At 61.2% G+C, this 112193-nt stretch carries 112 protein-coding genes and 3 tRNA genes; 49 read left to right on the top strand and 66 right to left on the bottom strand.

The genetic code is table 11. The features are described 5' to 3' along the window. Positions 1-91 precede the first annotated feature (91 nt). The 12 genes from ATY76_RS13710 to ATY76_RS13655 form a co-directional block, all read right to left on the bottom strand. Positions 92-745, bottom strand: a complete 654-nt coding sequence (locus ATY76_RS13710; protein ID WP_088675294.1) for a protein-L-isoaspartate(D-aspartate) O-methyltransferase — start codon at positions 743-745, stop codon at positions 92-94. Further along, the gene (gene surE / locus ATY76_RS13705; RefSeq protein ID WP_088675293.1) at positions 742-1515 is read right to left on the bottom strand and encodes a 5'/3'-nucleotidase SurE; all 774 of its coding nucleotides are present in this window, start codon (positions 1513-1515) and stop codon (positions 742-744) included. The genes ATY76_RS13710 and surE overlap by 4 nt, the downstream gene beginning before the upstream one ends. Positions 1516-1519: 4 nt before the next feature. Further along, complete coding sequence (gene serS, locus ATY76_RS13700; RefSeq protein ID WP_088675292.1) at positions 1520-2803, bottom strand: serine--tRNA ligase; 1284 nt, start codon at positions 2801-2803, stop codon at positions 1520-1522. Between the two features lie 90 nt (positions 2804-2893). Next, a complete protein-coding gene (tatC, locus tag ATY76_RS13695) occupies positions 2894-3721 on the bottom strand; it encodes a twin-arginine translocase subunit TatC (protein WP_088675291.1) in 828 nt (275 codons plus the stop codon). After that, positions 3718-4329: a Sec-independent protein translocase protein TatB gene (gene tatB / locus ATY76_RS13690; protein WP_088675290.1), complete on the bottom strand. Its 612-nt coding sequence runs from the start codon at positions 4327-4329 to the stop codon at positions 3718-3720. Before tatB ends, tatC begins: the two co-directional genes overlap by 4 nt. A gap of 51 nt (positions 4330-4380) precedes the next feature. Further along, entirely contained in the window at positions 4381-4572 is a 192-nt protein-coding gene (locus ATY76_RS13685) for a twin-arginine translocase TatA/TatE family subunit (RefSeq protein ID WP_064709192.1), read from the bottom strand. 181 nt (positions 4573-4753) lie between these two features. Next, positions 4754-5458, bottom strand: coding sequence for an SMC-Scp complex subunit ScpB (gene scpB, locus ATY76_RS13680; RefSeq protein ID WP_088675289.1), 705 nt, complete (start codon positions 5456-5458; stop codon positions 4754-4756). After that, positions 5455-6312, bottom strand: a complete 858-nt coding sequence (locus ATY76_RS13675; protein ID WP_088675288.1) for a ScpA family protein — start codon at positions 6310-6312, stop codon at positions 5455-5457. Before ATY76_RS13675 ends, scpB begins: the two co-directional genes overlap by 4 nt. An 18-nt stretch (positions 6313-6330) precedes the next feature. Then, a complete protein-coding gene (nagZ, locus tag ATY76_RS13670) occupies positions 6331-7344 on the bottom strand; it encodes a beta-N-acetylhexosaminidase (RefSeq protein WP_088675287.1) in 1014 nt (337 codons plus the stop codon). Positions 7345-7454: 110 nt separating this feature from the next. After that, positions 7455-10640 (bottom strand): SPOR domain-containing protein, encoded by a 3186-nt coding sequence (locus ATY76_RS13665; RefSeq protein ID WP_088675286.1) that lies wholly within the window; start codon positions 10638-10640, stop codon positions 7455-7457. 61 nt (positions 10641-10701) lie between these two features. Further along, a complete protein-coding gene (argS, locus tag ATY76_RS13660; protein ID WP_088675285.1) occupies positions 10702-12459 on the bottom strand; it encodes an arginine--tRNA ligase in 1758 nt (585 codons plus the stop codon). Positions 12460-12521: 62 nt separating this feature from the next. Then, on the bottom strand, positions 12522-13739 hold the full coding sequence (locus tag ATY76_RS13655; protein WP_088675284.1) for a deoxyguanosinetriphosphate triphosphohydrolase: 1218 nt from the start codon (positions 13737-13739) through the stop codon (positions 12522-12524). Positions 13740-13960: 221 nt separating this feature from the next. Here ATY76_RS13655 and erpA point away from each other — a divergent pair, with 221 nt between their 5' ends. Together erpA and xth (ATY76_RS13645) are read left to right on the top strand one after the other, a co-directional pair. Next, a complete protein-coding gene (gene erpA, locus ATY76_RS13650; RefSeq protein WP_004674150.1) occupies positions 13961-14293 on the top strand; it encodes an iron-sulfur cluster insertion protein ErpA in 333 nt (110 codons plus the stop codon). Between the two features lie 125 nt (positions 14294-14418). Continuing rightward, positions 14419-15210 (top strand): exodeoxyribonuclease III, encoded by a 792-nt coding sequence (gene xth / locus ATY76_RS13645; protein WP_088675283.1) that lies wholly within the window; start codon positions 14419-14421, stop codon positions 15208-15210. Between the two features lie 122 nt (positions 15211-15332). Here xth (ATY76_RS13645) and exoR read toward each other — a convergent pair whose 3' ends face one another. The 7 genes from exoR to ATY76_RS13610 form a co-directional block, all read right to left on the bottom strand. Beyond that, entirely contained in the window at positions 15333-16136 is an 804-nt protein-coding gene (exoR, locus tag ATY76_RS13640) for an exopolysaccharide production regulator ExoR (protein ID WP_088675282.1), read from the bottom strand. A 19-nt stretch (positions 16137-16155) separates the two neighbouring features. Beyond that, positions 16156-16578, bottom strand: a complete 423-nt coding sequence (locus ATY76_RS13635; RefSeq protein ID WP_088675281.1) for a hypothetical protein — start codon at positions 16576-16578, stop codon at positions 16156-16158. A 230-nt stretch (positions 16579-16808) separates the two neighbouring features. Then, positions 16809-18056 carry an OmpP1/FadL family transporter gene (locus ATY76_RS13630; RefSeq protein WP_088675280.1) on the bottom strand — a complete coding sequence of 416 codons (1248 nt, stop codon included), beginning with the start codon at positions 18054-18056 and terminating at the stop codon, positions 16809-16811. 397 nt (positions 18057-18453) lie between these two features. After that, on the bottom strand, positions 18454-21297 hold the full coding sequence (locus ATY76_RS13625; protein ID WP_088675279.1) for a valine--tRNA ligase: 2844 nt from the start codon (positions 21295-21297) through the stop codon (positions 18454-18456). 116 nt (positions 21298-21413) lie between these two features. Then, complete coding sequence (locus ATY76_RS13620; RefSeq protein WP_088675278.1) at positions 21414-22289, bottom strand: DUF2497 domain-containing protein; 876 nt, start codon at positions 22287-22289, stop codon at positions 21414-21416. A 300-nt stretch (positions 22290-22589) separates the two neighbouring features. Next, positions 22590-23255: a protein-L-isoaspartate O-methyltransferase gene (locus ATY76_RS13615; RefSeq protein ID WP_190233650.1), complete on the bottom strand. Its 666-nt coding sequence runs from the start codon at positions 23253-23255 to the stop codon at positions 22590-22592. Positions 23256-23693: 438 nt separating this feature from the next. Next, positions 23694-23767, bottom strand: a tRNA-Cys gene (locus ATY76_RS13610). 270 nt (positions 23768-24037) lie between these two features. On the opposite strand from ATY76_RS13610, the gene ATY76_RS13605 reads away from it, so the two are divergent. Continuing rightward, positions 24038-24376 carry a KTSC domain-containing protein gene (locus ATY76_RS13605; protein ID WP_088675277.1) on the top strand — a complete coding sequence of 113 codons (339 nt, stop codon included), beginning with the start codon at positions 24038-24040 and terminating at the stop codon, positions 24374-24376. Positions 24377-24405: 29 nt separating this feature from the next. On the opposite strand, the gene ATY76_RS13600 is transcribed toward ATY76_RS13605, so the two are convergent. Both ATY76_RS13600 and ATY76_RS13595 read right to left on the bottom strand, forming a co-directional pair. Then, positions 24406-24717, bottom strand: coding sequence for a hypothetical protein (locus ATY76_RS13600; protein WP_088675276.1), 312 nt, complete (start codon positions 24715-24717; stop codon positions 24406-24408). Positions 24718-24806: 89 nt separating this feature from the next. Further along, positions 24807-25124: a hypothetical protein gene (locus tag ATY76_RS13595; protein WP_088675275.1), complete on the bottom strand. Its 318-nt coding sequence runs from the start codon at positions 25122-25124 to the stop codon at positions 24807-24809. Positions 25125-25241: 117 nt separating this feature from the next. Here ATY76_RS13595 and ATY76_RS13590 point away from each other — a divergent pair. After that, positions 25242-25316: transfer RNA gene (locus ATY76_RS13590), tRNA-Asn, on the top strand. A gap of 219 nt (positions 25317-25535) precedes the next feature. Here the strand turns inward: ATY76_RS13590 and ATY76_RS13585 are convergent. From ATY76_RS13585 to ATY76_RS13570, 4 genes are all read right to left on the bottom strand, one after another. Continuing rightward, positions 25536-25847: a hypothetical protein gene (locus ATY76_RS13585; protein ID WP_088675274.1), complete on the bottom strand. Its 312-nt coding sequence runs from the start codon at positions 25845-25847 to the stop codon at positions 25536-25538. 240 nt (positions 25848-26087) lie between these two features. Next, a complete protein-coding gene (locus tag ATY76_RS13580; protein ID WP_088675273.1) occupies positions 26088-26291 on the bottom strand; it encodes a CsbD family protein in 204 nt (67 codons plus the stop codon). A gap of 220 nt (positions 26292-26511) precedes the next feature. Next, on the bottom strand, positions 26512-26691 hold the full coding sequence (locus ATY76_RS13575) for a hypothetical protein (protein ID WP_088675272.1): 180 nt from the start codon (positions 26689-26691) through the stop codon (positions 26512-26514). A 256-nt stretch (positions 26692-26947) separates the two neighbouring features. Continuing rightward, positions 26948-27277, bottom strand: a complete 330-nt coding sequence (locus ATY76_RS13570; protein WP_088675271.1) for an oxidoreductase — start codon at positions 27275-27277, stop codon at positions 26948-26950. A 348-nt stretch (positions 27278-27625) separates the two neighbouring features. Here ATY76_RS13570 and ATY76_RS13565 point away from each other — a divergent pair, with 348 nt between their 5' ends. The 3 genes from ATY76_RS13565 (at position 27626) to ATY76_RS13555 (ending at position 29231) form a co-directional block, all read left to right on the top strand. Beyond that, on the top strand, positions 27626-27820 hold the full coding sequence (locus ATY76_RS13565) for a hypothetical protein (protein WP_088675336.1): 195 nt from the start codon (positions 27626-27628) through the stop codon (positions 27818-27820). Then, the gene (locus tag ATY76_RS13560) at positions 27817-28086 is read left to right on the top strand and encodes a hypothetical protein (protein ID WP_088675335.1); all 270 of its coding nucleotides are present in this window, start codon (positions 27817-27819) and stop codon (positions 28084-28086) included. The genes ATY76_RS13565 and ATY76_RS13560 overlap by 4 nt, the downstream gene beginning before the upstream one ends. 200 nt (positions 28087-28286) lie before the next feature. After that, on the top strand, positions 28287-29231 hold the full coding sequence (locus ATY76_RS13555) for a hypothetical protein (protein ID WP_088675270.1): 945 nt from the start codon (positions 28287-28289) through the stop codon (positions 29229-29231). Positions 29232-29315: 84 nt separating this feature from the next. On the opposite strand, the gene ATY76_RS13550 is transcribed toward ATY76_RS13555, so the two are convergent. Beyond that, a complete protein-coding gene (locus tag ATY76_RS13550; protein WP_088675269.1) occupies positions 29316-29612 on the bottom strand; it encodes a DUF6074 family protein in 297 nt (98 codons plus the stop codon). A gap of 190 nt (positions 29613-29802) precedes the next feature. Between ATY76_RS13550 and ATY76_RS13545 the strand changes: the two genes are divergently transcribed. Beyond that, positions 29803-31068 carry a glycerate kinase gene (locus ATY76_RS13545; protein ID WP_088675268.1) on the top strand — a complete coding sequence of 422 codons (1266 nt, stop codon included), beginning with the start codon at positions 29803-29805 and terminating at the stop codon, positions 31066-31068. On the opposite strand, the gene ATY76_RS13540 is transcribed toward ATY76_RS13545, so the two are convergent. From ATY76_RS13540 to ATY76_RS13530, 3 genes are all read right to left on the bottom strand, one after another. Continuing rightward, on the bottom strand, positions 31065-32018 hold the full coding sequence (locus tag ATY76_RS13540; RefSeq protein ID WP_088675267.1) for an NAD(P)-dependent oxidoreductase: 954 nt from the start codon (positions 32016-32018) through the stop codon (positions 31065-31067). The genes ATY76_RS13545 and ATY76_RS13540 overlap by 4 nt on opposite strands. A gap of 90 nt (positions 32019-32108) precedes the next feature. Then, positions 32109-33065 carry a lytic transglycosylase domain-containing protein gene (locus tag ATY76_RS13535; RefSeq protein WP_088675266.1) on the bottom strand — a complete coding sequence of 319 codons (957 nt, stop codon included), beginning with the start codon at positions 33063-33065 and terminating at the stop codon, positions 32109-32111. Positions 33066-33211: 146 nt separating this feature from the next. Then, positions 33212-33871, bottom strand: a complete 660-nt coding sequence (locus ATY76_RS13530; RefSeq protein ID WP_088675265.1) for a peroxiredoxin — start codon at positions 33869-33871, stop codon at positions 33212-33214. Between the two features lie 397 nt (positions 33872-34268). Between ATY76_RS13530 and ATY76_RS13525 the strand changes: the two genes are divergently transcribed. The 6 genes from ATY76_RS13525 to ATY76_RS13500 all read left to right on the top strand — a co-directional run bounded on the left by ATY76_RS13525 (position 34269) and on the right by ATY76_RS13500 (position 43315). Then, complete coding sequence (locus ATY76_RS13525; RefSeq protein ID WP_088675264.1) at positions 34269-34856, top strand: ANTAR domain-containing response regulator; 588 nt, start codon at positions 34269-34271, stop codon at positions 34854-34856. Positions 34857-34890: 34 nt separating this feature from the next. Continuing rightward, complete coding sequence (locus ATY76_RS13520; protein ID WP_190233649.1) at positions 34891-36174, top strand: CmpA/NrtA family ABC transporter substrate-binding protein; 1284 nt, start codon at positions 34891-34893, stop codon at positions 36172-36174. Between the two features lie 431 nt (positions 36175-36605). After that, positions 36606-37847, top strand: coding sequence for a nitrate/nitrite transporter (locus tag ATY76_RS13515; RefSeq protein ID WP_088675262.1), 1242 nt, complete (start codon positions 36606-36608; stop codon positions 37845-37847). A 19-nt stretch (positions 37848-37866) separates the two neighbouring features. Then, a complete protein-coding gene (gene nirB, locus ATY76_RS13510; RefSeq protein WP_088675261.1) occupies positions 37867-40317 on the top strand; it encodes a nitrite reductase large subunit NirB in 2451 nt (816 codons plus the stop codon). 4 nt (positions 40318-40321) lie between these two features. Then, the gene (gene nirD, locus ATY76_RS13505) at positions 40322-40657 is read left to right on the top strand and encodes a nitrite reductase small subunit NirD (RefSeq protein WP_190233648.1); all 336 of its coding nucleotides are present in this window, start codon (positions 40322-40324) and stop codon (positions 40655-40657) included. Further along, positions 40658-43315 (top strand): nitrate reductase, encoded by a 2658-nt coding sequence (locus tag ATY76_RS13500; protein ID WP_088675259.1) that lies wholly within the window; start codon positions 40658-40660, stop codon positions 43313-43315. It begins immediately after the preceding gene. 13 nt (positions 43316-43328) lie between these two features. Here ATY76_RS13500 and ATY76_RS13495 read toward each other — a convergent pair whose 3' ends face one another. Next, positions 43329-44006 (bottom strand): HAD family hydrolase, encoded by a 678-nt coding sequence (locus ATY76_RS13495; protein WP_088675258.1) that lies wholly within the window; start codon positions 44004-44006, stop codon positions 43329-43331. Between the two features lie 129 nt (positions 44007-44135). Beyond that, positions 44136-44453: a hypothetical protein gene (locus ATY76_RS13490; RefSeq protein ID WP_088675257.1), complete on the bottom strand. Its 318-nt coding sequence runs from the start codon at positions 44451-44453 to the stop codon at positions 44136-44138. A gap of 198 nt (positions 44454-44651) precedes the next feature. Here ATY76_RS13490 and ATY76_RS13485 point away from each other — a divergent pair, with 198 nt between their 5' ends. From ATY76_RS13485 to ATY76_RS13465, 5 genes are all read left to right on the top strand, one after another. Further along, a complete protein-coding gene (locus tag ATY76_RS13485; RefSeq protein WP_088675256.1) occupies positions 44652-44978 on the top strand; it encodes a hypothetical protein in 327 nt (108 codons plus the stop codon). 152 nt (positions 44979-45130) lie between these two features. Beyond that, positions 45131-46582 (top strand): deoxyribodipyrimidine photo-lyase, encoded by a 1452-nt coding sequence (locus ATY76_RS13480; RefSeq protein WP_088675255.1) that lies wholly within the window; start codon positions 45131-45133, stop codon positions 46580-46582. After that, positions 46579-47916, top strand: coding sequence for an FAD-dependent oxidoreductase (locus ATY76_RS13475; protein ID WP_088675254.1), 1338 nt, complete (start codon positions 46579-46581; stop codon positions 47914-47916). Before ATY76_RS13480 ends, ATY76_RS13475 begins: the two co-directional genes overlap by 4 nt. Beyond that, a complete protein-coding gene (locus tag ATY76_RS13470; protein ID WP_088675253.1) occupies positions 47913-48764 on the top strand; it encodes a DUF1365 domain-containing protein in 852 nt (283 codons plus the stop codon). Before ATY76_RS13475 ends, ATY76_RS13470 begins: the two co-directional genes overlap by 4 nt. Positions 48765-48860: 96 nt before the next feature. Beyond that, on the top strand, positions 48861-50120 hold the full coding sequence (locus ATY76_RS13465; RefSeq protein ID WP_088675252.1) for a cyclopropane-fatty-acyl-phospholipid synthase family protein: 1260 nt from the start codon (positions 48861-48863) through the stop codon (positions 50118-50120). On the opposite strand, the gene ATY76_RS13460 is transcribed toward ATY76_RS13465, so the two are convergent. Beyond that, positions 50121-50954, bottom strand: a complete 834-nt coding sequence (locus ATY76_RS13460; RefSeq protein WP_088675251.1) for an SDR family NAD(P)-dependent oxidoreductase — start codon at positions 50952-50954, stop codon at positions 50121-50123. 99 nt (positions 50955-51053) lie between these two features. Beyond that, entirely contained in the window at positions 51054-51713 is a 660-nt protein-coding gene (locus ATY76_RS13455; RefSeq protein ID WP_190233647.1) for a ChrR family anti-sigma-E factor, read from the bottom strand. Between the two features lie 223 nt (positions 51714-51936). Between ATY76_RS13455 and ATY76_RS13450 the strand changes: the two genes are divergently transcribed. The 5 genes from ATY76_RS13450 to ATY76_RS13430 all read left to right on the top strand — a co-directional run bounded on the left by ATY76_RS13450 (position 51937) and on the right by ATY76_RS13430 (position 55853). Then, the gene (locus ATY76_RS13450; RefSeq protein WP_088675250.1) at positions 51937-52974 is read left to right on the top strand and encodes a cysteine synthase A; all 1038 of its coding nucleotides are present in this window, start codon (positions 51937-51939) and stop codon (positions 52972-52974) included. 5 nt (positions 52975-52979) lie between these two features. After that, positions 52980-53717 (top strand): alanyl-tRNA editing protein, encoded by a 738-nt coding sequence (locus tag ATY76_RS13445; RefSeq protein ID WP_088675249.1) that lies wholly within the window; start codon positions 52980-52982, stop codon positions 53715-53717. Between the two features lie 18 nt (positions 53718-53735). Then, the gene (gene sseA, locus ATY76_RS13440; protein WP_088675248.1) at positions 53736-54605 is read left to right on the top strand and encodes a 3-mercaptopyruvate sulfurtransferase; all 870 of its coding nucleotides are present in this window, start codon (positions 53736-53738) and stop codon (positions 54603-54605) included. A 5-nt stretch (positions 54606-54610) separates the two neighbouring features. Next, positions 54611-55171 carry a GNAT family N-acetyltransferase gene (locus ATY76_RS13435; RefSeq protein WP_088675247.1) on the top strand — a complete coding sequence of 187 codons (561 nt, stop codon included), beginning with the start codon at positions 54611-54613 and terminating at the stop codon, positions 55169-55171. A gap of 172 nt (positions 55172-55343) precedes the next feature. After that, entirely contained in the window at positions 55344-55853 is a 510-nt protein-coding gene (locus ATY76_RS13430; RefSeq protein WP_088675246.1) for a DUF1203 domain-containing protein, read from the top strand. Between the two features lie 16 nt (positions 55854-55869). Here the strand turns inward: ATY76_RS13430 and ald are convergent, their stop codons facing one another. Further along, complete coding sequence (gene ald / locus ATY76_RS13425; protein ID WP_088675245.1) at positions 55870-56988, bottom strand: alanine dehydrogenase; 1119 nt, start codon at positions 56986-56988, stop codon at positions 55870-55872. A 156-nt stretch (positions 56989-57144) separates the two neighbouring features. Here ald and ATY76_RS13420 point away from each other — a divergent pair, with 156 nt between their 5' ends. The 3 genes from ATY76_RS13420 to ATY76_RS13410 all read left to right on the top strand — a co-directional run bounded on the left by ATY76_RS13420 (position 57145) and on the right by ATY76_RS13410 (position 59054). Beyond that, positions 57145-57606, top strand: a complete 462-nt coding sequence (locus tag ATY76_RS13420; RefSeq protein WP_088675244.1) for an Lrp/AsnC family transcriptional regulator — start codon at positions 57145-57147, stop codon at positions 57604-57606. 72 nt (positions 57607-57678) lie between these two features. Continuing rightward, on the top strand, positions 57679-58563 hold the full coding sequence (locus tag ATY76_RS13415) for a DMT family transporter (RefSeq protein ID WP_088675243.1): 885 nt from the start codon (positions 57679-57681) through the stop codon (positions 58561-58563). A gap of 86 nt (positions 58564-58649) precedes the next feature. Beyond that, a complete protein-coding gene (locus ATY76_RS13410; protein ID WP_088675242.1) occupies positions 58650-59054 on the top strand; it encodes a PilZ domain-containing protein in 405 nt (134 codons plus the stop codon). Here ATY76_RS13410 and ATY76_RS13405 read toward each other — a convergent pair. Then, a complete protein-coding gene (locus ATY76_RS13405) occupies positions 59024-59761 on the bottom strand; it encodes a hypothetical protein (RefSeq protein ID WP_088675241.1) in 738 nt (245 codons plus the stop codon). The two genes, ATY76_RS13410 and ATY76_RS13405, sit on opposite strands and share 31 nt — an antisense overlap. 177 nt (positions 59762-59938) lie before the next feature. Here ATY76_RS13405 and ATY76_RS13400 point away from each other — a divergent pair, with 177 nt between their 5' ends. Continuing rightward, positions 59939-61927 carry a bifunctional 2',3'-cyclic-nucleotide 2'-phosphodiesterase/3'-nucleotidase gene (locus tag ATY76_RS13400; protein WP_088675240.1) on the top strand — a complete coding sequence of 663 codons (1989 nt, stop codon included), beginning with the start codon at positions 59939-59941 and terminating at the stop codon, positions 61925-61927. A gap of 39 nt (positions 61928-61966) precedes the next feature. On the opposite strand, the gene ATY76_RS13395 is transcribed toward ATY76_RS13400, so the two are convergent. After that, positions 61967-62935, bottom strand: a complete 969-nt coding sequence (locus tag ATY76_RS13395) for a LysR family transcriptional regulator (RefSeq protein ID WP_088675239.1) — start codon at positions 62933-62935, stop codon at positions 61967-61969. A 140-nt stretch (positions 62936-63075) separates the two neighbouring features. Here ATY76_RS13395 and ATY76_RS13390 point away from each other — a divergent pair, with 140 nt between their 5' ends. Continuing rightward, the gene (locus ATY76_RS13390; protein WP_088675238.1) at positions 63076-63690 is read left to right on the top strand and encodes an FMN-dependent NADH-azoreductase; all 615 of its coding nucleotides are present in this window, start codon (positions 63076-63078) and stop codon (positions 63688-63690) included. A gap of 47 nt (positions 63691-63737) precedes the next feature. On the opposite strand, the gene ATY76_RS13385 is transcribed toward ATY76_RS13390, so the two are convergent. After that, entirely contained in the window at positions 63738-64313 is a 576-nt protein-coding gene (locus ATY76_RS13385) for a TetR/AcrR family transcriptional regulator (protein ID WP_088675237.1), read from the bottom strand. Between the two features lie 106 nt (positions 64314-64419). Between ATY76_RS13385 and ATY76_RS13380 the strand changes: the two genes are divergently transcribed. After that, complete coding sequence (locus tag ATY76_RS13380; protein ID WP_088675236.1) at positions 64420-65196, top strand: SDR family oxidoreductase; 777 nt, start codon at positions 64420-64422, stop codon at positions 65194-65196. Positions 65197-65236: 40 nt separating this feature from the next. Here ATY76_RS13380 and ATY76_RS13375 read toward each other — a convergent pair whose 3' ends face one another. The 4 genes from ATY76_RS13375 to ilvA form a co-directional block, all read right to left on the bottom strand. Next, positions 65237-66427, bottom strand: coding sequence for an MFS transporter (locus ATY76_RS13375; RefSeq protein WP_088675235.1), 1191 nt, complete (start codon positions 66425-66427; stop codon positions 65237-65239). 175 nt (positions 66428-66602) lie between these two features. Further along, entirely contained in the window at positions 66603-67874 is a 1272-nt protein-coding gene (locus tag ATY76_RS13370) for a GGDEF domain-containing protein (RefSeq protein WP_190233646.1), read from the bottom strand. Between the two features lie 253 nt (positions 67875-68127). Then, positions 68128-68454: an HlyU family transcriptional regulator gene (locus ATY76_RS13365; protein ID WP_088675234.1), complete on the bottom strand. Its 327-nt coding sequence runs from the start codon at positions 68452-68454 to the stop codon at positions 68128-68130. Positions 68455-68491: 37 nt separating this feature from the next. Continuing rightward, a complete protein-coding gene (gene ilvA / locus ATY76_RS13360) occupies positions 68492-69742 on the bottom strand; it encodes a threonine ammonia-lyase (protein ID WP_088675233.1) in 1251 nt (416 codons plus the stop codon). Between the two features lie 206 nt (positions 69743-69948). On the opposite strand from ilvA, the gene ATY76_RS13355 reads away from it, so the two are divergent. Further along, entirely contained in the window at positions 69949-70323 is a 375-nt protein-coding gene (locus ATY76_RS13355) for a VanZ family protein (protein ID WP_088675232.1), read from the top strand. 389 nt (positions 70324-70712) lie between these two features. Here ATY76_RS13355 and ATY76_RS13350 read toward each other — a convergent pair. Both ATY76_RS13350 and wrbA read right to left on the bottom strand, forming a co-directional pair. Then, positions 70713-70797, bottom strand: a tRNA-Leu gene (locus ATY76_RS13350). Between the two features lie 171 nt (positions 70798-70968). Further along, positions 70969-71565, bottom strand: coding sequence for an NAD(P)H:quinone oxidoreductase type IV (gene wrbA, locus ATY76_RS13345; protein ID WP_088675231.1), 597 nt, complete (start codon positions 71563-71565; stop codon positions 70969-70971). Between the two features lie 222 nt (positions 71566-71787). Between wrbA and ATY76_RS13340 the strand changes: the two genes are divergently transcribed. The 6 genes from ATY76_RS13340 (at position 71788) to ATY76_RS13310 (ending at position 80258) form a co-directional block, all read left to right on the top strand. Further along, the gene (locus tag ATY76_RS13340) at positions 71788-72564 is read left to right on the top strand and encodes a competence/damage-inducible protein A (protein WP_088675230.1); all 777 of its coding nucleotides are present in this window, start codon (positions 71788-71790) and stop codon (positions 72562-72564) included. A gap of 95 nt (positions 72565-72659) precedes the next feature. Continuing rightward, on the top strand, positions 72660-73502 hold the full coding sequence (locus ATY76_RS13335; RefSeq protein ID WP_088675229.1) for a universal stress protein: 843 nt from the start codon (positions 72660-72662) through the stop codon (positions 73500-73502). Positions 73503-73700: 198 nt separating this feature from the next. Beyond that, a complete protein-coding gene (gpt, locus tag ATY76_RS13330) occupies positions 73701-74195 on the top strand; it encodes a xanthine phosphoribosyltransferase (RefSeq protein WP_088675228.1) in 495 nt (164 codons plus the stop codon). A gap of 194 nt (positions 74196-74389) precedes the next feature. Next, a complete protein-coding gene (locus tag ATY76_RS13325) occupies positions 74390-74980 on the top strand; it encodes a hypothetical protein (RefSeq protein WP_088675227.1) in 591 nt (196 codons plus the stop codon). 590 nt (positions 74981-75570) lie between these two features. Next, positions 75571-79383 carry a vitamin B12-dependent ribonucleotide reductase gene (locus tag ATY76_RS13315; protein ID WP_088675226.1) on the top strand — a complete coding sequence of 1271 codons (3813 nt, stop codon included), beginning with the start codon at positions 75571-75573 and terminating at the stop codon, positions 79381-79383. A 215-nt stretch (positions 79384-79598) separates the two neighbouring features. Next, positions 79599-80258 (top strand): hypothetical protein, encoded by a 660-nt coding sequence (locus ATY76_RS13310; RefSeq protein ID WP_088675225.1) that lies wholly within the window; start codon positions 79599-79601, stop codon positions 80256-80258. Positions 80259-80461: 203 nt separating this feature from the next. Here the strand turns inward: ATY76_RS13310 and ATY76_RS13305 are convergent, their stop codons facing one another. Next, on the bottom strand, positions 80462-82225 hold the full coding sequence (locus ATY76_RS13305) for an ATP-binding protein (RefSeq protein ID WP_088675224.1): 1764 nt from the start codon (positions 82223-82225) through the stop codon (positions 80462-80464). A gap of 429 nt (positions 82226-82654) precedes the next feature. Between ATY76_RS13305 and ATY76_RS13300 the strand changes: the two genes are divergently transcribed. Further along, the gene (locus tag ATY76_RS13300; RefSeq protein WP_088675223.1) at positions 82655-83125 is read left to right on the top strand and encodes an MEKHLA domain-containing protein; all 471 of its coding nucleotides are present in this window, start codon (positions 82655-82657) and stop codon (positions 83123-83125) included. Between the two features lie 22 nt (positions 83126-83147). Here ATY76_RS13300 and maiA read toward each other — a convergent pair whose 3' ends face one another. From maiA to hppD, 4 genes are all read right to left on the bottom strand, one after another. Continuing rightward, positions 83148-83801 (bottom strand): maleylacetoacetate isomerase, encoded by a 654-nt coding sequence (maiA, locus tag ATY76_RS13295; RefSeq protein WP_088675222.1) that lies wholly within the window; start codon positions 83799-83801, stop codon positions 83148-83150. Continuing rightward, a complete protein-coding gene (locus ATY76_RS13290) occupies positions 83798-84823 on the bottom strand; it encodes a fumarylacetoacetate hydrolase family protein (RefSeq protein WP_088675221.1) in 1026 nt (341 codons plus the stop codon). Before ATY76_RS13290 ends, maiA begins: the two co-directional genes overlap by 4 nt. 16 nt (positions 84824-84839) lie before the next feature. Next, complete coding sequence (gene hmgA / locus ATY76_RS13285; RefSeq protein ID WP_088675220.1) at positions 84840-86201, bottom strand: homogentisate 1,2-dioxygenase; 1362 nt, start codon at positions 86199-86201, stop codon at positions 84840-84842. A 68-nt stretch (positions 86202-86269) separates the two neighbouring features. Beyond that, the gene (gene hppD, locus ATY76_RS13280) at positions 86270-87379 is read right to left on the bottom strand and encodes a 4-hydroxyphenylpyruvate dioxygenase (RefSeq protein ID WP_088675219.1); all 1110 of its coding nucleotides are present in this window, start codon (positions 87377-87379) and stop codon (positions 86270-86272) included. A 129-nt stretch (positions 87380-87508) separates the two neighbouring features. Between hppD and ATY76_RS13275 the strand changes: the two genes are divergently transcribed. Further along, a complete protein-coding gene (locus tag ATY76_RS13275; protein WP_088675218.1) occupies positions 87509-88006 on the top strand; it encodes an Lrp/AsnC family transcriptional regulator in 498 nt (165 codons plus the stop codon). Positions 88007-88027: 21 nt separating this feature from the next. Here the strand turns inward: ATY76_RS13275 and ATY76_RS13270 are convergent, their stop codons facing one another. Further along, a complete protein-coding gene (locus ATY76_RS13270) occupies positions 88028-88489 on the bottom strand; it encodes an Lrp/AsnC family transcriptional regulator (RefSeq protein ID WP_088675331.1) in 462 nt (153 codons plus the stop codon). A gap of 123 nt (positions 88490-88612) precedes the next feature. On the opposite strand from ATY76_RS13270, the gene ATY76_RS13265 reads away from it, so the two are divergent. Continuing rightward, complete coding sequence (locus ATY76_RS13265; RefSeq protein WP_088675217.1) at positions 88613-89404, top strand: phenylalanine 4-monooxygenase; 792 nt, start codon at positions 88613-88615, stop codon at positions 89402-89404. A 73-nt stretch (positions 89405-89477) separates the two neighbouring features. On the opposite strand, the gene ATY76_RS13260 is transcribed toward ATY76_RS13265, so the two are convergent. The 8 genes from ATY76_RS13260 to ATY76_RS13230 all read right to left on the bottom strand — a co-directional run bounded on the left by ATY76_RS13260 (position 89478) and on the right by ATY76_RS13230 (position 93861). Beyond that, on the bottom strand, positions 89478-89921 hold the full coding sequence (locus ATY76_RS13260; RefSeq protein ID WP_088675216.1) for a hypothetical protein: 444 nt from the start codon (positions 89919-89921) through the stop codon (positions 89478-89480). A 9-nt stretch (positions 89922-89930) separates the two neighbouring features. Continuing rightward, positions 89931-90287 (bottom strand): hypothetical protein, encoded by a 357-nt coding sequence (locus tag ATY76_RS34185; protein ID WP_088675215.1) that lies wholly within the window; start codon positions 90285-90287, stop codon positions 89931-89933. A 50-nt stretch (positions 90288-90337) separates the two neighbouring features. Continuing rightward, on the bottom strand, positions 90338-90901 hold the full coding sequence (locus tag ATY76_RS13250; RefSeq protein ID WP_088675214.1) for a hypothetical protein: 564 nt from the start codon (positions 90899-90901) through the stop codon (positions 90338-90340). Positions 90902-91244: 343 nt separating this feature from the next. Beyond that, positions 91245-91559 (bottom strand): hypothetical protein, encoded by a 315-nt coding sequence (locus ATY76_RS13245; protein ID WP_088675213.1) that lies wholly within the window; start codon positions 91557-91559, stop codon positions 91245-91247. Positions 91560-91678: 119 nt separating this feature from the next. Further along, the gene (locus ATY76_RS13240; protein WP_088675212.1) at positions 91679-92272 is read right to left on the bottom strand and encodes a BA14K family protein; all 594 of its coding nucleotides are present in this window, start codon (positions 92270-92272) and stop codon (positions 91679-91681) included. After that, on the bottom strand, positions 92269-92433 hold the full coding sequence (locus tag ATY76_RS33700; RefSeq protein WP_190233644.1) for a hypothetical protein: 165 nt from the start codon (positions 92431-92433) through the stop codon (positions 92269-92271). Before ATY76_RS33700 ends, ATY76_RS13240 begins: the two co-directional genes overlap by 4 nt. Before the next feature lie 51 nt (positions 92434-92484). After that, a complete protein-coding gene (locus tag ATY76_RS13235) occupies positions 92485-93348 on the bottom strand; it encodes a DUF1236 domain-containing protein (RefSeq protein WP_088675211.1) in 864 nt (287 codons plus the stop codon). 114 nt (positions 93349-93462) lie between these two features. Continuing rightward, entirely contained in the window at positions 93463-93861 is a 399-nt protein-coding gene (locus ATY76_RS13230) for a DUF1236 domain-containing protein (protein ID WP_088675210.1), read from the bottom strand. Positions 93862-94059: 198 nt separating this feature from the next. Between ATY76_RS13230 and ATY76_RS13225 the strand changes: the two genes are divergently transcribed. Continuing rightward, the gene (locus tag ATY76_RS13225) at positions 94060-94329 is read left to right on the top strand and encodes a hypothetical protein (protein ID WP_088675209.1); all 270 of its coding nucleotides are present in this window, start codon (positions 94060-94062) and stop codon (positions 94327-94329) included. Positions 94330-94346: 17 nt separating this feature from the next. On the opposite strand, the gene ATY76_RS13220 is transcribed toward ATY76_RS13225, so the two are convergent. The 3 genes from ATY76_RS13220 to ATY76_RS13210 form a co-directional block, all read right to left on the bottom strand. Continuing rightward, positions 94347-97121 carry an EAL domain-containing protein gene (locus tag ATY76_RS13220; protein ID WP_088675208.1) on the bottom strand — a complete coding sequence of 925 codons (2775 nt, stop codon included), beginning with the start codon at positions 97119-97121 and terminating at the stop codon, positions 94347-94349. Beyond that, positions 97118-98089, bottom strand: a complete 972-nt coding sequence (locus ATY76_RS13215; RefSeq protein WP_088675207.1) for a FecR domain-containing protein — start codon at positions 98087-98089, stop codon at positions 97118-97120. Before ATY76_RS13215 ends, ATY76_RS13220 begins: the two co-directional genes overlap by 4 nt. A 115-nt stretch (positions 98090-98204) precedes the next feature. Then, positions 98205-99053: a methyltransferase domain-containing protein gene (locus ATY76_RS13210; RefSeq protein WP_088675206.1), complete on the bottom strand. Its 849-nt coding sequence runs from the start codon at positions 99051-99053 to the stop codon at positions 98205-98207. 162 nt (positions 99054-99215) lie between these two features. Here ATY76_RS13210 and ATY76_RS33695 point away from each other — a divergent pair, with 162 nt between their 5' ends. From ATY76_RS33695 to ATY76_RS13200, 3 genes are read left to right on the top strand one after another with little or no spacing between them, the layout of a single operon-like run. Then, on the top strand, positions 99216-99392 hold the full coding sequence (locus tag ATY76_RS33695) for a hypothetical protein (protein WP_190233643.1): 177 nt from the start codon (positions 99216-99218) through the stop codon (positions 99390-99392). Positions 99393-99452: 60 nt separating this feature from the next. Continuing rightward, complete coding sequence (locus tag ATY76_RS13205) at positions 99453-100841, top strand: sensor histidine kinase (protein ID WP_088675205.1); 1389 nt, start codon at positions 99453-99455, stop codon at positions 100839-100841. A gap of 2 nt (positions 100842-100843) precedes the next feature. Then, entirely contained in the window at positions 100844-101467 is a 624-nt protein-coding gene (locus ATY76_RS13200) for a response regulator transcription factor (RefSeq protein ID WP_088675204.1), read from the top strand. Positions 101468-101480: 13 nt separating this feature from the next. Here ATY76_RS13200 and ATY76_RS13195 read toward each other — a convergent pair whose 3' ends face one another. Next, positions 101481-101936, bottom strand: coding sequence for a hypothetical protein (locus tag ATY76_RS13195; RefSeq protein ID WP_245309854.1), 456 nt, complete (start codon positions 101934-101936; stop codon positions 101481-101483). Between the two features lie 327 nt (positions 101937-102263). Between ATY76_RS13195 and ATY76_RS13190 the strand changes: the two genes are divergently transcribed. From ATY76_RS13190 to ATY76_RS13170, 5 genes are all read left to right on the top strand, one after another. Next, on the top strand, positions 102264-102761 hold the full coding sequence (locus ATY76_RS13190; RefSeq protein ID WP_088675330.1) for a DUF883 family protein: 498 nt from the start codon (positions 102264-102266) through the stop codon (positions 102759-102761). After that, a complete protein-coding gene (locus ATY76_RS13185) occupies positions 102761-103171 on the top strand; it encodes a GFA family protein (protein ID WP_245309852.1) in 411 nt (136 codons plus the stop codon). The genes ATY76_RS13190 and ATY76_RS13185 overlap by 1 nt, the downstream gene beginning before the upstream one ends. Before the next feature lie 34 nt (positions 103172-103205). Continuing rightward, a complete protein-coding gene (gene xth / locus ATY76_RS13180; protein ID WP_088675202.1) occupies positions 103206-103997 on the top strand; it encodes an exodeoxyribonuclease III in 792 nt (263 codons plus the stop codon). A gap of 77 nt (positions 103998-104074) precedes the next feature. Beyond that, positions 104075-104305, top strand: coding sequence for a hypothetical protein (locus ATY76_RS13175; protein WP_088675201.1), 231 nt, complete (start codon positions 104075-104077; stop codon positions 104303-104305). Between the two features lie 5 nt (positions 104306-104310). Next, on the top strand, positions 104311-104493 hold the full coding sequence (locus ATY76_RS13170) for a hypothetical protein (protein WP_088675200.1): 183 nt from the start codon (positions 104311-104313) through the stop codon (positions 104491-104493). Between the two features lie 14 nt (positions 104494-104507). Here the strand turns inward: ATY76_RS13170 and ATY76_RS13165 are convergent, their stop codons facing one another. The 5 genes from ATY76_RS13165 to ATY76_RS13145 are packed head-to-tail and all read right to left on the bottom strand — an operon-like array spanning position 104508 to position 112128. Further along, positions 104508-106586 (bottom strand): FAD-binding protein, encoded by a 2079-nt coding sequence (locus tag ATY76_RS13165; protein WP_088675199.1) that lies wholly within the window; start codon positions 106584-106586, stop codon positions 104508-104510. 13 nt (positions 106587-106599) lie between these two features. Beyond that, positions 106600-107769 (bottom strand): Gfo/Idh/MocA family oxidoreductase, encoded by a 1170-nt coding sequence (locus ATY76_RS13160; RefSeq protein WP_088675198.1) that lies wholly within the window; start codon positions 107767-107769, stop codon positions 106600-106602. Between the two features lie 25 nt (positions 107770-107794). Then, on the bottom strand, positions 107795-109450 hold the full coding sequence (locus tag ATY76_RS13155) for a GMC family oxidoreductase N-terminal domain-containing protein (protein ID WP_088675197.1): 1656 nt from the start codon (positions 109448-109450) through the stop codon (positions 107795-107797). A 9-nt stretch (positions 109451-109459) separates the two neighbouring features. Further along, entirely contained in the window at positions 109460-110998 is a 1539-nt protein-coding gene (locus tag ATY76_RS13150; protein ID WP_088675196.1) for a GMC family oxidoreductase, read from the bottom strand. A gap of 14 nt (positions 110999-111012) precedes the next feature. Continuing rightward, positions 111013-112128 (bottom strand): ABC transporter ATP-binding protein, encoded by a 1116-nt coding sequence (locus tag ATY76_RS13145; RefSeq protein WP_088675195.1) that lies wholly within the window; start codon positions 112126-112128, stop codon positions 111013-111015. Between the last annotated feature and the right edge of the window lie 65 nt (positions 112129-112193).

The raw sequence follows: 112193 nt of genomic DNA, 5'->3' as shown, positions 1-112193 counted from the left end.
CGTTAGTGTTACCACGCGGTTAAGATGCTGGAATCAGTGCGATATTTTTGAGGAGTTGCTAACCATAGCTTACGGGTGAAAAATCACAGTCCTAAAGCTGCGAGGCAAGGCGCGGAACGATCGGCAGATAAGGGGCTTCGAACAGTTCCTCGCGTTCGAACCGGCTGCCGGTTTTCGTCAGCCGCACCATGCGGCACTCGTTCTCGGAAATCATCAGCGGCGCAATCATCGAACCGCCGGAAACCAGTTGGTCGCTATAAAAGCGCGGCATAGCGTTGAAGGCGGCCGTTACCAGGATGCGATCGAAAGTGCCCTCGCCCTGCATGCCGGCGCTGCCGTCGGCATGGCGGATGACGACGTTGCGCAGGCCAAGCGATTCCATTCGCCGCTGCGCCGCCGATGTCAGCGTCTTGTAGCGGTCTATAGACAGAACACGCTCGGCAAGCCGGCCCATGACGGCGGCGGTAAAGCCGCTTCCGGTACCGATCTCCAGAACGCGCTGCCCCGGCTTGAGCTTCAGATGATGCAGAATACGGACGGCAAAATCGATGCCTTCGAGGAAGGAGCCGCATTCGATCGGTATCGTCCGGCTGGAATAGGCGTTGTCTGCGAATTGCGGCGGCACGAAGAGCGAGCGCTGCGTCTGCTCGACCGCCGTCAGCAGATCGAGGTCGGAGATGCCTTCGGCGCGCAACCTGAGGACGAGCGCCGCAAAGCCTTCCTTCTCCGCCAGTCTTGCCGTCAAACCTGTGCTCCGTATCCCAGTGCCCGCGCCACGCGGTCCGTCACGGAATAATCGGTCAGATCCAGTTTCAAAGGCGTTACCGAAATCTTGTTGTGCTTCAAGGCGTGAATATCGGTGCCTTCGACAAAGGCGCCGGCGCGCTCGCCGAACTTCAGCCAGTAATAGGGGAAGCCCCGGCCATCGGAGCGGGCGTCGACCTGCAGATTGAAGGCGAGCTTGCCCTGCATGGTCACCTCAGCGCCATCGACTTCCTCGGGACGGCAGTTCGGGAAATTGAGATTGAGGAAGGTGCCTTCCGGCAGGTCCAAAACCATCAGCTTTTCGAGAAGAGCCGGCGCATGCGCCTCGCACACTTCCCAGGGCACGATGCGCGCGCCGTCCTCATAGAGATAGGCCTGGCTCAGAGCGAAGGAGCGAACACCCTGCATCGTGCCTTCGATGGCGCCGGCAATCGTGCCGGAATAGGTCACGTCGTCTGCGACGTTCGAGCCGGAATTGACGCCTGACAGAACCAGGTCCGGCTTAATGTCCATCACCTGCCTGATGCCCATGATGACGCAATCGGTCGGCGTGCCGCGCAGCGCGAAATGCTTGTCGGAAATCTTGCGCAGGCGCAGGGGTTCGGAAAGGCTCAGCGAATGGGCAAGGCCGCTCTGGTCGGTTTCGGGCGCGACGATCCAGACATCGTCGGACAGCGTGCGCGCGATCCGCTCCAGCGCGGCGAGACCTTCAGCGTGAATGCCGTCGTCATTCGTAAGCAGGATGCGCATCGCCTCAAGCCGCCCGTTCGATCTTGGTCAATCCGCCCATATAAGGCAGCAAAACGTCCGGAATCGTGACGGAGCCGTCTTCATTCAGATAATTTTCGAGGACGGCGATCAGGCAGCGGCCGACGGCAGTGCCGGAGCCGTTCAGCGTATGAACGAGCTTATTGCTCTTGTCGTCCTTGCCGCGGTAGCGCGCATTCATCCGGCGGGCCTGGAAATCGCCGCAGACCGAGCAGGAGGAGATTTCGCGGAAGGCATTCTGCCCCGGCAGCCAGACTTCGAGATCATAGGTCTTGCGCGAGCCGAAACCCATGTCACCGGTGCAAAGCGTCATGGTGCGGAAATGCAGGCCGAGGCGCTTCAGCACTTCCTCGGCACAGGCGGTCATCCGTTCATGCTCGGCAATCGAGCTTTCCGCATCGGTGATCGAGACGAGCTCGCACTTCCAGAACTGGTGCTGGCGCAGCATGCCGCGCGTGTCGCGGCCGGCGGAGCCCGCTTCCGAGCGGAAGGAGGGCGTCAATGCCGTGAAGCGCAGCGGCAGCTTGTCCTGGTCGAGGATTTCCTCGCGCACCAGATTGGTGAGCGTCACCTCGGCCGTCGGAATGAGGTAGCGACCGTCGGTCGTCTTGAAGAGATCCTCTTCGAACTTCGGCAGATTGCCGGTGCCGAACAGCGCTTCGCCGCGCACCATCAGCGGCGAGCTGACTTCGGTATAGCCGTGCTCGCGGGTGTGGAGATCGATCATGAATTGACCGAGCGCGCGCTCGAGTCGCGCAAGCTGCGCCGTCAGAACCGTGAAGCGCGAGCCGGAGAGCTTGGCGGCGCGCTCGAAGTCCATGTAGCCGAGTGCCTCGCCGATTTCGAAGTGCTCCTTCGGCGTATGGTTCCAGCGCGGCTTTTCGCCGACGATGCGGGTGACGACATTATCGTGCTCGTCCTTGCCGACGGGAACGTCGTCGAACGGCACGTTCGGGATGCGCGAGAGCGCGTCGTTGAGCTCGGCGGAAAGCGTGCGCTCCTCCTCCTCGGCTGCGGGCAGCGTCTCCTTGATTTCGGCGACCTCGGCCTTCAGCTTTTCGGCCAGCTCAATGTTCTTCTGCGCCATGGCCGCGCCGATCTCTTTGGAGGCGGCGTTGCGGCGGGAGAGCAGATCCTGTGCCTTCTGCACGGCGGAGCGGCGCTTTTCATCAAGGGCGACGAGACCTTGGGCCAAAGGCTCCGCGTTGCGCTTGGCAAGGGCGGCATCGAGCGCTTCGGGATTCTCACGGATCCATTTGATATCGAGCATCGTCGTTCCAACTCGTTGCAACAGAAATGACCCGGCCGGAAAACCCGACCGGATAGGAAACGGCAGACTTCAAGGAGATGTCCGGGACGGTCAGACGCTGTCCGTCTTGGCGACGTCGGAGGAACCAGATTCCTCTTCAAGTGCCCGTTGGGAACGCTGACGCTCCACGAGTCGTGCCGCGTAGATTGAAATCTCGTAGAGAAGGATCGTCGGCAGCGCAAGACCGATCTGGGACATCGGATCGGGCGGCGTCAGGATCGCGGCGACGACGAAAGCGAGCACGATCGCGAATTTGCGTTTTTCCGACAGCCATTGCGACGTCAGCAGCCCGACGCGGGCGAGAAGCGTGGTGACAACCGGCAGCTGGAAGACGAGGCCGAAGGAGAAGACCAGCGTCATGATAAGGCTCAGATATTCCGAAACCTTCGGCAGCAGCGAGATCGCTACCTCGTCATGGCCGGGTGCCTGCTGCATCGACAGGAAGAACCACATGACCATCGGCGTGAAGAAGAAATAGACCAACGCGGCGCCCAGGAGGAACAGGATCGGAGACGCGATCAGGAACGGCAGGAAGGCCGCGCGTTCGTTCTTATAGAGGCCCGGTGCGACGAATTTGTAGATCTGCGCGGCGATGATAGGAAAAGCGATGACAAGGCCGCCGAACATGGCAACCTTCACCTGTGTGAAGAAGAATTCCTGCGGCGCGGTGTAGATGAGCTGCGCCTTCTCGACATCGAGGTTGGCCCAGCTGACGGCGAGCTTGTAGGGGTAGACTAGGTAGTTGAAGATGTGCTTGGCGAAAAAGAAGCACACGATGAAGGCGATGAAGAACGCGCCGATCGACCACATCAGCCGCGTGCGCAACTCCATCAGGTGCTCGATCAACGGCTGCGGCTTGTCTTCGATATCACCGCTCATGCCTCGTCCTTCTTCTCGGTCTGCGCCGGCGTTTTCGGCGTTGCGGGCTTCCTGGCTGCCGTCGCGCGTTTCGGCTTTTCGACCGGCGCGGCGATGGCGGCGGCGGCATCGGCCTTATCGGCAGCCTTGACACGCGGCTTGCGTGGCGCCTTCGGCTTGGCGGCAATCGTATCGGCCTGGACGGCCGCTGCGGCGACCGGTTCCGGCGCTGGTGCCGGCACCAAGGGCGGCGTTTCCGGCAGGCTCATCGACGGCGTCGGGGCCGAAACGGCGGCCGGCGGCACCTCGGTCTTGTTCTCAGGCGGCGTGCTCGCCTTCTGCAGATCGGCCTTGATCTCGTTGCCCATCTGGCGAAGGGGGTTCATCGCTTCGCGCAGGCTGTTGACCGGGTTGAGCCTCTGGGCGTCGCTGATCGTCTGGCGGACGTCGTCAAGCTCGGCCTCGCGCAGCGCTTCGTCGAACTGCGCACGGAATTCGCCCGCCACCTTGCGGGCACGCTGCGTCATCTTGCCGAAAGCGCGCAGCATCGGCGGCAAATCCTTGGGACCGACAACGACGATCAGCACGACCGCGATGACCAAAAGCTCGGTCCAGCCAATATCGAACATGCAAGGCTCCTGGACGGGAAGCGCGGGGGCTGCGCTTTTTCCCGGACTTGGTTATTTCGTTTCGTCGGCCTTGTGATCGACGGTCTTCGCCGTTTCCGGCGCATCTTCGTCCGTCATGCCCTTCTTGAAGCTCTTGATGCCCTTGGCGACATCGCCCATCAGTTCCGGGATCTTGCCGCGACCGAACAACAACAGCACGATGACCAGAACGATCAGCCAGTGCCACATGCTAAAAGAACCCATTACGCTAACTCCCTGTTGTGATGTTCCCTCGATGTAAGGATTTCCCACACCGTTTCCAACATCAAGCCCTTTGAACTGAGCTTAATGTCACGGTATCGCCCTTTGTGACAAGCCACCGACCCATCGAAAAGTGGTGAGGACATTGTTTTCGCGATGCATGGCAAAAACAAGACGCTGGTGTTCAATCTTCGGGGGCACCGCGAGGGGCGAGCAACCCAAGTTCCTCGAGATCCATCTGGGTGATCGGATCCTCATCCTCGGTCAGCTCGTCGTTCATCAATGGCGAGGGAATATTGAAGTTCGCCGGAATGCGGCCCGACAGCAAGCCCGCTCCCTTCAATTCTTCGAGACCGGGCAGATCGCGCAGCTCTTCGAGACCGAAATGGTCGAGAAAGTCGCGCGTCGTGCCCAATGTCACCGGACGGCCCGGCGTGCGTCTGCGACCGCGAAAACGCACCCAGCCGGCCTCCATCAGCACGTCGAGCGTGCCGCGCGAGGTCTGGACGCCGCGGATATCTTCGATTTCGGCGCGCGTCACCGGCTGGTGATAGGCGATGATCGCCAGCACTTCCAATGCCGCGCGCGAGAGCTTCTTTACCTCGTTGTCGTCACGGCGGATGACGAAGGAAAGATCGGCGGCGGTGCGGAAGGCCCAGGCGCCCTCGATCTGGACGAGATTGACGCCACGCGGGGCATATTGCTCCTTCAGCCGCTGCATGATCGCCCGCACGTCCGCACCTCTCGGCAGGCGCTCGGCGAGGAAACCTTCGGAAACCGGCTGCGACGAGGCGAAGACCAGCGCCTCGGCGGTCCGCTCGGCCTCGATCTCGGCCTGGATATCGCGGCCTTCCTCTTCGAAATCTTCTCCGCTGTTCAGATCGATCAAGCCTGCCGCTCCTGTTCAACCACCTGCAGCGTGGCGTGTTTCGGGCCGCGACGCATGAAAATCGGCTGAAAGGCGCCGTCCTGGCGGATTTCGAGCTTGCCCTCCCGCACCAGCTCCAGCGAGGCGGCGAAGGCGCTGGCGATCGCCGTGACGCGTTCCTCGGGTGCCGCGAGATAACGCAACAGATAATGCTCCATCGCCGTCCAGTCGCCGATTTCGCCGATCATCTGGGTCAGCAGGTCGCGCGCATCGGTCAGCGACCAGACGTTGCGCCTCTCGATCGTCACCTGCGTGACGGCATGGCGCTGACGCAGCGCCGCATAGGCGGTCAGGAGGTCGTAGAGGCTTGCCGCGTAAGCGGATTGCTGCCGGTCGGGAATATGCTCGGGCGCGCCGCGGGCAAAAATATCGCGGCCAAGGCGGTTGCGGTTGACGAGGCCTTCCGCCGCCTGGCGCATGGCTTCGAGGCGCTTCAGGCGAAAGGCGAGCGTTGCCGCCATTTCCTCGCCGGACGGGCCGTCATCCTTGACCTGCTGAGGTATCAGCAGCCGCGACTTCAGATAGGCAAGCCAGGCCGCCATGACGAGATAATCGGCGGCAAGCTCGATGCGGATCCGCCGGGCGCTTTCGACGAACTGCAGATATTGCTCGGCGAGCGCCAGCACGGAAATGCGCGACAGGTCGACCTTCTGATTGCGGGCGAGATAGAGCAACAGGTCGAGCGGGCCTTCGAAGCCGGCGACGTCGATCACCAGCGCCGGCTCATGGCTGGCGCGCTCGGCGCTGTTGTCCTGCCACAGCTTGTCCATCGGCGTTGCCGCCTGCGGACGCTCCGTGCCCTTGACCGTGTTCACCTCACCGCTCCCTTACGATCAGACCGTCGCAAACATCGCCTCGAAGTCCGTCCTCAATTCCGCTTCATCAGCCGCATCCGGCGCCGCAAAGCCTGTTTCCACCGCCTTGGCGCGGGCAAGCGGCAGACCGGCGAGCGCGGGAACATTTGCCACGACATCCACCATCTCGTCCATCTTGCCATTGCAATGCAGCACGATATCGCACCCGCCTGCAATGATATTCGCCGCACGTTGGCCGATCGTGCCGGAAAGAGCGTTCATCGAGCTGTCGTCGGAGAGCAGCAGGCCGTTGAAACCGATATGCTCACGGATGACGCCATCGATCACCTTACGTGAGGTTGTCGCCGGATTGTCGGGGTCGATCGCGGTGAAGACAAGGTGGCAGGTCATCGCCATCAACTCATCCTTCATCGCGACGAAGGGCGGGAAATCGTGGGCCTCCAGCTCATTTCGCGAGACGGTGACGACGGGCAGTTCCAGATGCGAATCCGCAAAGCCGCGGCCATGGCCCGGCATGTGCTTCATCACGGGCAGCAGGCCGCCGGCTTTCAGCCCATCGGCTGCTGCACGGCCCATCGCGATCACGGTCTCGGGGTCGCCGCCATAGGCGCGGTCGCCGATGACATTGCTGCTGCCCTCGACCGGCACATCGAGCACCGGCAGGCAATCGACATTGATGCCGAGCTTCGAAAGGTCGAAGGCGTGCAGCCGCGACATCAGCCAGGCAGCGCGAAGCCCAAGCGCCGGGACGCGGCGATAGAGATCGCCGAGCGCCTGGCCGGAAGGATAACGCGAGAGGATGGGCGGGCGGATGCGCTGGACGCGGCCGCCCTCCTGATCGATCAGCACCGGCGCATGCCAGCCAACGCTTTCGCGCATTTCGGCGACGAGATCGGCGATCTGCGCCGCTTCGGAAATGTTGCGTCCGAAGAGGATGAAACCCCAGGGCCGCTCGGCCCGATAAAAGGCTTTCTCTTCGGGAGTGAGGGAAAGGCCGCTGCAGCCAAGGATCATCGCTTTTGATTCGGTCATATCAGAATCATAGACGCCGCCCCGGCAAATGCGAGCAAGCGCAGACGAGATGCACAAAAAAGAGCGGCGGGCCGATCCGGCCCGCCGCTCTTTTATTCAACAATCCGCTGTTACTTGGAGATCAGGCAGCTTCCGCCGGCCGCGCGATACTGTTCGCAGAGTGCAGCCGCTTCATCCTTGGAACCGGCCGGGATACGGACACGGTAGAAAGTGCCCTTGCCGGCGATATCGGCCCTGCGGATCTCATGGGCGCGGCCGCCGAGCACGCCAGCGAATTTCTTCGACAGGCTGGCATAGGACTTGTTGGCTTCGTCTTCCGACGGCAGCGAGGCGATCTGGATGCCGTAGCCGCCGGCGGATGCTGCCTGCTGAGGCTGGGCGGCAGCCGGTGAAGCGGCCGCGACCTGCGTCGTCTTCGGCTGCTGCGCGGGCTGGCGTACATTGCCCTTCTCAGTCACGGTGCCGACGATGTTGACAGGCTGCTCGGCCGGGCGGGCCATCGGAACTGGCGCGGTATCGGTGACGGGCGTCGTCTTGACCGGACGCACCGGCGCATCGGCCGAGGCAGAATCTGCGGCCGGCATATCGATGGTTGCGGCGGGCGACGGTTGCGCCGGCGCGGTTTCGACGGGTGCGGCTGAGCGAGCGTCGGCGGAGGCGACTTCGGCGCTTGCCGGGAAGCTTGCGGCCGATCCGCCGACCGGAGGCACGGCCGGGGTCGACTGGGGCGCCAGCGCCGGCGAAGTCGCCTGGGCAGACGGCGTCGCCGGGGCAGCTTGCGCCGGTTGATCGGCGGGCGCCAGGTCCTCGCGGGCAACCAACGTACCGTCCGGCTTGACAATCATCGTGCGGACCTTGCGCGGCGAAACGGACGGAGCCTTGTCGCCGTCGCTTGCAGCACTGCTGTCGGCGCTGTCCTGGCTCGGCAGCAGACGCGGATCTTCCGTCTCGCCGACTGCGGTCGGCGTGATCTGATCATTGGCGCCGGCGTTCTCATCGTCCTCAGGCAGCGCCTCCGGCGTCAGCGTGCGCTGAACGACATCGACGGGCGCCTCGTCGGAGGAAACGAGCGCTTTCTGCTTCGGCTCTTCGGCCGAACCCGCAACGCGGTCGTAGACGGCCTTGTCCTGGTTCGGCACGGTCTTGCCGCCCGGATTTTCCGGAACGACCTTGACGGGCTCCTTATCGGCGACGATCACGCGCGGCTCGCCCGATGCGACGATACCGAGCCCCTCGCCGTTCCAGACGGAGGAATAGACGCCATAACCGACGCCGGCAAAGACTACCAGCACGACGGCGCCGGCCAGCAGGCGGCGCATCGAACGGGCACGGCTGAAATCGGCAGCCTGGCTTGCCGATTCGATGCGGACTTCGGAAACATTCTCGCGGCGCTCGACGGGTTCCCGTACGCTGCGGCGGAAATCTTCCTCCAGCGCCCGTTCGAAATCATCAAGGCCATCGGCGATGGTCGGCTTGACCGGCTTCACCGCGGCGGCGGCCGTGTCGCGAACCGGCGCCGGCGTTTCGCGCGGCTTGGCGGGTTCGAAGAAGCTTGCGATTTCCGCATCGAGATCGAAATCGAAATCTGCGGTTTTCGCAACAGGCGCCGGTTGCTCGACCGGCGGCAGTGCCGGCACGTGCATGTCGTCGACCGTCTCGGGGCGCTCCTCCGGATCGGAGATCATCGCCGGATCAAACGGCAGGTCTTCGGTCGAGTCGGCGACCGGCGTCCAGTTGAAGGCTGGAGCCTGCGCTGGAGCCGGCGGCTCGGAGGTGACGACTGGAGCGGGCTGCGCGGGCGCGACAACGGCCTGCGGACGCGTGACCGGCTGAGGCAGAGGAGCTGCCTGCTGAGGCGCGGGGGCGACCGCCCGCGGCTGCGGCGCCATCACCGGCGCCTGCGGTTCCGGCTGCGACTCGGCTTCGCCCGGCTCGGAGAAATCGAGATCGGCGAGTTCCAGTTCGATGCCGGCAAGATCCAGCTCGAAATCATGACCGGCGAAGGGGTCGTCGGCTTCCGGCAATGGCTGTGGCGCCCGGGAATAAGCCGCTGCGGCAGGCTGCTGGGCAGCCGCCTCGACAAGCTGCGGTGCGATAGGCCTTGCGGCTTCGACGGCATAGGTCGGAGCCGGTTCGACCGGAACAGGCACGATCGGATCACGCTGGACAGGTGCCGCAGCAACGGGCGCAGCCTCAAGCGGCGCGGCGGGTTGCGGCGCAACGGCCACCGGATTGGCGCGCTTCAAGACCGGATTCGGCACGGGATAGCGCGAGACGTCGGCGAGCAAATCGTCGAGATCGAAGGTGCCGGCGGTATGCGGCACTTCGGGAACGACCTCCGTCAGCGCGGCATCGGCCTGGATTTCACCTTCGACTGCGGCAGCAAGATCGAAACCGGCGTCGGCATCGAAATCCTGATCTTCCTGAATTTCTACGAGTTCCTCGGCCTGCGGAGTCTCTTCCGGTGCGACCGCCTCATCGTCATGACGATCGAGTTCGGCGGGGAAGCCGAGCGATGGAGCGGCGAATTCGAATTCTTCGGCGGACCCCACAGCGGCGATTGGCGCCGGCTGCTGGATTGCAGGCTGCGGCTCGACCTCGGTGAGATCGGCGAACGACGCCTCGGCCACCGACTCGATTTCCGGTTCGGCCACCGGCTCCGGCTGAACAACCGGCTCCTCGCGTTTGGCCGCATGGAAATTGGCAAGCGGCAGCCTGATGCTGGCAGCCGACCATTGCGGCGCCTTGGCAGGCTGTGGCACGGCAGAGACGGGGGCTGCGCCGATCGACAGCTCAAGCTCCTCGATCAGGTCGCGTGCACCGCCGAAGGCCGATTGAACCGGCGCCTCGAAATCAGGATCGACGGAAAGCTGCTGCGGGCCGGCCGCCCAATCGGCAGCCTGCTCGTCCCAGCTCCTTGCGGCGGGCGCCGCCGCTTCCTCGACGGGAGCGGGAGCGGGAGCGACGGAAACCAGCTCCGGAGCCTCAGCGCTTTCGAGAACAGGGGCAGCGTCGAGAACGGGCTCGACATAATCCTCGGGATCAATATCCTCGGCGACCGGCTCGGCCGGCCGGTCGAGTTCGCCAAGCGGACGCGGCGCGTCGTAACGATCGAACTCGCGCACAAGCTCGTCCTCGAGATCAAGGGCGGGCTCGCGCCGCGCGGCTTCGTTCACCGTATTTGCTGCAACACGCGGTTCGAAGCCGACGATCCGGGCAAGTTCGGCCAACGGATCGTCGTCGGCAAACAGATCGTCTTTTCCGCGCGTATCATACGCAAGTTGTTTCTCAGCCATGCCTATCCCACTCGCAAACGCCAACGCTCAAATGCCAGCGCATTGTGGGGAAATGGTGACGTTATCGCATTTCGTCAGGTGCTGCAGTGCCTGCAATGGCAAGTCCCGACTTCAAAACCGACGCGACGGCGTACACCAGCCCAAGTCTGGCAATACTTGATTCTCGGTTTTTATCATTAACAAATCGTAATTCCGGCTGATCTTTACCTTTGTTCCAGTGCGCATGGAACGAACTGGCGAGGTCGTAGAGGTAAAAAGCGATGCGATGCGGCTCCTGCGACTGGGCCGCCGCCTCGACCACCCGCGGGAATTCGGCGAGCTTGGCGACAAGCTGCAATTCGGCCGGATCGCCAATGCCAGCAACGGTTTTCGCAAGATCCTCGGGCGAAACTTCGAGGCCGGGGAAAGCCTCCCTCGCCTGCCGGAAGACCGACATGCAGCGGGCATGCGCGTACTGCACGTAAAAGACCGGATTATCCTTCGACTGTTCCGTCACTTTTGCGAAATCGAAGTCGAGCGGTTCGGAATTCTTGCGGTAAAGCATCATGAAGCGGACCGAATCACGGCCGACTTCCTCGACGACGTCGCGAAGTGTCACGAAATCGCCGGAGCGCTTCGACATCTTCACCGGCTCGCCGTTGCGATAGAGCTTGACGAGCTGGCAGAGCAGCACCGTCAGCTTCGCCTTGCCGTCGGAAACGCCGCGTGCAACCGCTTCCAGGCGCTTGACGTAGCCGCCATGATCGGCGCCGAGCACATAGATCATCTCGTCGAAGCCGCGGTCGAACTTGTTCTTGAAGTAGGCGACGTCGGCGGCGAAATAGGTGTAGGAGCCGTCCGACTTGATCAGCGGCCGGTCCATGTCGTCGCCCACCTCGGTCGAGCGGAAAAGCGTCTGCTCGCGGTCCTCCCAGTCCTCGGGAAGCTGGCCCTTCGGCGGCGGCAGCGTGCCCTTGTAGACATAGCCCTTGAAGGTCAGATCGTTGATCGCCTTACGGATCGCCGCCGCGCCATCGGCGTGCAGGGTCCGTTCGGAGAAGAAGATGTCGTGATGGACGTTCAGCGCCGCCAGATCCTCGCGGATCATGACCATCATCGCGTCGATCGTGCGGTCCTTGACGATCGGCATCCATTGCTCTTCCGGCATATTGTGCAGCCGCACGCCATAATCGGCGGCAAGCGACTGTCCCACAGGCACGAGATAATCGCCGGGATAAAGGCCCGAAGGGATTTCGCCGATCCGTTCGCCAAGCGCCTCGCGATAGCGCAGGAAGACGGAGCGGGCGAGCACGTCGATCTGCGAGCCGGCGTCGTTGATGTAGTATTCCTTCTCGACGCCGTAGCCGGCAAAGGCCAGCAGGTTGGCGAGCGCATCGCCGACAACGGCACCACGGCAATGGCCGACATGCATCGGCCCGGTCGGATTGGCAGACACATATTCGACATTGACCTTGCGGCCCTTGCCGAGCGTCGAACGGCCGTAATCCGTGCCGGAACCGATCATCGAGGCGAGCAGCCGCTGCCAGTACCCGACGGCGAGACGGATATTGATGAAGCCTGGACCGGCGACCGAGACGTCGGCGACGTCGGCGTCTTCCTTGAGCTTGGCGATGATGACGTCGGCAAGCGCACGCGGATTGCTTCCGAGCGGCTTTGCCAGCACCATCGCGGCATTGGTCGCGACATCGCCATGGCTCGCATCGCGCGGCGGCTCGACGGTGATGCGGCCGAAATCGAGCTCGGATCGCTTTTCCCTGACCAGATCGATCTGTTCAAGGGCGGTTTTGATCCTGGCTTCGAAGTCGGTAAAAAGGTTCATCGCACTCTTCCATGCATAGGCTGTGCCAAGGCGCAAATCGGCCTCGGCGGGGCGACCGCTGCCTATCGCAAATCCGGAGTGTGGTCAAACAATCGCCTGTGGGCGCTGATCGCGTAGGTGTCCGTCATGCCGGCGAGATAGTCGCCGACGTGGCGGGCTTTCGGCGCGTCGGAGAGGCCGGCGATATGATCCACCCAGTAATGGCTCTGCATCTCCTTGGGATTGGCCATGTAGGCGCCAAAGAGGTCGGTGACGATCTGGGCGGCACCGGCGCGGATGCGCATAATATCGGGATTGCGGTAGATGCGCTTGAAGAGCATCGCCTTGATCTGCCTGTCGGTTTCGGCCATCCCTTCCGAAAAGGTGGCAATGACCCTGTCGGCGGCGCGGATATCGGCTGCGCTCTGCGGGCGGATGAGGGAAAGCCGCTGCTGCGCGACGCTTATCACGTCCTCGACCATGCGGGTGATCTGACGGCGCATGATCTCGTGGGTGAAGCGGCTGGGCTCCAGATGGGGATATCGCGCCCTCACCTCGGCCATCAGCCCGGCAAGGAACGGAATTTCCTCCAGCATGTCGAAAGTCAGGTAACCGGAGCGCAGCCCGTCGTCGATATCGTGGGTGTTATAGGCGATATCATCGGCGATCGCCGCGACCTGAGCCTCGAGGCTGGCATAGGTTGCAATCTCGAGATCGTGGAGTTCGCAATAATCGAGAATCGGCTGCGGAACCGGGCCGCGCGTGCCGACGCCATCGGGCGTCAGCAGCGGACCATTGTGTTTGACCAGACCTTCCAAGCTTTCCCATGTCAGGTTGATGCCGTCGAATTCGGCATAACGCCGCTCCAGCTTGGTCACGATGCGCAGGGATTGGGCATTGTGGTCGAAGCCGCCATAGGGCAGCAGCACCTCGTGCAGCGCATCCTCGCCGGTATGGCCGAATGGCGTGTGGCCGAAATCATGGACGAGCGCCACGCCCTCGGCCAGATCCTCATCGAGCTTCAAAGCGCGGGCCAGCGCCCGGGCGATCTGCGCCACCTCGATCGTGTGTGTCAGCCGCGTTCGGTAATGATCGCCGTCCTGGGCGATGAAGACCTGGGTCTTGTGCTTCAGCCGGCGGAAGGCAGTCGTGTGGACGATTCGGTCGCGGTCGCGCTGAAAATCGGAGCGCGTCGGACTGCCGTCTTCCGGATAGAGGCGCCCGCGCGTCGTCCAGGGGTCCGCCGCATAGACTGCTCTTTCGCTGCCGCCAAATCCCAATGCCCGCCTGTCAATCGTCATTCTTCACCGTCATTCTGCCTGTTGCCGCATCTGCCCATTGACGCCGCTTTGCGCTCTTCATACCTATAGCCCGATGAAACGGTAAAGAGGCGTGTTTCCAAACCGCTTCGGCGCATCATGGCCTTTTAACGAAGATCATGATAAGTCTTTGATATCAGGCATTTGAACATTCGAGTGCCGAAACCCATTCTCTCCGGATCTTGACCCCGGCAGGAGGAAACATGACGGATACGAGTGTAACCCTTTCGGACGCCGCGGCAAAGCGCATCGCGGCGATCATCGGTGCGGAAGCCGGCAAGAGCGCGTTGCGGGTTTCCGTCGAAGGCGGTGGCTGTTCGGGCTTTTCCTACAAGTTCGACCTTGCCGACAGCGCAGCAGACGACGACATCATTGTGGAAAAGAACGACGCCAAAGTGCTGATCGACAGCCTGTCGCTCGTCTACATGGCAGGCTCGGAGATCGATTTCGTCGACAACTTGCTCGGCCAATCCTTCCAGATCAAGAACCCGAATGCGGTCGCAAGCTGCGGCTGCGGCACCAGCTTCTCGATCTGAAAATCTAAACCTGCAGCACTATCCCCAACGACCGGCCGAAGAATTGCTTCCGGCCGGTTTATCGTCTTGTCCTGTCGTGAAAGACCGCGATAAAAGAAGCGCGCGAAGCGAAACAGGACGAAGAGATGAAGATCGCGACTTGGAACATCAATGGCGTCAAGGCGCGCATCGACAATCTCACCCAGTGGCTCAAGGATTCCGATCCCGATATCGTCTGCCTGCAGGAGATCAAGACGATCGACGAGGGGTTTCCGAGGCTGGAGATCGAGGCGCTCGGCTATCACGTCGAGACGCACGGCCAGAAGGGCTTCAACGGCGTGGCGATCCTCTCCAAGAGCTCCCCGTTCGAAGTCAACCGCGGCCTGCCCGGCGACCCGCTGGACGAACAGTCCCGTTTTCTCGAAGCGGTGTTCACGCTGGCCGATAAGCGCATTCTGCGCGTCTGCTGCATCTATCTGCCGAACGGCAATCCCATCGACACGGAAAAATATCCTTACAAGCTCGCCTGGATGGAGCGCCTTCGGACCTTCGCCGCCGAGCGGCTCGCCTATGAGGAGATGCTGATCCTTGCCGGCGATTACAACGTCATCCCGGAACCGCATGATTGCTTCGATCCGAAGGTCTGGGAAAATGACGCGCTGTTCCTGCCGCAGACGCGGGAGGCATTCCGCAGGCTCGAAAATCTCGGGCTGACGGAGGCGGTGCGCGCGACAACGGATGCGACGCAGCTCTACTCATTCTGGGATTATCAGGCCGGTGCATGGCCGAAGAACAACGGCATTCGCATCGACCATTTGCTGCTGTCACCGGAAGCGGCCGACCGGATGACGTCGGCTGCGATCGAAAAACATGTGCGGGCTTGGGAAAAGCCGTCCGACCACGTGCCCGTGATCGCCTATTTCGATTTCGCCGCCTGAGGTATTGCTTAAGAGCATGATGCCGAAAACTGTAGGCGGTTTTCGGGCGACATCATGCTCTAACTCTTTAATTTAGAACAGGATTCAGATTTTAGGCCGAGAGAGCCTAAAATCATCCTGTTCTAGTCGTCGGAGCCGCTGGAGATGCTGTGGGACAACGATACCGCTGTGCGGCGATCGGCCTCGTTGGCAACCGAGAAGGCCTGCTCCTGCAGCGCTTCCATCCAGTTGCAGTCCTTCGGCTTGCAGCGGTCGAGCGCCGCCGTCATCAGCGCCAGGCCGCGGGCCGTCTGGCCTTCGTCGAAAAGAATATTGCCGAACACAGCCATGGCGCCGGGATGACCGCTCTTGCGGGCCTGGTTCAGCCATTTCTTCGCCTGCTGCGGGCTGGCAGAACCGCCCTCGCCGGCCAGCATCATCTGCGCCAGCTGGAACTGCGCCTCGGGAACGCCGAAGGTGGAGGCCACCTGGAAATAGAGCTGGCGCGCCTGGGTGAGATCGATCTTGACGGGGCTGCCCGATATGCCGTGTTTGTAATAATTGGCGAGCGAGAGCAGCGCGTTGACGAAGAAGCCTGTATCTTCAGAGCCGGGTTCGACGCCCTGCTGGGCGATCTCGCTGTAGATCTTGAAGGCTTCGAAATCATCCTGGGTGACGCCGTCGCCATCGGCATACATGTTGGCAAGCGCCCAGCGCGAACCGGTATGGCCTTTTTCGGCGGCGTATTTGTAGGCCTCGACCGCCTCTTCCTTCTGTCCGTTCTTATAGGCCTTGAAGCCGAACTTGAAGAGATCGAAAGGACCGGATTCCTTGCTGACGCCGGCCTTGATGTCGAAGGCGCGAGCCGGGCAAGTCATGGCCAGCGCCACGGCCACCGACATGCCCATCAGCATGAATTTGAACAGTTTGAACTCGGACGTTACCATTTCAACCGATTTCTTTCGTTCATCCCTGGCAGGCGACGGCGCTTGCGCCGTGCATCCCGCGGATGTGTCCCGTCGAGGCGAGCGATCCCGCGGCGAGCTCCATGGCTCCTTTGCCCGCGTCGCATCCAGCCCATCCGCCTTTTCGCAAAGGCCAAATTTTCAGCACCACCCGGCTCCCGGCATGGTCCGACTGCAATTTTCCCGGCATTCTTTCGGCAGGCGCGGCATCCGCCTTCCCGCCTTTATCGCATTCGTAAATAGCAAATGTGACCAAACCGGTATCGACATCTCCGGCGACGCTCTGCTGTCCATGCGAGCGGGCAGAAAACGACGACGATGAGCGGATCGACGGCGTCATTGCGAGACCGGAAACGGCCGCAATCAAACGACTGTCGCCAATCGCGCCGTACGATCTGGTGTTACCGGAAAAAAATCGACCCATGCTACTAATTACACGCACCGTAAGTCTGCCATCACCTCGCCCGCAAATAGCGGTGCTCCCTCTTTGTGGCGGGAAATGGACAAATTCGCCCCATCGCCACCATACGCCATCCGTCATCAAAAACTGTTGCTGAATCGTCACAAAACGAGGCCGGGAAATGACATGATTAACGGGCGCCAATAAAGAAGAGCCCGGCAGTGCCGGGCTCCTCAATTCTTCAAATCGGGTGATTAGAACTTGATCTTTATGCTGGTCGACAGTGCAGCGACCAGATCGTTGTCGAAGGAATAGGAGACGTCGTCGCCGTAGGTCTGGCCATTATACTCGAAGGTGCCGGACGAACCGCTCGTCAACACGCCGACTGCACCGGCAAAACGCCATTCGATATGTTCAGTCGGCGTGTAGGCGGCGCCGAGCCCGAGCGTCCAGCTGTCCGTCTGTGCACCATAACCCTGACTGGTGCCGCGGTCCCACGTGAGGCTGACTGCGCCGGCCCACTGATCGTTGAACTTGTGACCCACGCCGCCGGAGATGGTCCAGCCGTCACGATAGAAAAGGTCGAGTGAAGTGAGTTCCGTAGCGCCGCCCGCCGTGCAGGCGGCCAGACCCTTTGTCGATTTCGGGCAGAAAGCTACGGACTGGAGGACACTCCAGTTCGTCCACTTGACCGATCCGAAGGCAAGCCAATCCGGAGCAATGCCGCTCTGCAGTTTTAGCTCCAGCGAATCCGGCGCTTCGGCGGAACCGAAAACAGGTGTGACTTGGCCTCCAAATGTCGGGACAACCGGAACCTGACGGAGATCAACAGTCCCGGTCAAGTTATCGTACTTGACGCGGCTGTTGTAGACGAGGCTTGCCCGCATCGCATACTCGGGAATCTCATAAGCGAGACCAGCGCGCCAGCCCCAGCCGCTATCGTCGAGATCGAGGCGGCCAATGCCGGTGCCAAGGATGGACGGAAGCGCTGCAACCAGACGCTCCTTGAAGCCTTCGACTTCCTGATAGAAAGCGCCGCCAATGAAGCGAAGCTGCCCAGGGCCAACATCAAAGCGATAGGAGCAGGTGCCGCCATAGTTGCGGGTCTTGATCTCCGTCTCGATGTTATTGTTGGCGCCAGCCCAGTTCACACCGGGATCGGTATGCCCACCGAAGGGCTCGGAATAGTCGACGAGGCAATCGATCGTATCGGCGAAGCCGGCTTTGAAGCCGATATAAGGGATGGTGTAGTTTGAAGTATCATCAGCTGTGTCCGGACGGCTGTTCAGATTGCCATCCGTTAGCGACGTATCTCTAACGTCCTTCAGCTTGCGCTGCGGTGTGACGTAGGTCACACCCGACTGAAACGAGAAAGGCGACGTATCGAACAGCTGATCGATATTGTATCCGCCGCGCTCCAGGCCACCGGCAAAGGACGGCGCGGCAAGCGACGAAAAAACAACGAGCGACGTTACGCCCTTGGAAAACATACGCGGTGCCATTGTGTCTCCCCCACTCCAGCAATTGATGTGGCGACACTGTGTAAGTGTTCGCCGGAAATGGCAACGCGGCCCACGGCAGCACCGCCGGTCATTGCAGCGGCTAATTTACGTAAAGAGATTGACGGACACGTCAAAAAATCTGGTTAATAAAATTTTATTCCGGCAATCGAATCCTTTCGTAGGATTTTTAGACGTTCGTTCCAAACATCGTGAAAGCTGTATCAATCGGACAACAGTGCCAGTTTTCGCCCGCAGCCCCTAAGGACAGCCACAATCCACAGCCCGAGTGCCCGAAGTTAGCCGTTTTCGAGACCGAATCGCGTGCTTGCAGGCAGCAAAAAAGACGCGCCGGCGACGGCGCGTCTTTGAAATTTCTTACCAAAGCGGCTCTCGAAAGTTACCCGGCTTCGCTGACCCTGGAAAGAGCGGTCTTCAAGCTTGTCATCTGCCCTTGCAGCTCTTCGAGACGCTCGCGCTCGGTCTCGACGACCTCGGGATTAGCATTGGCGACGAACTTCTCGTTGGAGAGCTTGCCGTTGATGCGGGATATTTCGCCGTCCATCTTGGCAATTGCCTTCTCCAAGCGAGCCTTTTCGGCGGAAAGATCGATCAGATTGCCGAGCGGCAGGCAGATGGTGGCCTCGGCCACGACGATCTGAGCCGCACCCTTCGGCGCATCGTCGGCCAGCGATATCGCCTCGACGCGCGCAAGCCGCTTGATGGCGGCGTCATGGCGGAACAGCCTTTCGCGGGTTAGGTTGTTGGCCTTGACGACGACCAGCGGCGCAGTTGCCGATGGCGGCACGTTCATTTCGGCGCGCACAGAGCGGATACCGGAGACGAGGTCGATCAGCCAGTTGATCTCGTCGGCAGCCGCGTCGTCGGCATAAGACGGCGCCGGCCATTCGGCGTGGCAGACCAAGGTATCGCGCTCCTTGCCCTCGCCCGCGGTATGCGCCCACAGCTCTTCGGTCATGAAGGGCATGAAGGGGTGCAGCAGCTTGTAGATCTCTTCGAGAATATAGGCGCTGCAAGCCTGGGCTTCGGCCTTGGCGCCCTCATCCTCGCCGTTGAAGACCGGCTTCAAGAGTTCGAGATACCAGTCGCAGACCTCGTTCCAGACGAAGCGATAGAGCGCGCCGGCCGCGTCGTTGAAGCGGAAGGCTTCGAGCGCTTCCGTAACGTCACGTTCCGTACGGGCAAGTTCCGTCAGGATCCAGCGGTTGATGGTGAGTTCGGCCGCCTCCGGCACGAAATGCGGATCGCTCTTGGCGCCGTTCATCTCGGCGAAGCGCGTGGCGTTCCAGAGCTTGGTGCCGAAATTGCGGTAGCCGGCGATGCGGGCCGGATCGAGCTTCACGTCGCGACCCTGCGCGGCCATGATCGCCAAGGTAAACCGCAGCGCGTCGGCGCCGTATTCGTCGATCAGTTCGAGCGGATCGATGACGTTGCCCTTCGACTTCGACATCTTCTGCCCATTTTTGTCGCGCACCAGCGCGTGGATATAGACGGTATTGAAGGGCTCGACGGGGTTGCTGTCCTCGTCCTTCATGAAGTGCAGGCCCATCATCATCATGCGGGCAACCCAGAAGAAGATGATGTCGAAACCGGTGACGAGGACATTGGTCGGGTAATAACGCGCAAGCTCAGGCGTCTCGTCCGGCCAGCCCAAGGTCGAGAACGGCCAGAGCGCGGAGGAGAACCAGGTGTCGAGCACGTCCTCGTCGCGCGTCAGGATCTCACCAGGCTTGAAGTTTTCGAGCAGGTCCTCGACATAGGCTTTCATCGGCCCCTCATGGGAGAGGTAATGCTGGATCGCCGCCTGCAGCGCCTCCTCCTCGGTCTTTTCGACGAAGACCTGGCCGTCTGGGCCGTACCAAGCGGGGATCTGGTGGCCCCACCAGAGCTGGCGGGAGACGCACCAGGGCTGGATGTTTTCCATCCATTCGTAATAGGTCTTGTCCCAGCTCTTCGGCACCATCTTGGTGCGGCCTTCGCGAACCGAGGCGATCGCCGGTTCGGCGAGCGTCTTGGCATCGACATACCATTGTTCGGTCAGCCGCGGCTCGATCGGCACGCCGCCGCGGTCGCCATGCGGGACCATGTGCTTGTGCGGCTCGATCTTGTCGAGCAAACCGGCTTCTTCGAAAATTTCGACGATGACCTTGCGCGCGTGGAAGCGATCCTGCCCTTCCAGGCGGTCCCAGGCGCCGTGGAGCGCGGCCGGATGGTCGAGACCTTCGAGGAAATCTTCGTTGTCCTTGATGGCGATCGTGCCGTCGATATTCATGATGTTGATCGCGCGCAGGCCGGCCCGCTTGCCGACGTCAAAGTCGTTGAAGTCATGCGCAGGCGTGACCTTGACGGCACCGGTGCCGGCTGTCGGATCGGCATAGTTGTCAGCGACGATCGGGATGCGGCGGCCGACGATCGGCAGGATGACATGCTTGCCGATAATCGACTTATAGCGCTCGTCCTCCGGATTGACCGCAACACCGGTATCGCCCAACATGGTTTCCGGGCGCGTGGTGGCAACGACGAGATAATCCCGCGTTTCCCATTCGGTCGGCTTGCCTTCCTCGTCGAAAGCAACCGGATATTGATAGGTGACGCCCGGCTCCAGCGGATAACGCAGATGCCAGAGATTGCCCTTGATCTCATGCTGCTCGACCTCAAGGTCCGAGATCGCCGTCAGCAGCTTCGGATCCCAGTTGACGAGGCGCTTGTCCTTGTAGATCAGGCCTTCCTTGTAGAGCGTGACGAAAACCTCCACCACTGCCTTCGACAGGCCTTCGTCCATGGTGAAGCGTTCACGCGACCAGTCGCAGGATGCACCCAGGCGCTTCAGCTGATTGAAGATCAGCCCGCCCGATTCCGCCTTCCACTCCCAGATCTTGTCGATGAAGGCTTCGCGGCCCATGTCGCGCCGCCCCGGCAGCTGCTGCTCCATCAGCTTGCGCTCGACGACCATCTGCGTGGCGATGCCGGCATGGTCCATACCGGGCTGCCAGAGCACGTCCTTGCCGCGCATGCGCTCGAAGCGCACCATGATGTCCTGCAGCGTGTTGTTCAGCGCGTGACCCATGTGCAGCGAGCCGGTGACGTTCGGCGGCGGGATCACGATGGTGAAGGTCTCGGCCCCGGGCTTGGCGTTCGCGCCGGCGCGGAAAGCATCCGCGTCATCCCATTTGGCGGCGATTTTCGGTTCGACGGCAGCGGAATCATAGGTCTTGTCGAGCATTTTCTGACCAATTTCGAGGTTCGAGGATGGGGGTTGTAAATAGGATGGCCACGGCCAAGTCAATAAAAAAGCCGCCCCGGAGACCGGAGCGGCTTTTCCAGGAAAAAGCAATCCGATCAGCGGCGCGGGCCGCGCGCCACACGTTCGATTTCCTCGCGCACCAGGCGTTCGACGAGCGTCGGCAGGTTGTCGTCCAGCCACTCGCGCAGCATCGGGCGCAGCATGTCCTCAGCGATCTCGTCCAGCGAGCGGCGTTCGGCGCCGTCGATGGCGGCCGCAAGCTCCTCGAAGGAGCGGCTGATCTGCAGGCCGGCATCCTCCGAAAGCAGCGTCGGCTGGACTTCGTCCATGACGCTCGGCAGGAAACGGTCGGTCGACGACTGGGCTGCGGGCTCCAGTGCGGGCGGCGCCATTTCGACGGCCGGCGCCGGCTCGGCGACTGCGACCCTCGGCGCTTCCGCGAACATGGGCTCGGCCGGCTGAGGGATCGGGGCATGCTGGACAGGTTCTACGGCGGCCGGGAAAACAGGTTCGGCCGGCTGTGGCTGCGGCGCTGCGGCGCGCGGCGGCTCCGGCATCACGGCCGGCTGCGGCTCGGGCTGACGGAAGGCGCTTGGAATTTCGCGCAGCGCCTGACCGGCCTGCGCGGCGCTGCGCTCGGAAGCGGCGCGCACGCGGGCGGCGACATCGGCCAGCGACATTGCGCGGGCGGGCACCTCAGGTTCGGGAGCGGTGCCGGCCGAATTGGCGGCGACGAAGCGCGGATCGGACGAGGAGCGTGCGACCGGCTCGGGGAATTCGACGCCGGCATAGGTGTCATCAACCGTCAGATGGATTTCGGAGCCGTTATCCTCTTCATCGGCGCCATAGACCGGCGGCAGAGATGCAGAGATCGCCTTGCCGGCGCCAGGCTCATTGCTTTCGATGATCTGGCGGATGGAGGCCAGAATTTCTTCCATGGACGGTTCACGCGCTACACTTGGCTGAGCCATATCTATCCCCGTTATCCCAAAACAACGACCGGATGGTGTGGAGCGGTCATCCGAATCACCGCGACCTTAGAATACCCCAGGCGTGAAAAAAATCATCGCGAATCAATTGAGTGCGGCCATGCACAGTTTTGTTACCCAATGCTTGCCGCAGGAAAGCCTGCAGCGTTTTTGCGCCCTCTTCCATCCAATCCGGCGCGGAGGATTCAGGATAGGCGGCGTTTGTGAAAGCTTTCCGACGACCCGACGAAAAAGCGGGCGCCGATGTCGCCCGCTTCAGAATTTCACCGATGAAGACCCGGCTTAGAAAACGAATTCGCGCGCCTTGGCAAAGCCCGGCAGCGGCTTGACCGAGGCATTGAAGAAGACGTTTTCCGAAATCGCGCCGCGCTCGGCGACGAAGACCTTGGCGCGAGCAGCGTTGCCGTAACCTTCGACGGTGATCAGGCGACCGCCATCGCGCAGCTGAGCGAGAAGAGTAGCAGGAACCTCCTCGACCGCGCCGTTGATGAAGATCAGATCATAGGGGGCGCCGGCAGCGTAGCCCTTTTCGAGCGGACCGGTGACGACCTCGACCTTGCCGTATCCGGCAAGCTTCGCCTTCGCTTCCGCGGCCAGCGCCTCGTCGCATTCGAGCGCGATAACGGAGCCGGCGATGATCGACAGCAACGCCGAGGTGTAGCCCGTGCCGCAGCCGACTTCGAGCACGAAATCATCCTTGGTGATGGCGGCCAGCTGCAGCAGCTTGGCGAGCGGCGAAGCCTCCATCAGGAAACGGGCCGGCTTGCCGGGCGCGGCGGCTGAGATCTCGACGTCGTTGTCGATGTAGGCCAGCACCTTCGCCTTCTCCGGCACGAAACTCTCACGCGGCACCGTGAGAAACGCCGTCAGCACGGAATGCGAGGTAACGTCCGTCGTGCGAACCTGGTTATCGACCATCTTTGCGCGCGCTGCTTCGAAATCCATCATGTCCTCTCGCTCTTTGAAAAGCGGTTCCTGTCCCCCGTCTCTTAATCTCCACCACGAATGCTTTCAAGGCTTGGCAGCGGCCAGCGAAAAGAATCCGGCGGGCGCTTCTTCCGCGCCACAGGAGGCATGGGCAACGCTGCAACTCCCGCGTGGAAACTTCCGCCTCTTCATGCTATGATTTTTCACGGAGGAATAGGAGGAGCAGGCCATGTCTGCGATTTTCGAATATCTCACGCTGTTCGATTTCTTCATCGTCGCAGCGCTCATTGGCATCTTCTGCTGTGGGCTGCTGGACGGCAAAGCGACCTGAGACGGCCGCCCACCGAACCGCGCTCGATTCTCCCCGCATTGCTTCAGCCGCAACTCGTGCCGGCCGAGGCCGATCCGATGCGGCCGGATGACGGCATTTCAAGCTGATTATGTCATGTGGGAGAATTTTGGAGGCCTCGCCCGGAATTGAACCGGGGTACAAGGATTTGCAGTCCTCTGCGTCACCACTCCGCCACGAGGCCTCACCCGCTCGTTGTCCGAGCCGTGGCGAGCGTTTAGAATGATCGTAAGGAAATCGCAAGAGGGCATTTCGGAAAAACGGCGTTTCGATGCTCCCGAAAAGGTCATTTTCCTATCCTGGAACGATCCGTCGCAGACCAAGGTTTCTAACCGGTGACGATGCTCCATTTCCTGCCAAGGATGGTATTTGAAACAAATCCCAAGCTTGACTTCGATCACCGTCCGGACATCTTATTTCATCGGGAGGGCATGGAATCTGTGTAGGAGCCGCGATGGATTGGGCCGCCCTCAAATCGAAGCACATGCGTGCGGCATATGATGCGGAAACTCGGGATCTGCTGGTAAAATTCTCCGGCTCCCGCCCGGTAAAACACGCGGATATCCCTCCCCACGTCTACCAGAACCTGCTGGAAACGAGTGACCCGCACTTTTACTACAACTACTATATCGCTCCCTGCCGCGTCTCACCGCACCACAGGCAACGCGGCTCCGTGGCGTCTTACGGGCTGAAGCTCGCCCTCCTCATCGCCGCCTGCAGCCTGCTGATGGCAACCAGCCTCGACCCGGGCAATAGAGGAATTTTCGAGGCGAGCGAATTGCGGTCGAACTAGATACGGCGGCAGACCACCCCATGCCAGCATCAGCCGACAGTTATTGCCGCGGGACGATCCCGCGCGTGATCGCCGCCGAGATTGTCGCTTCTGTTCTGAGAGCGGTAGCGGCGGTTGTCCCTATCGCGGTCGCTCCCGCCATCACGCTCGTTGCGGCCGTTGAAATTGCGGTAGTTGCGAGGGCCATTATAGCTGCCGCCCTGACCGTGATCGACGACGCAGCCTTCGGGACGGCGGCAGATGCCGCGAGCGTCGAAACCGCGGCTGTCGACCTGAGCTTCAGCGGGAGCGCCTGAGAGAATCGTCGCCGCCGACAGGGCGAGAACAAAAAATGCTTTCATTTCTTCACCTAGGCCATCTCGGCGCGATCTTGCTTTCGCATCGCTACATCTTGAGTGCGGAAAGCCATTCACTGTTCCCCAAGCAATCATCAGCCCGCCGGCTTCCGCCGTCTATGCCACCAGACTGCTAGCCGCCGCCGAAGCCGGCGGGCAAGTGGCAGATCATGCGAGAGCACGAGGAAGCCGAGCGGCAGCATCCAGAAGCCGAGGATGGGCAGGAAGCCCAGCACTCCACAGAAAATCAGCGCAATGCCGATCGCCATCCGCGCCAAGCGTGAGCGCGGCATGCCGATGCTGAAAGAGCCGAGCATAAGCCTGCCGCTTGCGTGGTCGATACCGAAGCGCCTTGCCCGCACCTTGGGCTCCTCGCCGCCCCGCGTCTGTCCATAATCATTCCCATTCGTCATTCACCACAAATGGGCACAGGCAACCTAAATACAAGTTCATTTCATTTTTTTGAAAAAACCGCTTGGCAAACCGGGCAAGCATTTGTATTAGCCCACTCACACCGCGCCAAGCAGTGATCCCTGGTAGCTCAGCGGTAGAGCATTCGACTGTTAATCGACAGGTCGCCGGTTCGAATCCGGCCCGGGGAGCCATTTTTCAAGAGCCTGTGTTCGTTGAGAAATCCGACAGCAGGCACTTAATTCTCCACTTTCTCTCCCCGCTTTTACAACTCGGCATTTGCCGATTGCCCGCCTTCGAAGCCGCCTGGATGGAGACGATGTTCGCCTATGGAAAGGCGACCTTCGCAGCTTTGCGCCATGAAAAGACCGTCGGCATTCGCGCCGACGACCCAAGTGGCCGGCCACCGCCGACTAAAAATCGAAATACACGGTCACACCTGACCGACGACGATAGCGGTAATCGTCGCGATAGCCGTAGTAGTCGCGATGACCGTAATACCGCGGACGGTAGCACGAGCCGTAATACCGGCAGTCGCGGTGGGCATAGCGGCGTTTCTTCCAGTGGCCATAGGCATGCCCATTACCGTGGCGACGGTGTTTGACCTGCTCGACGTCGTTGTGCACAGCTACCGCTTTCGGCACGACGATCGGCGCAGCGTTTAGCGGCAGGGCGAAAGAGGCAGCCAAGACTGTGGCTGCGACTGCGAGAAAAAGCTTTTTCATCGGCGCATCCTTTCAGGGCTGCGAGTCTGGGTTAATGGGCATTAACCTAAGATGAACAGCTTTCCCCTACGGGCGTTCCAGAAAGACACCGGCTGGCGTGCCTCAGGGTTGGCGCAGCCGCCCGCCCTGCTTCTCATATATCTCGATGGAGGCGTCAGGTGGCGCTGCGACAGCACGCTATCTTCCAATAGATAAGCCGCCGGCCGGATGCCGACGGCTTTATATGGTTGAGGTCAATTGTTACCAGCTCTGGCGGCCGTACCAGTCGTCGATATCTTTGCTGGCGCGGTCTTTTTCGTAGCCATAGCGCTCCTGGATCTTGCCTTCGAGCTGGTCGCGCTTGCCGCTGATTACATCAAGGTCGTCATCAGTGAGCTTGCCCCACTGCTCTTTGACCTTGCCTTTCATCTGCTTCCAGTTTCCTTCAACACGGTTCCAATCCATGGGTATATCCTCCTATCGTTGGAATGGAGGAACGGCGACGAGGGCTAAGTGTTCCGAGGCGTGAAGATAGCGGACTCTTCGCCTGTAGTAGTGAAATGCGCTGGCCGATCGGGGAGCCGTTTCCTTGCCGGGAAAGCGGACCCCGCGCATCAAATACAGGCGACGATGGTGCTCATGCTGGCCCCGGCGCGTTCATTCGCAAGCCACAGCGACATCGGGCTTAGTAGCTGCACGCGCGCCCTTCACGGGGGCGGAAACCATCGGCGCAGGCCGGGTTCATGGAATCTCCCGGCACATAGCCCGATGCCGAGCCATAGGAATTCGGAGGCGTCGAGCAGGCGGAGGTGATGGCGGCAAGAGTGATGGCGCCGGCTGCTGCAAATGCCCGTAATCTGTTCATCAATGCTTCTCCAGTTTTACTCTGTGGCCGAGAGATGGGAGCCCCCGTGGGAAGTCCAGGAGAGATCCTCCCCGAAACTCATCTCTTCCAGAGCAGCTTGCAGCTGAAGATATATGCACTCTCCCGGCGGACGTCAGCTCCGAGTACGCAAGATTCTTGCCTTCACGCAATTACCGGATAGCTCTCCAGCACCGGGAGCAAGCCCTAAAAGCGGAACAGCCGCTTTCAGGGACAGGTCTACGAAGCAAGGCCACCGCTATTGGCAGGCATTTGCGGCATCCGGCTGTGCCGACGTATTGCCGGACGTCGGTGCCGGGTTACCGGTGCCGCCAGCCTGCTGGCGCTGGCAATCGTTCGGATCACCGCCCGAACCGTTCGCGCCGGTCGCTCCGGCGCCGGTGGTGGTGTTGGGGGCAGTGCCGCCGGTGTCGGTGTTGCCGGAACCGGTGGTGCCGCTGCCGGCGCCCGAAGCCCCGCTGCTGCTGCCGCTGCCGGATCCCGAGCCGCTGCCGCCGCTCGACTGCGCCATTGCAGATGTGGCCAGGCCAATCGAGATCGCGGTTACTGCCATCATTCTTAGAAACATTGTCGTTCTCCTCGGTGCTTGTTGGCGTAGGCAGCGAACAAGGGTGTTTCGAAATTGTTTCAGTTCGAAAGCGTACGGGAACATCGGTTTCGGCCGATCGTTGGTATCAAAGGAGATCGCGCGGGCGGAGTCTCCTGTCTCCGCCCACACCCATCCAAACCCTGCGCGATCTCCATTTTTTCCACCATTCATCAATCCGGTTCGGGAGGGACAGCATATCGATCGTCTCTTCTCTTGACTCGGACATTGAACGGAACATAATAGGAACGTCGGCGTGGCGGCCGCCAATCTGAAAACTTGTGTTTGGAGAAACTCTGAAAGGAGATCGATGCCGTGCGCCCTGAAACAATCGAAAAACTGGCGGACGAAACGCTGAAAGGAGAAGTCGATGCAGTCGTCGCCTTTCATGACGGGAACGTCCGCGCCGCCATCACGACATTGCTGCTGGATTGCCGCCACCTCAGGCTTGAGCTTGCCCTGACGGAAGGAGCGATGAGCCGCGGCATGACGCGGGGATGGGCACCGGCCTTCGAACGAAGATGAAACATCGCCGCAGCATCGAGCTTCAGCCGCCTGCCGGCTATGCCATCGAAACCGAAAGGCAGACGCTGGCAACCTTGCCGCAATGGTTCGTCATTCATGGCCGTTGCCGGGTATGCCGTCATCAAGCGCCGATCGGACGGCGGGACGTTATCAGGCGCTGCGGCGACACGCTGTCTCTCGCCACGCTGGCCAGGCGCCTCGCATGCCGAGCATGCGGCAACCGGTCCGGCAATCTGCTCCTGCTCGAGAAGCTGCCGCGCGATTGAAGGAGCGAGGCGTCGTCGTTTATGGCGCCGATCGCGGCCGTCGGGAACAAACGCCGGGGTTAAAAGTTAAATGGCCTCAACCACGTAACGTCAGCTTTGACAGGAGGTCTCTCATGGGTCGCGGTATTCTACTTTGGCTGCTCGGCGTTCCACTGCCGATCATCATTCTTCTGGCTCTGTTCATGCGATAGGATCAGATCATGTCGGTTTCAATGACAGGTTCCAGAGAGGCGATCGCTCCGGTTTCCGGAGAGGTCGTCGCTCCGGTCGAATCCTCCAAATCCGCCATGACATGGGGCCCCATCTTCGCAGGTGCGGCCGCTGCCATCGCAGTGACGCTCATCCTTTTGCTGCTGGGTTCGGGCGTCGGATTGACCATGGTATCTCCCTGGTCGGGAGAAAGCGCTTCGCTCGGCACGCTCGGCGTGACGGCGGCGATCTGGCTCGTCGTCGTGCAATGGCTTTCTTCGGCACTCGGCGGTTATATCACCGGCCGGCTGCGCACGAAGTGGGCCGCCGTCCACACCGACGAGGTCTTCTTCCGCGACACCGCCCATGGTTTCATCAGCTGGGCGGTGGCAACGGTCTTCGTCGCCGGGTTTCTCACGTCATCGCTGACATCGCTCGCCGGCGCAGGCGCGCAAGCCGTGGGTTCGGCAGCACAAGCCGTCGGCTCGACCGCAACCGTCGCGGGCACGGCGGCAGCATCGTCGGCAGACTCGCCGCTGGATCTATCCACCGCCTATTTCACCGACGCATTGCTGCGTCCCGACCAGGCACGCGCCCAGGCAACATCCAATGATGCTGCCGCAACCTCGGAGGTATCCCGCATCCTGCTGAACGGGGCCGCCCAGGGACAAGTGCCGGATGACGACAAGGCCTATCTCGCCACCATCGTCTCATCGCGGACCGGCCTTGCCGAGGCTGATGCGCGGGCGCGTGTCGACGCGGTGCTGAAGCGGATCGAAGACGCCAAGGTCGCCACGCAGAAAGCTGCCGACGAGGCACGCAAGGCAGCCTCCACCACGGCCCTGCTCGGCTCGTTGTCGCTTCTGATCGGCGCCTTCATCGCCTCTGCCGCCGCAGCCCTCGGCGGATCGCAACGCGATGAAGAGGAAGACCTGATCATTGCCTCGCGGCGCTAGAATGAAATATGGGCGCGGACCAGGAGCCCGCGCCCTTTCATGCGGCGAAAGCAGCCGGCTCTTTCGAGCTCCGACGTGTTTGCTTTATCGTTTTTGAGATTTCGCGACAGCCCGCTTCTCGTGGCTGAGCACGAGTTCGGTCTGCACATCTTCCTGAAACTGCATCACCCGCTGGCCGACATCGCTCTCCGGCACCCCGGCCGCCAAAAGCTGATCGGCAAACCGGCGGCATTCGGCCTTCCAGAATTCCAGCGCATCGGCGCCATGCCGCCGGCCAAGTTCACGGGCACAGCGCTCGATATTGGCCGTTCCGGTCGCGGCGGGAAAAGCGATAATCCTGCCTTCATGGGAGGTGGGGCGGCGGGTCATGTCAGTAGCCATCGAACACAGGTTCCTCTGATTCCCTTCGATGTCTACGGGAGTATGGTTAAGGCTTTCTATTCGTTTCGCCTTCTATCCTCTTCGGACGACGCAAATGCCACCAATCGGCGACGCCTTTAAACTTGACGCGGGCATGTCGATGCGCCGACAGTCCGCACCACGATCGACAATTGAGGCAGCAAAAACCACGATGACGACAACCGCTCCCCGCGATTTCCTGAAAAGCCTGTTCGACGCCGCCGTCGGCGCCGCCGATCCGCTGACCGGCATCAAGGCGCATCTGCCTGCCAAGCCGAAGGGAAGGACCGTAGTGATCGGTGCGGGCAAGGGTGCCGCGCAGATGGCGCGGGCGCTGGAGAGCGTCTGGGACGGAAAGCTCGAAGGGCTGGTCGTCACCCGTTACGGCTATGGCTGCGAGACGCGCGCCATCGAAATCATCGAGGCCGCCCATCCCGTGCCGGATGCCGCGGGACTTGTCGCGGCAAGGCGGCTGACGGAAACCGTAAGCGGCCTTGCCGAAGACGATCTGGTGATCGCACTGATCTGCGGCGGCGGTTCGGCGCTGCTGCCCTCCCCGCCGGAAGGCCTCACCCTCGAAGACGAGATCGCGCTGAACGAAATGCTGCTCGCCTCCGGCGCACCGATTTCCGCAATGAATGTCGTGCGCAAGCATCTCTCCACCATCAAGGGCGGGAGACTTGCGGCGGCGACCAAGGCAAGGGTCGTCAGCCTGATCGTTTCGGATATTCCCGGCGACAATCCTGCCCATGTCGCCTCCGGGCCGACGGTGCCGGATGGCTCGACCAGGCATCAGGCGCTGGAGATCGTCCGGCAATATGGATTGCAGCTGCCGCAGGCAGCGCTCGACCATCTGACCTCGCCCAAGGCCGATGCGCCGCGACCGGACGATCCGGTTTTTTTGCGGCACGAGCACCACATCATCGCCTCGGCGGGCGTGTCGCTGGAAGCGGCGGCGGCCATGGCGAAGGCGCAGGGCGTCACGCCGGTCATTCTCTCGGATGCGATCGAAGGAGAATCGCGCGACGTAGCGCAGGTGCATGCCGCGATCGCCCGCGAAGTGCTCGGCCGCGACCGGCCGTTTTCCAAGCCCGCCGTCATGCTTTCCGGCGGCGAGACGACGGTGACACTGAGGGCCAAGGGCGGAAAGGGCGGGCGCAACGGCGAATTTGCGCTTGCCGCAGCATTGGCGATCGACGGGCACGAGGGCATTCATCTTCTCGCGGCGGATACGGACGGAATCGACGGATCGGAGGACAATGCCGGCGCCTATGCCGATGGCGGCACGATAAAGCGCCTGCGCGCCGCCGGCCTCGATCCCTGCCGCCTCCTCGACGGCAATGACAGCTATTCCGCTTTCAAGGCCATAGGCGATCTCTTCGAGACCGGGCCGACCGGCACCAACGTCAATGATTTCAGGGCGATCCTGATTCGTTAGCTGTGAATCTTTCCCTGCCCGCGCAGCCAACCGACCGATTCCTGCACGGCCTGCAGGGATGTATATCTCGGGGCAAAGCCGAGCAGACGTTTAGCTTTGGCGATCGAGCAATTCGGGCTGCGGGCGATATGCTCCCATGTTGCCTCCGCATCCTCGGCCGTCTGGTCTTCGGCCCAGCTGTCGAAGGGCGCGAAGGTGAGCTTCGGCTCGTGGCCGAACCAGCGCGACATGGCTTCCGCATAACCGCGAAGCGTCAAGGCCTGCTCCGAAACGGCATGGAAACTTTCGCCGGTCGAGGCATTCCAATTGGCGATCGCATCCATGAACATCGCCGCCACGTCGTCGGCATGGACGTGATGAACGGTCTCCAGGCCGAAATTGGGCAGAGCCAGGGTCTCGCCACGGGCAAGCGTGGAAAAGACCTGCAGGTTGAAATTGCCGGCCGGATTGAGCGGCGCCCACCCAACGCCGACAATATGGCCGGGATGAATGATGGTTGCGGGAAATCGCTCGAGTCTCGCCTGCTGCTGCAGATAGGCTTCGATCGCCGCCTTCTGCACGCCATAGTCACCGAAGGGAGACTTCGGCGTCTCCTCCCGAGTCGGCACGGCCACGGGGTAGCCATGCGTCCAGATCGTGCCGGTATGCAGAAAATGCCCGACATGGCCCGATAGCGCCGTCACCAGCTGTTTTGCGCTTTCCAGCGTGAAGCAGATCATGTCGATGACGATATCGGCTTTCAGTGCGCGCACGGCCGGACCGAACTCGCCAGTCCGCTCCATTCCCGCCCGATCCATCTGCCGCTGATCGACAGAAGCCCAGGCGCGATGGGCCGTATAAGGCTTTGCCGCGCCGCGGCTGATGGTGATGACGTCGTGACCCGCCTCCACCAGACGGGGAACGAGATAGGTTCCGACATGGCCCATCGCTCCGATTACCAAAACCCGCATCGTCGTTCCTCCCTTGGCGTGATCCGCGTCGAATATGTGGCGTGGCTCCGCGATCCTGCAAGGAGACATTTCGTCATCGGCAGGGCGCCGCTATCGATTCCTGAAAACGAGGCAAGTGCCGCCATGCCTGCGAATCTGCTTGCAGATGTCGTTGGCCTCCATACGCGTCTGCCGGGCGATACGGGCGGCATAACGCGGGCGAAAGCCGAAGCTGCGATCGCGCTGGCGCAGGATCAGCGGCTGTTCCGCATTCAATGGCGCGGGCAGATCCTCTACGGCATCGAGGAAAAGGCGCCGGGCCACCGCAACATCCGCATGCGCCGCAAGCTGGACGCCCCAGGGGGCCCAGTCGCCTTCCGGACGCAAGGGCGCATCCTTCAATGTTCGCCTTTCGGCGAGCGCCACGCAGCTGTCGAGGAACGACTTATCCTTGTCGAGCGGGGCCGCCGCCGCCTCCGGCGGGTTATCCTTCCAATCGTCGACCGTATGCGCGGTGATCGCCACGACGTAGCTGCGCGTTTCGTAAGGCAATCTGCCTGATTTGAGGTAGGAGGCAAGGCCGTTTTCACCGGCATTATAGGCGGCGGCGGCAAGCCCGAGATTGCCGAACCGATTGCGCAATTCATCGAGATACTGCGCCGATTTGCGCAGGGCTTCGAGCACCTGATAGCTGTCTTCGAGCCCACGAAGCTTCGCCGTTCCGGGCATGAACTGTGCAATTCCCTGCGCCCCCTTGATGCTGAGCGCATCGGGGCGAAAGGTGCTCTCCCGCCAGATGAGACGGGCGAAATAATCCGGCGGCAATTGATTGGCCTCAGCGAAATGCTCGATCGCAACGCAGAGATCGCGGTTGAAACTCTCCTTGCGGATGCACAGCGCTTCGCCCGATCCCGACGCCGATGGCCCGGAATAAAGGCACGCCGACGGCCCAGCGCTGCCTTCCGGCTGAGCCGTTCCCGTGTCCACGGAGGAAAACAGAAGGCAGAGCGAAAGCATGACCTTTGCCGATCTCCTCTCAAAGCCGGACTGACGCTTTCGCCCTATCATCGGATCTCAGCAGGTTCGAACTTCCATCGCGACGCCGAACCCTAGATAGCATCGATGAAGACGCGAAGCTTCCCCCTTTCAGCAAGAGCGCACGAAAAAGCCGCCGGGCCAGGGGCCGCGGCGGCTTAAAGTTTTGAACCGGCAAATCAGGCCGTCGGCTGCTTCGTCTTCCTGAGATAGGGCAGAACCGTATCGAAGGAGCCGAACCGGGTGATGGCGTCTTCGTTGGAAACCGCGGCGGTGATGATGACGTCTTCGCCCTGATTCCAGTTCGCCGGCGTCGCCACCTGATGCTTGGCCGTCAGCTGGATGGAATCGATGGCGCGAAGGATCTCGTTGAAATTGCGGCCCGTCGTCATCGGATAGGTGAGGATCAGCTTGATCTTCTTGTCAGGGCCGATGATGAAAACCGAACGCACCGTCGCATTGTCGGCGGGCGTGCGGCCCTCCGAGCTGTCGCCGGCGCCGGCTGGCAGCATGTCGTAAAGCTTGGCGACCTTGAGGTCCTTGTCGCCGATCAGCGGATATTCGACGTCGAAGCCGGTCGCGGTCTTGATGTCGCCCTTCCACTTGGCATGGCTTTCGACAGGATCGACGGAGATGCCGATGATCTTGGCGCCGCGCTTGGAAAATTCTCCCGCAAGACCGGCCATGGCGCCGAGCTCCGTCGTGCAGACGGGCGTGAAATTTTTCGGGTGCGAGAACAGGACGGCCCAGCCGTTGCCGATCCATTCATGGAAACTGATCGGTCCCTGCGTGGTATCGGCGGTAAAGTCGGGAGCGATGTCGTTGATACGTAAGCTCATGGTCGGCCCTCCAAGCCTTTGTTGGGTTTCGTTATCTCAAATGGCGGTCATGGAACGGCCTGCCGCAGAAGTCTTAGAATTGCGATTGTGATAGCATCGGCTGCGAGCAGAAAACTCTCCCATCCCAAGGTTTTCGCTGCATTTCTTTAAAATATATAGCACGAGAACCGAAGGCATGCTCTTTCGATTTACAGGCTGCTTCGGCATTATTTTTCCCGGCCGTCCGGCGCGATCAGAAGACCGCGGTTTGATCGGCTCTGCCAAAACGAGCTGAAGTAGCCAAGAGGCAAGGCGCTCGAAAGCAAGGCAGTATGATTAAATTTTGTGCGAATTTATTTTTGCACACTTTTCGGGCGTATAGCTTGCCAAAATTGCTGCAGCGCGTCATAAATAGGGCATGACGCACCGCGATCTAACAATTCTTGTGATCGACGAAAATGCCATCCGCGCCTCCATCATCGAGGAAGGGCTGCGCGAGGCAGGGCACGCGCGCGTCACCGTTGTGCACGAGGTCAACGGTATCGCGCGCATCATCGAGACGCTCACTCCCGATGTGATCATCATCGACATCGAAAATCCCAACCGAGACATGATGGAACACCTGTTCCAGCTAACACGCACCGTCTCCCGCCCGATCGCAATGTTCGTCGACCGCTCCGATACGGCCTCGATCGAAGCTGCTGTCGATGCAGGCGTCTCGGCCTATATCGTCGACGGGCTGAAGAAGGAACGCGTCAAACCGATCCTCGACATGGCCGTCAGCCGCTTCAACGCTTTCAGCCGGCTGCAGCGGGAGTTGGCCGACGCACGCTCGGCGTTGGAAGAACGCAAGCTGATCGAGCGTGCGAAAGGCATATTGATGAAGATGCGCGGCCTGTCCGAGGAAGAGGCTTTCGCTCTGCTGCGCCAGACGGCGATGAACGAAAAGAAGAAGATGTCGGAAATCGCCCAGAGCGTTGTCACTGCTGCGGGACTTTTGATGTGATGGCCGGCCGCCAAAATTTCCGGAGGAAACCGGAGTGGATATGATGACGAAGACCGCCAGTTCCAGCGGCGGGCTGCCCTCGCCCGCGCATGTCAACAACGAGGGAGCAAAGGTGCTGCGGGCGGGTTTCATTCCGCTCGTCGACGCATCGGTGCTGATCGCGGCGGCGGAATTCGGCTTCGCGCGGAAGGAAGGCCTGACGCTCGATCTCGTCAAGGACGTTTCCTGGGCGAACGTCCGCGATCGGCTGGCGTTTCGCCAGTTCGATATCGCCCATATGCTCTCACCGATGCCCGTCGCCTCCATGCTCGGCCTCGGCTCCAACCCGTCACCGACGATCACGCCCTTTTCCCTCGGGCGCGGCGGTAATGCGATCACGCTGTCGATGCGGCTCTTCGAGAGGATGCGAGACGGCGCCGGGTTGCCGGAAACGGCGAGCGCGCTCGACAGCGCCCATGCGCTTGCGAAGGTGCTGGCAGAGATGAAGGCGCGTGGCGAGCCGCCGCCGACCTTCGGCGTCACCTATCCCTTCTCCTCGCACAATTACGAATTCCGCTACTGGCTGGCCGCCGGCGGCATCGATCCCGACAAGGACGTCAAGCTCGTCGTCGTGCCGCCGCCGCTGACCTCAGACGCATTGGCGGCCGGCGCGATCGAGGGCTTCTGCGTCGGCGCGCCGTGGAACATGATCGCCTCGGAGCGCGGCATCGGCCGCATCGTCGCCGCCAAGCAGGACATCTGGCCGTCAGCCCCGGAAAAAGTCATCGGCATGCGGCCGGACTGGGCGGAAAGCCGTCCGGAAACCGTTTCCCGGCTGATCGTCGCGCTCGATGCGGCAGCCCGCTGGTGCGATCGGCGGGAGAATCATGACGCGCTGGCGGCCGCTCTCGCCGATCCCCGCTATATCGCCGCTCCCGTCGACATCATCCGCCGCGTGCTCGCCGGCGAATTCAGCCTCGACGCCAGCGGCAACCGGCGCGTCATCGCCGATTATTTCCAATTCCATTCCGGTTTCGCCAACTATCCCCGGCCAAGCCAAGCACTATGGATCTACAGCCAGATGATCCGCTGGGGCCAAGCCGAGGCGAGCCTCAACACGGCGCGGGCTGCCGCGTCGGCCTATCGTCCGGATCTCTACCGCGCAGCCCTCGGCGACAACCATGCGCCTGAGGACGCCGACATCCGCATCGAGGGCAGCGATAAAGGCGACCGCTTCATGGACGGCCACGTCTTCGATCCGACACGGCTGCCGGATTATGTCGCAGGTTTTGCCGTCAGAAGCGCCCTGCCCTTCGCTTCCGGCAGCGACGAGATCTGAGCCGTGCCTGCCTGCACAAAACGCCAGCAAGCCCCATCGCAACGCACAAAAGATTTGCACGACTACATGCAGCCTCAAAAACATGCAAATCCTGATTTCCGAAAAACCCTTTTGGATTCAATTGGATGCCACATGTACCGCAAACTGGCATGAGGTTTGCTTCGTTATAAATGCCCCGGTCAATGGCGATCGATGCAGGAAGGGCCCGCGATAGGCGCCCAAAGAGAGTTACAGAGTTTGGTTCTTCGACGTGAAGAGCCGGTTCGCAGATAGGCCGGAAGGCCATGATTCGGCGTCCAACGGCGGGCGCCACCAGCAAAGCCGCTGATCAGGATATTTCGCGCACCTCGTACAGCGCGTCCTGACCAGCGGCTTTTTGTTTTAACCCATAGCGATGGATCGGCACGACCTTGTCGGGCCACGGAGAAGTCATGTCTGTCATCGAGAAAGCGCAGCCCATGTCCGCCGGCGAACCAGCCAAAGCACTGTGGATCTCCACTTTGGCTTTTACCCTCTGTTTTGCCGTCTGGACGATCTTCGCGATCATCGGCATCCGCATCAAGCGGGACCTCGGCTTGAACGAAGCCGAATTCGGATTGCTGGTCGGCACGCCGGTTCTCACCGGTTCGCTGGTTCGCATCGTCCTTGGCATCTGGACAGAGCGTTACGGCGGCCGTCTCATCTACACGCTGACGATGCTCGCAGCCGCGGTGGCAACCTTCCTGCTTTCCTACGCCCAAACCTATCCACAGATGCTGATCGCCGGCCTCGGTGTCGGCCTTGCCGGCGGCTCCTTTGCAGTCGGCGTCGCCTATGTCTCGCCTTTCTTCTCGGCGGAAAAGCAGGGAACGGCGCTCGGCATTTTCGGCGCCGGCAATGTCGGTGCGGCCGTGACCAAATTCGCGGCGCCCTTCGCGCTGATCGCATGGGGATGGCAGGCGGTTGCACAGATCTGGGCCGCCGGTCTGGTGCTCATGGCAATCGTCTTCTGGTTCACCACTACGGATGATCCGGCTTTCCGTCTTCGTCGCGAACGCGGCGTCGCCTCCAAGAGCTTCGCCCAGGAATTCGCACCGCTGCAGAACGTCCAGGTGTGGCGCTTCTCGCTCTACTATTTCTTCGCCTTCGGCGGCTTCGTCGCCCTGTCCTTGTGGCTGCCGCGCTATCTCGTCGGCGTCTACGGCTTCAACCTGGAAACCGCCGGCATGATCGCCGCCGCCTATTCGATCCCCGGCAGCATTTTCCGCGCCTTCGGCGGCGTGCTGTCGGACAAGAAGGGTGCGCGCAGCGTGATGTATGCGATGTTTGCCGTCTCGGCGGTTGCCACCCTCATCCTGTCGTTGCCGGCCACGACAATCACGCCTGTGCTCTTCATCGCCGTCATCTTCGTGCTCGGCTTCTTCATGAGCCTCGGCAAGGCCGCCGTCTACAAGCACATCCCGGCCTACTATCCCGAAAGCGTCGGCGCCGTCGGCGGCATCGTCGGGATGATGGGCGGTCTCGGCGGCTTCATCCTTCCGATCGCCTTCGGCCTGCTCAAGGACATGACCGGCCTCTGGTCCAGCTGCTTCCTGCTGCTCTTTGCGATCGTCGCAATCTCGCTCGTCTGGATGCACCTGTCCGTCAAGCAACTGTCGCGTCGGGCGCACACGGCGCCCGTGGCTGCAACCTAATTTCTAAGGACCTGGAAGTATGACCGAAAAACTCGTCATCATCGGCAATGGCATGGCGCCTGGGCGCATGCTGGAGCACCTCTTGGAGCAGTCGCCCGGACGCTACGAAGTCACGATCTTCAATGCCGAGCCACGCGTCAATTACGACCGCATCATGCTGTCGCCGGTTCTCTCGGGAGAGAAGGACTACGAGCAAATCATCATTCACGGTGACGGCTGGTACATCAAGCACGGCATCATGCTCTACAAGGGCCACAAGATCGTCAACATCGATCGCGCCGCCAAGACGGTCACCTCCGACCACGGCGTTACCGAGAGCTACGACAAGCTGGTGATCGCCACCGGTTCCGTGCCCTTCATCATCCCGGTTCCCGGCAAGGATCTGCCCGGCGTCATCACCTATCGCGATCTCGACGACGTGCAGGCCATGCTGCTTGCCGCCCAGTCGCGCGAAAAGGCGGTCGTCATCGGCGGCGGCCTGCTCGGCCTCGAAGCGGCGGCCGGCCTTGCCCAGCGCGGCATGGACGTCACCGTTCTGCACGTCATGCCGACGCTGATGGAGCGCCAGCTCGATCCGGCCGCCGGCTACCTGCTGCAGAAGGCCGTCGAGGAACGCGGTATCAAGGTCATCTGCAAGGCCAATACCAAGGCGATCATCGGCAATGGCAAGGTCGAAGGCATCGAACTCGACGACGGCCGCATCATTCCGGCAACGCTCGTCGTCATGGCCGTCGGCATTCGTCCGAGCGTCGGCCTGGCGAAGGACGCCGGCCTTGCGGTCAATCGCGGCATCGTCGTCGATGCCGGCATGCAGACTTCGGACGGCGATATCTTTGCGCTCGGCGAATGCGCCGAGGTGGGCGGCATGGTCTACGGCCTCGTCGCGCCGCTTTACGAGATGGCCCGCATTGCCGCCGCGCATCTCTCCGGCGACCGTTCGCCTGCCTTCGTGCATGCGGACACGCCGACCAAGCTCAAGGTCACCGGCATCGAACTCTATTCGCTCGGCGATTTCGCCGACGGCGACGACCGCGAGGAGATCGTGCTGCGCGACGCTTCGGCCGGCGTCTACAAGCGCTTGGTGCTGAAGGACAACAAGATCATCGGCACCGTGCTTTACGGCGAGACCGCCGACGGCGCCTGGTTCAACGACCTGAAGAAGAAAGCGACCGATATTTCCGAGATGCGCGAGACGCTCATCTTCGGACAGGCCTATCAGGGAGGGTCGCCGCTGGACCCTATGGCGGCCGTTGCAGCCTTGCCGGATGACGCGGAGATCTGTGGCTGCAACGGCGTCTGCAAGGGCAAGATCACTTCGACCATCACCAGCAAGGGATTGACGTCGCTCGACGACGTGCGCGCCCATACCAAGGCATCCGCCTCGTGCGGTTCCTGCACCGGCCTCGTCGAACAGCTGATGGCGCTGACGCTCGGCGACGGCTACAATCCGGCCGCCGTCCAGCCGATGTGCACCTGCACCGAACTCGGCCATGACGATGTTCGCCGGCTGATCAAGGCGAAAGGTCTGAAGACCATTCCTGCCGTCATGCAGGAACTGGAATGGAAGACTTCCTGCGGCTGCGCCAAGTGTCGGCCGGCGCTCAATTATTACCTCGTCTGCGACTGGCCGGACGAATATGCCGACGACTACCAGTCGCGTTTCATCAATGAGCGCGTCCACGCCAATATCCAGAAGGACGGCACCTACTCCGTCGTGCCGCGCATGTGGGGCGGCGTCACCAATTCGAACGAGCTGCGCGCCATCGCCGATGTCGTCGACAAGTTCGAGATCCCGATGGTGAAGGTGACGGGCGGCCAGCGTATCGACCTGCTCGGCATCGAGAAGGAAGATCTGCCCGCCGTCTGGGCCGATCTCGGCAAGGCCGGCTTCGTCTCCGGCCAGGCCTATGCCAAGGGCCTGCGGACGGTGAAAACCTGCGTCGGCTCCGACTGGTGCCGCTTCGGCACCCAGGACTCCACCGGCCTCGGTATCCGCATCGAGAAATTCATGTGGGGCTCGTGGACGCCGGCCAAGCTGAAAATGGCCGTGTCCGGCTGCCCGCGCAATTGCGCGGAAGCGACCTGCAAGGATATCGGCGTCATCTGCGTCGATTCCGGTTTCGAGATCCATTTCGCCGGTGCCGCCGGTCTCGACATCAAGGGCACGGAGGTGCTCGGCCTCGTGAAGACCGAGGACGAGGCGCTGGAGCACATCGTGGCGCTGACGCAGATGTACCGCGAGCAGGCCCGCTATCTCGAGCGCATCTACAAATGGGCCAAGCGCGTCGGCCTGGATGAAATCCGCCGCCAGATCATGGACGATGCCGAAAAGCGCAAGGCCTATTACGAGCGCTTCGTCTTCAGCCAGAAATTCGCCCAGGTCGATCCCTGGTCGGAGCGCGTCTCCGGCAAGGACAAGCATGAATTCAAGCCGATGGCGACGATCGGCTATCCGCAGGCTGCCGAGTAAGGAGATGGACATGAATTGGGTTGCAATCGGTGACATCTCCGATATCCCGCTGCGCGGGGCGCGTTGCGTGAAGACGCCGCAGGGCAAGATCGCCGTCTTCCGCACGGCCGAGAACGAAGTCTTCGCCATCGAGGATCACTGCCCGCACAAGGGCGGCCCGCTCTCCCAGGGCATCGTGCATGCCAACGCAGTCACCTGCCCGCTGCACAACTGGGTGATCTCGCTGGAAACCGGCAAGGCGCTCGGCGCCGACGAGGGCGCGGTGCGGACCATACCGGTCCGCAATGAGGACGGCGCTCTCTTCATCGCACTCGAAAGCCTGATGATGGCGGCGGAATAGATGACGGCCGAGGTCAAGACCACCTGTCCCTATTGCGGCGTCGGCTGCGGCGTGATCGCTACGGTCGACGAGGCCGGCGCCGTTAGCGTCAAGGGCGATCCCGAGCATCCGTCGAATTTCGGCCGGCTTTGCTCGAAGGGCTCGGCACTCGCCGAAACCATCGATCTCGACGGCCGGCTTCTCTATCCCGAGATCGCGGGTGAGCGGAGCGGTTGGGACGAGGTGCTTGACCTCGTTGCGAAGCGTTTCTCCGAAACGATCGCCGAACACGGGCCTGACGCGGTTGCCTTCTACGTCTCCGGCCAGTTGCTGACCGAAGACTATTACATCGCCAACAAGCTGATGAAGGGCTTCATCGGCTCGGCCAATATCGACACCAATTCAAGGCTCTGCATGTCCTCGTCGGTCGCGGGGCATCGCCGCGCTTTCGGCGCCGATACGGTACCCGGGACCTATGAGGATATCGAACTCGCCGATCTCGTGGTACTGACTGGCTCCAACCTTGCCTGGTGCCATCCCGTCATCTACCAGCGGCTTGCCGCGGCAAAAGCGGCGCGGCCCAGCATGCGGATCGTCGTCATCGATCCGCGCCGGACGATGACATGCGACATTGCCGATCTGCATCTGGCAATCCGCCCGGACGGCGACGTCGCGCTGTTCATGGGTCTGCTTGCCCATCTCGCGACAAGCCCTGCGATCGACCAGAACTATATTGCCGCTCATACCGAAGGTTTCGCCGAAGCTTTTGCCGCGGCTGCAGCACTCGATATCAACGATCTCCTGGAACGGACCGGCCTGCCGACCATGCAGATCCGGGAGTTCTTCCGGCTGTTCGAAACGACGCAAAAAGTGGTGACCTGCTACAGCCAGGGCGTCAACCAATCGTCCTCCGGCACCGACAAGGTCAATGCCATCCTCAACTGTCATCTGGCGACCGGCCGCATCGGCCGCCCGGGCATGGGACCGTTCTCGCTGACCGGCCAGCCGAATGCCATGGGCGGGCGCGAGGTCGGCGGTCTCGCCAACATGCTTGCCGCCCACATGGCGATCGAGAATGCCGATGATCGGGACCGCGTGCAGCGTTTCTGGAAATCGCCTGTTATCGCCGCCAAGCCCGGCCTGAAGGCGGTCGACATGTTCCGCGCAGTGGCAGACGGCCGCATCAAGGCGCTCTGGATCATGGCCACCAATCCTGTTGTCTCGATGCCGGATGCCGACAACGTCGAAAGTGCGATCGCCGCCTGTCCGTTCGTCGTCGTCTCCGACATCCTGAAAGAGACGGATACGAGCCGGCACGCGCATGTGCTTCTGCCCTCGCTCGGCTGGGGCGAGAAAAACGGCACCGTCACCAATTCCGAACGGCGCATTTCAAGGCAGCGCCCCTTCCTCGACACACCAGGCGAGGCGAAGGCCGACTGGTGGCAGCTTGCGGAAGTCGCCCGCCGCATGGGCTTTGACGCCGCCTTCGACTTCGATGCGCCGGTCGAGATCTTCGCGGAACATGCCGCCCTTTCCGCCTTCGAAAATAACGGCAGCCGCGATTTCGATATCGGCGCCCGCGCCGATATCGCCGGCGGCGCCTATGATGCGCTGTCACCTTTCCAGTGGCCGCAGGCGGCAGAAGCAGAACCCGGCGTCACCCGTTTCTTCGCCGAAGGCGGGTTCTACCATGCCGACCGCAAGGCGCGCTTCGTCGCGGTGGCGCCGCCCGCAACGGATCGCACCAGTGCCGATTTCCCTTTCACGATGAACACAGGACGCATTCGCGACCAGTGGCATACGATGACGCGGACGGGAAAGAGCGCGCGGCTGTCGGCTCATATCGCCGAGCCTTTCGCAGAAATCCATCCGCGCGATGCGATGGAGACCGGCATATCGAGCGCCGGTCTGGTGGAGATCGAGAGCCCCCATGGCAAGGCCATCGTCCGCGCCCTGGTGACCGATCGCCAGGCGCGCGGCGGCATCTTCGCGCCGATGCACTGGAACGACCAGTTCGCGGCAAAAGCGCGGATCGACGCGCTTGTCGCGCCGATCACCGACCCCTTTTCCGGGCAGCCGGCTTCCAAGAACGTCGCCGTCGCCTTTCGCCCCTTCCGCGCCAGCCATTACGGTTTCGCAGTCTCGGCGGTAAAACCCGCCACGCCGGACGCCTGCTATTGGGCCGTGGCGAAGGCCGTTGGCGGCTGGAGGCTGGAGCTTGCTTTCGGTGAACCCGTCGACGACTGGGTGGCCTGGTGCCGCGCGGTTTTCGCCATTCCCGACGACATCGAACCGCTCGGTTATGCCGACCGGCAATCGGGCGATCTCAGGCTTGCTTTCTTCGACGGCGAAACGCTGCTTGCCGCGCTCTTTCTCGCGCGTGAACCGGTCGCCGTGGCGCGCAACTGGGCGATCTCGCAGCTCACCGCCTCGCATGGCGATTTGAGGAAACGCTTTGCGCTCGTCGCAGGCCGCCCCGGGGCCGGCAGGCCGGATCCGGGTGCGACCGTCTGCTCGTGCTTCAGCGTCGGGGTCAATCAGATCGCAGCTGCCGTGCGCGGTGGATGCCATAGCGTCGAGGCGGTCGGCAAGGAAACCAGCGCCGGAACCAATTGCGGCTCCTGCCGCAGCGAAATCGGCAGGATCATCGACCGCTGTCTTGCCGCAGCTGCGGAGTGATGCGACGCTCGGCTCAGGCCGCGTTCGGGACGATCAGCATTCCACGGTCGCCTGAGATGCGGATCGAGATCTCGTCATAGGATGCGAAGGTCGGATGCGGCGTCTCCATCTTCTGGTGATGGGTTGCCGTGACGACCATGACGTCGGCGCCGGCCGCCTCGCCGGCGAGGATGCCGGCTGCGACATCCTCGAACACCAGGCAATCCCGCGGGCTGACGCCGAGGCGTTCGGCGCCGAGAATATAACATTGCGGATCGGGTTTTCCGACTTTGACGTCCTCCGCCGTCACCATGAATTTCGGCCGCGGCAAGCCTGCCGCCTCCAGCCGCCGGTGCGCCAGGCGCAGGGGTGAGGAGGTCACGATCGCCCAGCGGTCCGGCGGCAGCGAACTCAGAAATGCCGCGGCACCCGAAATGGGAACGACGTCGCTGACATCGGCGATCTCAGCCTCGGTCACCAATTTTGCTTCATGTTCGGGATCGACGCCGGGCAGGTCCAGCCGGGTAATCGTATCGATGCCGCGCGACCCGTGCATCTTCGGCAGGAATTCAGCGACATCCAGACCATGACGTCTTGCCCAGTCGCCCCAAGCGCGTTCGGCCGCATGGATCGAATTGAGGATGGTGCCGTCCATATCGAACAGGAAGGCGGCATAAGGCTTCTCGAAGCCGCGGGGCATCGGTAGGGACAAAGGCGGATCCTTTTGGGAAGAGCATCGGATGGGTGTCGCTGTCGCCCGATCAAACGGCAAATCAGTGGCTTTTGCAAGTTTTCGAAAAGAACGGCGATAACCGCCTTGCGAAGAGGCAGCCTGCTTCGCTTAGAAAGCCGCCATGTCTGAAGTAGCGATCAAGTCGCAGGAGAGGCGAAGGCCGATCCGGTCGTGACAGAGTTCAGCGGCGCCGTCGGCGAGTTTCAGTTCGTCCGGAGCGTCGGCCCGCAGATAGGCCTGGGCGGCCGGATCGACACGTGTGGGGACGGCGGTCCAAAGCGAGGGGCGGCTGATGTCGAGCGCGGATATGCCGGCCTTTTCGTCGTTCAGGGTGCAGGAGGCGATCGCCATGCCGCTTGCCGTGAAGGCGATGGCAAGGGCGATCTGGAGACAGAGATCTGCGGCCTCGCGCAGGGAAACGAACATTGCGGCCTCATGCTGCGGAATTGACGTTCATCCTCCACTACGGCAGGGCGCGGCGGTGATCCAGCGGCTTCGGCCGTTAAGGTTTATGCGTAACCATGCAATGTCCGCGTGCAGGTTTTTCAGAAATTTCGGAACAATGGTTCCAAAGGGCGGTTACCCAAAGGTCATCCAAGATAAAAATCAAAGGAGGATATCCTCATGACCAAATCCCTTGTTGCCGCCTCGCTGCTGGCGATCGGCATGGCATCGTCGGCCTTTGCTCAGTCGAACCCCGATCCCATCGGGCCGACCAATGGCGGCTCGACCGATCCGAGTTCGGGTAATTATTCGTCGGATTACACCAACAGCGACAATGGCATGCATCCCGTGCAGGTCGCTCCGGTCGACCCGACCACGACACAGAGCATCGGCCGACCGCAATCGATGGAATGCCCCGGCATGCCTCAGCAGATGTCCGGCGTCGACACTCGCGGCGGCCAGAGCGGCGCATCGATCAGCGAAGCTTGCCGAGAATACGACAACTGAGCAGGCCGATGGCCGCTTGCTTGAAAAGGCCGGTTCACGCCGGCCTTTTTTTCGTCCCGACAGAAATGAAAATCACCCCTTTCCGATGAAACTTTTGATCCGGGCGTCCCGTACATCCGTACGATGTCGCACAAACACGGGGAACGGCTTCATTGGCAAAGGACACGCCCAAACCGGTTATTCTATGGTTTCGTAAGGACTTGCGTCTCGACGACAACCGGGCTCTCAACGCCGCCCACATCTCAGGGCGGCCGATCATCCCGCTTTATATAAGGGAACCGGAGGGGACGGGCGCAGCACCGCTCGGGGCAGCGCAGGCATGGTGGCTGCACCATTCGCTCGAAGCACTCGATAAGTCGCTGCGCAAGCGGCACGGACGGTTGCTGCTGGCAAGCGGCCAGCCGCTCGAGGTGCTGCGCGCCCTTATCAAGCATACCGGCGCGGAAGCTATCTTCTGGAATAGGCGCTACGATCCGCCGGGAGTGGCCATCGACATCGAGGTCAAGGCCGAGCTGGAAATGCAGGCGGTCGAGGCGAGAAGCTTTGGCGGCCAGCTTCTCCATGAACCGTCCAGGCTGATGACGGGCAGCGACACGCCCTATCGCGTCTATACTCCGTTCCGGCGCGCGCTGGAGAGCGCCGGCGAACCGGAGCCGCCGCTGAACGCGCCGTCCAAACTTCGGCTGGCATCAGGGCTTCCCGCATCGGAAAGTCTGGAGCGCTGGAAGCTGCTGCCGGGAAAGCCGAACTGGGCAAGGGATTTTGCCGATCTCTGGACGCCGGGCGAACAGGGTGCGCAGGAGAGGCTCACCGCCTTCGTCGAGGAGGCGCTCGACGGTTACAAGGAAAACCGCGACTTTCCCGCCAAGCAGGCGACATCCATGCTGTCGCCGCATCTGGCGCTCGGCGAGATCTCCCCTGCCCGCATTTGGGATGCGACCCGCGGCCTGTCGAAACGAGTACCAACGGCCGACATCGTGCATTTCCGCAAGGAGATTGCCTGGCGCGAATTCTCCTATCACCTGCTCTTTCATTTCCCGCGCCTTGCCTCCGCCAATTGGAACGATCGCTTCGACGGCTTCGAATGGCGCAACGACGACGCGGATTTCGAAGCATGGAGGCGCGGCATGACCGGCTATCCCATCGTCGATGCCGGCATGCGCCAGCTCTGGCGTCATGGCTGGATGCACAATCGCGTGCGGATGATCGTCGCCTCCTTCCTCATCAAGGACCTGATGATCGACTGGCGCCGGGGCGAAGCGTGGTTCCGGGATACGCTGGTCGACGCCGATCCGGCCAACAATGCGGCGAGCTGGCAATGGGTGGCCGGCTCGGGAGCGGACGCCTCGCCGTTCTTCCGCATCTTCAACCCGGTGCTGCAGGGCGAGAAATTCGATCCCGACGGCGATTACGTCAGGTCTTATGTGCCGGAGCTCGGCACGCTCGGCGCGAAATACCTTCACCGGCCGTTCGAGGCGCCGAAGAGCGCACTCGACGCGGCCGGCATCATCCTGGGCGAAAGCTACCCGAAACCGATCGTCGATCACGCCCATGCCCGCAACCGGGCGCTTGCGGCCTATAAAGCGACGAGGGACGCCGCATGAACGCGCATTTTCGCCCCGCTCCGCGCCGGCTGAAGATCGCGGTGATCGGCTCCGGCATCTCGGGAGCCTCTGCGGCCTGGGCGCTGAACCCCGTGCACGACGTGACGCTCTTCGAAAGCCAGGCGCGGGCGGGCGGCCATACGGCGACGGTCGATGTGGAATACGACGGGTTTCGGATTGCCGTCGATACCGGCTTCATCGTCTACAATGAAGCGAACTATCCCAATCTGACGGCGCTCTTTGCCGAACTCGGCATCACCACGCATGCGAGCGACATGAGCTTTTCGCTCTCGCTCGACCGCGGCAAACTGGAATGGAGCGGCGGTGGGCTGCTCTCGGTCTTCGCGCAGAAGCGCAATCTGCTGCGGCCGTCCTTCCTATGGATGATCCGCGAGATCCTGCGCTTCAACCGCATGTGCCTCGAAGACCGGGCCGCCGGCCATCTCGCCTCGCGCTCGCTCGGCGACTATCTCGACTGGCGCGGTTTCTCGCCCGGCTTCACCAATAATTATCTCGTGCCGATGGCGGCGGCGATCTGGTCGACGCCGTCGGCCCGCATGCTGCAGTTTCCAGCCGAGCACTTCGTCAACTTCTTCGACAATCACCGGCTGATCTATCGCCGACAGCAACAGTGGCGCACGGTGACCGGCGGCAGCCGAACCTATCTCGATCGGCTGCTCCAGCCGCTTGGTGAGCGGGTGAAGCTTTCCTGCGGCATGCGCGGGGCGATACGCTCAGAAGATGGCGTCAAGCTCATCGACGAAAGCGGCGGTGAACGCCTGTTCGACAAGGTGATCTTCGCCTGCCACAGCGATCAGACGGCACGTTTGCTCGCCGATGCCACGCACCAGGAAAGCAGGCTGCTTGCCGCGATCCCCTACCAGCCAAACCGCGTCGTCCTTCACCGCGATGAGGCGCTGATGCCGCAACGACGCAAGGTCTGGGCCTCCTGGAACTATCTGCGCTCCAGCCATGAGGATGGAAAGGCAGGCGTCGCCGTGACCTACTGGATGAACCGGCTGCAGGAGATCGATCCCAAGTTTCCGTTGTTCGTGACGCTCAATCCGGACCGCGAGCCGGACGCCGGCAAGGTATTTGCGGAATTCACCTATGAGCACCCGCAATTTTCGGCCGAAGCCATGGCGGCGCAACGGACGCTCGCCGCCATTCAGGGGCAGAATAACTGCTACTTCGCCGGCGCCTGGACGGGATATGGATTCCACGAGGACGGGCTCGTATCCGGCCTTGCGGCGGCCGAGGCCCTGGGCGGGAGCATCCCTTGGCGGGCCGCACGGCCGCTCACCTGCGAACCCCAGCCGGAGGTGGCGGCATGAGCGGGCGAGGCAAAAGGCAGGGCGTTAGCGTCACCGGTAACGGCCCGCCGCCGGATGCCGCGGCGGCACTCTACGCCGGCGACATCATGCATCAACGGATGAAACCCTTCGGCCATCGCTTCCGCTATCGGGTATTCTCTTTGCTTATCGATCTCGACCGGCTGGACGAGGCCGGCCGTCTGTCGGCCTTGTTTTCCGTCAACCGGCGCAATCTCGTCTCGTTTCATGAGAAAGACCATGCCGATGACGAGAGCCTAACGCTGCGCGCCTATGCCGACCGGCTGCTCGCCGCGCCAGGCCTCGATCGGGCGGCAAGGATATTGCTCGTCTGCTATCCCCGCATCATCGGTTATGTCTTCAACCCGCTCTCCGTCTACCATGCCTATGATGCCGATGGCGGCCTCATCGCGATGATCTACGAGGTGCGCAACACCTTTGGCGAGAGGCATAGCTACGTCTGTCCGGTTGGCCGTGGCGAGATTTGGGAGGGCGGACTTCGCCAGAGCTGCGACAAGCGCTTCCACGTCTCGCCTTTCATCGGCATGGCTGCGCGCTATCATTTCCGTATGCTGCCGCCCGGGGCGGAAATCCGCTGGCGCATCCTCGAAACCGACAGCGAAGGCCCGCTCCTCTCGGCGACATTTTCCGGACGGCAGCTTCCCTTGACCAATGCCTCGCTGCTGGCGCTGACGGCGCGCATCCCCTTCCTCACTTTCAAGATCGTGGCGGGTATCCACTGGGAGGCGCTGAAACTCTGGCTGAAAGGCATGCGTTATATCAGGCGCCCCGTGCCTCCGCCTGCCGTCAGCGTCCACCGCCCCCCGCCGCTTGCGGAGGCGGCGGAATGACATTAGCTTTCTCTACAATGGCCGGAGGCCGCCCGAGAACATCGTTACGGATGGATCGTCGTCCCTCACCGGCAAAAAGAATGCGGGAGGAGGAAGATGCGCAAGACGCAGGACTGGAATCTGCTGGCCCGTGACGCGGTGACGCTGACGGCCGAAAACATATCCCGCCTCGTGAAGGGTCTGCCGTTCAAGGCAAAGCTCGCGCTGCGCGGACTTCTGCGCATGCAGTACGGCTCACTTGCCGTCACCCTGCCCGATGGCCGCAGGCTGCTGATCGAGGGAAAGAAGGCTGGGCCGAAGGCGGCACTCAGCCTCAACAACTGGAACCTTGCCTATCGGGCGCTGACGAGCGGAACGATCGGCGTTGCCGAAACTTATATGGACGGCGACTGGGACAGCCCTGATATCGCGGCATTCCTCGAACTCTTCCTCGTCAACGGCGAGGCCGCGTATAGCTATGCGCACGGCAAACGCGGCGTCAGCCGCCTCGTCGAGCGCGTCCGACACTGGATGAACGCCAATACCAAGATGGGCTCGAAGCGCAACATCTCCGCTCACTACGATCTCGGCAACGATTTCTACAGGCAATGGCTCGATCCGAGCATGACATATTCCTCGGCGCTCTATTCGACCGGCGCCAACGACCTGCAATCGGCCCAGAACGCCAAGTACCGGGCGCTTGCCGAGGCGACCGGCATCCGGCCAGGCGATCATGTGCTGGAGATCGGCTGCGGCTGGGGCGGTTTTGCCGAATTCGCCGCGAGCGAATTGAACTGCAAGGTGACCGGCCTGACGATCAGCCGGGAGCAGCTCGCCTTTGCAAAAGAGCGTATCCACAAGGCCGGCCTCGGCGACCGGGTCGAGCTCCGCTTCCAGGATTATCGCGACGAGGCCGGGCTCTACGACCGGATCGTCTCGATCGAGATGTTCGAAGCGGTCGGCGAGAAATACTGGCCGTCCTACTTCTCCAAGCTCCGGCAATGCCTGAAGCCGGGCGGCAAGGCCGGCCTGCAGATCATCACGATCAGGCCCGAAGCCTTCGACCAGTATCGCAGCAATCCCGACTTCATCCAGAAATATGTCTTCCCCGGCGGCATGCTGCCGACGCGCAACCATCTCGCCGAACTCGCCGGCAAGGTCGATTTGTCACTGGTCAGGGACTTTGGTTTCGGACTCGATTATGCCCGCACACTTGCCGAATGGCGCGAGCGCTTCTGGTCGGTCTGGGAGCGCATCCGTCCGATGGGTTTCGACGAACGTTTCAAGCGGCTCTGGGAATTCTATCTGTTCTATTGCGAGGCCGGCTTCCGCGCCCGCAATATCGATGTGCGTCAGGTGGTGTTCTCGCGCCGCTGATCACTTCACCGGATGCGGCGTCGCCGGATGGCGACCAGCCGCCGAGGGCCGCTCCCGCCAGCCGGTGATGCGGTTGACCAGCGCGAAATAAGCGCCGTAGGGCAGCAACCGCATCAGCTTAAACAGAATGGTGAAGCGCTTCGGGAAGGTGATCTCGAAGGCCTGCGATTTCAAACCGACGGCGATTTGCCGGGCGGCGTCTTCGGCCGATATCAGGGCCGGCATCGGAAAAGCGTTCTTTCTCGTCGCCGGCGTATCGACGAAACCCGGGCTGACGAGCTGGATGCGGATCCCCATCTTGTCGAGATCGAATTTCAGGCTTTCCGCCATGTTGATCAGCGCCGCCTTGGTGGCGCCATAGGCGGCACTCGTCGGCAGGCCGCCATAGCCGGTGACGGAGGATACGATGGCGATCTGCCCCTGCCCTTTCGCCTTCATATGGCGGATTGCCGGCAGCAGACAGTTGACGACGCCGGAAAGATTGACGGCGAAACTCTTTTCGAAATCGGCGCGGTTCAGCTCCTCCGCATGGACCGGCAGGTAGACCCCGGCATTGAGGATCGCCATGGCGAGCGTTCCATGCTCGTATTCGATGGAGGCCATGACATGCTCCATGTCCTCGGCATCGGTGACGTCGCCGTCGAGCACGATGATGCTGCCGGACAGGCCGCTGGCCTCGGCCTGCAATTCGACCAGCTTTTCATGGCTTCTGGCGGTGACGGCGACCTTGTATCCCTCCGAGGCGAGCGTCAGCGCCAGTGCGCGGCCGATCCCCGAGCTCGCGCCTGAGATCCAGACGATTCCATGTTCGGGACGGGCAATGAAATCACGCATGACATGCTCCTCCTGCTCTGCCTCATCAATGCGGAACCAGATCCGGAAGTTCTTCTACCCTCCGGATTTACGGCTTTATCACACCATTGTGGCTGCTTTTCAGCCGATCAGGTCGCCGATCATCTGACGGAAGGATCCCGTGAGCGTGACCGGCCCGTCGGAAACTGCAAAAGCGATGCAGGGCCTGTCCTTTTCGGCGACCGGGCGGTGGTCGACCGTCTCGTCGGCAATGGAGATGTCGCCGGGGCCGAAACGGCCGCGTTCATCATGGAAGGCCCCGTCGAGAACGAGGATCAGTTCCATGCCCTTGTGGGTGTGAGCCGGCAAGGCGCGTCCGGGACGGATCCACATCAGGCTGACCTCGCAGCCATCCATGTCGAGCGAATATTCCTTCAAACCCGGAAGCCGCCTGCGCCAGGGCACATCGTCGACTTCAAAGCCGACAAAGTCACGTATTGCGCGTGGAAACAATGCGTGCTCCGGCCGCGCGCCGGCCGGCGGCTCAGCCACGGGGGAAGCGGAGGCGAAAATTGCCGCAAGCCGCCGATTGCGATCGTCGATCGCGGCTTCGGGCGCAATTTCCAGGGCTTCCCCGGCAAGCAGCTCGAGACTTTCCACCAGGCTGCGATTGTCCGGCTTCATTTCGAGATGAGAGCGCACCAGCACGCGAGCGGGTTCCGGCAGAGAGCCGGCGACATAACGCGCCATCAATGCATCGATCGTGTCGATATGTTCGTGAACCATGTCGGTTTCGGTCACGCCCCGTTGTCGCGCTGCGTTTCGCTTTTCCATCATCCGTACGGGGAAAGTCAATCTTCGGATCACCCGGACGCGGCTTGATCGCCGGCCGCACGTCATATTGGGGATGGAAAGCGAAATTTTATCGCGTGCGAGGAAGGCATGGAATAGCATTTCTTGCCAACACAGCCTTGTGAAGGGAAAAGACCGTTCCTAAAGTAAGAGTTCGAAAGAGGCAGATTCTATGACCTTCCATCCCTCCGTCCTCGAAGCCATCGGCAATACGCCCCTGATCAAACTCAAGGGCGCGTCGGCGGCGACTGGTTGCACCATTCTCGGCAAGGCGGAGTTCCTCAACCCCGGCCAGTCGGTGAAGGATCGCGCCGCGCTCTACATCATCCGCGACGCGGAGCGAAAAGGCCTGCTTCGGCCCGGCGGCGTCATCGTCGAAGGCACGGCCGGCAATACCGGCATCGGGCTGACACTGGTCGCCAAGGCGCTCGGCTATCGCACCGTCATCGTCATTCCTGAAACGCAGAGCCAGGAAAAGAAGGACGCGCTGAAACTGCTCGGCGCCGAACTCGTCGAAGTGCCCGCAGTTCCCTACAGGAACCCGAACAACTATGTGAAGGTATCGGGGCGGCTTGCCGAGCAAATGGCGAAGACCGAGCCGAACGGGGCGATCTGGGCAAACCAGTTCGACAACGTCGCCAATCGGCAGGCGCATGTCGAAACCACCGCGCCGGAAATCTGGCGGGACACCGATGGCAAGATCGACGGCTTCATCTGCTCGGTCGGCTCGGGCGGCACACTGGCGGGCGTCGCAGTTGGCCTCAAGGCGTTCAAGCCTGATGTCAAGATCGGCATCGCCGACCCCGATGGCGCGGCCCTCTTTGAGTTCTATCAGAACGGCACGCTGAAATCCGAAGGATCCTCGATCACCGAAGGCATCGGCCAGGGCCGCATCACCGCCAATCTCGAAGGCTTCACGCCCAATTTTTCCTATCGGATTTCCGACGCCGAAGCGCTTCCCTACCTCTTCGACCTCGTCGAGAACGAGGGCCTGTGCCTTGGCGGATCGACGGCGATCAACATTGCCGGCGCGGTCAATCTCGCCAGGGATCTCGGCCCCGGCCATACGGTGGTGACGATCCTCTGCGACTACGGCAACCGCTATCAGTCGAAGCTCTTCAACCCGGACTTCCTGAAGTCGAAGGGTCTGCCCGTTCCGGGCTGGATGGCCAAGTCGTCCGAGATCGACGTTCCCTACGAGCCCGTGTGAGACACATGCCCGTCAATGCCCTCTACCGTGACGATTTCTATCTCTCGACATGCGAGGCGGTCGTCACCGCCATTCACGAGGATGGGGGCATTGAACTCGACCAGACCTGCTTCTATGCGACATCGGGCGGCCAGCCCGGCGATACCGGGGAGCTCGAACGCGCCGACGGCAGCAAGATCGCGCTTGGCCTAACCAAGCACGGCGCAAGCAAGGACGTCATCATTCACGTGCCGCGCGACGGCGAGCCTCGGCCGGAAATCGGCGAGACGCTGGTGCTGCATGTCGACTGGCCGCGCCGCTACCGGCTGATGCGCATGCATACGGCCTGCCACCTGCTTTCTGTCGTCTGCTCCTATCCGATCACGGGAGCCGCCGTCGGCGAGGAGGAAAGCCGGGTCGATTTCGACATGGGCGAGACGATCGACAAGGACGAAGTTACGGCAAGGCTGATGGAACTCGTTGGCCAGAACCATCCCGTCTACTTGCAATGGATCACCGACGAAGAGCTTGTGGCCAACCCTGATATCGTCAAATCGAAGAATGTGCGCCCGCCCATGGGGCTCGGGCGCGTCAGCCTCGTCTGCATCGGCGAGAACTCCTCGATTGACAGCCAGCCCTGCGGCGGCACACATGTCTCCGAGACACAGGAAGTCGGCCAGATTCACATCGCCAAGATCGAGAAGAAGGGCAAGGAGAACCGGCGCTTCCGCATCCGCTTCGGCACGCCCGGCGACGAAGCCTGATCATCAAGGGAGATCACAATGAGTGAGACCACAAGCCGTTTCGTCGTCTCCGCCGACTGGCTGCAGGCCGAACTCGGCAAGCCGGATCTGCGCATACTGGACGCCTCCTTCTATCTGCCGGCACAGAAGCGCGACGCCGACGCGGAATATGCGGCCGGCCACATTCCCGGCGCCATCCGCTTCGATCAGGACAAGATCGCCGACCATTCGACCTCGCTGCCGCACACGATCCCCTCGCCCGATTATTTCGCCGCCGAAGTCGGCAAGCTCGGCATCAGCGAGAAGGATCGCATCGTCGTCTACGACGGCATCGGTGTGTTCGCCTCGCCGCGCGTCTGGTGGCTGTTCCGGGTGATGGGCGCCAAGAACGTCTTCGTGCTCGACGGTGGCCTCGACGGCTGGAAGGCCGAAGGCCGGCCGCTGGAAACTGCGGCGCCCAGGCATGCGCCGGCGATTTTCACGCCTGACTTCGACGAAAGCCGGTTGGTAACGCTCGATACGATGCGCGACATCGTCTCCAGCGGCGCGATGCAGATCGCCGATGCCCGCAGCGCCGGCCGCTTCGCCGCCACCGAGCCGGAGCCGCGCGCCGGCATGCGCTCCGGCCATATGCCCGGCGCCCGCAGCCTGCCCTCCGGCGTCTTTGCGAACCAGGGCCGCTTCAAATCACTGCCCGAACTCAAGCAGACGATCGAGGATGCGGGCATCGACCTTTCGAAGCCCGTCGTCACCTCCTGCGGATCGGGCATCACGGCGGCGATCATCACGCTGGCGCTGGAATCGCTCGGCCATCACGACAACAAGCTTTACGACGGTTCATGGAGCGAATGGGGCAGCCGTGAGGATACGCCCATCGTCACCGGTCCGCCGACACCGGTCAAAGCCTGATCGCCATGGGGAAAACACCCGCTTCGCTCAAAGCCCATATCACCCGGCTCGAAATGACGGCGGCGCCGAAGGCGAGCATGCCTGTGCCCGTCAATATCCAGACGGCGATCATGCGCGCGCCTGAGATACCCTTGCCCTTCTATCGCTACCTCTACCGTCAGGTGGGTGCGCGCTGGCAATGGGTAGACCGGCTGCGTATGAGCGACGAGCAGCTTGCCGGAACGCTGAACGACAAGCGCAACAATATCAGCGTTCTCTATGTGAACGGCGCGCCGGCCGGCTTCTACGAATATTTCTGCGAAGACGAGGATACGATCGAGCTCAGCCATTTCGGCCTGATCGAACACGCGCTCGGCCTCGGCATCGGCAAATGGTTCCTGCTGCAGGCGCTCTATGCGATCTGGGCGCTCAATCCGAAGCGGGTCACCACCACGACCAACAATCTCGACCATCCGCGCGCGCTGCAGCTCTACCAAATGTATGGCTTCTCGCCGGTTTCGACCGGCACCGGCATCGTGCGGCCGCTTAGCGACAAAGAACTTCTGGAGCTTGCCCGGAAAAGCTGAGGGGTTGGTTCCCGGCCGCTCCTCATTCCTGTGACAAGCACAAGAATGAGGAGGAGAGGTAGAATTTCCCACCAAACGTTGAGGAGCCGGCGACAAGCAGCAGCGCGCAAGAAACGGGTGGCTTGGGCAGCCGCCCAAGTGCAATTTCATGGTAATCACAAGGAGATCTGCCATGACCGCCATTCGTTTTGCCGCCATGCCGACTGCCGAAGCTATGGCCCTCTGGAACGGCGGCCGCGACGCCTATGATAATCTGCCCGAGACAATGACATCAGACGGTGACGGCAACCCTTGCCGCCATTGCCTGCAGAATATCGAAGAGGGCGACGAGTTTCTGGTTTTCGCCTACAGGCCCTTCCCTGAGCTGCAGCCCTATGCCGAAACCGGGCCGATTTTCCTTCACAAACAGCCGTGCCGGCGTTACGCCGCCGAAGAGATCCAGCCGCCGATGTTGACGATGAGCCCCGACTTCATCGTCCGCGGCTACAGCGCCAAGGACCGCATCGTCTACGGCACCGGCGCAGTGACTGAGATCGCCGACATTCCGGCCTATGCCGAGACATTGCTCGCGCGGCCCGACATCGCCTATGTGCATGTGCGTTCGGCACGCAACAACTGCTTCCAGTGCCGGATCGACAAGGCAAAGGCGCCGGCCTTTGCGGAGACCGGCGCCTTCTCCTGACCTAGAGTCAGGAAGCTTACGCTACGTTCAGTACGCTTTCCGGCGCGAAGGCTTCGTAGCCGAGCGCCTCGGCGACCGGCTTGTTGGTGATGCGGCCCTTGTGCACGTTCAGGCCGTTCCTCAGATGCTTGTCTTCGGCGATGGCACGCAGGCCGCGATCGGCAAGCGCCAGGCCGTGGACGAGCGTCGCATTGTTCAGCGCATGCGCCGAGGTGACGGGCACGGCGCCCGGCATGTTGGCGACGCAATAATGCACCACGCCCTCGACCTCGTAGGTCGGATCGGAATGGGTCGTGGCATGCGAGGTCTCGAAGCAGCCGCCCTGGTCGATGGCGACGTCGACGATGACGGAGCCCTTCTTCATGCCGGACAGCATCTCGCGGGTGACGAGCTTCGGAGCAGCAGCACCGGGGATCAGCACGGCGCCGATGACGAGATCGGCCGAAAAGACCTCCTCCTCCAGCGCCTGGATGCTGGAATAACGGGTGTGGATGCGGCCCGCGAAAATATCGTCGAGCTGGCGCAGGCGCGGCAGCGACCTGTCGAGGATGCTGACATCGGCGCCGAGGCCTGCGGCCATCCGGGCGGCATGTAGGCCGACGACACCGCCGCCGATGATCGCCACCTTGGCCGGCAGCACGCCGGGCACGCCGCCGAGGAGGACGCCGAGGCCGCCATTGGCCTTCTGCAGGGCGGTTGCGCCCGCCTGGATCGACAGGCGCCCAGCCACCTCGGACATCGGCGCCAGCAGCGGCAAGCCGCCGCGCTCGTCGGTCACCGTCTCATAAGCGATCGCGGTGACGCCGGAAGCGAGCAGGCCCTTGGTCTGATCGGGATCGGGCGCCAGATGCAGGTAAGTGTAGAGAAGCTGGCCGTCGCGAAGCTGCGCCCACTCGGAGGGCTGCGGCTCCTTGACCTTGACGATCATGTCGCACTTTTCGAAAATATCCTTGGCGGAGGCGGCGATCTTCGCGCCAGCCGCGGCATAGGCGGCGTCATCAGCGCCGATGCCAGCGCCCGCCTTGGTCTCCACCCAGACTTCATGGCCATGGGCCACATATTCGCGCACCGAAGCCGGCGTCAGGCCGACGCGATATTCATGATTCTTGATTTCCTTCGGGCAACCGACACGCATGCGCGTTCCTCTCCTATTGTCTCCGCGATTGCGGATCTCCTCTGAGGATGAATCCAACCACCAAGACCGCGAAATGTCCTTGCAAAGACGATTTGCAGAAATGCGATTTTTCGGAGATTATTGCGTCTTCATCGTCTTTTTTCAAAAGTTCTACGAATGGCTGATCTCGACACCATCGATCTTGCGATTCTCAAGGTACTTCAGGCCGATGCGCGCATCACCAATGCCGAGCTTGCCGAAAGGATCGGACTGTCGGCTTCAGCCTGTTCGCGCCGGCTCGACATTCTCGAGAGAAGCGGCGTCATTGATGGCTACCATGCACGGCTTTCGCACAAGGCGCTCGACTACAAGATGATCGCCATCGTGCATATCTCGCTCTCCGGCCAGTTCGCCAAGACGCTGGCGGAATTCGAGGCGGCGGTGAAGCTCTGCCCCAACGTGCTCGTCTGCTATCTGATGTCGGGCGAATATGACTATATCCTCAGGGTCGCCGCCCGCGATCTGGAAGATTACGAACGCATCCATCGCGACTGGCTGTCGGCCCTGCCCCACGTGGTCAAGATCAATTCGAGCTTCGCGCTCAGAGAAATCATCGACAGGCCAAATGTCGGACTTTGAGGCCTTGCATATTTGCCGAAAGCCTGCCCAGACTTTCGGTGCGCGCGGGCGTTTCCCGCTCATCGGCATATTATGACATCGAAGACTCACGGTTATATTTTCGCTCTTCTGGCGATCACCATCTTCTCTCTTCAGGACGCCATCTCGAAACATCTGGCGTCTGCCTACCCGCCGATCTTCGTGACGATGATCCGCTACTGGGCCTTCGCGCTGTTCACGATCATCCTCGCTTCGAAGATGCGCGGTGGTCTCAAAGCGACTGCCCGCACCAAACGCCCTGCCCTACAGGTAGTGCGCGGCGTGCTGCTTGCCGTCCAGGTGGTTCTGGCCATCACCTGTTTTGCCGTGATCGGCCTTGCCCGTTCACAAGCGATCTTTTCCGCCACACCGATCCTGATCGCGCTGCTGTCGATGCCGATCCTCGGCGAGCGCGTCGGCTGGCGACGGTGGATGGCGATCGGCGCCGGACTTTTCGGGGTGCTGCTGATCCTGAAGCCGGAAGGCGAGTTTTTCGATGTGAAACTGCTGCTGGCCATCATTTCCTGCTTCAACTTCGCCTTCTATGTCATCGCCACGCGTCTCGTAAGCCGCGACGATTCGTCGATGACCAGCTTCTTCTATACCGGCGTCATCGGCGGCATCGCGATGACCATCATCGGCCCGTTCTATTGGAGCTGGATGTCGCCCGGAGACTGGGGCTGGATGGCGCTCGTCTGCATGACCAGCATTTCCAGCCATTATTTCCTGATCCGCGCCTACGATCTCCTCGATGCCGCCGCCGTCCAGCCGCTAACCTATCTATCACTGGTCTACGCCTCGATCATCGGTGTGACGATCTACGACGAAACGCTCAGTCTCAACACCATCATCGGCTCGGTCATCGTCGTCGCCGCCGGCATCTTCACCATCTGGCGCGAGCATGTTGTGGGACGCCGGACGGCCGCCGCAGCCAAATGACGTTTCACTGCAATTTTAGCCAAGCCCCTAAAACCATTTCAATTTTCCGGCGCTATGCTCCCATCGCGATGTCCAAGGGAGACAGTATGACGCGCAACCTGAAAATTACGGCCCGGAAGGCCGACCGCAAAAACTGCCGTGTCTTCGGCAATATGAGATATCTGAACACCGAGGTGGATGTCCGCATCCTCAACCTCTCGGCAACAGGCGCCGCTCTGGAGACGAAGGGACCGGTTCACGCCGCCTCCGGCAGCAAGGTGCGGATCGAAGCGGAAAACCTCGGACTGCTGGAGGGCATCATCCGCTGGAAGCACAATGGCCGCGTCGGCATCCAGTTCGACGTGAATTCGAATGCACGCGCTCAGGTTTCCTCCTATTTCCGATTTTTCCACAAGGAAATACGGCCGGTGCTGGCGGTGCGTCCGCTGGTCAGACCGAATAGCGGCGGCGGCCGCCCGCCTCACTTGGCGACGTCGACGCTGAAATCATAAGGCTGCACCGTCTTGGCGCCGAAGGAGCGGCTGAGGTCGTTCCAGTAGCTGCGGTTGACGTTGACGTCGAGGGTGACCGGGCCTTGAGTCTGCGGCAGCTTGGCATCCAGATTCCTGACATCGATGGCGGCGCTGTTGGCGTTGGCGCCTGACAGCACGATCGTCTCCGTGCCGAGGGGCACGTTGACGGCGCCGGGCGCCGGGCTTGCTGAAAGGGGCTCGCTGGCGATGATCTGGCCGTCGCTGCCAAGGAATTTGATATCGCAGGTCTGACATTCGCCCTCAGTCCAGCCCGGATTGACCCTCAGTTCGACACGGGGCGGCAGCGAGCGATTGCCGTCCTGGGCATAGGCGGCACCGGCAATGGAAAAGAGGCTGGAGACCGGCCTGACTTCGGCCGGCTTGACTTCGATCGGCTTCGGGTTGACCGAACTGCCTTGCGCGGCCGCCATGATGAGAGCCGGCGCGCCGATGCCGAGGAGAAGCGCCTTCTGCAGCTGCTGCTCGCGGTAGATCAGGGCGATCGCGGCGCCGATGACGAAGAAGACCGTGATGGCGCCGAGCGCACAGGCAACCGAGATCCACGGATTTGCGGTGCTCGTCAGCCATTTCTCCACGTCGCCGCTGTAGAGCGCCTGCGCCTTGTCGACCAGACTGGGCGCGGTGCCTCCGAAACCTCCGACCATTGCGATGACGACCCGGCTCATGATCCAGTCCCCCGATGGATGTCAGCCCGACGACTTTACCATAAATTGTATTTTAAAACCACGCCGCCTTTCGCCCGGATTGTTTTGCCGTCCCGTCATTTTTGAAGTGTACTCCTCGCCAAATCGTCCTAATTCTGACGGGCCGGACGATGCATGATCTTTGAAGGAGAGGTTTCCATGTCTTCCATTTTCGATGTCGGCGTCATGAGCCGCCGTTCCCTGCTCGGCGGTCTCGCCGCGACTTCCGCTCTGGTGCTGCTGCACCCTTTCAGCGCGCGGGCCAGCGCCAACCAGGCGCATCTGCGGCTGATGGAAACGACCGACATTCACGTCAACGTCTTCCCCTATGACTATTATGCCGACAAGCCGAACGACACGATGGGCCTTTCGCGTACCGGAACGATCATTGACAATATCCGCGCGGAAGCCGCCAACTCGCTGCTGATCGATAATGGCGACGTGCTGCAGGGCAATCCGATGGGCGACTATATGGCCTATCAGCACGGCATGAAGGACGGCGACATCCATCCTGTCATCAAGGCGATGAACACGCTCGGCTATTCGGTCGGCACGCTCGGCAATCACGAGTTCAATTACGGCCTCGACTTCATGTTCAAGGTTCTGTCAGGCGCGAATTTCCCCTTCGTCTGCGCCAACCTGACCAAGGGCCAGCTCGCCTCGGACCCGAAGCAGGACGACCTGTTCTTCAAGCCCTACGTCATCCTGGAAAAACAGATCAAGGACGGCGCCGGCAAGGAGAGCCCGGTCAAGATCGGCTTCATCGGCTTCGTGCCGCCGCAGATCATGCTCTGGGACGTCAAGAACCTCGAGGGCAAGGCGCAGACGCGCGATATCGTCGAGGCCGCCAAAGCCTGGGTCCCCGCCATGAAGGAAGCCGGCGCCGATATCGTCATCGCGCTGTCCCATTCCGGCATCGACGGAGCCGCGCCCTCCGAAAAGATGGAGAACGCCTCGTTGCATCTCGCCGCCGTCGAAGGGATCGACGCGATCTTCACCGGCCATCAGCATCTCGTCTTCCCCGGCCCGAAGAGCTGGGACGGCATCGCCAATGCCGACCCCGTCAAGGGCACGCTGCATGGCAAGCCCGCAGTGATGGCCGGCTTCTGGGGCTCGCATCTCGGCCTTATCGACCTGCTGCTCGAAAAGGACGGCAACAGCTGGAAGATCGTCGACTTCACCTCGGAAGCACGGCCGATCTATCACCGCGACGACAAGAAGAAGGTGGTGGCCGACTACGCCGACAAGAAAGAAGTGGTCGAGGCCGCCAAGGCCGAGCACGAGGCGACGCTCGCCTATGTCCGCACCCCCGTCGGCAAGACCTCCGCGCCGCTCTATTCCTATTTCGCACTCGTCGCCGACGATCCCTCCGTCCAGGTCGTCAGCCAGGCTCAGACCTGGTACATCAAGCAGATGCTCGCCGACACCGAGTATAAGGATCTGCCGGTGCTTTCGGCCGCGGCCCCCTTCAAGGCCGGCGGGCGCGGCGGCGCGGATTATTACACCGACGTTCCGGCCGGCGACATCGCCATCAAGAACGTCGCCGACCTCTATCTTTATCCGAACACGGTCCAGGCCGTGGCGATCACCGGCGCTCAGGTGAAGAACTGGCTCGAAATGTCGGCCGGCATGTTCAATCACGTTCCCGCAGGCTCGAAGGATGCGCCGCTGCTCAACACCGACTTCCCGTCCTATAATTTCGACGTGATCGACGGCGTTACCTACCAGATCGATCTGTCGCAGCCGCCGAAATATGATTCATCCGGCAAGGCGATCAATCCCGACTCCAACCGGATCCAGAACCTGGCCTTCAATGGCAAGCCGATCGATCCGGCGCAGAAATTCGTCGTCGTCTCGAACAATTATCGCGCCGGCGGCGGCGGAAACTTCCCTGAGATTACGGCTGACAAGGTGATTTTCCAGGCGCCGGATACCAATCGCGACGTCATCGTCCGCTATGTCCATGAGCAGGGCACGATCAATCCGTCGGCGGACGCGAACTGGACCTTTGAGCCGCTTGCCGGCACGACCGTCACTTTCGAAAGCGGCCCGAAGGCGAAGCAGTTCCTCACCGCGGTCAAGAGCGTCAAGATCGAGGAGGCCGGCGAAGGAGCCGACGGCTTCTCGAAGTTCAGACTGGTTCTTTAATCAGAGTGAGATGAATGAAGGCGCGGCATCGCGCCTTCATCATTCGGCCGCGAGCGGCGGGGCCATGTCCCGCAACTCCGCCATCTCGGCATGGAAATCGGCCTGGTTCGGGCATTGGGACAGCCGCGTGCGGAAGGCATCGATCATCCAGCTGGCGGCTGGCCCGGGCGGGTTGGCGAGCTGGCGCATCGAATAGATGGCGTATTCGCCCTGTTCATAAGCTTCCAGATCGAGATGGACGAGCGCGCCGCTGCGCAGATCATCATGCATGATGGAAGCCGGAAGACCGCCCCAACCAAGGCCGGCCTTGATGAGCTGGTGCTTCGTGGCGATATCGCTGACACGCCACGTCTTATAGGACAGAACATTGAAATCCCGCCCCTTCGTCCGTCCCGACGCGTCGGTGACGACCAGCTGTACTTCCTCGCGCACGTCGCCAAGCGTCAGCGGCCGGCCGATCGCGGCAAGCGGATGGTTCGGCGCGGCAACGGGCAGCATGAAGGAATGGCCGATCCGTTCCGTGACGATCGAATCCTCCTGCTTGAGGACCGCGCCGCCGATACCGATCGTCGCCTTGCCGTTCAGAACGAGATCCATCACCATTCCGAGTTCGCCGACATTGAGGTTCAACGAAACCGACGGGAATTTTTCGCGGAATTCGTGGAGCACATCGACCACGGCCCGCGAGGGCACCATGACGCTGATGGCGACGAAAACCTCCGCTTCGAGCCCTTCCCGCAGGCTCTTCACGCGCGCCCGCATGACCTGCAGGTCGCCGAGTATGCGGCGCGCGTCCTCCAGCATCGCCTTGCCCGCCTCCGTCAGCTTCGGCTGGCGCGCGCCGGAGCGCTCGAAAAGCGGCATTTCAAGCTGGGCTTCCAGATTGGCGATCGTATAGCTGACGACCGATTGCGCGCGGTTCAGCACACGCGAGGCGGCCGAGAAGCTGCCGGTCTCGGCGACCGTCAGAAACACCTGCAACTGATCCAGCGTCGGGTTCGGAAGCATTTTCCATCCATTCCATCGATAGTTTCGATCGACATTATCACCGTTTTTTCGATAGCAGACCAGACATATTTTCCTCATTGAAACAGCGGCTCACCCTCCCAGCAAAGGGCCGTCCACTTCAATTCGAAAGGAAATGCACCATGTCGTCCATCCTTCTTCTGACGTCCAGCCCGCGTGCCGATTCGCTCTCGACCCCGATCGCAGTCGATCTCGCCGAAAAGCTGAAGAACCAGAAGCCGGGCAGCGTTGTCGTTCGCCGCGACCTCGCCGCCAATCCGCTGCCGCATATCGACGATCTCTTCACCGGCGCGATCCGCAAGCCGGCCGAAGCCCGCACCGCCGAGGAAACCGCTGCCGTTCAGACCTCTGACGAACTCGTCAACGAACTGCTTGCCGCCGACACGATCGTCATCAGCACCGGCCTCATCAACTTCAATATCTATTCGTCGCTGAAGACCTGGATCGACAACGTCGCCCGCGCCGGTCTGACCTTCAAGTACACGGAAAGCGGCCCGGTCGGCCTCGTCACCGGCAAAAAGGTCTATGTCGTGCTTGCTTCGGGTGGCGTCTATTCGCAGGGTCCGGCTGCCCCTCTGAACCATGCCGTGCCCTACCTGAAATCGGTTTTCGGCTTCCTCGGCATCACCGATATCGAGACCATCTATGTCGAAGGCCTGGCCTTTGGTCCGGAAGCCGCTGAAAAGGCCATCGGCGCCGCCAAGTCGCGCGTTGAGGAAATCGCTCTCGCCGCCTAATCGGCTCTCGCCATCTCATCGAACGGCCGGCGTTTGCCGGCCGTTCGTCATTTGTCGATACCGGCGACAAACTCCCGGATGGTCGCCAGGATTTCGGCCGAAAGGCTTTCATCCGAAGAAATCCTGGCAAGGCCGACGCCGCCTGCCATCATGGCAAAAGCCAAGATCGCCTTTCGCCGCCTTTCACCATCATTCGCCCCCGCAGCCTTGCTGGCCAAAGCCTGGAAATTTCGTTCCAGCCGCTCGGTCGCAATGCCGCGCGCCTGCTCGCCGCCGCGCGCTATATCGGACGTCAGCGCCGCGAAAGGGCAGCCCTCGCCGGGATTGTCGCGGTGATAGGCGCTGACATAGCGATCGGCGATATCGGCAACCGTCATCTTCGCCGGATCCACACCCTCGGCCTCCAGCTTGCGCCCCCATGAATCGAAGGCGGACTGGATCGCCTCGGCAACGAGATCGTCACGGGAGGCGAAGTGCTTATAGAAGCCGCCGACGGTCAGTCCGGCCTCCTTCATCAGGTCGGCGACGCCGATGCCTTCGAGCCCCTCCTCGCGCAGCCGTTTCGACGCGGTCTCGACGATCTTTTCGTGCGTCTTCTGTTTTTCAAGCTGCGAACGACCCATCGCAATTCTCCGATATTGCCTCTTGACTCATGTGGATTACACTCATAATCCTTATAGATAACGATCATAATCCAGATCGTTGCCATTTCCAAGAGGAGCATGAATCATGCGTCTAAGAAACAAGGTTGCGCTCATCACCGGCGGCAACAGCGGTATCGGTCTTGCGACAGCGAAAGTCTTCATCAACGAGGGCGCCAGGGTGGTGATCACTGGCCGCAACCCGGAAACGCTTGCGGCCGCCGAAAAGGCGCTTGGGGCCGGCGTGCTGGCGCTGAAGGTCGATGTCACCGATGCCGCCGCTACCGAGAAGGCTTTTGCGGAAGCCGCCGCGAAGGTCGGTAAATTCGACATCGTCTTCGCCAATGCCGGGATCGGCGGCGCGACACCGCTCGGCGACACGTCGCCAGAGCAGTTCAACCGGATCATCAGCACCAATCTGACGGCGGTTTTCTTTACCGTTCAAGCGGCCCTGCCGCATCTCAATGATAGTGCTTCCGTCATCCTCAACGGTTCGGTGCATGCCGTGCTCGGCGCTCCCGGCTGGTCGGCCTATGCGGCAACCAAGGCCGCGGTTCGGGCGATGACACGCAATATGGCCTCCGAGCTCGCGCCGCGCGGCATCCGCGTCAATCAGGTGACGCCAGGCGGCACGAAGACGCCCATTTGGTCGCCGATGGCGCAGACCGAAGATGCGATGTCGGCGCTTGAGGCCCGCCTCGGCGGCCTGAGCCCGCTTGGCCGCATGAGCGAAGCCGAGGAAATTGCCAAGGCGGCGCTCTATCTGTCCTCGGATGACGCGTCCAATGTCACCGGTATCGAGATCACCGTTGACGGCGGCATGACGAGCGCGCCCTCCGGCGCCAAGATCTTCCGCGCCGCATGAACCAGCGAAGGCCGGGCAAACCGAGTTTGCCCGGCCTCGGTCAGCCATTCCTTGCACGGGAGACAATACGAAACAGGACGATTGCCACATTGACGACGGCAAGCAGCAGCAGGACGTGAAGCATGGCCTGGATGCCGGAGGAAACGATCAGGTTGCCGGCGATCAGCGGAAAGCCGAAGACGCCGATGAAATAGGACAGGGAGAACAGAAGAAGCGATTGCGGCATGAGGCCTGTGGGTGCCTCATTCGCGGCGAGCCCATTGATGACGGAATAGGTCAGCCCATATCCCACGCCCAGCATCGCCGCAGCTCCGAGATAGACCAGCTGACTTGATGTCGCCAGCAGGAACAGCAGGATGGATGCCAGCGTCAGGCTTGTGAGCACGAGAAGCGCATAGAACGGATCCTTCTTGACCACATATCCGGCTGCGAACAGCCGGCTCAGGATGGCGGCGGACATGAAACCGATGAAGAACAGCGCATAATCGAAACCGTGTGCCTTGGCGTAGCTGGTCTGAAAGCTGGACAGTCCGCCGAAGATCGCGCCGCCGACACCGACCATGGCGATGGAATAGATCGCCCGTGAAGCGATCACCCGACGTGCTGTGGCGAACGAGATCTTGTTGACATGCGGCAGGATCTTGCCGGCAGAGGTCAGCCTGACATGCAGCAGGAGATAGAGCGCGCCACCGACAAGACTGGCCAGAAACGCAAAGGCGAAGGCCGTCTCTATCGGCAGAGACCAGCCGGTGACAATGCGGCCGATGATCGGTCCGGCGCCGATGCCCGACATCATCGATCCCGAAAGCAGAGCAAAGAACCTGATCCGGTGCTCCGATTCGGTAATCGCGGCGACCAGGATGGGGCCGAGCGCATAAAACGTGCCCCAACCGATGCCGAGGACGAAACCGACGGTCATCAGGCTCAGCCCGGCTGCGGAGACCGTGGCAAATCCCAGCCCCGATGCCGCCAGAAACAGTCCGGAAATCGCGACCGCCCGCGCCGAACCGATGGCATCGGCGATGTGGCCGGAGAAGATGACGATAATGACGGTGCTGATGGTCGCGGCCGAGATGATCAGGCCGGCGAGCGCTTCGTTGCCACCGCGCTGGCCGACCAGCATCGGGATCAGAAAGGTGACGCCATAGGCGATCGAAAGAAGAAATCCTCCGACACACAAGACGGCAAACTCGCCGCCATCGACCTTCGTTCGTGCAACCGTATCGCTCATGTCTCCGCGCCCCTCGCATGCGAAATGTGGAGGCAATGGAGATCATGTTTGCGTTATGCCAACAAGCCGTTTTTATCGTTCTTATAAGCCATTGAAATTAAAAGATACTGGCATGAAGTGTTTCGATTCACGCAACATCACGAACACTGACAGCCGATCTGCTGCGCTGATCGGGTCAACCAAGCTTCACCACGCCGGAACGGCCGACGACGCAGTTGCGGCCGCTCTTCTTGGCTGCGTAGAGCCGGCCGTCGGCTGCCGAGAGCACGGCGGTGAAGCTGGCGCCGTCCTCGTCGGCTGTCGCTACGCCGATACTGACCGTCACCGGTTTCTCATCCGGTGTCTTGACGCTGGTCGCGATCATCCAGCGCAGGCGCTCGGCGAGCAACAGCCCTTCCTCATGGTCGGTGCCGGGACAGACGGCGACGAATTCCTCGCCGCCGAAGCGGAAGATACGGTCGCTGGACCGCAGCGTCGTACCGAGCCGCACGGCGATCGACTTCAACACCTCGTCGCCCTGAAGGTGGCCGTAGCCGTCATTGACGTCCTTGAAGTGATCGGCGTCGATGATGAGGACGGTGGCAAACAGCCCCTGCCTCAACGCTTCGTGCACCATCAGCGGCGCTTCCAGCTCCATGCGGGTGCGATCATAGACGCCGGTGAGCATATCGCGGCCGGTGCGTTCCAGAAGATCGTTGTAGCGCTCGCGGAAGGTCAGGTCGCCGAACACGTCGCTGATGGAGCGGGCGGAGGCGTCGGCGCCGACACGGCGAATATGATATTCGTAGATCGCAAACATCGCCGCATAGAGGCAGACGGCGAGCATCTTGGCTTTCCAGCCGCCCCAGAAGACAGCAATCGGCACATCCAGGAAATAATGCAGCGCGGCGAAGAAGCCGACCTGGTCGAAGGTCAGCAGCGCAAAGCCCGAGATCATCAAACGCAGGACGACGCGCCGGCGGAAGAAATCGCCGAGCTTTTCGTAGAGCAGGATGATGCCGAGCGAATCGATATAGAGCAGCGCCGTTCCCCAGATCATCAGCCAGCCCATCTCTTTGAGGAAATCGACATCGGGCGCATGCCCGGCCGACAGCTGCAGCGGCTGATGCAACTGCAGAACCCAGGCGATTCCGACGGTCAAGAGATTGCCGAGGAACAGGCCGTAGATCGGCTGGCGCACCGTCGCGGCATCCTCCCTGAGGTAGAGCATCAGGATCATCATCAGCTTGCCGGAGAAGAAGACCGATGAGCCGGGCGACACGTCTCCGAAGGGCAGCGAGACATAGAAAACCGCGGCCAGATAGGTTTCCATGAAATGCATGACGCCGAGGGCCGTCAGGAAGACTCCGAGGCCGAGCCGGTGGCGGAAATGCAGAAGCGTCACCATCAGCACGAAATAGGCGACCGCTTCGACGACGAAGAGAGCGAGGTTGAACATCGCCATCACGACACCCAGGCTTCCCGTCGACGACCGCGTCTCCTTGCCGGCGCGGCGATCGCGGCGGCGGATCCTGTGGTCGATCGTCCGAAAAAGTGAAACACGAAGGCAGCCCTGCAAATCCTGCAGGCCATATCATTCGCCGCAATCCTTTAAGATTGCGTGTGCAAGCTTACGCGGTTCGGATGAGCACTCGGCTCAGAGACTTGAAAAGCAAAGAAGTTTCCAGCCCAGCGTCCGATCCTCATCGGAGTGCCGGATATCAGACCTGGCGAACCTTCTCGCCGTCGCCAAAAAGCGACGGACCGTGCTGATCAATGATTTGCTGCGCCTTGCGCACCGTGCATTCGATCGCATCGTCGGACGAGGAGAAGACATCGGCGCGGATGAAATTGCGCACCAGCACCTCGTCGCCGACCTTCTTTTCGATGCGCCCTGCAAGGCGATACTGGCTGCCTTCCTTGCGCGGTTCGGCATAGATCGTGCAATCGGCGTAGAGCTGCGGCTCGCCGGAAGGACCTACCGCCTGCGCCGCCGGTTTGCCGCCGCCGGAGAACATCGAAATGATATTTGAAATGAACGAAGCCATGCTCCGCCTTTAGCACGACGGCATCGTTTCCGCCAAGTCAAATGATCAGGTTGGCGAGGATCTCGTTGTCGGTGATATCCTCGTAACCCATGCCGGCGGCTTCGAAATTCGCGATGAGCCGGGCGAAGTTGTCGGGCGCCTTGGTTTCGATGCCGATCAGGATCGAGCCGAAGTTGCGCGCCGATTTCTTCAGATATTCGAAGCGCGCGATATCGTCGTCCGGACCGAGCAGATTGAGGAAATCCCGAAGCGCGCCCGGGCGCTGGGCGAGCCGCAGGATGAAGTATTTCTTCAGCCCCGCGTAACGCATGGCCCTTTCCTTTACGTCAGGCAGGCGCTCGAAATCGAAATTGCCGCCGGAGACGACGGCGACAATGGTCTTGCCGCGGATCGCCTGGGCATCCATCGCGGCGATCGCCGTCAGCGACAGAGCGCCGGCCGGCTCCAGCACGACGCCTTCGACGTTCAGCATCTCCTGAATGGTGACGCAGATGGCGTTCTCCGGCATCAGCCGCACCTGCTCGGCCGGAAAATCGCGAAGCGCGGCGAAGTTCAGGTCGCCGATGCGGGCGACGGCAGCGCCATCGACGAAATTGTCGACCTTGCCAAGCGTCGTCACCGCACCCGCCTCGATACTGCGTTTCAGGCTCGGCGCGCCGGCGGGCTCGGCGAAGACGAATGCCGATTTCGGCACGGTGCCGCCGAGATAACCTGTGATGCCTGCGGCAAGCCCGCCGCCGCCAACCGGCAGGACAACCATATCGGGCACGGTTCCCTCCGGCAGCTGCTGCATGATTTCGGCTGCAACCGTCGCTTGGCCCTCGATGATATCGACGTGGTCGAAGGGCGGCACCATGACGCCGCCGACCGCTTCCACATGCTCGCGCGCCGCCTGATAGCACTGGTCGAAAAAGTCGCCGATCAGCCGGATGGTGATGAATTCGGCGCCGAACATGCGGGTCTTGTCGATCTTCTGCTGCGGCGTCGTTACCGGCATGAAGACGACGCCCGGCACGCCGAAATGGCGGCAGACATAAGCGAAACCCTGGGCGTGGTTGCCGGCCGAGGCGCAGACGAAGGTTTTGCCGGCAGCTCCCTGCCCGATCGCCTTGCGGAAGAAATTGAAGGCGCCGCGGATCTTGTAGGAGCGCACCGGCGACAGATCCTCGCGCTTCAGCCAGATATCGGCGCCATACCGGGCCGAGAGATGATCGTTGAGCTGCAGCGGCGTTGCGGGAAAGAGGCTGCGCATTGCCTGTTCGGCGCTTTCGACATCAAGTCTCGTCACGGGCGTGGTCCATTCTCAGATTTATCCACCGCCGCTATCGCACGAGCGGGCCGGAAAATGAAAGCCTGTTTTGGCGGCTTCCGGTTCGCTCGCGAGCGGGCTCCATATTGCCCTTGGACAAGGTTTTCTTAAGCCAAATGCAAAATCGGCGGCACATGGACTGATTTTAACTGTCAATGAAAGCGGCGGCCATTAATATAGCGCGCATGACTATACTCAAATTCGCAAAGCCGCTTGCCTGGCTGCTGCTCGCTTTCATCCTCTTCGTGACAGTTTCGCCGATCGGGCTGAGGCCGGAGACCGTCACGACGGTCAATACCGACCGCGCAAGCGCCTATGTGCTCCTCGGCCTGGCCTTTGCGCTCGCCTATCCGAAACAATGGAAGACGGTTGCCGTGCTGGTGATCATAGGCGCAGTTGCCATCGAATATCTGCAATATCTCGTGCCGACCCGTCATGCGCGCCTGCACGATGCCGGCATCAAGGCCATGGGCGCCGCGATCGGACTTGTGGCCGGCTGGGTGATCAACAGATGGCGCGACGCAAAAGTATCGAACGCGCTTCCATTGGCAGAACGGTGATTGTTGTCAGGAACAGGCTGCACATCGTCCCGAAAATCGATTTCGGGACGATGTGCTGATTGAATATCGATAGAGCGTCCTTAGCGCGTCATCTCGGACGCACTAAGGACGCTCTAAAATCCGCGCAATTGAACCGCCCAGAAGAACAGCAGTATCGCGGCCATCGCAGTTCCCAGAACAAGCGCGGCACTGGTTTTAAAGATCCGGATGCGCCGGGCCCTAGTCCCACTCCAATCGTAAACCATCGTCTTACTCCCAGAAGACAACACTTACTCCACCGTCGCGGCGCAATGCTTGCACCGAAAATGTCTTTGTCAAGCGACAACCAACCTTTATGCACAATATATGTGCATATTCAATAGCAGCGTATTCAAACCGGAGTATGAAGGTGGTGCGGGCGACGGGGATCGAACCCGTATAGCCAAGGCCGAGGGATTTTAAGTCCCTTGCGTCTACCAATTTCGCCACGCCCGCTTGCTGCGTTTTCAATATCTTGCGTCATTGGCGATGGGAAGAGCTGCGAGGCGTAAAAAATCACCTCTCAGTTGACGGCAACGACGATCGGTGGACGCCAGGCGTCATGGGGTAAAAGAAAAGACGCGGCGGGCTCGCACCCGCCGCGCCTCTAACATTCCGCAGCAAAGATCAGGCGAGCTTGGCGGCAAGCTTTGCGACATGGGCGCCCTGGTATTTCGCGCCTTCCAGTTCGATCTCGGAAGGCTGGCGGGAGCCGTCGCCGTTGGTGATGGTGGAAGCGCCGTAGGGGGAGCCGCCCTTGACTTCTTCGGTGCCCATCTGGCCCTGGAAGGCATAGGGAAGACCGGCGACGACCATGCCTTGGTGGAGGAAGGTCGGGATAAAGCCGAGGATGGTCGATTCCTGGCCGCCGTGCTGTGTTGCCGAGGAGGTGAAGACCGAACCGATCTTGCCGACCAGCTTGCCGGCGAACCAGAGGCCGCCCGTCTGATCCCAAAAATTACGCATCTGCGAGGCAACCGTGCCAAAGCGGGTGCCGGCACCGACGATAATGGCATCGTAGTCCGCAAGTTCGTCCACGGTGGCGATCGGAGCGGCCTGGTCCATCTTGTAATGGGAAGCCTTGGCCACCTCTTCCGGAACCAGATCGGGCACGCGCTTGACGGTAACCTCTGCGCCGGCCGACTTCGCGCCTTCGGCAACGGCGTAAGCCATGGTTTCGATATGGCCGTAAGCCGAATAATAAAGGACGAGGACCTTCGCCATCTTCAATCTCCCTTGGAGCGCTGGTTAAAATTCATGGGTCGGGGGAGTTCTAGCAGCGAGCCCCGTTGAACACAGCCCTGCCGTCGGGAACGCACTGTTCAACGGCCGTAGACGAAAATTCACTTGCTTTGCTTCTCTGAGACGAAGCAACGCACCGGCGGCTGTTTGCAAAGTGGCGCAAGGGCGCTACCTATTTGCGAGCTTCACATCACGGAACATCCCATGAGCCATGACATCGTCGTCACCGCCGCCATGCTCGCCATTGGCGACGAACTTCTCTCCGGCCGCACCAAGGACAAGAATATCGGCCATCTCGCCGATCTGCTGACGCTCTCCGGCATCGACCTGAAAGAGGTGCGCATCGTTGCCGACGACGAGGAGGCGATCGTCGACGCGCTGAACGCGCTTCGCGGCAAATACGACTATGTCTTCACCTCGGGCGGCATCGGGCCGACGCATGACGACATCACCGCCGATGCCATTTCCAAGGCTTTCGGCCTGCCCTGCGAATATGACGAAGCGGCGATGGCCCTGCTTGCCGATATGTACAGGCGCCGCGAGATGGAATTCACCGAGGCGCGTCAACGCATGGCGCGCATGCCGCGGGGCGCTGCCCACATCGCCAATCCTGTTTCGACGGCGCCGGGCTTCATCATCGGCAACGTCTATGTCATGGCCGGCGTGCCGCAGGTCTTCCAGGCGATGGTCGATAATGTGCTGCCGACGCTGCGGACCGGTACGCCGGTGCTTTCGCTGGCGATCCCCTGCCCTTACGGCGAAGGCGAGATCGGCACGCCGCTGACGGCGATCCAGAAAGCGCATCCGGAAACCAGTATCGGTTCCTACCCCAGATATGTCGGCCAGAAATTCTTCACCGAGATCGTCGTTCGCGGCCGCTCGCAGACGGTGATCGATGCGGCCGGCGCCGAGGTGCATGCAATGATCGACGCCATCCGCCGGAGGAAGGACATCGCCGAAAACCATTCCGCCGAGGCTTAGGAGAGCCGGCCGTCCTTGATATCGGTCAAGGAACAGCAGAAGGAGCCGGTGCATTCCTCCCTCGCGCAAACCATTTCAGCGCAAGGAGAATTGATATGTCTTACAAAACCATTCTCGCCATTCTCGATACGACAGACAATAGCGGCGCCGTTGCCGATTTCGCCTTTGCCCTCGCCGCCGAAAACGACGCCCATGTGATCGGCCTGCATGCCGAAATCATCTCCGCCGTGCCACTCGTGGCGCCGATGGAAATTCCCGACCCTGTAGCCGTGCAGGCGCTGCAGGATATGGCGCATAGTGAAACGATCGCAGTCGAGCGCATCTTTCAAGAGAAAGCGGCGGCGGCAGGCGGCTCTTCCGAGTGGCGAAGCTTCGCCACATCGACCGGCTACGGCGCCTCGCCGCTGATCGAAAGCGCCCGCAGCGCCGATCTGCTCATTGCGTCGCAGGCCGACCCCGCCAAACCCTCCGACAGCCATGTCGACGTCAACAGCTTCCTCTTCGAGACCGGCCGGCCGGTGCTGATGATCCCCTATATCATCCGCCAGCCCAAGCCGATCAAGCGCGTGCTGATTGCCTGGAACGGCTCGAAGGAGGCAGCGCGCGCGACCTTCGACGCGCTGCCGATCCTGAAATTGGCGGACGACGTGGAAATCCTCTCGGTCGATCCGGCCGATACGGCGCTGCAATCGCCTTTGACGTCAGGTGCCGAGATTGCCGCCACACTTGCCCGCCACGGCGTGAAGGCGACGCTTTCGACGGCGGAAACGATCGACAAGCACACGTCCGACATCATCGAGAACCGGCTTTCGGACCACAGCATCGATCTCCTCGTCATGGGTGCCTATACGCATTCCTGGCTCTGGCAGACGATCTTCGGCGGCACGACAAAGACCGTGCTGCAATCGATGACGGCGCTGACCCTGCTATCGCGCTAGCTGGTCGCTCTTGCCTTTTACCGGCAAATCCCGCTAATTGCAGCGACCGATGACGGCTTTGAGCCTCGGCCACGTCTCGCGCAGTAGCAGCTCGCGCAGTTGCAGCTTGCGCGTTTCTCGTTCTGCCGATCGCCGTTTCAAACCCGTCCGGTCGCCGGCAAACGGCGTGTTATCTCTATCATGCCGCGGAGCAGCCCGATGTCCCTTCCCGATAAAGCCTTTCCCGTTTCCTGGGATCAGTTCCACCGCGATGCGCGTGCGCTTGCCTGGCGGCTTGCCGGCGTCGGTCAGACCTTCAAGGCGATCGTCTGCATCACCCGCGGCGGCCTTGTTCCGGCCGCGATCATTTCGCGCGAGCTGAACATCCGGCTGATCGAAACCGTCTGCGTCGCCTCCTACCATGACTATGCGAACCAGGGCGACATGGTGTTGTTGAAGGGGATCACACCCGAGCTGACGGAAAATGAGGGCGAAGGCGTGCTTGTCATCGACGACCTGACGGATACCGGCAAGACCGCGGCACAGGTGCGCGGCATGCTGCCGAAGGCGCATTTCGCCTGCGTCTACGCCAAGCCGAAAGGCGTGCCGACGGTCGATACTTTCGTGACCGAGGTGAGCCAGGATACCTGGATCTACTTCCCCTGGGATATGGGCTTCACCTATCAAGAGCCGATCGCCAAGGGCGCACGCTGAGCGCCGCCACGGCGGCGCGCACTCCTTGTATTTACCACTTGAAATTGTTCCAGATTTTGTCAGCGGGATCTCCCGATTCCGCTATCGGCTTGCCCCCATCTATTTTAACTTATGCTCATAGACTCGGGCGGCGAGAGAATCGTGTCAGGTTGCGCCTAAAAGGTGCAGTTGGAAATATGGTACGAGGAAGCAAGATGGCGCAGTGGGGGCATCTCAGAGTGAGTATGGCTGTCGGGCTGGCGGCATCTCTGCTTCCGCTGCACCCGGCCCGCGCCGAGCCTGCCTATGTGCCCCTCGTGCGCGACTATGTCGAACGACGGGTCAGGCCGATCGTCGAAACGCCGCTGGTGCTGAATGCCATTGGCGAGCAGAATACGGAATTCGGCAATGTCAGCGAAATGGATATGCGGGTTCTCGACGAGGCCTACCGGTCCGAGATCGGCCAGCCTCACCCGCATATGGTCAAGCTGCTGCTCGACAAGTCGGTCTCGCACTATCTGAAATCCAAGCAGGACGCCTCGCAGGGCGCGATCGTCGAATTTTTCGTCACCGACAGTCATGGGCTGAATGTCGGGCAGAGTACGATCACCGCCGACTATTGGCAGGGTGACGAGGAAAAATATCTCAAGACCTTCGCCAACGGCTCCCGCGAGATCTTCATTGACCGGGCGGAACGCAACGAAACCACCCAGATGCTCGAAACGCAGGCGAGCTTCGTCGTCGTCGACGAGCAGGAAAAGCCGATCGGCGTGGCGACCGTCACCATCGCCATCGATGCGCTCTGAAGGGTGTTTGCGCAGGCGCGAATCGGCATGCGCATTTGCACTGAAAATGCCATCACAAGATTTGCCTCAGGGCGCTTTTTTGCCGCCGCGCCGTTTTTCTTAGCCGGCATCACCTGCAAGCCCTTGTAATTTCAGCACTCCCCGGCTTTCCCCAATCTCCACAGGCGCATCCACAAGATGTTGTGGTTAGCAATCAATTAACGGCCAGCCCTTGACGGAATCACCCGTTTCAAACTTTATTGTTACTGATGTTGCGGCGGCGACAGGACCGGAGGTAACGAGCCCGGTTCCCTATTGAAAACCAGGACGCGGAATCAGGGCGATGTGCCGGGAACGGTGTCAGTCCTGACAGGATCTCTGCGCGATTTTCAGCCTCCAAAAAAAGTGACGTCGGGACTGGCGATAATAAGCTGTTAATACTATATTTAGCGTTTGCAGCCACCATCACCACAAGATACAGGAAGGACATCTCCGGATGACACCCCTGTGACAATACGGAAACGAGACTGGCTGCACGACGACAATGTGCCGCCGGATAGAAATTTTGCGCCCCGGTCGCGGGGACCGGGCGCCAACACGAGGTCAAGACCATGCGCATCGAACGTCGTTTCACGAAGGCCGGGCAAGGCGCCTATGCGGATATCGAATTCCGCAAGGCGACGAGCGAGATCAAGAACCCCGACGGTTCGATCGTGTTCCGCCTCGAGAATATCGACGTTCCCGCGCAGTTCTCCCAGGTCGCCACCGACGTTCTGGCGCAAAAGTATTTCCGCAAGGCCGGCGTTCCCACCCGGCTGAAGAAGGTCGAGGAAAACGACGTTCCTTCCTTCCTGTGGCGCTCCGTTCCCGACGATGCGGCGCTGAAAAACCTGCCGAAGGATGAGCAGACCGGCTCCGAAATCGATGCGCGCCAGGTCTTCGACCGTCTCGCCGGCACCTGGACCTACTGGGGCTGGAAGGGCGGCTATTTCTCTTCGGAAGAAGATGCTGCCGCCTTCAAGGACGAGCTTGCCTATATGCTCGCCACCCAGCGCGTCGCCCCGAACTCGCCGCAGTGGTTCAACACCGGCCTGCACTGGGCCTACGGCATCGACGGCCCCGGCCAGGGCCATTTCTACGTCGATCCCTTCACCGGCAAGCTGACCAAGTCCAAGTCGGCCTACGAACATCCGCAGCCGCATGCCTGCTTCATCCAGTCGGTCGAAGACGACCTCGTCAACGAAGGCGGCATCATGGATCTCTGGGTGCGTGAAGCGCGCCTCTTCAAATACGGCTCCGGCACCGGCTCCAACTTCTCGATGCTGCGCGGCGAAGGCGAAAAGCTTTCCGGTGGCGGCCGCTCCTCCGGCCTGATGAGCTTCCTGAAGATCGGCGACCGCGCCGCCGGCGCCATTAAATCGGGCGGCACGACGCGCCGCGCCGCCAAGATGGTGGTCGTCGATATCGACCATCCCGATATCGAAGAATACATCAACTGGAAGGTCAAGGAAGAGCAGAAGGTTGCTGCTCTCGTCACCGGCTCGAAGATCGTCGCCAAGCATCTGAAGGCGATCATGAAGGCCTGCTTCAATTGCGAAGGCGACAACGGCGATTGCTTCGATCCGGCCAAGAACCCTGCCCTGAAGCGCGAAATCCGCGCCGCCAAGAAGGACCAGGTTCCGGAAAACTACGTCCAGCGCGTCATCCAGTTCGCCCGCCAGGGCTACAAGGACCTCGAATTCAAGACCTACGACACGGACTGGGATTCGGAAGCCTACCTCACGGTATCGGGCCAGAACTCCAACAACTCCGTCTCGATCAAGGACGACTTCCTGCGTGCCGTCGAAAATGACGGCGAATGGAAGCTGACCGCCCGCAAGGACGGCAGGGTCATGAAGACGCTGAAGGCGCGCGACCTCTGGGAAACGATTTCCTATGCCGCCTGGGCCTCGGCCGATCCGGGCATCCACTTCAACACGACGATGAACGACTGGCATACCTCGCCGGCCGGCGGCCCGATCCGCGGCTCGAACCCGTGCTCGGAATACATGTTCCTCGACGACACGGCGTGCAACCTTGCCTCGCTGAACCTCCTGCAGTTCAAGGACAAGGCCACCAAGCGCATCAATATCGGCGATTATGAACATGCTGTGCGCCTGTGGACCGTGGTGCTCGAAATCTCGGTCATGATGGCGCAGTTCCCGTCGAAGCGGATCGCCGAACTCTCCTACGAATACCGCACGCTCGGCCTCGGCTACGCCAATATTGGCGGCCTGCTGATGTCGTCGGGCATTCCCTATGACTCCACTGAGGCCCGCGCCATCGCCGGTTCGCTGACCGCGATCATGACCGGCATCTGCTATGCGACCTCGGCCGAAATCGCCGGCGAACTCGGGCCGTTCCCGAACTTCGCGCCGAACCGCGAGAGCATGCTGCGGGTCATCCGCAACCATCGCCGCGCCGCTTACGGCGAAACCTCCGGCTATGAGGCGCTGTCGATCGACCCGGTCGCGCTGATCCATTCGGAAAACCCGGATCAGGATCTTGCCGCCCATGCCAAGTCGGCCTGGGACAAGGCCCTCGAACTCGGCGAAAAGCATGGCTACCGCAACGCGCAGGTCTCGGTCATCGCGCCGACCGGCACGATCGGTCTCGTCATGGATTGCGACACGACCGGCATCGAGCCGGACTTCGCCCTCGTCAAGTTCAAGAAGCTCGCCGGCGGCGGCTACTTCAAGATCATCAACCGCGCCGTGCCGGAAGCGCTGCGCACCCTCGGCTATTCGGAAAGCCAGATCGCCGAGATCGAGGCCTATGCCGTCGGCCACGGCAACCTGAACCAGGCGCCGGCGATCAACCCGTCGACGCTGAGGGCCAAGGGCTTCACCGACGAGAAGGTGGAAGCAGTCAACGCCGCGCTGAAGAGCGCCTTCGACATCAAGTTCGTCTTCAACCAGTGGACGCTCGGCGCCGACTTCCTGAAGGAGACGCTGAAGGTTTCCGACGAGCAGCTCTCCGACATGAGCTTCAGCCTGCTCGACCATATCGGCTTCTCGAAGAAGGACATCGAAGCCGCCAACATCCATGTCTGCGGTGCCATGACGCTGGAAGGCGCGCCCTTCCTCAAGGCCGAGCATCTGCCGGTCTTCGATTGCGCCAATCCCTGCGGCAAGATTGGCAAGCGCTACCTCTCGGTCGAGAGCCACATCCGCATGATGGCTGCCGCCCAGCCCTTCATCTCGGGCGCGATTTCCAAGACGATCAACATGCCGAACGAGGCAACCGTCGAGGATTGCAAGAACGCCTACATGCTGTCCTGGAAGCTCGGCCTGAAGGCCAACGCTCTCTATCGCGACGGTTCGAAGCTGTCGCAACCGCTCAACGCCTCGCTGATCGAGGATGAGAGCGACGAGGATGCGCTGGAGGAACTGCTGCAGGCGCCGGTCGCCGCCCAGGCCGTCACCATCACCGAGAAGATCATCGAGCGGGTAATCGAACGCGTCTCGCGCGAACGCGAGAAGCTGCCGAACCGCCGCCAGGGCTATACCCAGAAGGCTGCCGTCGGCGGGCACAAGGTGTATCTGCGCACCGGTGAATTCGGCGACGGTCGTCTCGGCGAGATCTTCATCGACATGCACAAGGAAGGCGCTGCCTTCCGTGCGATGATGAACAATTTCGCTATCGCCATCTCGCTCGGCCTGCAATACGGCGTGCCGCTCGAGGAATATGTCGAGGCCTTCACCTTCACCAAGTTCGAGCCGGCCGGCATGGTCATCGGCAACGATGCCATCAAGAACGCCACCTCGATCCTCGATTATGTCTTCCGCGAGCTTGCCGTCTCCTATCTCGGCCGTCATGACCTCGCCCATGTCGATACGTCCGATTTCTCGAACACGGCGCTCGGCAAGGGCATCCAGGAAGGCAAGACCAACCTGCTCTCCACCGGCTGGACCCGCGGCTACAAGCCGACGCTCGTCTCCGGCGCCGGCAGCGAACGCCAGGCGGGCGAACCCAAGGGAGCGGCGACCGCCGCCCCTGCCCGCGCCGCTTCCACCGGCACCGTCACCGCCTTTGCCGGCAGTGCTGCCCGCAAGCTGGAGCCGGCCACCGCCATCTCCACCTCCGAAATCGTCGCCTTCAAGCGCGATTACGAGGAGCGCGCCAAGGAATTGGCCGAAGAGATCGCCGAAGAGGTGATCGAGGAAGTTACCAGCGACGCCACCGCCCTCTTCTCCGACAAGGCGGCAGCGGACGCCGCAACGGCGAAGACCGAAGCCAAGAAGATGGAAGCCGAACGCCGCCAGCGTTCGATCATGCAGGGTTATACCGGCAACATGTGCTCGGAGTGCCAGAACTTCACGATGGTGCGGAATGGGACCTGCGAGAAGTGCGATACGTGCGGTGCTACGAGCGGGTGCAGCTGAGAAGGTTGGTCAGTTCTGGGGCTGAGTGCTGATCAACATGGTGTTGGCCCAATGAGCGGTGAAATTGGTCAACCTCTCTAGTTATGATTTTCCGGGCGCTTCGGGCGTCCGGAAGACAACCTGGAACAAACAGAAAACAAAGATACTCGGTAGAAATCAGCACAGGAATGACCCGCGGACACCCTGAGTGTCCTCCACTCTCGAAGGGATTGGTGATGGCACCGATAAAGACATTTGGCTTCTCTTTTTTGTTGAAGTTGGTTTGCCTTAATCCTAAACCGCAGAAGCGAACGATCCGCGAACGACACAAGCCGAGCAAAGGCGGGTTCGATTATCACCGAAGCCTCCGACTACGAATTCAGCAGATTGCTTTCGAGGGTCTGTCAGAGGTACAGGTATTAGCGTCGACAGATCAGATAAGGAAGGCTCCGGAGCGAGCCTCCGCCAAACGAGGGCTTGAACGATTTTTCAAATGGCGAGAGGACAATCCAGGCGCACTCGAAGCATGTCCTGCTCTCACTTTTTTGAGTCCACGCGGCTTTTTTAAGGTAACCTTTCAACCTGACTTATTATTGGAACTCGACGGGCGACGAACCGCAGTTCATGTTTGGAATACTCAGCAGCAACTAAGCGGAAATCTTGTGCTAGCCGCATTATGCACTGTGGCAGGTCGATTTCCACTTCAACGTCGGCCGGATGATTTTGCAGTCTTATCTTTGCAAGACGGGAGGTTTTACCGCTGGTCGGACGCGACAAAAGTGCATACCGCCCTTGGTGAAAATCTGCTCGCAATGCTGGACACGCAGTGCGAACTGGCGCGGACTGAACTTGGGCTTCCGGCAATTGGTCCTGAGGTTCCGCAGCTGATCGCTTGAAGACCACCAGGAAATGCCAGCACGGCTAAAGCACGTCGCGATCTTTCAGATTCGCTTCCCGCGCTTTGGGTCGTTATTTTTACGCATGTCGTTATCGCAAAACCGCAGCACACTTTTGCGCGACATGCTTTAATGACCCGGCGCCTCAGAAATGGATCAATCGAGTATTCGAAAACCGAATTGGAAGGGGCGTCAACCTCATCTCAACGGGCAAGCGAATTCATCAACCAGTTCAGTTCAGTTCGAGCAGCCGATACTAAGCTCACATAGGAGTTGATAGTGATCGTGTCCGGCACGTAACGGGCATCGATCGAATCCGCTCGTCCCTTCCCTATCATCAAGATTTTGAGAGGACTCTTCGAAGTCACTGTGGTCGACAAATCATCTCTATATTTTTCTGCCTGGGCGATGTCGTCGCGACTGATGGGATGACTGGGACGTTTGAATTCGATGATTAAGAAGCTATCGCCGAGATCCTGCGACAAAAGGAGGTCCGGTCGTTTCGAGGCACGATCGCCTGTGAATTTCGCATTTCCGTACTTGGCGATGATGCTCTTCAACGTCGTGTTCGATGCCATCGTGGCGTAGTGTCGGCCTAACACCCAGAGATTTGTTTCGAGCGCTTGATGCATGTTTTGTTCAAGCGTTGCGTCGTTTTGAATGAGTTCATCCAGGAAATCGAGAAACTGCAATCTGCGAGCGGCTTGAGCAGCGATAGCGGAGAGTTCGACAAGCCCAAACTGTTCTAGCGCCTCAGCGAATGAACCGACATCACCTCGGCTTGTCATGTTTATTCGCTCGAGCACAGCCCAGTAGGCATCGTGCTCGATCGCGTCCAAGGCCACTTCGGCGATCGTCGATATCCGATCTTCACTCTCACCGTAGAAGCGTCGCAGTATGCGGTTCAGCGCCTCCTCCGCATAGCGTCGACGATGCTCCGGGAGCTGCTGAAGCCGCAAATCGATCTGCCGCTTCAATCGAGCCAATTGCAATTGCATGTCGCGAGCGTGCGTTTCCTGCAGCCCCTGCTTTACTATCGATTGCACGTAGCCTTGGATTTCCTGGAATGCTTTGCTGTTTTCGATTACTCCGCCCCAGTCGGCGGTGACAAAGTGATCGTTGCCATCCAATTCGACCTCGCCAAAAACGCGCTTCGACAATTTTAGTGGGATTTCGTCGTCATCATCCAATCCGAAGAGCATGGGTTTTCCGACGACCTTCCCATCGACTTTGAGCACAATGCCAGGGGATTTTGGAGCTTTTTTGCCGTCCGCGATCGTAAAATGTAATCGGACAACTCCGCTCTCGGCCAGCACCTCTTCAACCTGCCTGGAAACGCCTGGCACATCTTCGACCGACAACCGAACATCGTTGACGAACACTTTAAAGCTATCTTCGCGTCCGTACTCGTGAACCAGCAACTCCCGAAAACGATCAGGTGTCGGAAAATTCAAACGATTGTCGAGATGTGACAAAACTATCGAGGTGCCGACCTCATTACTTGCGGCTTCCTGTTCCAAGAAAGGTAGTGGCACGGACTCCAGGTCGTTTTCGTTTTCGGTAAGGGCCATTTTGTCAATGGTCAGGTGGCATCTGCGCCCCCGAGCCACAGCGATTACGTCCATGCGGTTAGCAAGCGACAGACCTGCAAACTTTCCGATACCCTTGCGCCCCTTGACCTTTCGCTTCAAGAACGGCGTCCGCTCGCCAGTCCGCGCTCGCTTGTCACTCGCGATGTTCAGGTACTCGTTCTGCATTTCGAGAGAGGTCATCCCCGCGCCATCGTCCCGCACAATGATTGCTTCGCTCGTCATAGGAGACGGTAAAGTAATCCAGACATTTCTGGCATCGGCATCCCAGGCGTTGTCGACGAGTTCCTTTAATGCAGCCTCGCTTGAGCGATAGGTCTCGCCCAACAGGCGGGTTAGGCGGGTATTCACTGAGAAATGTGCGTCACTACCGCTCATTGTGATGTTAATCCCAACTCCTAATTGCGATATAGGTAGCAGAATGAAAAATGCATCACCATGGCGCGCCAGCGACGATTTACAACTTTAGATAAGATACACACACGATCCACGATTCCGCTACTCTGTTAGCGAATCCTATCTGGCTTTCACCAATCGCCACAAATAATGACGGCTTATCGCCGAGGTAAATTTACAACCAAAAGTCCGCAACTGTACTGGAATTCGTCGCCGTTTTCTGGCTTTTGATTGCGGCCTCGCTCATTCGGGATGTACCGCCGGAAGATCGGTAGGTTGCCGCATTTTGACGTCAATATCGACGATGCCTTTGCAATCCGTCATACATGCCCCCTAACAGCGCACGTGTAGGCCGGCGCAGAATACCGGGTATATCGCCCACATCGTTCATTTTGACGGAAGAGATATTTCATGACTTTTGCCTGCAACACTCCCTCCCTCGATCTGAAACTCGATCCCGATTTCTTCTCCCTCCTCACCGGAAGCTACACTCACCTCGTCCGCCGCTCTCTCGCCGGCGACGGCCAAGGCCCAGACTGGCTTTACAACCATGCCCCCTTCGTGGTCCTCGCCCACAATACCGAGCCCGACCCGCGCTTCATCTATGCAAACCGAACCGCGCAGGCCTGCTTCGAATACAGCTGGGATGAATTCATCGCGTTGCCTTCGCGGTTTTCAGCCGAGCAGCCTGATCGCGCCGAGCGGCAGCGGCTGCTGGATGCCGTCACGCGCGATGGGTTTGTCGAGAATGGGCGCGGTATCAGGATTGCGAAATCGGGACGGCGTTTCTGGATCGAGGACGTGACCGTCTGGCAGTTGATCGATGAACGCGGGCAACGGCTGGGTCAGGCGGCGATATTCTCTTCATGGCGGGATGCCTAATCTTGCATCCGGCACGCGCGCCTTAGCCTGGTATGGTGCGAGAAGCTTCGGCGACGCGGTCGGGATGGGCGGCCTGGAAGGCCGGCAGTTCGGCGCATCGGGCGTCGATCTCGACGATGCGCTTGAAATCCGTGAGATCCACGCCCCAGCGGCGGGCGTTGTAGATTTGCGGGACAAGGCAGAGGTCCGCCAGCGTCGGCCGATCGCCATAGCTGAACTCTCCGCCGTATTTGCCGATCATGACCTCCAGCTTTCCGAGCCCGGCTCCGATGAAGTGCTTCATCCATTCCTCGCGGGCGTCGGCCTTCCCGGTCATCGTAGCGAGATGGGCGACGACATGCATGTTGCAGATCGGATGGATGTCCATGGCGACGGCATATGCGAGGGCGCGGACTTTCTGGCGACCGGCGATATCCGCCGGCAGCAATCCGGATTCCGGCCGAAGCTCGGCGAGATATTCGATGATTGCCAGCGACTGCGTCAGAACCTGCCCGTCGATCATCAAAGTCGGCACGAGCCCTTGCGGGTTGAGGGCTAGATAGTCCGGCTTCCTGTGCGCTCCCTCCAGCAGATTGACCGGCACCGTCTTATGCTCGATGCCGAGAATGTTGAGGGCGATGCGGACGCGATAGCTCGCCGATGATCGCCAGTAATCGTAGAGAACGACCTCGCTCATTGCGGCTCGGCTCCTGCATATCGTTCCACGGTCTGCTCGATCGCGCCGAAGATCGAATGGCCGGCGTGATCCTTCATCTCGATGCGGACCTGATCGCCGAACCGCATAAATGGCGTCTTCGGCGAACCGGTTTCGATCGTCTCGATCATGCGCATCTCGGCGATGCAGGAATAGCCGTCGCCGCCATCCTCGACCGGCCTGCCCGCCCCGCCGCCGCGCTTGTTGGACACCGTCCCCGAGCCGATGATCGTTCCGGCCAAGAGGTTGCGGGTTTTGGCGGCATGGGCGATCAGCTGGCCGAAATCGAAGGTCATGTCGATGCCGGCATTCGCCTTGCCGAACGGCTTGCCGTTCAGGCTGACCAGCAGCGGCAGATGCAGCTTGCCGCCATCCCAGGCACTGCCTAGCTCTTCGGGCGTCACCGCGACGGGAGAAAATGCCGAGGCGGGCTTGGATTGGAAGAAGCCGAAACCCTTGGCCAGTTCATCGGGTATGAGGCCGCGCAGCGAGACGTCGTTGACGAGCATCACCAGGCGGATGGCGTTGCGGGCGACATCCGGGCCGGAACCCATCGCAACATCGCCGGTGATGACGGCGACCTCGCCTTCCATGTCGATCCCATAGGCCTCGTCGGCAGCAGGGATCGGGTCGCGCGGTGCGAGGAAACCGTCCGAACCGCCCTGGTACATCAGCGGATCGGTCCAGAACGTCGCCGGCATCTCCGCCCCCCTCGCCTTGCGCACCAGTTCGACATGATTAACGTAGGCCGAACCGTCGGCCCACTGATAGGCCCGCGGCAAAGGCGATGCGGCGTCGTGTTCGTGAAAGCGGATCGTCGGCTGGGCTCCGGTCTCGATGCCTTCGGCAACCTCCGCAAGCCTTGGCGCCACATGCTTCCAATCATCGAGTGCCGCCTGCAGGGTGCGGGCGATGTGACCGACTTCGGAGCAGCGGGTAAGATCGCGGGAGACGACGACGAGCCGGCCGTCCCTGGTGGAGTCCTTCAGCGTTGCGAGCTTCATATCCGGTCCCCGACCTTCACTTGATACCGGGGGTTCCGTCGAACTTGCGTTCCAGACCGTCCCAGCACTTGAGATAATCATCCTGCAGCGTTTCGAGCTCGGCGGCATATTTCGTCAGTTGCTGCGGGTATCGTGTCTCGAACATGAAGGCCATGGTGTTATCCAGCTTCACGGGCTTGAGCTCGGCATTGGATGCCTTTTCGAAGGCGAGCGCGTCCGGCCCGTGGGCAAGCATCATGTTGTGCAGGCTCATGCCGCCGGGCACGAAGCCCTCCTCCTTGGCGTCGTACTGGCCATGGATCAGGCCCATGAATTCGCTCATGATGTTGCGGTGGTACCAAGGCGGGCGGAACGTGTGCTCGGCCACCAGCCAGCGCGGCGGAAAGATCACGAAATCGACATTGGCCGTGCCGGCATCTTCGGTCGGGGCGGTCAGCACCGAGAAGATCGACGGATCGGGATGATCGAAGCTGATCGCGCCGACCGGAGAAAATGTACGGAGGTCGTATTTGTACGGGGCATAGTTGCCGTGCCAGGCCACAACATCGAGGGGCGAGTGGCCGATATCGGTGACATAGAATTTCCCGCACCACTTCACATGCACGCGGCAGGGCTTTTCCTTGTCCTCGAAGGCGGCGACTGGCGTCTTGAAATCGCGCGGGTTGGCCAGGCAGTTCGCGCCGATGGGGCCACGATCCGGCAGCGTGAATTTCGCGCCGTAATTCTCGCATATATAGCCGCGCCAGACCGGCTGCTCGCCGATGCGCAGGACCTTGAACATCATGCCGCGGGGGATGAGGCATATTTCCAGCGGCTCGACATCCATGATGCCCATTTCGGTGAACACCCGGATGGCGCCAAGCTGCGGCACGATCAGCACTTCGCCGTCGGCATTGAAGAAATAGTCGTCGATCATGTCTTCGTTGAAGACATAGGCATGCGCCGACATGCCCACCTGGGTGGTGACATCGCCCGCCGTCGTCATGGTCCGCACGCCCTGAAGGAACGTCAGCTTCTCCGCGGGCGCGGGCACGGGATTCCAGCGAAGCTGACCGAGCGGAAGCGAATGCTCGTCAAGGCAAGGCGCGGTTTTCCAATGCGGGTAGGAAGCATTCGAGAAGCGGCCCGTGTGGCGCACGCTTGGGCGGATACGGTAAAGCCAGGACCGTTCATTCGTCCCGCGCGGCGCGGTGAAGGGCGAGCCGGAAAGCTGCTCGGCATAAAGGCCGTAATTGCATTTTTGGGGGCTGTTCTGGCCCTGCGGCAAGGCGCCCGGCAGCGACTCCGTTTCGAAGTCGTTGCCGAAACCCGGCATATATTCCAGCTTGTTTGCCGTCGCGGCCTCGGCCTCGGCAGGCTGGATCGATGTCTGGTCCATTCCTCACTCCTCCCCGACATTCCCAGAACGCCGCGCGCCTTTTTCAGGCGCGCGGGATCGCCTGGAGTTTACTCCGCTGCAGTGCCGATGACACCACGCTTGATCTGATCGGCCTCGATCGACTCGAAAAGCGCGCGGAAATTGCCTTCGCCGAAGCCCTCGTCGCCCTTGCGCTGGATGAATTCGAAGAAGATCGGGCCGATGACGGTTTTCGAGAAGATCTGGAGCAGGATCTTCGTCATGCCGCCATTCACGACACCTTCGCCGTCGATGAGGATGCCATGCTTCTTCATGCGGTCGATCGGCTCGCTATGGCCGTTCACGCGCTCATAGGACATGTCGTAGTACGTCTCCGGCGGACCCGGCATGAAGCGCAGGCCGTTATCGGCAAGCCTGTCGGTCGCCTCATAGATATCCTCCGTTCCCACGGCGATATGCTGAATGCCCTCGCCCTTGTACTTCTTCAGATATTCCTCGATCTGGCTCGTATCGTCCTTCGATTCATTCAAGGGAATGCGGATCTTGCCGCAGGGCGAAGTGATGGCGCGGCTGACAAGGCCGGTGATGCGCCCATCAATATCGAAGAAGTGGATCTGCTTGAAATTGAAAAGGTTGCGGTAGAAATCCCACCACTTGTCCATGTTGCCGCGGAAGACATTGTGGGTGAGATGGTCGAGATAATAGAAGCCGATCCCTTTGGGGCGCGGATTGGGCTCGCCAAGCCAATCGAACTCGGCATCGTAAGCCGATCCCTTGGCACCATAGGCCTCGACGAAATAGAGTAGCGAGCCGCCGATGCCGACGATGGCGGGAACGTCGAGCACCTTGTCATCCCCTTCGTAGAGAACCGCGCCTTTCGACACCGCATGGTCGAATGCGTGCCTGGCGTCGACGACACGCCATGCCATCGACGGGGCGCAGGGGCCATGTTGTTCGACGAAGCGGGCGCCATGGCTGCCGGCTTCGGCATTCAGGATATAGTTGATGTCACCCTGGCGCCAGACGGTGATGTCTTTCGTCTTGTGCTTGGCGACGGCGACGTAGCCCATGCGCGTGAAAAGCTCGGTGAGCTTCTCGGGCTCCGGGTGGGCAAATTCGACGAATTCGAAGCCGTCGGTACCAGCCGGGTTGTCGCCGGTGATTTCCGACGGCGGCGCATCATGCGGAAAAGGGCCCATTTTCTCCTCCTCGAGGACTGAACTTTGACTGCGCAAAGTGTGGCCCAAAACGCGTGCAAAGTTCTTGCATTCTTCATATCGGGGGAAGATATTATGCACGTTTCGTGAGCGTTTTGGAGATTTCGCGCAATGGATGAGCAACTCGATAGATTGGATTTTCGCCTGCTTCAGGAACTCCAAAAGGACGGGAGGCTGACGAACAACGAGCTGGGCGAACGGATCGCGCTTTCGCCCTCACAATGCTCGCGCCGGCGCACGCGATTGGAGGCTGAAGGTTACATCCGCAGCTATCGCGCTTACCTCGACCGGCAGAAACTGGGCCTGGATATGCTCGTGGTCATCTCCGTGACGCTTGCGACCCACAACAGAGACAATGCCCGCCGCTTTTCCCAGCTTATCAACGGTCTGCCGGAGGTTCTCGAAGCCTATGCGCTGACCGGCGAAATGGATTACCATCTCAAGGTCGCGACCCGCGGGCTCGCCGACCTCTCCAAATTCGTCAACGATGTTCTGCTGCCGCATGAATCGGTGCAGCACGTGAAGACGTCGATCGTGCTCAATACGCTGAAGACATTCGAGGGCTTTCCGATCCATATGCCGGGCAGCGCGCATGGCGATGCGCGGTAACGCTGAGCCTCGTTTCAAGCGTCAGATCGGCAGTTCGGTCGAGAATTTCAGCTCGCGCAGCACGAAGCTGGAGACGACGGTGCGTACATGCGGGTTGCGCATGAGATAGCGCGTCATGAAGGCTTCGTAGCTTTCGACGTCGCGCGCCCGAATCTTCAGCATATAATCGAAGGCGCCCGACAAGGCGTAACATTCCATGATTTCAGGACGATCCAGCACTACCGACGCGAAGGAGGCGACCGCCTCTTCATGGTGATCCTCCAGCGTCACATGCGCGATCACGCAGAGCTTGAGATCGAGTTTACCGGGATCGAGCAGCGTCACCCGCTTGCGGATGACGCCGTCGGCTTCCAGTTCCTGGATCTTTCGCCAGGCCGAACTCTGCGACATGCCGGCCTTTTCCGCCAGGTCCGCCAAGGAGAGGCTGCCGTCGGCCTGGATGAGCTGCAGAAGCTTGCGACGAAAATTCCCAGTTTCTTTCATTTCTTGATCCATCTTCGGGAATATTTTCCAACAGTATGGCAATCTCCAGCACGAAAGAAAAGAAAATCCTCCAAAGCCGGATCATAATGGCAGCAACAGCGCCGTGCCTGGGAGGATCAGCCTATGACCAAGGAAAGCAGCTACACCGCCAAACTGCCCGGACCGGACGGTCTCTACGACTATACTCCTGAAGAAGATGCGATCTGGGGCGAACTCTACCGGCGCCAGATGAAGATTCTCGCCGATACGGCCTGCCGCGAATATCTGGACGGCGTGAAAATGCTGGGCCTCCGCCCCGACAAGGTTCCCCAGCTTCTCGACGTGAACAGGCGCCTGAACGAGACCACCGGCTTCGGCGTCGAAGGCGTGCCGGCGCTCATACCGCCCTCGCGTTTTTATGAGCTTCTGTCGCAAGGCAAGTTCCCGCTCGCCACCTTCCTGCGCCGTCGCGAACATATCGACTATATCGAGGAGCCGGATCTGTTCCACGAGGTCTTCGGCCATTGCCCGATGCTGACCAACCAGAGCTACGCTAATTTTATCAGACATTTCGGCGAAACCGCCCTGCGCCTTGGCAAGGGTTATTCGTGGCACCTGTTCCGCATCTTCTGGTTCACCGTGGAATTCGGCCTGATCAATACGCCTCAGGGCCGCCGCTGCTTCGGCGCCGGCATCGTCTCATCGCCCAGCGAAGCGAAGGCGGCGATGGAAGGCACGGCATGCGAATTCCGGCCTTTCGATCTCATGAGCGTGCTCAGAACACCCTATCGGATCGATATCCTTCAGCCGATCTACTATGTCATCGACAGTTTCGCCGATCTGGAAGCGATCGTGGAGCAGGATATCGAGGGCATGATCCTCAAGGCGAAATCGCTCGGTGATTTCGCGCCGGCTTTCGAAGCCAAAGCTTCGTGAACCGCTGACGGTAGGCGGCGAGAAAAGGCCGACATCGAGGATGCCGGCCTCAAGGCGAGTGCGCCATCCAGCGCTACTCCTCCGGCAGGATGATCTTCTGGTTGGTCGTGTTCTTGACCGGTTTTTCACCCGGGACGTGGGACATGGTGCGGGTCGTGCTTTGCAGCGTATCTCCGCCCACGCTGGTCTTGGTTCGTGATTTGCTGAACGTTCCCTGATCGACGGCCTGCGCTTTCGTCTGCGCCTTCAGCTTGTCGCCGCCATCGTTGATATGGGTCTGGCTCTTGGCCTTCCCATCGACAGTCGCAGCGCTTCCGCCGGATCCGATCGACGAGGTCGTTCCGCCATCCGTCCGGCATGTTCCGGCCGTACCTACCGAACTCGCCGAGGTGCCGCCGGCAGCGGCCGTCCCGCCGGTGCCGACTGTTCCGGCGGCATTGCATTCCTGCGCAGACACTGATGCCGTGGAGGCCAAGAGTGCTATCGAGATGGCTCCGATCATATTCGAGAGTTTCATGGCGATCTCCTATTTGTTCGGTTTCATCACCGAGCAGGTTCCGTCGGAACGCTTGGTAATGATCGTGCCATCAGGGCGGGTGACGCTGGCCGTCGAGAAACTATCGACGCTTCCAGATCCCGCCGAAGCGCCGGCCGAGGATGTCGATGAGGAACCGGAGCTCGTCGCTGCGCCACCTGTCGTCGTCGATGACGAGACGTGACCATTGCCTGCTGTCACCGTCGTGGAAGTACCGCCGCTTGCGGAAGCCTCGCCCTGGACCACCGTGCAGCTGGTGCCGTCATCGAGTTTTATCTCTTCGGACATCGCCTGCCCGGCGGCCAGGATAGTGGCGGCGGCCCATGCGGCTTTAGAAAAACGTGTCATTGTTCATCTCCTGGGTTGGCCGACGCCTGTCGAGGCGCCGGCCGGGACGTTCAGCAGGACTTGTTGTCTGCGCCGTCCTTCTTGAGCTGACCGGGGGCACAGCCCTTCTTGCCCTTGCTGTCGGACGAGCCGGCCGAGCTGGCGCCGGTGCCGACCGTGCTGCCGGTCTTGTCGCCGTCGGCGGACGAGGCGCCGGTCCCGACGCTGGAGGCCGAATTGGCATCACCGGAGCCGGCTGCTGAGCCGCCCGTGCCAACCGAGCTGCTGGAGGTGCCGCCGCCCGCCGACGAGCCGCCCGTTCCAAGGGTCGAAGCCGAGCCAGAGCCAGGGCCGGCCGCGGAGCCGCCGGTGCCGACAGTGCTGCTTGATGTGCCGCCGCCGGCCGATGAGCCACCTGTGCCGACCGTAGAGGAGGAGCCGGACGGGCAATTGGTGGATCCTGCCGCGCAGTCGCCGCCGGCGGAGCTGCCACCAGTACCGATCGTGCTGCTCGCAGTTCCGCCGCCCGCCGTCGATCCGCCGGTGCCGACAGTGCTCGACGACTGTGCGAATCCCGACACCGCCGTACCTGCCAGAAGTGCTGCTGCAAGTGCTACATGCGTTACCTTCATCATCGTGTATTCCTCCGTTTGTCATGAGTGCCGTCGCATCCGTTCTGGATGGATAGCTCTTTGGCAAACTACGGTTTTTGCTGACTGTTCCTCTGATAGGCATTCAGTCGGAGGAGCATCGGACTAAGGTCCAGCGTCTCACATTTTGGGCAAAGTATGCCCGTTTGACGCACCGCCACGGGCTGCGCCAAAATAGGAGATTCCTGCTCGTTTGCTCGGGTCGTCTCGGTCAGATCGATGGAGCACGCGCCTTCGCTCCTTTGGAGAATTGGGCCACGTCGCTCGCCGTTAGAGGGAATCCGCGGAGGTTGCATGCCGGGGCAACGGAAGTGCGCGGCGTCTCCTCTCAATGAACGGTCTTCGGCACCTTCCTCGCACGGGAAATGCCCTGGAGCGTCGCCATCAGTTTTTCAAACTCGTTCAGGACACGATTGAACTCGGCATCCTGCATTCCGGCAATTTCGGAGATCGTCGAGGAAACGGACGAGATCAGCGTGTCGATCCAGACGCAGTGGTCGGCTGGCACGTTTCCGAGAACCTCCTTCCGATGCGTTTTCAGCTCGTGAAGGATGCGCACGATCAGGGCACCTCGCTCCGCCCTGCTCAAAAATCTGAGCCTTGTCTGCGCCTGCTGGATTTCTGTTAACAGCGTCGTTGCCATTCCGATCTCCCGACCTGGAACACAACCGGTAACACAACCGCAGCGTTTGGAACATGGACCTTAGTCTGACCGTGCGGATCCGTCCGTTATGGTACGTCGGCCGCCACCGTCACCTATGATCAGTTCCTGGCGGCGACGATCTCGGCCACGGCATCTGGAGCCTGGCAGACGCGTCTCGGCCCATCCCATGGCTGATAGGTGTTGTCTTCCGGCCGATAAGATCTGTACCGGGCGGCACACCAGGCTGCAGCCTGCGGGTTTAAATATCCACCCATGTGTGCATCGGCCGCAGCGACAGTCTGCTGGAACGGCGAGGAACATTCGCGCACCTCGCCGCTGTAGGCTCGGTAACTGTTGGTCTCGGGATCGAAGGACCGATAGCGCTCCCTGCACCAGGAAAGGTGCTGGACCGAGAGCTTCGGCTGCGATGTCTGAGGTTCAACTAGAGAATGCACGGGTTCTGGCGCCGCTCGCGACGCCACGACCGCCGGGGCCTCCGTGACATAGCTGGAATAGAGGGGGGCAATACGTTCGTAACCCTGCTGCCGAGGGTCAACTTTTATCGGCTTCGTCGTCCACAAGTCGGGCGAGGCCAGATCTTTGAAGGTGTGAGGTCTGGTATCGGCCACGACATGCGATGCGATGGATGCGGCAGCTATGCAGGCTCCGACCGAACTGACGATGCCGAAGGCGGCGGATGCGATGGCGTTCATTTTCCCAGCCCTTGCTGTTGAACCTGGGGGACCCAGACCCGGCCGGCCGTGCTGCTTTGACCGCCGGTGGCGACGAGTGCTGCGAGCATGCCTGCGATCGCCAGCAGGATGGCGATCAGCGGCATGGCCAGCCCGGTGGATTTTTCTTCGGAATAGATCATGCTTCCTCTCCTCGGGCCCGGCGGCGGAGGCCGCCACCAGGCTGGCGGCTGTTATGCCGAGATGATGTAGACGATCGTGAATGCAGAGGGATCGACGATGACGATCCGGCCATCCGCAAGGATGAAGAAGCGGTAGGCCTTGTACTGCGGTACGATCTCCACGATCCGCGGCGGCAATGGCTCGAGCCTGATCGTCTTCGGAATGCTCGTGCCGACAGAGACCGTGAAGTCCACCTCCCGAACCGGCTCGACCTGAACTTCCTTCACCACCTGACGGATTTCCGTCTGCTGCTCGACCGAAATATTCACATTGGTCGTGTTGCTGGTTTCAGTCTTCGTGTTGCTGTTCTCGACATTCGTCTTGCTGTTCGTCTGGGTCTCGGTCGAGCCGCTGGAAGACTTGGTGTCCCCGGACTTCTGAGCGTCGCCGGACTTCTGGGTTTCGCCGGTACCGGTCGATGTGCCGGTGTCCTGGCTGCCGGCGGGTTTCTGGCTTTCCGTCGAAGACTGCCCCGGTTCGGACGTCTTCGAGCTGTCCGAGCTTCCGCCTGATGTATCGGTGCCGGTGTTACCGGAGCCGGTTTCGGTGGTTCCGGACTGCGCCTTGGCATCCGGTTGGGTCCCGGTCTGGCCTGCAGAACCGTCCGAAGAGGTTCCAGTCGAAGTGTCCGGCGCGCTCGCGTCTGAGTCGGAAGGCTGCTGCGCTCCCTCGCCGCTCGATGTGGCTGCGCCGCCCGAGGAGTAAGCACCGCCGGCGTCGGGCTGCTGGGTCGCACCATCGCTGGACTGGCCGCTTTGTGCGGCGCCTTTTTTGGGAAGGATCGGCGCATCCTGAGCCGAGGCGGACATGATACCGATTGGCGAGACGCCGATCGACAATGCCGTCATGAGGACGGCTAGTGTCTTGATCTTCATAACAATCTCTCTGTTTTTGGCCGCACGACGACTTCGCCGTCATCGTGCGGCGGTTCTCAGGTTCTAACGGTGAGTTCCGGAGGGAGGACGCGGTAGGCCGCGTCGGGGATCAGGTCATTTGATAACCTGGATCACCTTGCGAGACGACGGTTCGACGATGACACGTTCATCATTGACCACCGCGTAAGCATAAGTCGGGTCATCCGGAATAGGCGTGACGACGACTGTTTCCGGCAGGGGCTGGCCGACCACGATCTTTTCCTTCACGACTACGCGGGCCGACGGTGCCGGAGCCTCGCGGACATAGGTGACCACCTTTTCCGGCGGCGGATCGATCGCCGTACCAACGACCGCACCGGCAACACCGCCGACGGCAGCGCCAACAGGCCCACCGACGATCGCACCGGTGACCGCACCGCCGGCCGCGCCATTCACCGTAGAGGACTGGGCGAACGCCACGCCCGACATTAGGGTCGCGGCTGTTGCCGCACCGATGAGTAGCTTGGAGATCATATTTTCCTCCTTTTGTTTCGTTTGCGATCTTCGTAATCGCTGCCAACCCAACTAGTTAGCGCTGGCGTCGTTCCATGACTCAGACCTCAGTCTGATGTGCACCGGCCATAGGGCCTAATTCCATTTCAATAACCGCGCCGGACGCTATCTCAGGATTCAGAGGCCCAGCCTCGCAATCCAGGAGGAGCCTGAAGAAAGATGTCACGATCCAATCGTCGGGAGGCTGGACGCAGACGGCTGGCGATGCGCCTACCAGAGATACGGAAACTGATCATGGAGGCGCGCGACCCATGGCAACTCGAGCTCTTTGAAGCCTACCAGATTGCGGTCGAAGCGCGCGAAGCCCTACGCGGACAATCATCGCATGCGCACCAAGTCAGGGAGTATAACGAAACCTGCAGCGAAATCGAGCAGGACCTCATCCGCACGATGAGTGAGCCGTCTCGCGGGCAGATCTCCAACGGATAGACTGCGCTTCCAAGCTGTCATCTCCCGGCGGATAAAAGCTTTTCTTCGCCCCATCTGGTCAGCATGGCAACGGGCTCGCCCGGTCTCCCGAAGAGATAGCCCTGCCCCATCCTGCATCCGAGGCGACGCAGCGCTTCGGCCTCCGGCTCGCTTTCGATGCCTTCGGCGACAACTTGCAGGTTCAGGCCGTGCGCCAGGGAAATGATCGCCCGCACGATCTCGAAGGCGCCCGTATTGCCGCTCATCCGCCTCACGAAGGACTGATCGATCTTGAGCTTGTCGAGGGGAAGATCGGCCAGATAGCTCATCGAGGAGTAACCGGTGCCGAAGTCGTCCAAGGCAATGACGACCCCTCGCTCGCGCAGGGCGCGCATTTTTGCGATCGCAGGCCCGCCTTGGTCGATAAAGGCGGATTCCGTCAACTCGATGCACAATCGCGAAGGAGGAAGCCCGCTCGAGGAGAGCGCGGCGCTCACGTCGGCCTCCAGGTCGGAGCGCTCGAATTGAAGCGCCGAGACATTGACGGAGACGCTGAGTCCGTCAGGCCAGACCGCCGCCTCAGTGCAGGCTTCGATCAGCGTCCAGCGGCCGATATCGCAAATGAGGCCGGAGGATTCGGCGATCGGTATGAACTCCGCCGGAGATATCAATCCGAACTCCGGATGGTTCCACCGGATCAAGGCTTCCGCGCCGATAAGACGGCCATCGGCAAGTTCGACCTGCGGCTGGAACAGCAGAAAGAACTGGCGCCTGCGTAGAGCCTCATGCATGTCCCGCTCCAGCCGGCGAGAGCGTGCCTGGCGAACGGCGGTGGAGGGATCGAAGGATGACCATCGCCGGCCAGGCGCCGCCTTGGCAGCATCCAGCGCCGATTGCGCAGCGCCCGGAAGAGCGCCTGGAGCAGCGTCTCCCGAGCGCGCTATTCCAAGGTGGACGGAGATCGGCACGGCAACGTCTCGGATCAGGACAGGTTTTCCGAACAGCTGCAAAAGAGCATCCGCAAAGTCTTCGATCGGACGTGCGCCGGTCGCGGGGATGGCAATGCCAAAATGATCGCCATCCAGCCGCGCCAGCAGATCGCCGGCGAAGGCATTTTCCAATCTCGCCGCTACGGCCTCGATAAGCTCGTCCCCCGCGTCGCGCCCAAGCGTGGCGCACAGCGAGGAGAAACGCTCGATATCCAGCACGCAGACGAGGATCTCGCCCTGAAGAGTGGCTAGCCGGGAGGCGAATTCCCGACGATTGAGCAGCCCGGTGAGTTCGTCCAGCTCGGACAATCTCTGCAACCGCTCTTCATAGTCACGCCGTGCGGTGACATCCCTTATGATCAGCCAACCGGCAAATCGCGAGCGCGCTGTTGTCCGACGCGCATTCGGCTGTTCGAGCGGCGAGACCGTGATCGAGGCTTCGTAGTGAGCGGGCTCCGAGCTTCTGCTGCTGGAGAACTCCACGCCGGCCGTGTGCACCTTGTCCGGCTCAGCCTCGTGTTCGGAAATGAGCCTGCGCACAGCGTCGGTGATGGCGGCGCCAGCGTCACCGAGAAGAGACATGCCGACATCGGCTTGCAGCAGCGCCTTGGCGGATTGGCTCGCCTCGACGATCCTCAGATCACCGTCGAAAGCGACGACGCCGTCCGAACTGTCGGCGATAATCCGTTTCATAAGACGCCTTGTATTGCGCGCCTCCGTATTGGCCATGGCCACCAGCATCCGGCCAAGGTCGATACGCTCGTTGAGGGCAAGCATCCAGGCGAGCAACAGCATCGACCACAGAACCGCGGTTCCGATAAGGAGGCCGTATCGCCATTGCAGCTGGAATGCGGCGACCTCGCCGGTCACGGCGATGGCCAGTCCGGCCGCCACGAGCGTGATCATTCCGGCCGAACGGGTGCAGATCACGCCGAGAATGAGCAGGGCTGCAAACAGAAGCTCCAGCGGCGCCTGATCAAATGTCCTGAGAAAGCGGTTCTGAAGCAGCGTTTCGGCAGCGAGCACGTGAATGAGCGGACCGGCAATCGCTCCATGCACGGGCACGGCGAAAATGTCCTTCAGCTCAGCCGCAGATGCTCCCACCACGACAGAGCGGTCCTTGATCGCATCGGCCGGGACGGTTCCATCAAGCACGCCGGACAGGGAGAAGGTCGGAACGGTGTCGGGCCTGATCGAGTAGTCGATCAGCAAAGAACCGGCGCCGCCGTCGATCCTGCCGAGCGCGGCAGCCGCGGACTGGATGGGATTGCCATCAACCTGACCTCCCAGATCGAAGCGGCGAATGAACCCGTCCGCATCCATCGCGACATTGGCAAATACCGGCCAGGCATTTCGCAGGAACTTCGGAATCGGCTTTGTCACCGCCGTCTCAGACGATGACGCCGCCTCCTGCTGCCGGAACACCGGCAAGAGAACGCCGCCTCCCGACCTTTCCAGCGCCGATGCGAGGAGATCGTCCTCCTGCTTGCTGGAAGATGCGCTGAAATCGATGTCGAGGAAGATATCCCGGGCGCCCGACGCGACCAGCTTGTCGAGCAGTGTCGCATAGGTGCTCCGCGGCCACGGCCACGTTCCGACGGCGTCGAGGGAATGCTTGTCGATGGCAACGAAGACGATGTTGCCGGTGGCCTGGCGGGGCGCCCATTCGAACCGCTTGGCAAATAGGCTGTTGTTCACTCCCCGAAGGACATCAGCCCCGGCCAGCGGCAGCGCCAGCATTGCGGCGATAAGCAAAATACGAAGCGTGACGGTGCTGATACTACCGGAGAGATAATCTCCAGCCGCCTTAGCGATGACTTTCACTTGTCCTTGCCTTTACCGCTTCCGCCTGAGTCCTTACCCTTGCCGCCGCTATTGTTGTCGCCCTTCCCGTTGTTGCCGTGGCCGCTGGAACTGCCGCCGCTATCGTTATCGCCCTTCCCACTGTTACCGTGACCGCTGGAACTGCTGTTACTTTTGCCGCCGCTATTGCTGTCGCCCTTCCCGCTGTTACCATTACCGTTGCTGCCGCTGTTGCCGTTTCCGCCCGTGCCATTGCTGCTGCTTCCACTCCCCTTGCCGTTTCCGCCCACGCCGGCCTTGCTGGAGTTGGTGTTCTTGGCTGCTGCCGAAGGTGTATTCTTGGCTGCGGATGCTTCGACTGCGCCGGCAAGCTTGGTGGTGGCGACGGCCGGAACCTTGGCGACCGATGGAGCAACCGAGGTGATTTTCGGTTTGGACAGCTCGCCCCTCACCGTCATGCCCGCCTTGTTGTCGACGGTCGCGCTCTGGCGCGGCCCGACATTCGACAATTGGCCGCTTGCGAATGAAGTGACCTGGACCAGCCCACGATCAACGGAGACAGACGCCTTCGTCTTGCCAACGGTTACGTGGAAGACGGTTCCTTTTACGACGGCCGCGAGGTAGGGCGTCTGCACCGTCGTATGAGGCTGGCTGCGCTTCTCGATTTCAAGATCCAGAGATCCGACCTGCTGGACGACCTCGGTCTTCCTCGCCATGACCCCGCTGGTGGTTATCGAGGCGAGTGTATTCGGCTGGAATGTGATGCTCTCGACGCCCCTGGCAAGTTGAAGGCGCCCGCGCGGACCAGTCGACACCCATGCCCGGTTCGGGACCACCTCGCCGGCGTGTAGATCCAGCCAGTTCGCCCTATCGACAGTATATTTTGCTTGAGTAGTCGCCTTGACCACCCGCCAGTCATCGGCAGCCGCGAATGCGGCTGTCGTCAGCAAGATCGACGCCGCGAACAAAAGTCGGAATATTATCGACATGAAATGATCACCCCAGATTTCGCCTGAGTGAACCATGTTCGAATTAAGAATAATTATAAGAAAGAGCGTGGATTTTCGGTATCGCTGATTGGTACGCGGGCGTACGCAGCCACCGTTATGCAATACGGCCGACGACCACGAAGGCGCTCATGCCGCCGCATGGCCGAACCCCGTATCGCGATTCCACCTGCGCGGCGACCGTATCGACGATCTCGCCGATGCGCCCCGGCGCCCGCCCTTCGATTTCCGCCCTGAGCGGAGAGCCCAGGCAAAAGGCAGCAGCCACATCATGGGCGGCTGCGATGGAGGTCAGCTCGACCCGATCGCAGGATACTGCGTCAAACCCTGCCGAAGACACCTGCGCCTTGATCGAACGAGGTTCGAAATAGGAATATGGCAGGCGCCTCAGAAAGTCCGGCGGATCGGACGGGAAGAGATTTGCGAGACATTCGTCCACGCATCTTCCGAAATCGTTGGCTGCGATTGAATCCCACGTCGCGAATAGAAAATGGCCTCCGCTGCGCAGCACTCTTGCGGCCTCGCCATACGCCTTCGGCTTGTCCGGAAAAAACATCACGCCGAACTGGCAGACGACAAGATCGAACATCTGGGGTGCGAAGGGGAGATCCTGGGCATCCGCATGCATCCAGTGCGTTCTCGACATCGTCAGCGTCGGCGCGCCGACGTCGATCATGGCTTGGCTCAGGTCCGTCGCCACGATCTCCGCTGCCGGATCGAGCCTTGCCCGCAGAGCCCGCGTCAGAGCGCCGGTCCCCGCCGCGACCTCGAGAACGCTGGTCGGCTTCAACCGTTCGGCAATCGTCGCCAGCTCCAATGCATAAGGCTCGAAAAGTATCGGCACGAGGAGGCTCTCGTAAAGGTCGGCAACCCCTTCTCCGAACGGCGCGGAAGACGCGGCGGGCGCGACGCCGGCGTCATATTCGATATCTGCGGAGATCGTCACTCAGAGGCCTCCAAACTCAGCTCATTCGACTTGAAATATGCCTGGATCTGCTGATGTCCACAGGGCTCAGACCATGGTCCTACCGCTGCCCGACCGAAGTCCATCGCGTGGAACGCGCAACGATTGGCTCCGTTTTCGAAACAGACCGAAGGAGATCCTGATATGGCTCAGAGCAGCAGATCCAGAGTGAACAATGCCTGGAGCGCGTCCGTCATCGCCCTCGTTATCGTTCTTGCCGCCCTTCTTTATGTCTTCGGCGCAGCCATGTCGGGCGATACCGGCCAATTGACCGAAAGCGTCAAAGGCGCCGATGTCTTCGATACCAGAAATATCCCATGACACTGTTTGGAAAACTCTAAAGACGCGATAGTTTAGCGGAAAATCCTGGCCGGTATCAAAATGAATTGGCTTCGCCGCTGGAATGCCCGCTCCCTCGCCTCCCAGTTCTTCATTACGGGTGGGCTGATCTCGATTGCCGCCACGGTGCTGGTCGGCATTTTCGTCACTCACCTCATCGAGGAGGCCGTCATCCATAATTCCGGCGCGGCGACGGCGCTGTACGTGGATAGCGTGGTCGCGCCGCTGCTTCCCGACATGCAGAAGGAATCCATGCTGGACGAAGTCAGCGCTCAGGCGCTCGACGAGACGCTCGGCCAAGGGGCGCTCGGCAAGCGCCTCGTTTCGTTCAAGCTTTGGAGAAGCGACGGCACCATCCTCTATTCGAACGAAAAGGAGCTGATGGGGAAAAAGTTTCCGGTCAATGACAAGCTTCAAAGGGCGTTCGCGGGATCCCTCGTCGCGCGCTACGAGATCGCCGACGATCCGGAAAGCAGCAAGGAGCGCGCACTCGGCAAGCCGCTGATGGAAATCTATAACCCCGTGCTCCAGCCCTGGTCCGGCCAGGCTGTCGCCGTACTCGAATTCTACGAGACGGCGGAAGGGCTCGGCGACAGCCTGGCGCACGCCAGGCTCCGGAGCTGGGCCGCCGTTGCCACCCTCACGGCAGTCTTTTTCCTTGTTCTCTCTATATTGGTGTTTCGCAGCAGCCGCATGATCGAGGCGCAGCGCAAGGATTTGAGAGGACGGGTCCAGGAACTGTCGGCGCTGCTGGCGGAGAATCGCGGGCTTCAGCGGCGGCTGCAGCGCGCTTCCCAGCGGGCGGCGGCGCTCAACGAAACCTATCTGCGCAGCATCGGCGCCGACCTGCACGACGGTCCGGCCCAGCATATCGCCTATGCCTCGCTGCGCCTCGACAGCGACTTGCTGGTCAACGCCTCCACCCAGCCCGAGGCGCGGGAAAAAGAGCTTGCCTGGATCCGCTCCAGCCTTGCCGAGGCAATGACGGAGATCCGCAATATCTGCAGCGGGCTGGTGCTGCCGCAGATCGAGAAATCCTCGATCACCGAAATCGTCACCCGGGTCGTCGAAGTTCATCAGCACAAGACGGAAACCCACGTCGAGACTGATGTCGATGAGGATGGACCCGAACTTGCTACCGCCGTGAAGATCTGTATCTATCGCTTCGTCCAGGAAGCCTTGAACAACGCCTATCGTCACGGCGGCGGCATTCAGCAGGCTGTCAAGGCGGTCTCGCGCAATGGTCACGTTCGCGTCGAGGTCAGCGATCGCGGCGACGGCTTCGACCCGAACGAGGTAAGGCCGTCAAGCCTTGGCCTCGTAGGACTTCGGGAGAGGATCGACAGTCTTGGAGGGTCCTTCGACGTGAAGACAGGCGAAGGAGGGACGACCGTGACCATGATCTTCGAGCCTATGGAAGTGGGAGATTAAAAATGGCATCAATCACAATCGGCGTCGTGGACGACCACCCGCTTTTTCGCGAGGGCGTAACGCGCAGCTTGTCCGAGATCAGCGACTTCGTCGTCGTGGGTGAAGGCGCCAGCAGCGATGACGCGGCGATGATCGCGGCGAATAACCGCCCCGATGTCATGCTTCTCGACGTCTCGATGCCTGGCGGCGGACTGTCTGCGATCGGCCACGTCCTGACGCGCAGCCCCTCGACGAAGGTGCTCATGCTGACAGTGTCGGAGGAGGTGGACACGCTGGTCGGCGCTCTGCAACGCGGCGCGAAGGGCTATGTTCTCAAAGGCGTCGGGTCTCGCGGTCTCGCCGAGGCGATCCAGACCATCATGGGCGGAGCGCGATATATTTCGCCGACGATGTCAGCAAAGGTCATGGAGAAGTCGTTAAAGATCGAACCCTCCGAAAAAAACAGCCTGACGCCGCGGGAACGCGAGGTGATGGATCTGGTCGCGCAAGGCTTGTCGAACAAGCATATCGGCTTGCGTCTGGATCTGCAGGAAAAAACGGTGAAACACCATATGACACAAATTCTGAGCAAGCTCGGCGTCACAAACAGGACCGAAGCGGCCCTGCGGTGGCGTGAACAGAACTAGAGCCGGAGTTGCCTTAGCGGAAGAAGCGGCTCAGTCGCCTAGCATCGTTAGTGGTTGCCTGCCGGCTTATGATCGTCCTGCCTTTCGAGTCCTTCATGGTGTAGCGGCCGCTCTGGAGGGTTTCGGTGATACCGTTCGCATGACGAACATCGATCGAACCATCGGAATCCTCGGTAGCTCTCGCTGCTGACGATCCTTTCGACGAGGACGAAGATCCGGAGTTTCCGCTGCTGCTGCCGGAACTGCCGCTTCCGCTCCCTCCTCCGTTGCCGTTGCCGTTGCCGCCGCCTCCGCCGTTGCCATTCCCCCCGCCGTTACCGCCGCCGTTTCCTCCGCCGTTGCCGTTGCCGCCGCCATTGCCGTCCTTTGCTTCGGCGCGTTTCGTTGTCACGACAGGAAGAAAGCCGGTAAGATTCAGTGTCGCTGGAGATGCGGCAGCCACGAGGGCGACGGCAGCGCCGCCGCTCAATCTCAGAAAATCGCGTTTCGAGATACTAGTCACACAGCCTCACTCATGCGTACTCAGCCTTATTACAACTCTCTATATTTTCGTTTTTTTTAGCATCGAATGCAACCGGACCTAAGTGCCAAACATTGCAAGACTTTGGTCTGGTTTGCCTCATGGAGAGCCCCCAAGCCGGCAAAAACCGCCGGATATGCTGGCGACGATGGACAGCGTGCGGGCACTTCGGCCACCCCTCCGATAGCCGTTATCGTCGAAGGCGAAAATGCATTCTTCCGGAACTTCTTTCCTCGTCGTCGCTTTCATTGTCGAAGAACAATGGAGGAATCCCTGATGGCAAATCCCAACGAATCTCCGGCAGTCCAATCCCTGCGCAAGGAACAGGCGGAGCAGCGGAGCCGGGCTCGAAAAGGCGAGCTCGATAGAGGAATCGAGGCCACTTTTCCGGCGTCCGACCCGGTGTCGGCCACTCACACATCCATACCCGCCGGCCGCGCCGACACCGAGGCTGTTGAGCGCGTGGCTCGGGAGCCGGATCTCTCTCAGCTCGACGAGGAATTCCCGCTCGTGGATCAAGCTTTGCGCTCCACCGGCGAGACCGATGGCTCCTCCGACGGTTTCAAAACCGATCATCAGGAGATGCGCGCGCTTCGAAAGGAAGCTGGGCGGATAGCAGAATCTGCTTCAGAGCTGGCTTCGGGAACCGCCCGCGTGGCAAAGGCTGAAGCGCGCAGCGTCGTGCGCGACATCGAAGACAGGATCCGCGAGCAGCCGCTGACGGCGGTCGCGATCGTTGCCGGCATCGCCTTCGTCTTCGGCGCGACGCGGTAATGTCGGCTACGGCGATGCATTGGACCGGCGGCTGCCTGTGCGGCGCCTGCCGATACGAATTCGCAGGCGAGCCGCCGCACTCGGGATACTGCCACTGCGACATGTGCAAAAAGGCGACCGGCGGTCCCTTCGCGGTGCTCGTCCAAGCCAGGATCGCCGATCTTGTCTGGACACAGGGCGCGCCGGCCTCCTATCGATCTTCGCCGATCGCGACCCGCGGTTTCTGCGGCAAATGCGGAACGCCGCTCTATCTCCAGTATGACGGCGACGAACTGATCCGGGTGACGGTCGGTTCCCTCGACACGCCGGAGAAGATCCGGCCGGCCGGGCATTACGGCGTGGAAAGCCGCCTGGATTGGGCCGATTGCGGGGGCGGGCTTCCGGAGGAAGAAACTCAGGAGCGTTTTTAGAGCGCGGGGCAAGGCGTCGACCGGCGGGGGTCACATGAGGATCGCGACATACAATGTCAACGGGATCAACGGCCGCCTCAACATCCTGCTGCGCTGGCTCAAGGAGGATACTCCCGATATCGTCTGCCTCCAGGAATTGAAGACGGACGACGCCAGATTTCCGCGCAATGAGATCGAGCGGGCCGGCTACGGCGCCGTCTGGCACGGACAGCGATCCTGGAACGGGGTCGCCATCCTTGCAAGAGGCCAGACACCGATCCTGACACGGCGCGGGCTTCCCGGCGATCCCGACGACACCCACAGCCGCTATATCGAAGCCGTTATCGACGGCGTCGTGATCGGGTGCCTGTATCTTCCCAACGGCAATCCGTTCCCGAGCGCGAAATTCGACTACAAGCTCCGCTGGTTCCGCCGCCTCGACAGCTATGCCGCCGAACTCCTCGACCTTGGCGTGCCGGCGATTCTCGCCGGCGACTTCAACGTCATGCCGACGGAGATCGACGTCTACAAGCCGGAGCGCTGGCTGGACGATGCCCTTTTCAGGCCGGAAGTCCGCAAGGCCTATGCTCGTCTCGTCGCCCAGGGCTGGACCGACGCCGTCAGGCACCTGCACCCGGGCGAACGCATCTACACGTTCTGGAAATATTGGCGCAACAGCTTCGAACGCGACGCCGGGCTCCGGATCGACCACTTCCTGCTCAGCCCGACAGTCGCACCCTGGCTCCGATCGGCAAGCGTCCGGAGAAAGCCGCGGGGTTGGGACCATACGAGCGACCACGCGCCCGTCATGATCGAGCTCGACGTTTCCGGAGCTGAAGGCCTGTGAGCTGCGCTGCCGCCGACAACGAGGGAGACAGGGAACCCACGATGGCGGCTGGAGTTACGCATGAAAGGAGATTGCCGATGCCTATCAATTCCATCCCCGAGTCTGCAAAGATTCCGCCGAAGTCATTGAATGAGGACACCCAGGACGACGAGCTGCCTGAAACCAATATCGACGACCAGCGCAAGCCGCCGATCAATATGGGTAATAGCCGCCAGGCGGGCGACGGGGCCACCGAGGCCGACCCTCACACAGGTCGCGCCGATCCGAAGGGCCGCATCCCTGCCCCGCAGTTCTCCAACCGGAAGTGACCGCCATGGATGAGAGCAAGAACTACCTGAACACCGACGAGATCCAGGCCGACGACCAGTTGTCACCGAAGCCCGTTGAGGGAAAGGATCCGCCGAGGCATGTGCGCAAAAGCGAGGAAGCCGTCGCCGAAGGTTCCGACGACACCGAACGCGTCCGGGTTCCGCCGCCGGTTCCTAATCCCGATTGATCGGCAGACGGCATTCATCCATCAAGATCGTAGATGCGGCCAGTCAACCAGGCCGGCCAGTCACGCTCGAAGAAGGATCTGGCGTTTTCATCAAAGGTGCGGTTCACACGGGTCGAAAGCCCGATTTGATCCCCATCCAGCCGAACGACGATCTGCTCTTCCCGATGCGCCGGGCGTTCCTTCCGGAAGCGGTAGTCCTGCAGCGGACCAGAGCGCGCCAGCGGAAGGGATTCGCCCTGCACGTCGCATATCGCCCGCGCACCGCGGCTGCCGCCGCCATTGCGGATGAAGAAGTCGAGCGCGCTGAGCACAGCTTCCGATGCCAGCGCCATATGCCGCCATTGCACGGCTCGAACCGCTTCCGCGCCGCGGCTGTAGGCGACGCCTTTCTTGCGGATTTCAGCATTCAACTCGCGTGCTTCGATCAAAGCCCCGCTGACGCTTTCCTGATCGCAGAGGATGCCCGCCTTCTCGCTCATGCGCGCCTGGATTTCCGCGCGGAGCGATTTGGCGGTCAGCGGGCTCTCGGCGCGGAGAGCGCCCAGAAGGCTGCCGATACCGACCTCCGCGATCGCTGTTATATCCTCTGCCGCGGCCCGCTTCGCCCTGCCGCTCGCGCTGATGTGCTCGGCCGCCCGCGTGCCGAACACCTGCCCGGCATTCAGCGCCGCCCCACCGGGCCTCGTCACGCCATGCGTGCCTGCCGCCTCCCCGATCGCGTAACAGCCCCCGACATTGCTGCGGCCCCAGGTGTCGACCATAATGCCGCCGTTCATGTGCTGGTTGTTGACCGCAAATTCCAGCGGCTCCTCGGCGATATCGATTTTGTAGCGGCGATAGAGCTCGATCGAGAGCGGGTTCATATGCTTCAGCCGGTCGATCGGCATGGCCTGGCTCGCGCCGGCTTTGCCGAGATAGGCTCGGACGTCTTCGTCCAGCCTTTCCAGGCCGAACGGCAGGTCGCCCGGCACCGGCAGCGGGTTGCGGTTGAAATCCATGAAGACGCGTCGGCCGGCGGCGGTCTCGCGGTAGATGGCGAGGTCGACCAGGCTCGATCCGAAATCGAGCATGCGCGTCGCGTGAAAAGGCCATTGGTAGCCTTTGCGAAAGACGTTCGACGCCAGCTCCTGCGTGCTGCGATAGTATTCGGCCAGAAAATGGTGTTCTCCGCCTTCGGCATCGACCGAATAGATATGCGGGATCGCCTGGACATAGGTGCCGGAGAGATTCCATGGGAACCCTTCCCTCCGGGTTCCAATGCCGAACTGGCTTTCGGTCAGGTTCACGAGCTCGACGCCCGCCTCCAGGGCGAGCCCCAGCGAGCCGAAACAGCCGTTTGGATAGACGCTGTCACGATAAAGCTCGCCCGGTCCGCCGGCCGCAAGCACGATCACATCACTGACGAAGAGGGCGATGCCCAGCGGGTTTTCCTCGGTACGGTCGCCCGCGCGCATGGCGAGCATGCCGACGACGTGACGGCCCGCTCCATCGCCCTCGGTGAGGATCTTGACGGCTGTGGTCTGATTATAGAACGGCACGCCCAGCCGGATCACCTCCTCGGCCAGCACCTTGACCATCAGCCGCGAGGTGCGTGGCCCACAACTCGTGGCGCGGCCGACCTCGTCATGGTCGGTTTGATATCTCAGCGTTCCGCCAAGCGGATCCTGCGGCAGCGGCAATCCCAGGAACTGCAGCGATGCCATCATGCGGGACGAGCCTACCGCCTCGACATAAGCCGTATCCTCGTCCATGGCGCCGCCACTGCGGATGGCCCGGGCCATAGCCTTGTAATTATCGCCCTGGTCGGCCGTGTTTGCAGTGTGGAGGGTCTGCTTGTCCGATCCCGAGCAGGCCGAGGTTCCACCCCATGCGCTCTGGCTGACGATGACGACATCATCGCCGCGCCGCTTCATTTCCACCGCCGCGCGCAGACCCGCCGCACCCGATCCGACGACGACGCAGCCGGCTCGATAGACCGGCACTTCGACGCAGGCGAGCCGGCTTACTTCCGAAGGCGCAGCCTCGGGAGGAAGCCGCGGCATGTCGACGTCGGTCAGCGCGTCAAGAATGTCCTGCGGAACGTCTATGGTCATCGGCGCGTCTCGATCAGTTGAGCGGGATATCGATCCAGCGTCTCTGCCGGGAGGATTCCATGCAGGCGTCGACGATCTGGCAGATGTGGTGGCCCGTATCGAATGTCGGCCACATCGGTTTCATGGCGACAATCGAGCGGATGACTTCGGCAACCTCGATGATCTTGCTTTCGTTGTAGCCTATGCCGAAATTCGGCAGAGGAAGGAAAGCACGGAACGTCGGATTCTCCGGTCCTACGTCGATCTCCCGGAAGCCGCGCCGTCCCGTCCGATCGTCATTCGAATAGAAGCGCAGCCGGTTTATCTCGTCATAGGCATAGGCGATGCTGCCTTTCGTTCCGTAAACTTCATAGGTCTGCATGAACTTGCGGCCGGTCGCCACACGGCTGAAATCGACGATGCCTCCGGCGCCGTTCTCGAACCGGCACAGCACATTCGTTGCGTCAGGGTTGGTGATATCGGCCCAGGATTCGCTTCCCGTAAGCTTCACCTGCTCGCCATAGGCAAGTCCTTCGACAACGGGTCTCTGCGGGGTGACAATGAGATTGTCGGCGATTAGGGAGCTGACGCGGCCGACCAGGAAATCCATGAAGCTGAAGATATGCGAACCGGTATCGCCAACGATCCCCGTCGGCGCGAGCTTTCCATCGGCACGCCACATGAAGGGCGCCATGGGATCACCATACATGTCGACGTGCTGGCAGCCGCGAAACAGCTTGATCTCGCCGATCTCGCCCGACTGGATGATGTCTTTCGCCAGATCATGAACGGGGTTGCGGGGAAAGGCATGTCCCACACGGGTGATGACACCCTTCTCTCTTGCAATATCGGCAAGCTCCCGTGCCTCATCGGCGGTATTTGCCAAGGGCTTTTCGCAATAGACATGCTTGCCGGCCAGCAAGGCCGCCTTGGCCACGGGATAATGAAGATGATCAGGCAGGCAGATGTCGACCAGGTCGACATCTGGATCGGCAACGGCCGGGTGCCAATCCTGCAGAATCTTTGCACCCGGCGCCCTGCTGGCAAGGTCCTTTGCGACGTTCGGATTGCCGTCGACAAGGGACACGATCCGCGCCGTTCCATCGGACACGCCGAAGAAATGCGGAAAGGTCTGGTAGGCCATGGTGTGGACCTTGCCCATCCAGCCCGAGGCGCCAAGCACAGCAACCCTCACTTCAGACATTGTCGTTACTCCTCTCGAAAGGGCTTTACCGGATTTCGGCACGGGCGCGCGGCCTCGTATCGTTGCGTTCGTAGGCGAAGATGGCGGAAGGCAGCGGCGGCAGGCCCCGAATGAGATCGGAACCCTTTTCGCCGACCATGATCGTCGGCGCATTGGTGTTGCACGAGGGCACGCGGGGCATGACCGAGGAATCGCAGACCCTGAGACCTTCCAGGCCATGGACCCTGAGATCGAGCCCAACGACCGCGTCCGGCCCTGTTCCCATCTTGCAGGTGCCAACCGGATGGTGGTCGGTCTTGGCGTTGGCGCAGCCGTAGTCGAAGAGCTGCTCGTCGGTGATGACCTTCGGCCCGGGAAGCCTTTCGGCTAGGACAAAGGGTTTCAACGCCGCCTGCTGCATGATCTCGCGCGCAACCTTGAGCCCTTCCAGGGACATCTTCACGTCGTGGGGATCGGACCAGTAATTCGGATCGATCAGTGGTGCCGCAGCCGGGTCGGACGACGACAGCCGAACCGTGCCGCGCGAACGCGGATGCAGATAGGCGGAATTGAGTGTCACGCCGGCATTCTTGAGGCGTTCAACGCCCGCTTCGATGCCAGAGCCCAGACCGAGGTGGAATTGGATATCAGGAGACCGTGCATCAGGATCGGCGTACCAGAAGCCGCCGGTCTCGAAGAGCGACGAGGCGACCGGGCCGGTGCGGAACAGGACATATTGGATCCCGGCCCAAAGCGTGCGGTGGAGCTTTGCGACGCCGTCATAGGTGTGGTCGCCGGTGCATTCGGCGATGACGAAAAGATCCAGGTGATCCTGCAGGTTGCCGCCGACACCAGGCAGATCGTGCGCCACCTTGACGCCGACCGACGTCAGATGATCGGCCGGCCCTATGCCGGATTGCAGAAGAAGCTTCGGCGAGCCGATCGCGCCTGAGGAGATCAAGACCTCGCGTTCGGCGCGCACGATCTCCGAGCCGTTTGACGTTGCGATCTCGACGCCGGTCGCACGGCTTCCTTCGACAATGATCCGCGCGACCCGCGCGCCCGTGCGCACCGTCAGGTTCTTCCGGTCCTTGATCGGCGAGAGATAGGCAAGCGAAGCCGACGAACGGCGGCGGTTGCGCTGCGTCAGCTGATAAAATCCGACGCCGGCCTGCTGTCGACCGTTGAAGTCGTGATTATAGGGAATACCGAGTTCCTGCCCCGCGCGGATATAGGCGTCGCAGATCGGCAGCGGCGCGGCAGGCATGGAGACGCCGAGCGGACCGCCATAGGCATGATAGTCGTCAGCGAAACGCTGGTTGTCTTCGGCGCGTTTGAAATAGGGCAGGATCGAACGGTAATCCCAGCCCTCGCAGCCGTCTTCGCGGGCCCAAAGATCGTAATCCGCCGCGTTTCCGCGGGTATAGAGCTGCGCGTTGATCGACGAGCCGCCGCCGATGACCTTCGCCTGCGTATAGCGAAGCACCCTGCCCTTCATATGCTTCTGGGGAACGGTTTCCCATCCCCAGCTGGCCACGCCCTTGGTCATCTTGGCGAAGCCGGCCGGCATGTGAAAAAGCGGATTCCAGTCGCCGCCGCCCGCTTCGAGCAGGAGAACGCGGATATCAGGGTCTTCACTCAGACGGTTCGCAAGCACGCATCCTGCAGGACCGGCGCCCGTGATGATGTAGTCGAATGCCATTTTACTGTCCTATTTGAGGCCGGCACGCGCCAGTGGATCGGCTCGCGCCTGCAAGTCCTTCGATGCAATATGGTCGGCCACTCTGAGCGCCTGGCTGGCAACGGTGAGCGCAGGATTGACCGCGGCCGACGTCGGCAGAAACCCCGCATCGACGACGAAGAGGTTCTCGTGGTCGTAGGAACGGCAGTAGGGATCGAGCGGCGCGGTCGCCGGGTCGTTGCCGATGCGGATCGTTCCGCATTGATGGGAAGGCGTGCGCTTGTCGAAGGGCCTCGACAGCACGATCGGAAATCCGATCGATTTCAGAATCGCCTTCAGCTTGGCAACAAGGGCGAGATGGGCGTCCCAGTTGGTTCGCTGCCACTGCAGGACGATCCGGTCTCCATCCACCATGACGCGGCTTTCGGGATTGGGCACGTCCTCGCTCATCGCATAGAAGTCGATGGCATGGTTCGTGATGAAGCGTAAGAGCCATTCCGGCGCTTGCGGCAGGGAGCCCTTGAGAACCCTTTCGGAGATGCGGCCCAAGAGCTGCACGTTGCCGAGCGGCGGTCCTCCCTCCCCGTCGGAGAGATAGAAGTCGTTGAAGGCAAAGGTCTTCTGGTAGACGGCGGTGTTCCTGAACTTCGGCGAGACCGCGATGACCGCGGATGCATTGTGGTTCATGAAGTTGCGGCCCACCTGATCGGAAGAGTTCGCCAGCCCCCTTGGGAAGCGGTCGTTTTTCGAGCGCAGGAGAAGCACGGACGACTGGACCGCGCCGGCCGAGAGGATCACGATGTCGGGTGAGATGGTCAGCGTCTGGCCGTTCCTGACGTAGGTCACGCGGTCGATCCGGCTCGCCGCTGCCGTCTCGAGCTTCGTCACGCGCGCATTGGTTTCGAGCCGCACGTTTTCGTGCTCCAGCGCCGCCGCCAGTGCTGCGGTTTCGGCATCCATCTTGCCATCCCGGGAATTCGGATGCGCGTCCCATGGCGTCCGCGCCTTCGAAAGCCAGGCATCGAGATCCAGGCCGAGCGGCAGGGAAGAGGGATGCAGGCCTTTCGCCTGGAGACGGGCCCTGACATCGGCAATCGGCGCCTCATCCGGAACAGGCGGGTATTCGTAAGGAGCCGAGTGATACGGCTCGGTCGGGTCTTCGCCGAGGCTGCCGCGGACATGGTAGAGGCGTTCGGCCTTCGAGTACCAGGGCTCCAATTCCTCATAGGGAAAGGGCCAGGCTGGCGAGACGCCTTCCCGGTGCTCGATGACGCCGAAATCCTCTTTGCGGTAGCGGGACAGGACAGCGCCGTAGAACTTCGAATTGCCGCCGACATTGTAGTAGTTGCCGGGGTTGAAGCCCTTTCCGTCCGCTTCGTACCAGGTCTCCTTCGGCCGGAAATGGCCACGCTGAAAGATTGCGCGCTGGTCGCGATTGACGGGAAGGTCGGCGATGTGGTCGCCCGCCTCAAGGATCAATATCCGGGCGCCGGTGGCGGCGAGGCCAGCGGCGACCGTGGCGCCGCCGACTCCCGAGCCGATGATGACGATGTCTGGTGCGCTGCTCATGTTCGTACCAATCGTCACGCGATCCGGGCCTGTGTCTGAGGATCGAAGAACACCGCCTTGTCGAGATTGAATGCGAGCCGCGCCGTCTGGCCGGCGCTGATGCGCGCGTCAGCCCGCAGACGGGCAACGACCTCCTTGCCGCCGAGCTTCGTCACCGCGAAGGTGTCGGAACCGGCAGGCTCCACCACTTCGATCAGGCAATCGCTTTCCGCGATGGTGCGGGCATTCCGATCGGCGCCCTCCGGATCGGTGAGCGCCTCCGGCCGGATGCCGAAGACGATCTGCTTGCCGGCATGGGAGACAAGCGCATCCCTCCCCGGCGCCACAGGCAGCCTGATGGCATCGCCGCCGGCTCGCGTCAGCGATACGGCGAGACCATTGGAATCTTTCTCGACGGTACCGGAAAGCAAATTCATCGCCGGTGATCCCATGAAGTCGGCGACGAACATGTTTGCGGGATTGTTGTAGATCTCGGCGGGCGTTCCGAACTGCTGGACGATGCCGTCCTTCATGACGGCGATGCGGGTTGCGAGCGTCATCGCCTCGATCTGGTCGTGGGTGACGTAGACGATGGTCTTGCCGGTCGCCTGATGCAGCCGCTTGATCTCGATGCGCATGTCGACGCGCAGCTTGGCGTCGAGGTTGGAGAGCGGCTCGTCGAACAGGAAGAGCTTGGGATCGCGCACCAGCGCCCGGCCCATGGCGACGCGCTGGCGCTGGCCGCCCGACAGCTGGCTCGGCTTGCGGTCGAGCAGATGACCGATCTGCAGCACCTTGGCGACCTTGTCGATCGCCTGCTTGCGCTCTTGTGGCGGCACGCCGCGCATCTCCATGCCGAAGGCGATGTTGCCCGCCACCGTCATGTTCGGATAGAGCGCATAGGACTGGAACACCATGGCGATGTCGCGCTTGGACGGATGCAGGCCGTTGACCGGGCGGCCATCGATCCGGATCTCGCCGGAGGTGATCGTCTCCAGCCCGGCAATGGTGTTGAGCAGGGTCGACTTGCCGCAGCCGGACGGGCCGACCAGCACCAGGAAGCCGCCCTTTTCGAGTTCGAGGTCGATGCCCTTGAGGATGTCGACGGCGCCGAAGCGCTTTCTGAGGCCGGAGATTTCGAGGAAAGCCATGGGTTACCCTTTGACTGCGCCCGCCATCAGGCCACGCACGAAGTAGCGGCCGGCGAGGATGTAGA

Origin of the sequence: Rhizobium sp. R339, from assembly GCF_002211395.1 — a bacterium.
Lineage (GTDB): Bacteria > Pseudomonadota > Alphaproteobacteria > Rhizobiales > Rhizobiaceae > Rhizobium.
This window is presented reverse-complemented; position numbering and strand designations above follow the sequence as displayed.

Coding starts and splice junctions, on each gene's coding strand:
- surE (WP_088675293.1), bottom strand. CDS start 1,515: ATGCGCATCCTGCTTACGAATGACGACGGCATTCACGCTGAAGGTCTC.
- serS (WP_088675292.1), bottom strand. CDS start 2,803: ATGCTCGATATCAAATGGATCCGTGAGAATCCCGAAGCGCTCGATGCC.
- tatC (WP_088675291.1), bottom strand. CDS start 3,721: ATGAGCGGTGATATCGAAGACAAGCCGCAGCCGTTGATCGAGCACCTG.
- tatB (WP_088675290.1), bottom strand. CDS start 4,329: ATGTTCGATATTGGCTGGACCGAGCTTTTGGTCATCGCGGTCGTGCTG.
- ATY76_RS13685 (WP_064709192.1), bottom strand. CDS start 4,572: ATGGGTTCTTTTAGCATGTGGCACTGGCTGATCGTTCTGGTCATCGTG.
- nagZ (WP_088675287.1), bottom strand. CDS start 7,344: ATGACCGAATCAAAAGCGATGATCCTTGGCTGCAGCGGCCTTTCCCTC.
- ATY76_RS13665 (WP_088675286.1), bottom strand. CDS start 10,640: ATGGCTGAGAAACAACTTGCGTATGATACGCGCGGAAAAGACGATCTG.
- argS (WP_088675285.1), bottom strand. CDS start 12,459: ATGAACCTTTTTACCGACTTCGAAGCCAGGATCAAAACCGCCCTTGAA.
- ATY76_RS13655 (WP_088675284.1), bottom strand. CDS start 13,739: ATGACGATTGACAGGCGGGCATTGGGATTTGGCGGCAGCGAAAGAGCA.
- erpA (WP_004674150.1), top strand. CDS start 13,961: ATGACGGATACGAGTGTAACCCTTTCGGACGCCGCGGCAAAGCGCATC.
- xth (WP_088675283.1), top strand. CDS start 14,419: ATGAAGATCGCGACTTGGAACATCAATGGCGTCAAGGCGCGCATCGAC.
- exoR (WP_088675282.1), bottom strand. CDS start 16,136: ATGGTAACGTCCGAGTTCAAACTGTTCAAATTCATGCTGATGGGCATG.
- ATY76_RS13635 (WP_088675281.1), bottom strand. CDS start 16,578: ATGGGTCGATTTTTTTCCGGTAACACCAGATCGTACGGCGCGATTGGC.
- ATY76_RS13630 (WP_088675280.1), bottom strand. CDS start 18,056: ATGGCACCGCGTATGTTTTCCAAGGGCGTAACGTCGCTCGTTGTTTTT.
- ATY76_RS13625 (WP_088675279.1), bottom strand. CDS start 21,297: ATGCTCGACAAGACCTATGATTCCGCTGCCGTCGAACCGAAAATCGCC.
- ATY76_RS13620 (WP_088675278.1), bottom strand. CDS start 22,289: ATGGCTCAGCCAAGTGTAGCGCGTGAACCGTCCATGGAAGAAATTCTG.
- ATY76_RS13615 (WP_190233650.1), bottom strand. CDS start 23,255: ATGATGGATTTCGAAGCAGCGCGCGCAAAGATGGTCGATAACCAGGTT.
- ATY76_RS13605 (WP_088675277.1), top strand. CDS start 24,038: ATGGATTGGGCCGCCCTCAAATCGAAGCACATGCGTGCGGCATATGAT.
- ATY76_RS13600 (WP_088675276.1), bottom strand. CDS start 24,717: ATGAAAGCATTTTTTGTTCTCGCCCTGTCGGCGGCGACGATTCTCTCA.
- ATY76_RS13595 (WP_088675275.1), bottom strand. CDS start 25,124: ATGACGAATGGGAATGATTATGGACAGACGCGGGGCGGCGAGGAGCCC.
- ATY76_RS13585 (WP_088675274.1), bottom strand. CDS start 25,847: ATGAAAAAGCTTTTTCTCGCAGTCGCAGCCACAGTCTTGGCTGCCTCT.
- ATY76_RS13580 (WP_088675273.1), bottom strand. CDS start 26,291: ATGGATTGGAACCGTGTTGAAGGAAACTGGAAGCAGATGAAAGGCAAG.
- ATY76_RS13575 (WP_088675272.1), bottom strand. CDS start 26,691: ATGAACAGATTACGGGCATTTGCAGCAGCCGGCGCCATCACTCTTGCC.
- ATY76_RS13570 (WP_088675271.1), bottom strand. CDS start 27,277: ATGTTTCTAAGAATGATGGCAGTAACCGCGATCTCGATTGGCCTGGCC.
- ATY76_RS13560 (WP_088675335.1), top strand. CDS start 27,817: ATGAAACATCGCCGCAGCATCGAGCTTCAGCCGCCTGCCGGCTATGCC.
- ATY76_RS13555 (WP_088675270.1), top strand. CDS start 28,287: ATGTCGGTTTCAATGACAGGTTCCAGAGAGGCGATCGCTCCGGTTTCC.
- ATY76_RS13550 (WP_088675269.1), bottom strand. CDS start 29,612: ATGGCTACTGACATGACCCGCCGCCCCACCTCCCATGAAGGCAGGATT.
- ATY76_RS13545 (WP_088675268.1), top strand. CDS start 29,803: ATGACGACAACCGCTCCCCGCGATTTCCTGAAAAGCCTGTTCGACGCC.
- ATY76_RS13540 (WP_088675267.1), bottom strand. CDS start 32,018: ATGCGGGTTTTGGTAATCGGAGCGATGGGCCATGTCGGAACCTATCTC.
- ATY76_RS13535 (WP_088675266.1), bottom strand. CDS start 33,065: ATGATAGGGCGAAAGCGTCAGTCCGGCTTTGAGAGGAGATCGGCAAAG.
- ATY76_RS13530 (WP_088675265.1), bottom strand. CDS start 33,871: ATGAGCTTACGTATCAACGACATCGCTCCCGACTTTACCGCCGATACC.
- ATY76_RS13525 (WP_088675264.1), top strand. CDS start 34,269: ATGACGCACCGCGATCTAACAATTCTTGTGATCGACGAAAATGCCATC.
- ATY76_RS13515 (WP_088675262.1), top strand. CDS start 36,606: ATGTCTGTCATCGAGAAAGCGCAGCCCATGTCCGCCGGCGAACCAGCC.
- nirB (WP_088675261.1), top strand. CDS start 37,867: ATGACCGAAAAACTCGTCATCATCGGCAATGGCATGGCGCCTGGGCGC.
- nirD (WP_190233648.1), top strand. CDS start 40,322: ATGGACATGAATTGGGTTGCAATCGGTGACATCTCCGATATCCCGCTG.
- ATY76_RS13500 (WP_088675259.1), top strand. CDS start 40,658: ATGACGGCCGAGGTCAAGACCACCTGTCCCTATTGCGGCGTCGGCTGC.
- ATY76_RS13490 (WP_088675257.1), bottom strand. CDS start 44,453: ATGTTCGTTTCCCTGCGCGAGGCCGCAGATCTCTGTCTCCAGATCGCC.
- ATY76_RS13485 (WP_088675256.1), top strand. CDS start 44,652: ATGACCAAATCCCTTGTTGCCGCCTCGCTGCTGGCGATCGGCATGGCA.
- ATY76_RS13475 (WP_088675254.1), top strand. CDS start 46,579: ATGAACGCGCATTTTCGCCCCGCTCCGCGCCGGCTGAAGATCGCGGTG.
- ATY76_RS13470 (WP_088675253.1), top strand. CDS start 47,913: ATGAGCGGGCGAGGCAAAAGGCAGGGCGTTAGCGTCACCGGTAACGGC.
- ATY76_RS13465 (WP_088675252.1), top strand. CDS start 48,861: ATGCGCAAGACGCAGGACTGGAATCTGCTGGCCCGTGACGCGGTGACG.
- ATY76_RS13460 (WP_088675251.1), bottom strand. CDS start 50,954: ATGCGTGATTTCATTGCCCGTCCCGAACATGGAATCGTCTGGATCTCA.
- ATY76_RS13450 (WP_088675250.1), top strand. CDS start 51,937: ATGACCTTCCATCCCTCCGTCCTCGAAGCCATCGGCAATACGCCCCTG.
- ATY76_RS13445 (WP_088675249.1), top strand. CDS start 52,980: ATGCCCGTCAATGCCCTCTACCGTGACGATTTCTATCTCTCGACATGC.
- sseA (WP_088675248.1), top strand. CDS start 53,736: ATGAGTGAGACCACAAGCCGTTTCGTCGTCTCCGCCGACTGGCTGCAG.
- ATY76_RS13435 (WP_088675247.1), top strand. CDS start 54,611: ATGGGGAAAACACCCGCTTCGCTCAAAGCCCATATCACCCGGCTCGAA.
- ATY76_RS13430 (WP_088675246.1), top strand. CDS start 55,344: ATGACCGCCATTCGTTTTGCCGCCATGCCGACTGCCGAAGCTATGGCC.
- ald (WP_088675245.1), bottom strand. CDS start 56,988: ATGCGTGTCGGTTGCCCGAAGGAAATCAAGAATCATGAATATCGCGTC.
- ATY76_RS13420 (WP_088675244.1), top strand. CDS start 57,145: ATGGCTGATCTCGACACCATCGATCTTGCGATTCTCAAGGTACTTCAG.
- ATY76_RS13415 (WP_088675243.1), top strand. CDS start 57,679: ATGACATCGAAGACTCACGGTTATATTTTCGCTCTTCTGGCGATCACC.
- ATY76_RS13410 (WP_088675242.1), top strand. CDS start 58,650: ATGACGCGCAACCTGAAAATTACGGCCCGGAAGGCCGACCGCAAAAAC.
- ATY76_RS13405 (WP_088675241.1), bottom strand. CDS start 59,761: ATGAGCCGGGTCGTCATCGCAATGGTCGGAGGTTTCGGAGGCACCGCG.
- ATY76_RS13400 (WP_088675240.1), top strand. CDS start 59,939: ATGTCTTCCATTTTCGATGTCGGCGTCATGAGCCGCCGTTCCCTGCTC.
- ATY76_RS13395 (WP_088675239.1), bottom strand. CDS start 62,935: ATGCTTCCGAACCCGACGCTGGATCAGTTGCAGGTGTTTCTGACGGTC.
- ATY76_RS13390 (WP_088675238.1), top strand. CDS start 63,076: ATGTCGTCCATCCTTCTTCTGACGTCCAGCCCGCGTGCCGATTCGCTC.
- ATY76_RS13385 (WP_088675237.1), bottom strand. CDS start 64,313: ATGGGTCGTTCGCAGCTTGAAAAACAGAAGACGCACGAAAAGATCGTC.
- ATY76_RS13380 (WP_088675236.1), top strand. CDS start 64,420: ATGCGTCTAAGAAACAAGGTTGCGCTCATCACCGGCGGCAACAGCGGT.
- ATY76_RS13375 (WP_088675235.1), bottom strand. CDS start 66,427: ATGAGCGATACGGTTGCACGAACGAAGGTCGATGGCGGCGAGTTTGCC.
- ATY76_RS13365 (WP_088675234.1), bottom strand. CDS start 68,454: ATGGCTTCGTTCATTTCAAATATCATTTCGATGTTCTCCGGCGGCGGC.
- ATY76_RS13355 (WP_088675232.1), top strand. CDS start 69,949: ATGACTATACTCAAATTCGCAAAGCCGCTTGCCTGGCTGCTGCTCGCT.
- wrbA (WP_088675231.1), bottom strand. CDS start 71,565: ATGGCGAAGGTCCTCGTCCTTTATTATTCGGCTTACGGCCATATCGAA.
- ATY76_RS13340 (WP_088675230.1), top strand. CDS start 71,788: ATGAGCCATGACATCGTCGTCACCGCCGCCATGCTCGCCATTGGCGAC.
- ATY76_RS13335 (WP_088675229.1), top strand. CDS start 72,660: ATGTCTTACAAAACCATTCTCGCCATTCTCGATACGACAGACAATAGC.
- gpt (WP_088675228.1), top strand. CDS start 73,701: ATGTCCCTTCCCGATAAAGCCTTTCCCGTTTCCTGGGATCAGTTCCAC.
- ATY76_RS13325 (WP_088675227.1), top strand. CDS start 74,390: ATGGCGCAGTGGGGGCATCTCAGAGTGAGTATGGCTGTCGGGCTGGCG.
- ATY76_RS13315 (WP_088675226.1), top strand. CDS start 75,571: ATGCGCATCGAACGTCGTTTCACGAAGGCCGGGCAAGGCGCCTATGCG.
- ATY76_RS13310 (WP_088675225.1), top strand. CDS start 79,599: ATGGCACCGATAAAGACATTTGGCTTCTCTTTTTTGTTGAAGTTGGTT.
- ATY76_RS13305 (WP_088675224.1), bottom strand. CDS start 82,225: ATGAGCGGTAGTGACGCACATTTCTCAGTGAATACCCGCCTAACCCGC.
- ATY76_RS13300 (WP_088675223.1), top strand. CDS start 82,655: ATGACTTTTGCCTGCAACACTCCCTCCCTCGATCTGAAACTCGATCCC.
- maiA (WP_088675222.1), bottom strand. CDS start 83,801: ATGAGCGAGGTCGTTCTCTACGATTACTGGCGATCATCGGCGAGCTAT.
- ATY76_RS13290 (WP_088675221.1), bottom strand. CDS start 84,823: ATGAAGCTCGCAACGCTGAAGGACTCCACCAGGGACGGCCGGCTCGTC.
- hmgA (WP_088675220.1), bottom strand. CDS start 86,201: ATGGACCAGACATCGATCCAGCCTGCCGAGGCCGAGGCCGCGACGGCA.
- hppD (WP_088675219.1), bottom strand. CDS start 87,379: ATGGGCCCTTTTCCGCATGATGCGCCGCCGTCGGAAATCACCGGCGAC.
- ATY76_RS13275 (WP_088675218.1), top strand. CDS start 87,509: ATGGATGAGCAACTCGATAGATTGGATTTTCGCCTGCTTCAGGAACTC.
- ATY76_RS13270 (WP_088675331.1), bottom strand. CDS start 88,489: ATGAAAGAAACTGGGAATTTTCGTCGCAAGCTTCTGCAGCTCATCCAG.
- ATY76_RS13265 (WP_088675217.1), top strand. CDS start 88,613: ATGACCAAGGAAAGCAGCTACACCGCCAAACTGCCCGGACCGGACGGT.
- ATY76_RS13260 (WP_088675216.1), bottom strand. CDS start 89,921: ATGAAACTCTCGAATATGATCGGAGCCATCTCGATAGCACTCTTGGCC.
- ATY76_RS34185 (WP_088675215.1), bottom strand. CDS start 90,287: ATGACACGTTTTTCTAAAGCCGCATGGGCCGCCGCCACTATCCTGGCC.
- ATY76_RS13250 (WP_088675214.1), bottom strand. CDS start 90,901: ATGATGAAGGTAACGCATGTAGCACTTGCAGCAGCACTTCTGGCAGGT.
- ATY76_RS13245 (WP_088675213.1), bottom strand. CDS start 91,559: ATGGCAACGACGCTGTTAACAGAAATCCAGCAGGCGCAGACAAGGCTC.
- ATY76_RS13240 (WP_088675212.1), bottom strand. CDS start 92,272: ATGAACGCCATCGCATCCGCCGCCTTCGGCATCGTCAGTTCGGTCGGA.
- ATY76_RS33700 (WP_190233644.1), bottom strand. CDS start 92,433: ATGATCTATTCCGAAGAAAAATCCACCGGGCTGGCCATGCCGCTGATC.
- ATY76_RS13235 (WP_088675211.1), bottom strand. CDS start 93,348: ATGAAGATCAAGACACTAGCCGTCCTCATGACGGCATTGTCGATCGGC.
- ATY76_RS13230 (WP_088675210.1), bottom strand. CDS start 93,861: ATGATCTCCAAGCTACTCATCGGTGCGGCAACAGCCGCGACCCTAATG.
- ATY76_RS13225 (WP_088675209.1), top strand. CDS start 94,060: ATGTCACGATCCAATCGTCGGGAGGCTGGACGCAGACGGCTGGCGATG.
- ATY76_RS13215 (WP_088675207.1), bottom strand. CDS start 98,089: ATGTCGATAATATTCCGACTTTTGTTCGCGGCGTCGATCTTGCTGACG.
- ATY76_RS33695 (WP_190233643.1), top strand. CDS start 99,216: ATGGCTCAGAGCAGCAGATCCAGAGTGAACAATGCCTGGAGCGCGTCC.
- ATY76_RS13205 (WP_088675205.1), top strand. CDS start 99,453: ATGAATTGGCTTCGCCGCTGGAATGCCCGCTCCCTCGCCTCCCAGTTC.
- ATY76_RS13200 (WP_088675204.1), top strand. CDS start 100,844: ATGGCATCAATCACAATCGGCGTCGTGGACGACCACCCGCTTTTTCGC.
- ATY76_RS13190 (WP_088675330.1), top strand. CDS start 102,264: ATGGCAAATCCCAACGAATCTCCGGCAGTCCAATCCCTGCGCAAGGAA.
- ATY76_RS13185 (WP_245309852.1), top strand. CDS start 102,761: ATGTCGGCTACGGCGATGCATTGGACCGGCGGCTGCCTGTGCGGCGCC.
- xth (WP_088675202.1), top strand. CDS start 103,206: ATGAGGATCGCGACATACAATGTCAACGGGATCAACGGCCGCCTCAAC.
- ATY76_RS13175 (WP_088675201.1), top strand. CDS start 104,075: ATGCCTATCAATTCCATCCCCGAGTCTGCAAAGATTCCGCCGAAGTCA.
- ATY76_RS13170 (WP_088675200.1), top strand. CDS start 104,311: ATGGATGAGAGCAAGAACTACCTGAACACCGACGAGATCCAGGCCGAC.
- ATY76_RS13165 (WP_088675199.1), bottom strand. CDS start 106,586: ATGACCATAGACGTTCCGCAGGACATTCTTGACGCGCTGACCGACGTC.
- ATY76_RS13160 (WP_088675198.1), bottom strand. CDS start 107,769: ATGTCTGAAGTGAGGGTTGCTGTGCTTGGCGCCTCGGGCTGGATGGGC.
- ATY76_RS13155 (WP_088675197.1), bottom strand. CDS start 109,450: ATGGCATTCGACTACATCATCACGGGCGCCGGTCCTGCAGGATGCGTG.
- ATY76_RS13150 (WP_088675196.1), bottom strand. CDS start 110,998: ATGAGCAGCGCACCAGACATCGTCATCATCGGCTCGGGAGTCGGCGGC.
- ATY76_RS13145 (WP_088675195.1), bottom strand. CDS start 112,128: ATGGCTTTCCTCGAAATCTCCGGCCTCAGAAAGCGCTTCGGCGCCGTC.